Annotated in this window: 100 protein-coding genes and 1 tRNA gene (1 of these 101 cut by a window edge); 31 read left to right on the top strand and 70 right to left on the bottom strand. The window is 62.6% G+C overall.

Translation table 11 applies throughout. The features are described from left to right. Nucleotides 1–508 precede the first annotated feature (508 nt). On the top strand, nucleotides 509–985 hold the full coding sequence (locus AXW84_RS06510) for a fasciclin domain-containing protein (protein WP_236943325.1): 477 nt from the start codon (nucleotides 509–511) through the stop codon (nucleotides 983–985). An 84-nt stretch (nucleotides 986–1069) separates the two neighbouring features. Here AXW84_RS06510 and AXW84_RS06505 read toward each other — a convergent pair whose 3' ends face one another. After that, nucleotides 1070–1348 carry a GNAT family N-acetyltransferase gene (locus AXW84_RS06505; RefSeq protein ID WP_068230289.1) on the bottom strand — a complete coding sequence of 93 codons (279 nt, stop codon included), beginning with the start codon at nucleotides 1346–1348 and terminating at the stop codon, nucleotides 1070–1072. A 143-nt stretch (nucleotides 1349–1491) separates the two neighbouring features. On the opposite strand from AXW84_RS06505, the gene AXW84_RS06500 reads away from it, so the two are divergent. Both AXW84_RS06500 and AXW84_RS06495 read left to right on the top strand, forming a co-directional pair. Next, a complete protein-coding gene (locus tag AXW84_RS06500) occupies nucleotides 1492–1956 on the top strand; it encodes a hypothetical protein (protein ID WP_068230286.1) in 465 nt (154 codons plus the stop codon). 61 nt (nucleotides 1957–2017) lie between these two features. Continuing rightward, complete coding sequence (locus tag AXW84_RS06495; protein WP_068230283.1) at nucleotides 2018–2311, top strand: hypothetical protein; 294 nt, start codon at nucleotides 2018–2020, stop codon at nucleotides 2309–2311. A 119-nt stretch (nucleotides 2312–2430) separates the two neighbouring features. Here the strand turns inward: AXW84_RS06495 and AXW84_RS06490 are convergent, their stop codons facing one another. Next, complete coding sequence (locus tag AXW84_RS06490; protein WP_068230280.1) at nucleotides 2431–4539, bottom strand: TonB-dependent receptor family protein; 2109 nt, start codon at nucleotides 4537–4539, stop codon at nucleotides 2431–2433. A 114-nt stretch (nucleotides 4540–4653) separates the two neighbouring features. Between AXW84_RS06490 and AXW84_RS24585 the strand changes: the two genes are divergently transcribed. The 6 genes from AXW84_RS24585 to AXW84_RS06465 all read left to right on the top strand — a co-directional run bounded on the left by AXW84_RS24585 (nucleotide 4654) and on the right by AXW84_RS06465 (nucleotide 10374). Further along, a complete protein-coding gene (locus tag AXW84_RS24585) occupies nucleotides 4654–5400 on the top strand; it encodes a hypothetical protein (protein ID WP_157886854.1) in 747 nt (248 codons plus the stop codon). A 42-nt stretch (nucleotides 5401–5442) separates the two neighbouring features. Then, entirely contained in the window at nucleotides 5443–6000 is a 558-nt protein-coding gene (locus tag AXW84_RS06485; RefSeq protein WP_068230277.1) for a hypothetical protein, read from the top strand. A 52-nt stretch (nucleotides 6001–6052) separates the two neighbouring features. Next, nucleotides 6053–6343 carry a hypothetical protein gene (locus AXW84_RS06480; RefSeq protein WP_068230274.1) on the top strand — a complete coding sequence of 97 codons (291 nt, stop codon included), beginning with the start codon at nucleotides 6053–6055 and terminating at the stop codon, nucleotides 6341–6343. A 214-nt stretch (nucleotides 6344–6557) separates the two neighbouring features. After that, nucleotides 6558–9371, top strand: coding sequence for a S8 family serine peptidase (locus AXW84_RS06475; RefSeq protein ID WP_082773739.1), 2814 nt, complete (start codon nucleotides 6558–6560; stop codon nucleotides 9369–9371). 134 nt (nucleotides 9372–9505) lie between these two features. After that, nucleotides 9506–10096, top strand: coding sequence for a DUF4142 domain-containing protein (locus AXW84_RS06470; RefSeq protein WP_082773738.1), 591 nt, complete (start codon nucleotides 9506–9508; stop codon nucleotides 10094–10096). A 116-nt stretch (nucleotides 10097–10212) separates the two neighbouring features. Beyond that, complete coding sequence (locus AXW84_RS06465) at nucleotides 10213–10374, top strand: T9SS type A sorting domain-containing protein (RefSeq protein ID WP_157886853.1); 162 nt, start codon at nucleotides 10213–10215, stop codon at nucleotides 10372–10374. Nucleotides 10375–11066: 692 nt separating this feature from the next. Here AXW84_RS06465 and AXW84_RS24580 read toward each other — a convergent pair. Then, on the bottom strand, nucleotides 11067–11285 hold the full coding sequence (locus AXW84_RS24580; protein WP_157886852.1) for a hypothetical protein: 219 nt from the start codon (nucleotides 11283–11285) through the stop codon (nucleotides 11067–11069). Nucleotides 11286–11451: 166 nt separating this feature from the next. On the opposite strand from AXW84_RS24580, the gene AXW84_RS06455 reads away from it, so the two are divergent. Both AXW84_RS06455 and AXW84_RS06450 read left to right on the top strand, forming a co-directional pair. Then, the gene (locus AXW84_RS06455; RefSeq protein ID WP_071891058.1) at nucleotides 11452–12432 is read left to right on the top strand and encodes an aspartate carbamoyltransferase catalytic subunit; all 981 of its coding nucleotides are present in this window, start codon (nucleotides 11452–11454) and stop codon (nucleotides 12430–12432) included. 78 nt (nucleotides 12433–12510) lie between these two features. Next, complete coding sequence (locus tag AXW84_RS06450; protein ID WP_068230259.1) at nucleotides 12511–13788, top strand: dihydroorotase; 1278 nt, start codon at nucleotides 12511–12513, stop codon at nucleotides 13786–13788. 444 nt (nucleotides 13789–14232) lie between these two features. On the opposite strand, the gene AXW84_RS06445 is transcribed toward AXW84_RS06450, so the two are convergent. Next, nucleotides 14233–16530: a GH92 family glycosyl hydrolase gene (locus tag AXW84_RS06445; RefSeq protein WP_068230256.1), complete on the bottom strand. Its 2298-nt coding sequence runs from the start codon at nucleotides 16528–16530 to the stop codon at nucleotides 14233–14235. Between the two features lie 288 nt (nucleotides 16531–16818). Here AXW84_RS06445 and AXW84_RS06440 point away from each other — a divergent pair, with 288 nt between their 5' ends. Continuing rightward, complete coding sequence (locus tag AXW84_RS06440) at nucleotides 16819–17067, top strand: hypothetical protein (RefSeq protein WP_068230253.1); 249 nt, start codon at nucleotides 16819–16821, stop codon at nucleotides 17065–17067. Between the two features lie 89 nt (nucleotides 17068–17156). Here the strand turns inward: AXW84_RS06440 and AXW84_RS06435 are convergent, their stop codons facing one another. Next, nucleotides 17157–17885 carry a TIGR02117 family protein gene (locus tag AXW84_RS06435; protein ID WP_068230249.1) on the bottom strand — a complete coding sequence of 243 codons (729 nt, stop codon included), beginning with the start codon at nucleotides 17883–17885 and terminating at the stop codon, nucleotides 17157–17159. An 87-nt stretch (nucleotides 17886–17972) separates the two neighbouring features. On the opposite strand from AXW84_RS06435, the gene AXW84_RS06430 reads away from it, so the two are divergent. Beyond that, nucleotides 17973–18395, top strand: a complete 423-nt coding sequence (locus AXW84_RS06430) for a hypothetical protein (protein ID WP_204248427.1) — start codon at nucleotides 17973–17975, stop codon at nucleotides 18393–18395. Between the two features lie 78 nt (nucleotides 18396–18473). Here AXW84_RS06430 and yiaA read toward each other — a convergent pair whose 3' ends face one another. Then, nucleotides 18474–18881, bottom strand: a complete 408-nt coding sequence (yiaA, locus tag AXW84_RS06425; RefSeq protein WP_068230246.1) for an inner membrane protein YiaA — start codon at nucleotides 18879–18881, stop codon at nucleotides 18474–18476. Nucleotides 18882–19005: 124 nt separating this feature from the next. On the opposite strand from yiaA, the gene AXW84_RS06420 reads away from it, so the two are divergent. Further along, nucleotides 19006–19764: a glycosyltransferase family 2 protein gene (locus AXW84_RS06420; RefSeq protein WP_068230243.1), complete on the top strand. Its 759-nt coding sequence runs from the start codon at nucleotides 19006–19008 to the stop codon at nucleotides 19762–19764. 289 nt (nucleotides 19765–20053) lie between these two features. Beyond that, nucleotides 20054–21274 (top strand): acyltransferase family protein, encoded by a 1221-nt coding sequence (locus AXW84_RS06415; protein WP_068230240.1) that lies wholly within the window; start codon nucleotides 20054–20056, stop codon nucleotides 21272–21274. An 87-nt stretch (nucleotides 21275–21361) separates the two neighbouring features. On the opposite strand, the gene AXW84_RS06410 is transcribed toward AXW84_RS06415, so the two are convergent. Then, entirely contained in the window at nucleotides 21362–23653 is a 2292-nt protein-coding gene (locus AXW84_RS06410) for an aconitate hydratase (protein WP_068230236.1), read from the bottom strand. 159 nt (nucleotides 23654–23812) lie between these two features. On the opposite strand from AXW84_RS06410, the gene AXW84_RS06405 reads away from it, so the two are divergent. Then, complete coding sequence (locus AXW84_RS06405) at nucleotides 23813–25129, top strand: TlpA disulfide reductase family protein (RefSeq protein WP_068238989.1); 1317 nt, start codon at nucleotides 23813–23815, stop codon at nucleotides 25127–25129. A gap of 115 nt (nucleotides 25130–25244) precedes the next feature. Next, entirely contained in the window at nucleotides 25245–26099 is an 855-nt protein-coding gene (locus AXW84_RS06400; protein ID WP_068230233.1) for a universal stress protein, read from the top strand. On the opposite strand, the gene AXW84_RS06395 is transcribed toward AXW84_RS06400, so the two are convergent. Further along, nucleotides 26096–27529 carry a cytochrome P450 gene (locus AXW84_RS06395; protein WP_068230230.1) on the bottom strand — a complete coding sequence of 478 codons (1434 nt, stop codon included), beginning with the start codon at nucleotides 27527–27529 and terminating at the stop codon, nucleotides 26096–26098. The two genes, AXW84_RS06400 and AXW84_RS06395, sit on opposite strands and share 4 nt — an antisense overlap. Nucleotides 27530–27670: 141 nt before the next feature. Here AXW84_RS06395 and AXW84_RS06390 point away from each other — a divergent pair, with 141 nt between their 5' ends. Next, nucleotides 27671–27982: a hypothetical protein gene (locus AXW84_RS06390; protein ID WP_068230227.1), complete on the top strand. Its 312-nt coding sequence runs from the start codon at nucleotides 27671–27673 to the stop codon at nucleotides 27980–27982. A 78-nt stretch (nucleotides 27983–28060) separates the two neighbouring features. On the opposite strand, the gene AXW84_RS06385 is transcribed toward AXW84_RS06390, so the two are convergent. Then, nucleotides 28061–29062 (bottom strand): polyprenyl synthetase family protein, encoded by a 1002-nt coding sequence (locus AXW84_RS06385; RefSeq protein ID WP_068230225.1) that lies wholly within the window; start codon nucleotides 29060–29062, stop codon nucleotides 28061–28063. A 139-nt stretch (nucleotides 29063–29201) separates the two neighbouring features. Here AXW84_RS06385 and AXW84_RS06380 point away from each other — a divergent pair, with 139 nt between their 5' ends. Beyond that, nucleotides 29202–30062, top strand: a complete 861-nt coding sequence (locus tag AXW84_RS06380) for an alpha/beta hydrolase family protein (protein ID WP_068230222.1) — start codon at nucleotides 29202–29204, stop codon at nucleotides 30060–30062. Next, on the top strand, nucleotides 30059–30550 hold the full coding sequence (gene folK, locus AXW84_RS06375; protein ID WP_335339486.1) for a 2-amino-4-hydroxy-6-hydroxymethyldihydropteridine diphosphokinase: 492 nt from the start codon (nucleotides 30059–30061) through the stop codon (nucleotides 30548–30550). Before AXW84_RS06380 ends, folK begins: the two co-directional genes overlap by 4 nt. Before the next feature lie 43 nt (nucleotides 30551–30593). On the opposite strand, the gene AXW84_RS06370 is transcribed toward folK, so the two are convergent. The 3 genes from AXW84_RS06370 to AXW84_RS06360 all read right to left on the bottom strand — a co-directional run bounded on the left by AXW84_RS06370 (nucleotide 30594) and on the right by AXW84_RS06360 (nucleotide 35306). Further along, the gene (locus AXW84_RS06370) at nucleotides 30594–31793 is read right to left on the bottom strand and encodes a hypothetical protein (RefSeq protein WP_157886851.1); all 1200 of its coding nucleotides are present in this window, start codon (nucleotides 31791–31793) and stop codon (nucleotides 30594–30596) included. Beyond that, entirely contained in the window at nucleotides 31790–32704 is a 915-nt protein-coding gene (gene fabD / locus AXW84_RS06365) for an ACP S-malonyltransferase (protein ID WP_257722079.1), read from the bottom strand. The genes AXW84_RS06370 and fabD overlap by 4 nt, the downstream gene beginning before the upstream one ends. A 241-nt stretch (nucleotides 32705–32945) precedes the next feature. Continuing rightward, the gene (locus AXW84_RS06360; protein WP_157886850.1) at nucleotides 32946–35306 is read right to left on the bottom strand and encodes a gliding motility-associated C-terminal domain-containing protein; all 2361 of its coding nucleotides are present in this window, start codon (nucleotides 35304–35306) and stop codon (nucleotides 32946–32948) included. 812 nt (nucleotides 35307–36118) lie between these two features. Between AXW84_RS06360 and AXW84_RS06355 the strand changes: the two genes are divergently transcribed. From AXW84_RS06355 to AXW84_RS06340, 4 genes are all read left to right on the top strand, one after another. Next, complete coding sequence (locus AXW84_RS06355; protein WP_071891055.1) at nucleotides 36119–36823, top strand: succinate dehydrogenase cytochrome b subunit; 705 nt, start codon at nucleotides 36119–36121, stop codon at nucleotides 36821–36823. A gap of 1 nt (nucleotide 36824) precedes the next feature. Continuing rightward, nucleotides 36825–38759, top strand: coding sequence for a fumarate reductase/succinate dehydrogenase flavoprotein subunit (locus AXW84_RS06350; protein ID WP_068230214.1), 1935 nt, complete (start codon nucleotides 36825–36827; stop codon nucleotides 38757–38759). Nucleotides 38760–38894: 135 nt separating this feature from the next. Then, nucleotides 38895–39650, top strand: a complete 756-nt coding sequence (locus AXW84_RS06345) for a succinate dehydrogenase/fumarate reductase iron-sulfur subunit (RefSeq protein ID WP_068238984.1) — start codon at nucleotides 38895–38897, stop codon at nucleotides 39648–39650. 175 nt (nucleotides 39651–39825) lie between these two features. Next, nucleotides 39826–40353, top strand: coding sequence for an NADPH-dependent FMN reductase (locus AXW84_RS06340; protein WP_068230211.1), 528 nt, complete (start codon nucleotides 39826–39828; stop codon nucleotides 40351–40353). 134 nt (nucleotides 40354–40487) lie between these two features. Here AXW84_RS06340 and ftsZ read toward each other — a convergent pair whose 3' ends face one another. The 13 genes from ftsZ to mraZ form a co-directional block, all read right to left on the bottom strand. Further along, nucleotides 40488–41960 (bottom strand): cell division protein FtsZ, encoded by a 1473-nt coding sequence (ftsZ, locus tag AXW84_RS06335; protein WP_068230208.1) that lies wholly within the window; start codon nucleotides 41958–41960, stop codon nucleotides 40488–40490. A 135-nt stretch (nucleotides 41961–42095) separates the two neighbouring features. Continuing rightward, a complete protein-coding gene (gene ftsA, locus AXW84_RS06330) occupies nucleotides 42096–43490 on the bottom strand; it encodes a cell division protein FtsA (RefSeq protein WP_068230205.1) in 1395 nt (464 codons plus the stop codon). 84 nt (nucleotides 43491–43574) lie between these two features. Then, nucleotides 43575–44333 (bottom strand): cell division protein FtsQ/DivIB, encoded by a 759-nt coding sequence (locus AXW84_RS06325; protein ID WP_068230201.1) that lies wholly within the window; start codon nucleotides 44331–44333, stop codon nucleotides 43575–43577. A gap of 108 nt (nucleotides 44334–44441) precedes the next feature. Beyond that, entirely contained in the window at nucleotides 44442–45794 is a 1353-nt protein-coding gene (gene murC / locus AXW84_RS06320; RefSeq protein WP_068238982.1) for a UDP-N-acetylmuramate--L-alanine ligase, read from the bottom strand. A 105-nt stretch (nucleotides 45795–45899) separates the two neighbouring features. Further along, complete coding sequence (gene murG, locus AXW84_RS06315) at nucleotides 45900–47000, bottom strand: undecaprenyldiphospho-muramoylpentapeptide beta-N-acetylglucosaminyltransferase (protein ID WP_068230199.1); 1101 nt, start codon at nucleotides 46998–47000, stop codon at nucleotides 45900–45902. Between the two features lie 18 nt (nucleotides 47001–47018). After that, nucleotides 47019–48221, bottom strand: coding sequence for an FtsW/RodA/SpoVE family cell cycle protein (locus AXW84_RS06310; RefSeq protein ID WP_068230197.1), 1203 nt, complete (start codon nucleotides 48219–48221; stop codon nucleotides 47019–47021). Nucleotides 48222–48229: 8 nt separating this feature from the next. After that, nucleotides 48230–49588, bottom strand: coding sequence for a UDP-N-acetylmuramoyl-L-alanine--D-glutamate ligase (murD, locus tag AXW84_RS06305; protein ID WP_068230194.1), 1359 nt, complete (start codon nucleotides 49586–49588; stop codon nucleotides 48230–48232). A 2-nt stretch (nucleotides 49589–49590) separates the two neighbouring features. After that, nucleotides 49591–50811 (bottom strand): phospho-N-acetylmuramoyl-pentapeptide-transferase, encoded by a 1221-nt coding sequence (mraY, locus tag AXW84_RS06300; protein ID WP_068230192.1) that lies wholly within the window; start codon nucleotides 50809–50811, stop codon nucleotides 49591–49593. A gap of 37 nt (nucleotides 50812–50848) precedes the next feature. Further along, nucleotides 50849–52318, bottom strand: coding sequence for a UDP-N-acetylmuramoyl-L-alanyl-D-glutamate--2,6-diaminopimelate ligase (locus AXW84_RS06295; RefSeq protein WP_442905609.1), 1470 nt, complete (start codon nucleotides 52316–52318; stop codon nucleotides 50849–50851). A 45-nt stretch (nucleotides 52319–52363) separates the two neighbouring features. Further along, the gene (locus AXW84_RS06290; protein ID WP_082773735.1) at nucleotides 52364–54802 is read right to left on the bottom strand and encodes a penicillin-binding protein; all 2439 of its coding nucleotides are present in this window, start codon (nucleotides 54800–54802) and stop codon (nucleotides 52364–52366) included. Further along, nucleotides 54799–55674 carry an FtsL-like putative cell division protein gene (locus AXW84_RS25455; protein WP_071891052.1) on the bottom strand — a complete coding sequence of 292 codons (876 nt, stop codon included), beginning with the start codon at nucleotides 55672–55674 and terminating at the stop codon, nucleotides 54799–54801. The genes AXW84_RS06290 and AXW84_RS25455 overlap by 4 nt, the downstream gene beginning before the upstream one ends. Before the next feature lie 134 nt (nucleotides 55675–55808). Then, nucleotides 55809–56735 (bottom strand): 16S rRNA (cytosine(1402)-N(4))-methyltransferase RsmH, encoded by a 927-nt coding sequence (gene rsmH, locus AXW84_RS06280; RefSeq protein WP_236943265.1) that lies wholly within the window; start codon nucleotides 56733–56735, stop codon nucleotides 55809–55811. Beyond that, on the bottom strand, nucleotides 56735–57196 hold the full coding sequence (gene mraZ / locus AXW84_RS06275; RefSeq protein ID WP_068230185.1) for a division/cell wall cluster transcriptional repressor MraZ: 462 nt from the start codon (nucleotides 57194–57196) through the stop codon (nucleotides 56735–56737). Before mraZ ends, rsmH begins: the two co-directional genes overlap by 1 nt. A 190-nt stretch (nucleotides 57197–57386) precedes the next feature. Between mraZ and AXW84_RS06270 the strand changes: the two genes are divergently transcribed. After that, nucleotides 57387–58415, top strand: a complete 1029-nt coding sequence (locus AXW84_RS06270; RefSeq protein ID WP_068230183.1) for a hypothetical protein — start codon at nucleotides 57387–57389, stop codon at nucleotides 58413–58415. A 404-nt stretch (nucleotides 58416–58819) separates the two neighbouring features. On the opposite strand, the gene AXW84_RS06265 is transcribed toward AXW84_RS06270, so the two are convergent. From AXW84_RS06265 to AXW84_RS06205, 13 genes are all read right to left on the bottom strand, one after another. Further along, nucleotides 58820–59554, bottom strand: coding sequence for a fatty acid desaturase (locus tag AXW84_RS06265; RefSeq protein WP_082773734.1), 735 nt, complete (start codon nucleotides 59552–59554; stop codon nucleotides 58820–58822). Between the two features lie 17 nt (nucleotides 59555–59571). Continuing rightward, nucleotides 59572–60423, bottom strand: coding sequence for a 4-hydroxy-3-methylbut-2-enyl diphosphate reductase (locus AXW84_RS06260; RefSeq protein WP_204248426.1), 852 nt, complete (start codon nucleotides 60421–60423; stop codon nucleotides 59572–59574). Nucleotides 60424–60462: 39 nt separating this feature from the next. Further along, nucleotides 60463–61614, bottom strand: a complete 1152-nt coding sequence (locus AXW84_RS06255) for a carboxypeptidase-like regulatory domain-containing protein (RefSeq protein WP_068230178.1) — start codon at nucleotides 61612–61614, stop codon at nucleotides 60463–60465. 131 nt (nucleotides 61615–61745) lie between these two features. Next, nucleotides 61746–64916, bottom strand: coding sequence for a T9SS type A sorting domain-containing protein (locus tag AXW84_RS23910; protein WP_082773732.1), 3171 nt, complete (start codon nucleotides 64914–64916; stop codon nucleotides 61746–61748). A gap of 582 nt (nucleotides 64917–65498) precedes the next feature. Further along, a complete protein-coding gene (locus tag AXW84_RS06245) occupies nucleotides 65499–65969 on the bottom strand; it encodes a hypothetical protein (protein WP_068230175.1) in 471 nt (156 codons plus the stop codon). 116 nt (nucleotides 65970–66085) lie between these two features. Beyond that, nucleotides 66086–66928: a phytoene/squalene synthase family protein gene (locus AXW84_RS06240; RefSeq protein ID WP_068230171.1), complete on the bottom strand. Its 843-nt coding sequence runs from the start codon at nucleotides 66926–66928 to the stop codon at nucleotides 66086–66088. A gap of 62 nt (nucleotides 66929–66990) precedes the next feature. Next, a complete protein-coding gene (locus tag AXW84_RS06235; RefSeq protein ID WP_236943264.1) occupies nucleotides 66991–68481 on the bottom strand; it encodes a phytoene desaturase family protein in 1491 nt (496 codons plus the stop codon). A gap of 131 nt (nucleotides 68482–68612) precedes the next feature. After that, nucleotides 68613–69164 carry an RNA polymerase sigma factor gene (locus AXW84_RS06230; protein WP_068230168.1) on the bottom strand — a complete coding sequence of 184 codons (552 nt, stop codon included), beginning with the start codon at nucleotides 69162–69164 and terminating at the stop codon, nucleotides 68613–68615. Between the two features lie 259 nt (nucleotides 69165–69423). After that, the gene (locus AXW84_RS06225; protein ID WP_068230165.1) at nucleotides 69424–69909 is read right to left on the bottom strand and encodes a sterol desaturase family protein; all 486 of its coding nucleotides are present in this window, start codon (nucleotides 69907–69909) and stop codon (nucleotides 69424–69426) included. A 53-nt stretch (nucleotides 69910–69962) separates the two neighbouring features. Continuing rightward, nucleotides 69963–70769: an enoyl-CoA hydratase/isomerase family protein gene (locus tag AXW84_RS06220; protein ID WP_068230162.1), complete on the bottom strand. Its 807-nt coding sequence runs from the start codon at nucleotides 70767–70769 to the stop codon at nucleotides 69963–69965. A gap of 204 nt (nucleotides 70770–70973) precedes the next feature. Next, on the bottom strand, nucleotides 70974–73247 hold the full coding sequence (locus AXW84_RS06215) for a ComEC/Rec2 family competence protein (RefSeq protein WP_068230160.1): 2274 nt from the start codon (nucleotides 73245–73247) through the stop codon (nucleotides 70974–70976). A 53-nt stretch (nucleotides 73248–73300) separates the two neighbouring features. Then, nucleotides 73301–73735 (bottom strand): GNAT family N-acetyltransferase, encoded by a 435-nt coding sequence (locus tag AXW84_RS06210; protein ID WP_068230157.1) that lies wholly within the window; start codon nucleotides 73733–73735, stop codon nucleotides 73301–73303. A 95-nt stretch (nucleotides 73736–73830) separates the two neighbouring features. After that, on the bottom strand, nucleotides 73831–74922 hold the full coding sequence (locus AXW84_RS06205) for a PhoH family protein (RefSeq protein ID WP_082773731.1): 1092 nt from the start codon (nucleotides 74920–74922) through the stop codon (nucleotides 73831–73833). 136 nt (nucleotides 74923–75058) lie between these two features. Between AXW84_RS06205 and AXW84_RS06200 the strand changes: the two genes are divergently transcribed. Beyond that, nucleotides 75059–75829, top strand: coding sequence for an SAM hydrolase/SAM-dependent halogenase family protein (locus AXW84_RS06200; protein WP_068230154.1), 771 nt, complete (start codon nucleotides 75059–75061; stop codon nucleotides 75827–75829). 186 nt (nucleotides 75830–76015) lie between these two features. Here the strand turns inward: AXW84_RS06200 and AXW84_RS06195 are convergent, their stop codons facing one another. From AXW84_RS06195 to AXW84_RS06175, 5 genes are all read right to left on the bottom strand, one after another. Next, complete coding sequence (locus AXW84_RS06195; protein WP_068230150.1) at nucleotides 76016–77173, bottom strand: alpha/beta hydrolase; 1158 nt, start codon at nucleotides 77171–77173, stop codon at nucleotides 76016–76018. Nucleotides 77174–77260: 87 nt separating this feature from the next. Continuing rightward, nucleotides 77261–78325, bottom strand: a complete 1065-nt coding sequence (locus tag AXW84_RS06190) for an IS701 family transposase (RefSeq protein WP_068230147.1) — start codon at nucleotides 78323–78325, stop codon at nucleotides 77261–77263. An 84-nt stretch (nucleotides 78326–78409) separates the two neighbouring features. After that, nucleotides 78410–79954: a TolC family protein gene (locus AXW84_RS06185; RefSeq protein WP_068230143.1), complete on the bottom strand. Its 1545-nt coding sequence runs from the start codon at nucleotides 79952–79954 to the stop codon at nucleotides 78410–78412. A 98-nt stretch (nucleotides 79955–80052) separates the two neighbouring features. Beyond that, nucleotides 80053–83283, bottom strand: a complete 3231-nt coding sequence (locus AXW84_RS06180) for an efflux RND transporter permease subunit (RefSeq protein WP_068230140.1) — start codon at nucleotides 83281–83283, stop codon at nucleotides 80053–80055. Nucleotides 83284–83370: 87 nt separating this feature from the next. Continuing rightward, the gene (locus AXW84_RS06175) at nucleotides 83371–84618 is read right to left on the bottom strand and encodes an efflux RND transporter periplasmic adaptor subunit (protein ID WP_068230138.1); all 1248 of its coding nucleotides are present in this window, start codon (nucleotides 84616–84618) and stop codon (nucleotides 83371–83373) included. Between the two features lie 169 nt (nucleotides 84619–84787). Between AXW84_RS06175 and AXW84_RS06170 the strand changes: the two genes are divergently transcribed. The 3 genes from AXW84_RS06170 to AXW84_RS06160 all read left to right on the top strand — a co-directional run bounded on the left by AXW84_RS06170 (nucleotide 84788) and on the right by AXW84_RS06160 (nucleotide 86838). Beyond that, complete coding sequence (locus AXW84_RS06170; RefSeq protein WP_068230136.1) at nucleotides 84788–85345, top strand: iron-sulfur cluster co-chaperone HscB C-terminal domain-containing protein; 558 nt, start codon at nucleotides 84788–84790, stop codon at nucleotides 85343–85345. A gap of 37 nt (nucleotides 85346–85382) precedes the next feature. Beyond that, a tRNA-Leu gene (locus AXW84_RS06165) sits at nucleotides 85383–85464 on the top strand. Between the two features lie 156 nt (nucleotides 85465–85620). Continuing rightward, nucleotides 85621–86838 carry a tyrosine-type recombinase/integrase gene (locus tag AXW84_RS06160; protein ID WP_068230133.1) on the top strand — a complete coding sequence of 406 codons (1218 nt, stop codon included), beginning with the start codon at nucleotides 85621–85623 and terminating at the stop codon, nucleotides 86836–86838. Between the two features lie 105 nt (nucleotides 86839–86943). Here AXW84_RS06160 and AXW84_RS24575 read toward each other — a convergent pair whose 3' ends face one another. From AXW84_RS24575 to AXW84_RS06040, 26 genes are all read right to left on the bottom strand, one after another. Then, a complete protein-coding gene (locus tag AXW84_RS24575; RefSeq protein WP_157886849.1) occupies nucleotides 86944–87531 on the bottom strand; it encodes a hypothetical protein in 588 nt (195 codons plus the stop codon). A gap of 90 nt (nucleotides 87532–87621) precedes the next feature. Then, on the bottom strand, nucleotides 87622–88245 hold the full coding sequence (locus AXW84_RS06155; RefSeq protein ID WP_068230130.1) for a recombinase family protein: 624 nt from the start codon (nucleotides 88243–88245) through the stop codon (nucleotides 87622–87624). Between the two features lie 2 nt (nucleotides 88246–88247). Further along, nucleotides 88248–89057, bottom strand: a complete 810-nt coding sequence (locus AXW84_RS24570; RefSeq protein ID WP_157886848.1) for a hypothetical protein — start codon at nucleotides 89055–89057, stop codon at nucleotides 88248–88250. Nucleotides 89058–89231: 174 nt separating this feature from the next. Then, nucleotides 89232–92168, bottom strand: a complete 2937-nt coding sequence (locus AXW84_RS06150) for a hypothetical protein (protein WP_068230126.1) — start codon at nucleotides 92166–92168, stop codon at nucleotides 89232–89234. A 120-nt stretch (nucleotides 92169–92288) separates the two neighbouring features. Next, nucleotides 92289–92723: a hypothetical protein gene (locus AXW84_RS06145; RefSeq protein WP_068230123.1), complete on the bottom strand. Its 435-nt coding sequence runs from the start codon at nucleotides 92721–92723 to the stop codon at nucleotides 92289–92291. After that, complete coding sequence (locus AXW84_RS06140; RefSeq protein WP_068230120.1) at nucleotides 92723–94219, bottom strand: hypothetical protein; 1497 nt, start codon at nucleotides 94217–94219, stop codon at nucleotides 92723–92725. The genes AXW84_RS06145 and AXW84_RS06140 overlap by 1 nt, the downstream gene beginning before the upstream one ends. Further along, nucleotides 94219–96270, bottom strand: coding sequence for a SprB repeat-containing protein (locus AXW84_RS06135; protein WP_068230117.1), 2052 nt, complete (start codon nucleotides 96268–96270; stop codon nucleotides 94219–94221). Before AXW84_RS06135 ends, AXW84_RS06140 begins: the two co-directional genes overlap by 1 nt. Further along, nucleotides 96270–96785, bottom strand: coding sequence for a hypothetical protein (locus AXW84_RS06130; protein ID WP_068230114.1), 516 nt, complete (start codon nucleotides 96783–96785; stop codon nucleotides 96270–96272). The genes AXW84_RS06135 and AXW84_RS06130 overlap by 1 nt, the downstream gene beginning before the upstream one ends. Next, nucleotides 96786–96965, bottom strand: a complete 180-nt coding sequence (locus AXW84_RS06125; protein WP_068230111.1) for a hypothetical protein — start codon at nucleotides 96963–96965, stop codon at nucleotides 96786–96788. It lies immediately after the preceding gene. Continuing rightward, entirely contained in the window at nucleotides 96962–97741 is a 780-nt protein-coding gene (locus AXW84_RS06120) for a hypothetical protein (protein WP_068230108.1), read from the bottom strand. The genes AXW84_RS06125 and AXW84_RS06120 overlap by 4 nt, the downstream gene beginning before the upstream one ends. A 59-nt stretch (nucleotides 97742–97800) precedes the next feature. Continuing rightward, a complete protein-coding gene (locus AXW84_RS06115; protein WP_068230105.1) occupies nucleotides 97801–98715 on the bottom strand; it encodes a hypothetical protein in 915 nt (304 codons plus the stop codon). 82 nt (nucleotides 98716–98797) lie between these two features. Further along, nucleotides 98798–99268, bottom strand: coding sequence for a hypothetical protein (locus AXW84_RS06110; RefSeq protein WP_157886847.1), 471 nt, complete (start codon nucleotides 99266–99268; stop codon nucleotides 98798–98800). After that, nucleotides 99204–99563 carry a hypothetical protein gene (locus tag AXW84_RS06105; protein ID WP_068230099.1) on the bottom strand — a complete coding sequence of 120 codons (360 nt, stop codon included), beginning with the start codon at nucleotides 99561–99563 and terminating at the stop codon, nucleotides 99204–99206. Before AXW84_RS06105 ends, AXW84_RS06110 begins: the two co-directional genes overlap by 65 nt. A gap of 3 nt (nucleotides 99564–99566) precedes the next feature. Continuing rightward, nucleotides 99567–99947 (bottom strand): CHAP domain-containing protein, encoded by a 381-nt coding sequence (locus AXW84_RS06100; RefSeq protein ID WP_068230095.1) that lies wholly within the window; start codon nucleotides 99945–99947, stop codon nucleotides 99567–99569. Between the two features lie 80 nt (nucleotides 99948–100027). Beyond that, nucleotides 100028–100510: a hypothetical protein gene (locus AXW84_RS06095; protein WP_068230092.1), complete on the bottom strand. Its 483-nt coding sequence runs from the start codon at nucleotides 100508–100510 to the stop codon at nucleotides 100028–100030. A 6-nt stretch (nucleotides 100511–100516) separates the two neighbouring features. After that, nucleotides 100517–100870: a hypothetical protein gene (locus tag AXW84_RS06090; protein ID WP_068230089.1), complete on the bottom strand. Its 354-nt coding sequence runs from the start codon at nucleotides 100868–100870 to the stop codon at nucleotides 100517–100519. 11 nt (nucleotides 100871–100881) lie between these two features. Then, a complete protein-coding gene (locus AXW84_RS06085; protein ID WP_068230087.1) occupies nucleotides 100882–101889 on the bottom strand; it encodes a DUF6712 family protein in 1008 nt (335 codons plus the stop codon). Next, the gene (locus AXW84_RS06080) at nucleotides 101889–103262 is read right to left on the bottom strand and encodes a hypothetical protein (protein ID WP_157886846.1); all 1374 of its coding nucleotides are present in this window, start codon (nucleotides 103260–103262) and stop codon (nucleotides 101889–101891) included. Before AXW84_RS06080 ends, AXW84_RS06085 begins: the two co-directional genes overlap by 1 nt. Next, the gene (locus tag AXW84_RS06075; protein WP_068230082.1) at nucleotides 103262–103588 is read right to left on the bottom strand and encodes a hypothetical protein; all 327 of its coding nucleotides are present in this window, start codon (nucleotides 103586–103588) and stop codon (nucleotides 103262–103264) included. The genes AXW84_RS06080 and AXW84_RS06075 overlap by 1 nt, the downstream gene beginning before the upstream one ends. 586 nt (nucleotides 103589–104174) lie before the next feature. Continuing rightward, nucleotides 104175–105779 (bottom strand): hypothetical protein, encoded by a 1605-nt coding sequence (locus AXW84_RS06070; RefSeq protein WP_068230080.1) that lies wholly within the window; start codon nucleotides 105777–105779, stop codon nucleotides 104175–104177. Between the two features lie 10 nt (nucleotides 105780–105789). After that, nucleotides 105790–106638, bottom strand: coding sequence for a hypothetical protein (locus AXW84_RS06065; RefSeq protein ID WP_157886845.1), 849 nt, complete (start codon nucleotides 106636–106638; stop codon nucleotides 105790–105792). Continuing rightward, on the bottom strand, nucleotides 106635–107267 hold the full coding sequence (locus AXW84_RS06060; protein WP_068230075.1) for a hypothetical protein: 633 nt from the start codon (nucleotides 107265–107267) through the stop codon (nucleotides 106635–106637). The genes AXW84_RS06065 and AXW84_RS06060 overlap by 4 nt, the downstream gene beginning before the upstream one ends. Continuing rightward, entirely contained in the window at nucleotides 107267–107593 is a 327-nt protein-coding gene (locus tag AXW84_RS06055; protein ID WP_068230073.1) for a hypothetical protein, read from the bottom strand. The genes AXW84_RS06060 and AXW84_RS06055 overlap by 1 nt, the downstream gene beginning before the upstream one ends. Before the next feature lie 130 nt (nucleotides 107594–107723). After that, nucleotides 107724–108314 carry a hypothetical protein gene (locus AXW84_RS06050; RefSeq protein WP_068230070.1) on the bottom strand — a complete coding sequence of 197 codons (591 nt, stop codon included), beginning with the start codon at nucleotides 108312–108314 and terminating at the stop codon, nucleotides 107724–107726. 81 nt (nucleotides 108315–108395) lie between these two features. Then, nucleotides 108396–109445, bottom strand: coding sequence for a hypothetical protein (locus AXW84_RS06045; protein WP_068230067.1), 1050 nt, complete (start codon nucleotides 109443–109445; stop codon nucleotides 108396–108398). A gap of 73 nt (nucleotides 109446–109518) precedes the next feature. Then, nucleotides 109519–110859 carry a S49 family peptidase gene (locus AXW84_RS06040; RefSeq protein ID WP_068230064.1) on the bottom strand — a complete coding sequence of 447 codons (1341 nt, stop codon included), beginning with the start codon at nucleotides 110857–110859 and terminating at the stop codon, nucleotides 109519–109521. A 160-nt stretch (nucleotides 110860–111019) separates the two neighbouring features. Between AXW84_RS06040 and AXW84_RS24565 the strand changes: the two genes are divergently transcribed. Both AXW84_RS24565 and AXW84_RS06035 read left to right on the top strand, forming a co-directional pair. Continuing rightward, nucleotides 111020–111634: a hypothetical protein gene (locus tag AXW84_RS24565; RefSeq protein WP_157886844.1), complete on the top strand. Its 615-nt coding sequence runs from the start codon at nucleotides 111020–111022 to the stop codon at nucleotides 111632–111634. 345 nt (nucleotides 111635–111979) lie between these two features. Next, entirely contained in the window at nucleotides 111980–113074 is a 1095-nt protein-coding gene (locus AXW84_RS06035) for an acyltransferase family protein (RefSeq protein WP_068230061.1), read from the top strand. 222 nt (nucleotides 113075–113296) lie between these two features. On the opposite strand, the gene AXW84_RS06030 is transcribed toward AXW84_RS06035, so the two are convergent. Next, nucleotides 113297–114907, bottom strand: partial view of a DUF2961 domain-containing protein gene (locus AXW84_RS06030; protein WP_068230057.1) — the 3' portion only. The gene runs 396 nt beyond the window's last position; 1611 of the gene's 2007 nt are visible here — the last part of the coding sequence; its start codon lies beyond the right edge, outside the window; it ends in the stop codon at nucleotides 113297–113299.

The raw sequence follows: 114907 nt of genomic DNA, 5'->3' as shown, positions 1-114907 counted from the left end.
TAGCCACCGAGAAAAGCGCCGCAGCAACGGGTCGTAGTTGGCAGATTTTCTACCGTTTACAACGCAGCTACCTAGTGCCGGGGCCCCACACATCGATTCAAGTGACATTTTGCCTTACAACGGCTTTTCGCCTTGCTGACGCCGCCGAGGCGGCCGCTGTTATTAGCGGGCCCGCCGGGGGCGGCCCCCGGTTCAGCCAAATCTAAACCGCGCGGGGCGCCGTATAGGGCCCCAGGCGCGCACCTGGCGCGGCACCGATTTTATACCCCTTTTCTTTCTAATGAACACCAAACACTTCCTCGCCACCCTCGGCCTCGCTTTCGCTTTTGCCGCTCCTGCTTTTGCCCAAACCAAAGTGTCGGACGGCGGCGACAAAACCAAGACCACGGAAGACGGCGTGATGACCAAAACCAAGGTTGCCGACGATGGCAAAATGAAGGTAAAGGCCAAAACCGACGCCGGCGACCGCCTGAAAGCTACCACCAAGCCCCGCAAGGGTGAAAAAGGCATGGCCATGGGCCAAGGCGTAATGGTGGGCGGCGCCATGATGACGCCCGATAAAGACATCGTAGACAACGCGGTAAACTCGAGCGACCACACCACGCTGGTGGCGGCCGTGAAAGCCGCCGGCCTAGTGGAAACGCTGAAAAGCGCCGGCCCTTTCACGGTATTTGCCCCGACCAACGCGGCCTTCGACAAGCTGCCCGCCGGCACGGTGGACAAGCTGGTGCAGCCCGACATGAAGGACAAGCTCACCACCATCCTTACTTACCACGTGGTGCCCGGCCACCTCATGGCTGCCGACCTGAAGGACGGCCAGACGCTGACCACCGTGGAAGGCGAGAACCTGACTGTGTCGAAAAAAGGCAAGAAAGTGATGCTGACCGATGCCAAAGGCGGTATGGCCACTATTACCATCCCCAACATCATGGACTCGAACGGCGTGACTCACGTTATCGACACCGTGCTGATGCCAACCAAGTAAGCTGCTTCGCCACCGTTAATAAAGAGGGCCCCGCCGGATTACCGGCGGGGCCCTCTTTTTGTATTAAATTAAATACTGGGGGCCCTAAGCAGCCAGCACGTCGGCGTATTCAGCGTGGTGGCGCTGGGCGAAGGCGGCCATGAACTCGCACGAGGTGCGGGCCTTCAGGTGCTGGGCGCGGGCGTAGGCCAGGCCGGCCTGGGCCAGCTCGTCGGCCACGCCCTGGCCGCGCAAAGACTCATCAACGAAGGTGTGCACGAAGTCGATGACGCCGGTTTTGGGCAGTTCGTACACCAGTTCGCCGGTGCCAGCAGCTTGGGTGGCAGTGAAGCGGTGGGCGGCGGAGTCGTGTTGAATGGGCATGAGGGAAACTATTGAAGGATTGTGATTTAAAGCAGGAAACGTAGCGTTTGGGGCGCGGCGCGTGAACGGCAGCGGCGGAATTGCGTAAGCAGAGCAGAATTCCCACCCGCTGGGTCTTTATTCAGCATACTTCTTCTTTTCCCATGGATACGCAAGATTCCACCAACACGCCGGCCCCTGACCAGCGGGAGCGCGCGCAGGAGGCCCACCTCAACCCCAACGACTCTGCCAAAAACGCCGCTGCGACGCCCCAGTACGGCGATTTTGGGAAGCCCGCCGGCCCTGCCCTAACCGCCGACAAACCGGAAGGCCGCAGCGGGGCGAACGACAACCCCGACGAGTTCAGCGCAATCCGCGACGACGAAGAAGCCAAGGCCCACCCCGACAAGCTGGAAGACCAGCCCGGCCACATTATGCAAAACCAGGACCCGCAGGGCGTGGCCCAAGCTGAAGCCAGCGGCGCCGACACCGACGAGCTGCGCGCCGCGTGGGCAAAAGACGATCCGCGCTATGCCGGTGGCGGCTCTAACAACGAACCCTACCACGAAACGCCCGAAAAAGCCGAGCGCAACGCCCGCGACGCTGATAAATCGGCCAACACCCTGTAAGCTGACCACCTTGCCTTAGGGGCCCCGCGCCCGGGGCCCCACCACCTCTTACTTGCCTCCTATGTCCCCCAATACCCCCGACGCCAACCAGCAGGAACAGCCCGAAGAAAACGGCCTCTCCACCCCCATGCTCGACGCGGCCACCTACGGCCAGCAGCTCGACAACAACAACTCATCGGGCCAGGAAATGGCCGACGAGATGGACGATTCGCTGCGCAACGATGAGCAGGAAATGGCCATCAGCAACCGCATAAACGGCCAGTTTACATCGTCGGACCCCGACGAGCTTCCCAAGGAGCTGACCGACCCCAGCGACCGCGCTTTCACCCTGCCCGAAGAGCAGGGGACCAAATAGGCAGCAGTTTACTAATATAAAAAGGGGCCCTGGCAATTATGCCAGGGCCCCTTTTTATATAATGACATTGTCCACATAGGCCGTCATGCTCTTAATCTGGTAAACTTTTGTTCGGCGCCCTACCAGGCCCAGCCTACCTGGGCCCCACCGTAGTAGCTGCGGCCGGGCGCGGGCTGAAAGAAGCGGTTTCCGAAGGCGTTCAGGTCGTTGCCGAGGCTGTAGCGGCGGTCGAAGGCGTTGTCGAGGCCAGCGAAGAGGTTGACCGCCAGGTGGCCGGCCAGGGTGCGGCGCCAGCCGCCGCGGGCCCCGTACACCCAGTAGCCTGCGGCGGCGGCAGAGTTGGCGTCGTTGAGCTGGATGCTGGCTTGATGGCCGAGGCTAGGGCTGAGGTAGAAGCCGGTGCGCTCGCTGAAATCGAGGCCCGCGCTGAGGGTTTGGGGAGCCGTGCCGGGTAGGCGGTTGCCGCTGGCATCGCCGCCCGCGCCCACGTAGGCGCTGCCGAAGCGGAAGTTGTTGTAGGCAAAGCTGGCCCAGGCGCGCAGGCCGCGGGGGCCCTGGCCGGGGGCCCCCGGCGCGTCCGCCGGCTGCCACAACCAGCCGCTGAGGCCGGCCTCCACGCCGCGCTGGTGGGTAGCGCCGGCGTTGTTGAACACGGCGATGCCCTGGGCGGTGGTGCTGCTGGTGATAGTTTGGCGCAGCTCAAAATCGAACACGGCCACCTCGTAGCGCAGCCGGTTGGCGAAGAAGCCGCCCCGGGCCCCCACCTCGTAGCTCACGCCGCGCTCGGCCTGCAAGCCGCCGTTCAGGCTGCCGTCGGAGGGCCGGATCTCCTCCACCGTGGGCGGCGAGAAACCAGTGCTCACGCTGGCGTAGACCGAGGCGGCGGGGCTGAACTCCTTGAGCAGCGCCACCCGGGGCGACACCTCGGGCCGGAAGCTGCGCTGGAAGCGGTAGGCGTCGGGCCGCGCGAGGGCGTCGCTCACGCGCTCGATGTTGTAGTGCAGGCGGTTGTAGCTGGCGGCCACCGTCAGGAACAGGCCGGCGGGCAACTCGTAGTCGGCCTGCGCGAAGGCAAAGCCGGTGGTGGTCGTGATTTCGTCGTTGTAGCGCAGGGCCCCGGGCGTGCCGGCCAGGTTGGCGTAGCTGCGGCCGTCCACGAAGCCAAACTGGTACTCGCCGCCGGCTTGCAGGCGCAGCACGCGCCCGGCCAGCGCGGTGCGGTAGCGCAGGGCGGTACGCCCGCCCAGGCCCAGGCCGGTGTCGCGCTCGTAGTCAACCAGGTACGGCGTGCGAATGGCCGTGCCGCTGCCGTAGAGCGTGGTTTCGAGCCCCAGCGCATCCGAGAACTGGTACGTGTGGGTGAGGCCCAGCAGGGCCGTGCGCGAGGCGTAGAACGTGCGCTGGGCCACGGTGCCGGGCGCGGCGGCGGCGCCCGGCCGGGCCTGCCGCGGGTCGGCCTCGAACTGGGCCCGGGTGAGGCCCCCGGGCAGCTGGTAATTAATGTCGGTGTAGAGAAAATGGGCGGCCAGGGTGGTTTTGTCGCCGGCGGCGGTGCGGGCGTCGAGGGCCAGCACGTCGCGGCGCAAATTGCTTTGCTGGCGGTAGCCGTCGAGCTGCTGGTGGGCGTACTGGGCGCGCACGGCGCTGGTGGGGCCCGCGGCTTCGGCGGTAGCGCCGTAGCGCAGCAGGCCGTAGCTACCCACGGTGGCCCCGGCACTGGCGCGGGCGGTGCCAGCGGCCACGGCGGGCGTTTCAAACAAGGCCACGCCGCCGGTGCCGGCCCCGTACACGCTGCCGCCGGGGCCCTTCACCACCTCCAGCCGGCCAATGATGGCGGGGTCGAGCAGGTTGAGCGGCGTGGTGCCGCCCGCGTCGGTGAAGGGAATGCCGTTGTAGTACGTCTTCACGTTGCGCACCCCGAAGGGCGAGCGCAGCGTGCTGCCCCGGATGCTGAGGCGGTAGCTGGCGGTGGCGCGCTCCTCCAGCCGCACGCCGGGCAGCGTGTTCACGGCCTGGGTGAGGGCGGCGGGGTTGAAGCGGTCAATCGTCTGGGCGTCAATGACGCCAATGGCGGCGGCGGTGCGGCGCAGCGGCAGCCGCTGGCCGTAGCCGGTCACGGGCACGTCGGGCAGGCGCACGGTGCGGGCGGTATCGGGCAGCGGCGGGGCGGCGGTTTGGGCCCGGGCCCCCAGCGGGGCCAGCAGCAACAGAAAGTAGCGAAGCGTCATATGTATCAGTAACAGCGGGCGGGGCCCCGGGGCCCGATACGGCAATTTTCCGCAGAGCGCCGTCGTTGGCCGCATTAATTTCACCGCCGCCTCACGTTTTAACGCTTTCGCCCCATGCACTTCTACCTGCCCCGCCGCCACCGCCGCCCGCTGCTGTTCCCGCCGGGCCTGTTGGCACTGGCAGGGCTGCTGTGGCTGGGCTGCGTGGTGCTGGGGCCCTGGCAGGAACGGTTGAAGCCGAGAACCATGCTACGGTTAACAATGCTAGTGCTTCCACGGCCTGATCACCCGGACTTCAGTCCTTACTCGCTACCTTATTTAGCAGCTAAAGTTCGCGCTATGGGCCCTTGGCGTAACACTTACATCACTGGGAAACCTGAAAATGTCGCGCGCGAACACGCCAGCATAACAAATGATGTACGCACCATAATGGCTGACTCTGCGCACCAGGGGAGGGTACGGGTACGCTTTACACAAACGGCTCGCTATAAAGATTTGATCTTTGTGCTAGACTTAATGGTCCGTGAAAATGTCAGGAGGTATTGGTTTGACATTGTACACAAACCCATCACCTTTTATGCACTCACCGAAATCCATGAGCGACGTCGCCCAGCAAATTTTGATTTCAACAGCGTCACGTGGTACTCTGATGGAAAAACGCATCATGGCAGTATAGTTGGGTGCATCAGGACGGAAGATGTTATTCCGTCCATGCCGCCTTCAATTCCATTCTGGCGCTTCGCATGGCTACGGCCCCTGCTGCAACCCGAGTGGCGCGTTTCCGCTTGGTTCCTCGCGGCAATTGTTATGCTGGGCGGCTGGCGCTTGGTAGGGCCCCGGCGCGCCACCCAAGCGCCGTAACGCACGTTATTCGGCGGAACGCAACCGCTTAGCCCTTCCCGAATGCCCGCCCTTCCGCCCGACCTGCGCAAAGCCTTGTTCCAACTGCCGCAGAAGGAGAAAGACCAACTCCTGGCCCGCCTCGTGGCGCAGGACGCGGTGCTGACCGAGCAGCTCGCCTACCGCCTGCTGGAAGGCCCCGACGCGCTGGAAACCCGCCGCGCTGCCCTGCGCGCGCTGGTCGACGACCCGGTGCGGGGCTTCCACCACACGCCCAACGACTTGCTGGTGGTGCTGCGCCAGGTGCAGGCCCGGCTGGGTTACCACGCCAAGGTTACCGACGACGCCTTTGGCGAGGCCGAGCTGAGCTGGCGCCTGCTGGCCAACGTGTTCCGGCACCAGGGCCCCACCGTGGCGCGGCTGCACGGCCCCACCCAGCCGCTGCTCCAGCACCTGGTGCGCCGCGCCCAGGAGGCCCTCAAGCTCAGCCACCGCCTGCACGCCGACTACCACCTGGAGCTGGCTGCTGCCGCCACCGGCGTGCTGGGGGCCCTGTGGGAGTCGGGGGCCGCGCCGCTGGCCCGCGAGGCGGGCCTGCCGCGTACTTGGGGCCCCGGGTAGCGTTTTCAGAGCCGGTGTAGTACATTGGGTTTGCACTTTCCCACCCCGCGCCATGTCCAACTCGCCCGCTGCCCCCGTCCCGCACCTTTCCGCCGCCGACTTGCGCCGGGCCCTTGACGAGCTGGACGCCAAAATCCACACCCTGCGCCAGCGCGCCTACGCCACGGCCGCCGGCTCGCCTGCCACGTACCAGGCCCACGCCGACGCCCTCGAAGCCAAGCGCGCCCGCCTCGCCACCCAGCTCACGGAGCACGCCAGCGCCGGCGCGGCCGAGCCGGGGGCCTGGGCCAGCATCTGGCGCGGCATCGAGGCGCTACGCGAGGATTTGCGCAACATTTTATAGCGCCGGCTTGTAGCGCCGACGCAGGTGGGGGCCCCAAGCTAACGGGGGGCCCAGTGGCGTTTTTCATTTGGCATTTTGGAGAAAAAATAGCAACCTGGCAACACGACGAAAAAATTTGCAGAATTGCGGGATGCGGTGCTTCGCAAGTGGGCAAAATATTTCCGTATTTTACCGATAATCAGGGCTTTCACCTGCGCCCGTGACTTATCGAAATATGGCTAAATTATTACGTATCTGTTATTTACTGCTGTGTTTTTGGCTGGTGGGGGCCCCGGCCAGTGCCGCGCCGCCCACCATCCCCGGCCGCCTGGTGCTGAAGCTGCGGCCCGGGGGCACGCCCACCGCGCTGGCCGGGGCCCTGCGGCAACTCGGGGCCACGGAATATCACCAGAAATTTCCGTACGCGCTGCCGCTTGACTTGGAGAAGCTTGGGGCCGTGGATTTGCTGGCCGTGTACGAGGTGGCCGTGCCGCCCGGCCTGCCCCTCGCCCGGGCCCGCAAGGTGCTGCTGGGCACGGGCGAAGTAGACTACGTGGAGCCCCTGTACGTGCGCGCGCCGCTGTACCAGCCCAACGACCCGCGGGCCGACTCGACCCTCACCGACCTTACGCAAGGGCAGTTTTACCTCAAGCAAATCCGGGCCTACCGGGCCTGGGACGTGGTGCGCGGCGACAGCACGCTGGTCATCGGTATCACCGACGGCGGGGTGCGCCTCACCCACGAAGACCTGCGGGCCCACGTGAAGCACAACTACGCCGACCCTATCAACGGCATCGACGACGACCACGACGGCTACGTGGACAATTTCACGGGCTGGGACCTGGCCAACGGCGACAACGACGCGGGCTTCGACGCCACCATCATTCACGGCACGCTGGCGGCGGGCGTGTGCGCCGCCACCCCCGACAACGGCCGCGGCATCGCGGGCGCGGGCCTCAACTGCCGTTTTATGCCCCTGAACATCTACCCCAACGTGGCCAGGGGCGCGTTTGCGGGTTACGAGGCCATTGTGTACGCCGCCGACCACGGCTGCCGGGTTATCAACATGTCGTGGGGCGGCACGGGCGGCTACTCCCAGTTCGAGCAGGATGTATGCACTTACGCCGCCGTGAACCGCGACGCCGTGCTGGTGGCCGCCGCCGGCAATACCAACGCCGACCTGCGCTTCTACCCTGCTTCCTACGAGCACGTTATCTCGGTGTCGGGCGTCAACGAGCGCGACCAGAAAACTGCCAGCGCCACCTTCTCCCGGCGCGTCGATTTGATGGCCCCCGGCGACAACATCCTCACCACTTACGGCTACCAGGGCACCACCTCGTCGGGGGCCCCCGATGCCGACTACATCGCCGTGGGCGGCACCTCGTTTGCGGCGCCGCTGGTGGCGGCGGGCGCGGCGCTGGTGCGCCAGCGGTTCCCGGCCTACACCGCCGCCCAGGTGGCCGCCCAGCTGCGCCAAACTGCCGACCCGGTTGATGCCGTGGCCGGCAACGCCGCGTACGCGGGCCGCCTGGGCACCGGACGCCTGAACATGTACCGGGCCGTGGCCGCGCCCGCCCGTGAAGTGCGCGTGACGGCTGGCACTTTTGCTCCGCTGCGGCGGGCCTACGCACCCGGCACCACCCTGCGCCTCGTGGCCACCGTGCAAAACCTGCTGCAACCCGTGGCCGGCCTCACCGTCACGCTCACCTCCCTCTCGCCCTACGTGTTGGTAACGCAAGGCACGTTTGCCGTGGGCGGCCTGCCGACCCTGGCCACCGCCGACAACACGGCCGCGCCCTTCGCCCTGGCCGTGGCCGCCACTGGCGTGCCGCTCAACGCTACGGCCACGCTGCGCTACCGCCTCACGGCCGCCGATGGCTACCAAACCGACCAGTTTGTAGAGCTGCTGCTGAACCCCGACTATGTGACCCTCGACGCCGGCGACCTCAGCCTGACCGTGACCAGCCGCGGCAAGCTGGGCTACGACGACCTCGCCGCCACTCTTGGTGACGGCGCCCTGTACCAAGGCGAAGGGCCCCTGCTCAGCGAGGGCGGGTTGCTGCTGGCCACCTCCCCCACCCGGGTGGCCGACCGCCTGCGCACCAGCGGCAACAACGTCCGGCAGTCGTTTTTCCGCGTGGCGCAAATCGGTTTCGCGCCTGCGGGGCCCCGGGCCGACCAGCTGGCCCGGGGCGCGTTCCAGGACACGGTGCCCGTGGCCGGGGCCCCAGCGCGTTCGGTGGGCGTGGGCGTGCGGCAGCGCGCCTACGCCTGGGCCACGGCTTCGCGCAAAGACTTTATAGTACTAGAATACACTTTGCGCAACCTCACCGCCGACACCCTGAAACCCTTGTGCGCCGGCCTGTTCATGGACTGGGACCTGCCCGGCGTGCCCGGCCGCAACGCCGCCGCCTACGACTCTGCCCGCGCCCTGGGCTACTGCTACGACCCCGCGGCAGCCCGCGTGTACGCCGGCGTGCAGCTACTGCGCGGCGGGGCCCCAGCCGTATACTCGTTCGACAACAACGCCCCCGCCGGCAGCCCCGTGCGCCTGGCCGACGGCTTCTCGCCCGCCGAGAAATACCTCACCGTGAGCAGCGGCACGGCCCGCGCCCAGCGCACCGCCGGCCTGCCCGCCGGGGCCGACGTGTCGCAGGTAGTCGGCACCCGCCTCGCCCGCCTGGCCCCCGGCGATTCGGTGCTAGTAACCTTCGCCGTGCTGGCTGCCCGCTCCCTGCCCGAGCTGCAAGCCGCCGCCGACGCGGCCCGCCTCGCCTACGCCATCGTGCTGCCCACGCGGGCCATCGCCGGGGCCCCCGGCTTCGCCGCCTTCCCCAACCCCACCGCCGGCCCCCTGCGCCTAGAGCTGCCCCCCAGCTTCGGCCTCACCGAAATCCAAGTGCTGAACGCCCTGGGCCAAACGGTGCTGCGCCGCCCCAGCAGCGGCGCTTCCGCCGAGCTGGATTTGAGCGGCTTGGCCCCGGGCCTCTACACGGTCAGGGCCCTGGGCACGGGCGGCGTGCTGGCGCGCGGCGTGGTGCGGCGGTAGGGGGCCCGGGTTCAACCGGGCCGATGAGCAGCGAAACGACGTTAGCCAGGCCGATTGTTTTAAGCTGTTTTTAAGAACTAGTTGAAATATTAGCCGTTTAAGGGCCTATAATTCATCTGCTTATAAACTCGACAATGAAAAGAATCGCCCTTCCCGCCCTAGTAGTTGCCGGCATGTTGTTTGGCACCGGCTGCTCGTCCAAGCCCGATAGCACCACTACCGCCAAAGATGTGAACGACCAGAAAGTGGACAACGGCACCGTGGCCACCGCCGCCGGCTCGAACACCGACACCAAAGACGTGACCGACTATATGGTGGACCTGGCCAACACCGGCCGCACCGAGTTCGAGTTGAGCCAGGCCGCCGCCACCCGCGCCACCAACCCTGCCGTAAAAAAATACGCCAGCCAAACGGTGAGCACCCACGCCAAGGACGAGGCCGAGCTGAAGGACGAAGCCACCAAGCGCAACATCACTTTGCCCCCCACCCTGAGCCCCGACAGCCAAGAAATGCTGACCAAGCTACAAGCTGAAAAAGCCGGCATGGACTTCGACAAAAAATACCTCGACGACATGGCCGATGTAAACGACAAAGCCATCAGCAAAGCCAAGGATACGCTCAAGAACTCACAGGACCCGGCCCTGAAAACCTACGTCCAAAAGATCATGGACGACGACCAAAAACACATGGACGAAGCCAAGCGGCTGAAGACGGCTATGAAGTAAAAAGCCAAGCGCTGTTAAAAAGGCCCTACTCGTTGCGTCATTCGCAGCGGGTGGGGCCTTTTTATCGATTTACAGTGCATTGCACGCGCCCATACGCTGCCATTGTAGCCGTTGACTTGAATTTTAGAATATTTAACATTCTGGGCCAAACGGTGCTGCGCCGCCCCGGCAGCGGCGCTTCCGCCGAGCTGGATTTGAGCGGCTTGGCCCCGGGCCTCTACACAATTAGGGCCCTGGGCACGGGCGGCGTGCTGGCGCGTGGGGTAGTGCGGCGGTAGGCAAGCCAACTGCTCAACACCTGAAGTATTTGCAGCCAAGATTATAGACCCCAAGCGCATCTACCAGTGGCAGCGCGAGGCGTAAGCCCCCGCTGCCGGCCGATCCTACCAAGGCGGCCCAGGTGCGCCAGCTGTCTGCTATAAGTGCAGGCTCTCGCCCCCCGCGCCCCGACGAGCTGCTGGCAGTTTATTGAACAAGAGCGTGTTCACTATCCGGCCGGGCTGCTCTACCGGACGCTGGACGTGTCGCCGGCCCACTATTACGCCTGGCGCGAGCCGCAGCGGGCAGCCGACTGGCAGCAGGTGCTGAAAGAAGATTTCGCGCAGCACAAGCGCTGTTACGGCACGCGGCGGCGGGCCGAGCTACAAGCCCAGGGCCACTGCGGGGCCGCCAGCGCCTGCGGGCAGCCATGCGGCGGCACGGGCTGCGGGTCATTCAGCCCCGCGCTTATATGCCGCGCGAGTGGCCCGTGTTCCGCGGCCTGCCGGACGCGCAGCACAGCGTGGCCGCTTATTTCGACTATTGCAATCATAAGCGCCGTCACTCGGCGCTCGTTTGCCAGATTCCACAAGCCTTTTATCTTCAACAACTTAAAAATACCATCCTAAACGCTCTCGCTTAACTGGACCATCTCATCTTTGCCTGATATGTTCGAAGTACACGTAACAATGCCGTAGCTTTGCACCGTGCTTCAACCAAAAAACCTGTTGACGAAGCGCGGAACCCTGCTCGGCTGGGAACCGCGAATGGACCGGAAGGTCTTCGCCGCCATTGGTTTTCCTGATTTTGCCTTTGGCGTTTCCGCTGTTTTTTCTGATTGTTGCCCCGCCACCGTTTCGGATTCCGAAACGGTTTTTTTATGCCCGTTGAGTTCGTTGTTGCTGCCTGGCAATCCTTTTTTATCCAGCAAACCCCACGCCCCCCTCGGACGCCCCCACCCTCTCCCCCAACCCTAGCGGCTGCCGCCATCGCCCCGGCCCATGTCGGCAGCCGGTTTCCCTGTCAAGGGTAGGGGCAGATAAAACTTTACCTTATTCGTTTTAGCTAGACAACCTCACTTTTTCTCAATTTTTGGTATGGCACGTAAAGACCTGCTCGACATCGCATCCCTTCACCGTGAGGAAATCGAGTTCCTGCTCGACCAATCCACGTCCTTTAAAAAACTGTTCACCCACTCGGTGAAAAAAATCCCTGCCCTTGAGGGCAAGTCCGTGCTCATGCTGTTCTACGAGGCTAGCACCCGGACGCACTCCTCCTTCGAGGTTGCGGCCAAACGCCTCTCGGCGGAGGTAACGAATTTCGACGTCGCCCACTCCTCCATCACCAAGGGCGAGTCGGTGCGCGAGACAATTGAGACGCTCCAGGCGATGCGCACCGACTACATCGTCGTCCGCCACGGTCACTCCGGCCTGCCCGGTATGATTGCCCGCCAAACCACGGCGTCGGTCATCAATGCCGGCGATGGGGCGCACGAGCACCCCACCCAAGCCCTGCTGGACGCCTTCACCATCAAGGAAAAATTTCCCGACCCCAGGGGCAAAAAAGTCCTCATCATCGGCGATATTCTCCACTCCCGCGTCGCGCGCTCCACCAGCACCCTGCTGCAAAAGCTGGGCGTCGAGGTCGCTTACCTGGGCCCGGGCTCGCTCGTGCCCAAGTATATCCCGGAAAGCATCCGCCGCTTCACCGACTATGAGGCGGCCATGGCCTGGTCGCCCGATGTCGTGTACCTGCTCCGCGTGCAGATGGAGCGCCAGGACGTGCAATTTTTCCCCAACGTCCGGGAATACCACCGCGTCTACGGCATCACCAACGCCCGGCTGGCAGAAATCCGCGACCGCGGCCTCTACATTATGCACCCCGGACCCGTAAACCGGGGGGTTGAGCTATGCGACGCCGTGATGGACTACGAGCGCAGCCTGATCACCAACCAGGTCGAAAACGGGATTTCCGTTCGCATGGCCGTGCTCGACTGGCTCACGCCGGGCGGGGATTTCCCGCGGCAGGAATCGTATGTCGCACAGCAGCGAGCCAGCTCCACGGTGATTATGCCCTGAACGCCAGACGCAGCGGCTGACTCCGCTCTTTAATTTACATCTTCCATAACCCTTGCGGCTTACAGAAATTACCAACTCATGCTTCTCCTTCAAAACGCCCGCATCGCCTCTGAAAATTCCCCCGTGCTTCTTGAGGCCGATGTCCTGATTGTCGAAGGGAAAATTCAGGACATCGGCCCCAACCTGGCCATTCCCGAGGGCGCCCGGGTCATCGACGCGCGCGGCCGGGTGCTGATGCCCGGCATGTTTGATGCCCACGTCCATTTCCGCGCCCCAGGGTTTGAGAACAAGGAAACCATCACCACGGGCAGCGAAGCGGCCATCAACGGCGGCATTACCGGCGTGGTGATGATGCCCAACACCCGCCCGGCCCTCGACTCGGCAACCGCGGTGGCCACCGTGCTGGAAAATGCCAAGCTCCGGTCCCGCATTCCGGTGTACACCTCCGGCTGCGTCACCAAAAACCGCGAGGGCAAGGAGCTGGCCGAAATCGAAGGCATGCGCGAGCTCGGGGTAAAAATGCTCACCGACGACGGGGACACCACCAACGACCCGGCGGTGCTGCTGCGGGCGATGCAGTACGCCACCGAGTTTGGGATGTTTTTTGCCAGCCACTGCGAGGTGCCGGAGCTGGCCGGGCCGCGCGCCCTGAACGAAGGGGTGATGAGCTACCGGCTCGGCATCAAGGGCTCGCCGGCGTGCGCGGAGGAAATCATCATCGACCGCGACATTCGCCTGGCCCGGGCGGCGGGCGCGCACGTGCACATCCAGCACGTTTCCAGCAAGCTCGGCATGGAAACCATCCGCTGGTGGAAATCCCGCGGCGATGTGAAGGTGACGGCGGAAGTGGCCCCGCACCACCTGATGTTCACCGACGAGCACATCGGCGACTACGACACGAACTATAAAATGAACCCGCCGCTGCGGACGCAGGCGGATTGTGATGCCCTGCTCGAAGGGCTCGTTGAAGGCGTATTCGACCTCATTGCCACGGACCATGCGCCGCACACGCCGTTCGAAAAAGCCCAGGATTTCCTTAGCGCGCCCAATGGCATCACCGGCTTGGATACGGCCCTTGTCTCGCTCTACCACCACTTCGTTGAGCCCAAAAAGTTCGGGTGGGACCTGGTAGTGAAGCGCTACTCGGCAGAGCCACGCCGCCTGATGGGCCTGCCGGTAGCTGCCGTCGAAGTGGGCCAACAAGCCGAGTGCCTCTTGTTCGATACCGAAGCGGAAACGACCTTCACGCGGGAATTCATGAAATCTAAATCCCAGAATACGCCCTTCCTCGACCAGACGTTGAAAGGCCGGGTAGACTTGGTGATTCTAGGGACGGAAATTCTGCTTGAGCGCTAACCGTTCGTTGCGCTGGGCCCTGAATTGTTCAGAATTCGCCTCGAATTTCGGGATACTGCTTTTGCAGTAGACTCTTCTACAAAGCCCACCATGGGTACGAGGGTAGCCTATTAAAAATGAACGGTTTGCGGCTGTAAACCAACACCACAAGGTGCGCTTTTCAGCGGCCCGGGAAGCCCGCTAACTGTCCTTTTTTAATTATTCATCGTCTTAACTTATTTAAGTATTTAGTCAAGAGTAAACGATTAGTAAGGCGGTCGTGCTCATCTGTTGTCCGCGCAGCCGAAGCATCTCTACTGCGGCCGTAATCAGTGATTAGCCAGCGGGAGAGATGCTTCGGCTGCGCGGACGATAGATGAGCACGACCCCCCTTTTTATTTTAAGAACCTTGGCTAGGCCAATTGTCCTCACGCCCTAAATTAATTGACCAACACAAGAAAAATTTCATTTCTTCTTCGGTTTACTTCCCATCACAAATGCCAGCTCTCCGCCGCCCATCACCTCCGCCACGGGCAGAAACGGGCGTGTTAGCAGCTTGCCGTTGAGGCGGGCGGACTGGACGTAGACGTTTTTGGGGCCCTGGTTTTTGACGGTGACGGTGAAGGTTTTGCCGTTTTCGAGGCGGAGCACGGCGCCTTGCACGGCGGGGCTGCCCAGGGCGTACTCGCCCGAGGCGGGGGCCACGGGGTAGAAGCCCAGGGCGCTGAAGATGTACCAGGCGCTCATCTGGCCGCAGTCGTCGTTGCCGCCCAGGCCGTCGGGCGTGGGGTGGTACATCTTGGGCAGGATCATGCGCACGCGGGCCTGGGTTTTCCAGGGCTGGTCGGTCCAGTTGTAGAGGTAGGCCACGTGGTGGGCGGGCTCGTTGCCGTGCACGTAGTTGCCGATGATGCCGTCGCGGGTGATGTCCTCGGTTTCGGCGAAGAACTTGTCGGGCAGGCTCATCGTAAAGAGCGAATCGAGGTGCGGCACGAAGCGGGCGTTGCCGCCCATTTTGGCAATCAGGCCGGCGGGGTCGTGGGGCACGGCGAGGCTGTAGTTCCAGGCGTTGCCCTCGATGAAGCCCTGGCCGTTGGTGCTCAGCACGTCGAACTTGGCCCGGAACGTGCCGTCGGCCGCGCGGGGCCGCATGTAGCCGATGCGGGCGTCGTACACGTTTTGCCAGTTGCCGGCCCGCTTGCTGAACTCCTGGTAGAGGTCGGCGTGGCCCAGCTTCTGGGCCAGCTGGGCAATGCACCAGTCGTCGAGGGCGTACTCGAGGGTGGTGGACACGGAGGTGCCGCTGCGGCCGTCGGGCACGTAGCCGCGGTCCAGGTAGTCGCCCAGCCCGTCGAACCAGCGGTGGCGGGCGGTGGCCACGCAGGCGGCCAGGGCCCGCTCGGCCTGCGCGGCCGGCACGGTGCCGGTGAGCACGGCGTCGGCCAGCACGGTGGTGCTGTGGTAGCCGCTCATGCACCAGTTTTCGTTGGCGTAGTGGCTCCACACGGGCAGCATGTGCTCGGCGCTCTGGTCGTAGTGGGCCAGCATGGACTGCACCATGTCGGCGTTGCGCTTGGGCTGAATCAGGTTAAACAGCGGGTGCAGGGCCCTAAACGTGTCCCAGAGCGAGAACGTGGTGTAGTTGGTGAAGCCTTCCGCCTGATGGTTGTTCTGGTCGAGGCCGCGGTACTGGCCGTCCACGTCCTGGTAGATGGTGGGGCTGAGGCAGGCGTGGTACATGGCCGTGTAGAAGTTGTCCTTGTCCACCTTGGGGCCCTGGATTTCGACCTTGCCCAGCTCCTGCTGCCACAAGGCCTGGCCCTGGCGGTGCAGGGCGTCGAAGTTCCAGCCCGGGGCCTCGGCGCGCAGGTTGCGCAGGGCCCCGGCGGTGCTGGTGGAGGACAGCGCCATTTTCAGCAGCACCTGCTCGCCGGCCCGGGTGGCGAAGTCGAAGTGCAGGCGCAACTGGTGGCCGGCCAGGTCGGGCCAGTCGTGCACCTGGTCGAAGCGGCCCCAGAAGCCGCGGTAGGGTTCCTTTTGGTCGTAGTTGCGGCTGCCGTAGTGGGCGAAGGGCTTCGAAAACGCCAGCGCGAAGTACTCGGTGCGGGTGCGGCCCCAGCCGTTGGTTTGGCGGTAGCCGGTCACCAGCGAGTCGTTTTCCACGCGCACAAACGTCCACACGTTTTTGCCCGGGTAGTTGTAAATCCCGGCCATCAAGTCGAGCACAATGTGCGCGTCGGCGGCCTGCGGAAACGTGTAGCGGTGCACGCCCACCCGGGCCGTGGCCGTAAGCTCGGCCAGCACGCCGGGGTCGTCGAGCTTCACGCGGTAGTAGGCCGGCTCGGCCACCTCGGTTTTGTGCGCGTAGCGCGAGCGGTAGCCGCTGCCGGGCCGGTCGGCGGTGCCGGGGTTAAGGCGCAGGGGCCCCACGGTGGGCATCACCAGGAAGTCGCCGAGGTCGGAGTGGCCCGTGCCGCTGAAGTGCGTGTGGCTGAAGCCCACGATGGTGGGGTCGTCGTACTGGTAGCCGGCGCAGTAGCGGTACACGTCGGGGTTGTACTTGCCCTCGGGCGTGGCGTAGGCCACCGTGTCGGTGTCGGGGCTGAGCTGCACCATGCCGAAGGGCACCGTGGCGCCGGGGAAGGTGTGGCCCATTTTGGCGGTGCCCACCAGCGGGTGGGCGTACTGCACAAGGTTGGCGGGGCCCTGGGCGCGGGCGGCGCCGGCCAGGCCCAGCAGCAGGGCCAAGGTTGCGGTTTTCATGCCGGCAAAGAAAGGCACCGGGGCCCCACGCGGGCCGCCGATGGGGCCCGGGCCCCCTTTTGCGGGCGGTGGCCAACGCCTGCTTAGCAACTATTAATGTTAGCAAACAGCCGGTTTATCAGCAATTAAATTCAGGCCCTCGATTGCGTCTTTTTGCGCATAATGGGGCATAAACTATTTTTAATGAGATTTTAATCTAAACCTCATAACAATTTCCTACCATTGTCGGTGCAGTAAAAAATACTGCCAATATTTTTAGTGCATCACAATTATTTCGTATCTTTGGGTATGTCCAACGTTAAGCTCCCGACCCCCGCTCCCGTGCAGCTTTTCGCTCGCTGCGTGAACGCCGAACACCGCCCCGCCGACTACATCGGCGACTGGCCCGCCGCCGGCCGTGTGTACCCCGTGCGGGTGCTGCCCCATGTGCGCACCGGCGCGCCCCAGGTGCACGTGCTGGGCTTCCACGCCGAGCGGCCCTACGGCGCCTTTGCCCCCCACCGCTTCGAGCAGGTGGCCGAACTCTGGCTCAACTAACCCTTTTCATCGCCCGCAGCCAAGCTGCGAAAAGCCCCGACGGCTCCTGGCCCGCGGGGCTTTTTCATGCCCGGTAGGGCCCCGGGGCCCTATTCGGCGGTGCCCTCGGGCGGCTTGCCGCTTTGGCCGTACTGGTAGAAGATGCCCGCCTCGAAGGGCGTCCAGAGGCTGGCTTTCTGGCCGGCCACTTTCAGGGCGTTGTTGGTCCAGGTGTTGCAGGTGCGCAGGATGCTGTAGGTGCCGTGGGCCTCGTAAAAGGCGTCGTCGGGGCCGTAGCTGTGGCCTGGAATCCAGCGCACGTTGCCGGCCGCGTCGTGCTGGAAGCTGGCCTGGATGTAGGCAATGAGCCGGGCGTACTCGGCGCGGCTCAGGTGCAGCGGCACGCAGGCCGGCGAGGGCGCCAGGTCGGCGGCGCGGTAGAAGGTAGCGTGCATGGCCGTGGTGCTCAGCCAGAAACCCGCCCGGATGGCCGTGCTGGGCTTGAGTTCGGCCCAGGTGGGCGTGTCCATGTAAAAGCCCTTGTCGCCCCACCCGATGCCCACGTAGTCGAACGACGGGTCGTTGGCCTGGGTGTGGGCGTAGGGCAGTTGCTGCGTCCAGTCGAACTGGTCGGTGCGCACGGGCAGCACCAGGTCGGAGTGCACGCCGTTGGTGCGGATGAAGACGGGCACGTCGGCCGGGGCCCCGGGGTCGGCCTTGGCCACCGGAATGCGTTCGAGCACCAGCGCCGTGCCCATGTACAGGGCCACGGCGCCCACCACCGCCCCCACCGCGTAGCCGGTAATTTTCAGGGTTTTGCGGAGAAAAGCGGCCATCATACGGTGGGGTTTAGGGCTGCAAGTACGGCACGGCGGCCATAGAAATAACGCGCCAGGGGCCCCTACCTTTGGTTTTTAGCCGCGCCCATGCCCGCTCCTCAAGCCCCCGCCGACGAAGAAATCTACCAAATCCCGGCCGCGTACCGGAAGATGGAAAACACCCACATCCTGTTCTGGCTCGTCAAGGACATCAGCTGGTGCATGATCTGGAAAACGCTGGGCCTGCTGATGGTGGCCCCCACCCTGGGCATTGCCATTGTCATCGCCTGGCGCACCCGGGCCTACAAGTCAGAGCTGGCCCACAACCTAGCCATCGTGTTCTGGATCACGGCCAACTCGTACTGGATGGCCAGCGAATTCTTCCACTTCGACACGGTGGTGGTAGCCCCGGGCGTCACCGGTAAGCACCTGGCGCTGGTGCCGTTCTTCATCGGGCTCGGCATTTTGCTCTACTACTACCTCGTGCAAAAGCCCCGCGAGGCGCGGGAATCGCAGGTGGCTACCCTGTAACTAAACAGCCGATTGAGTCAAATAAGGCCGTCATGCTCATCTGGCGTCCTAATATCGTTACAAACAACTGATAGCTGCTCAATTGGGGCCCTGCGCGGTGGGCCGCTGGGCGTCGCGCGTGTTTTTCTGCACGGCGATGGCGGCGAAGAGCGCCAGCAGAAACGACATGCCGTAGAAGCCTTTCTCGCTGAGCGCCAGCGTGGCATTCCACAGGCCCACTACCAGCAGCCCGATGGCCAGCACGGTGGAAAACCAACTCAGGCCGTAGTAAATGTTGGTGACGGGGATGCCTTCGAGGCGGTCGCGCACGCTCTTTTGCAGCGAAATGGCCGAAAACAACCCGTACATGAGGATGGTGAAGTAGTAGCCCTTCTCGTTCAGGGGCATCGCGGCGTTAAACAAGCCCACCATGAAGGCGCCCATGCCCGCCACCAGGGCAAGCCAGGAAGCACCGATGAAAGCTGGCGACGGTTGTTGGGGCGTCATGGCGGCAAGAGGAAAGGGGTGAGCAGCGAATGAAGCGGCAAGTAAGGTAGGAACGGCGCATTTCCGAGGCTTTGGGGCCCCTGGGTGCAACCTTATTAGCGCGCCGGCCGAACAAGTGCCAACTATGCACTTTTCCGTCATCACCCCCACCCACGACCGTAGCGCGCTGCTGCCCGAGGCCGTGGCCAGCGTCCGGGCCACCACCGGCACCCCGCTCGATTTCTCCTTTGACCACTTCGTGTTCGATAACGGCTCGCACGACGACACCGCCGCCTACCTGCGCACCGCCGCTGCCCAGCCGGGGCCCCCGCTGCGCCACTGGCACCACGGCACCCCCCAAACCGTAGGTCGCGCCCGCAACCTGGCCATCCGCGAGGCTGCCCCCGATGCCTGGCTCGTGCCGCTCGACGACGACGACCTGCTCCTCCAGCGCGCCCTCTACCATTACGGGGCCCAAATCGAAGCTAACCCCGGCCGCCCGTGGCTAGTGGCCGATTTCCTGCGCGTGGACGAAAACCTGCGCTACCTGCCGGGCGAGGACTACTACGCCTGGCAGTTCGACACCCCCGCGGCCATGCTCCAGGCCATTTTCCGGGCCGAGCATTTCCTGCAAGGCAACGTGTGCTACAGCCACGCCCTCATCGACGAAGTGGGCGGCTACGACGAGGAATTGAAAATGGCCGAAGACCTGGATTTGTACGTCCGCTTCCTGCTGGCCGGGCACCTGCCCGTGGTGTGCCCGCACTTCAGCCACCTGCACCGCTTCCACGCCCGCAACGTGAGCACCGGCGTGGACGCCGCTAAGCACAACGCCGACCTACAGGTGATTTACCAGAAGTACGCCGCGCAACTGGGGGCCCTGGGCATCGCCGCGCCGGGCTAGTGCGCAACTCTTACCAGGCTGGCCTCGCGGCTGCGATGCGTAGACTACTCTTAGCAGCTGTTTAGGAAGTCGCCGAAAATTAATATGAATATCAGAATGCTACGCTTGCCAAAGCATGACGCTCCAGGGATTTCTGAAATAGGTTCCCAATGACTATCAGCTACAACCGTGCGGAAACGAATTACTTTTCGCCCGCGAGCCGCATCTTTTAAAATTATGTTTTTAGGTTAGGGTTTGCAAGGTATTCATTGCTTGGAAGGGCTTGTCCGTCCCGCTTCCTTCGCCCCTTATGCTTACTCCCTCCTCCGGTACGGCCCCCCTCACGGCGGCCCCGTACCGTGTGCACGCCCTCGACGCCACCCGTGGCTTTGCGTTGCTCATTGGCATCGTTTACCACGGCCTGGAGTCGCTGGTGGCCAATAAAATATATGGCCCGGCCCAGGATACCCAAAGCAGCCTGCTGCTGGAGGCGGCCTACTATGTATTCCATATTTTCAGAATGCAGGTGTTTTTTCTGATGGCCGGCTATTTTGCCCACCTGCTCTACCACCGCCAGGGCCTCCGTGGGTTCGTGGCCAACCGAGTGCAACGCCTGGGGCTGCCCCTCCTCATTTTTTGGCCCCTTGACTATGTGCTAGTGGCCGCACTGTGGGTGTGGAGCATCCAGCACTCCAGCGGCCTGCCCTTGCGGCAAGCTTTTGCCAAGCTGCCAGCGGTGTACCGGTTGGTGCAGGGCGTGCCGCTGATGCACCTCTGGTTTCTCTACTACCTGCTCCTGTTCTGCGCGTGTGTGGCCGTTGTTCGCCCCGCTGCCAACCGCTGGCCCGGCGCCCTGCACCAGGCGCGCACCTTGGCCGACCAGGCCCTGGCCTCGGCGCTGGCGCATTGGTGGGGCAGTCTGGCCCTGGCCGTGCTGGCCGTTCCTCCCATGCTGGCCATGACGGACGGGCTAGGGGTCGACACCCCAGAATCGAGCCTATGGCCCCGTTGGGCCCCTTTTGCGCTGTACTTTCTATACTTTGCCTTGGGCTGGCTGCTGCACCGCCAAGCTCACCTGCTGAACGCCTTGCGTCAGTTCAGGGTGGTGAACTTGGTTTCCAGCGGCCTGCTGATCGGCCTGCTTTTCGGCTTGAAAATCCTGGGCCACCGGCTTGATGCCACCACCGCAAGCCGGTTGCCCGCCGCAATTAATTTCGTCTACGCCTTTGCGTCGACGACGACGGTTTGTGCCTTTGTAGGGTACATGCTGGCGTATTTCTCCGCGCCCCACCCCGTCGTGCGTTACCTGTCCGATGCAGCCTACTGGGGGTACCTAATTCACCTGCCCATCATCATCTTTTTTCAACTGCTCGTTGCGCCCTACGGCTGGCACTGGCCGATTAAGCTGCTTCTCATCCTGGGCCCCACGTTCATCATTCTGCTGCTGACCTATCACTTCTGCGTACGCCACACCCGGCTCGGCTTGCTACTCAACGGCCGCATTTATGCGCCCCGCGGGGCCACCGCCTAAAGCCGCCACTTGCAACGCGGCACCAAATGCAACGGCCGCCCCAGAAGCTGGGGCGGCCGTTGCGGTAAAACTGCTGGCGTGGGCCGCTTATTTCTGCGAGAGCTGGGCTTCGCCGCTTTCTTTCTGGCGAATCAGGTTCAGGGCCGAGCCGGCTTTGAACCAAGCGATTTGGCCCTCGTTGTAGGTGTGGTTGAGGGTGATGAGGTCCGTGTCGCCGTCGTCGTGGCGCAGGCGCGCTTGCAGGGGCTGGCCGGGCTGGAAGCTCGTCAGGCCGAGGATGTCGATGAGGTCGCCTTCCTGAATCAGATCGTAGTCGGCCTTGTTGGCGAAGGTGAGGCCGAGCATGCCCTGCTTCTTCAGGTTGGTTTCGTGGATGCGGGCAAAGCTCTTCACAATCACGGCGCGCACGCCGAGGTGGCGGGGTTCCATGGCGGCGTGCTCGCGCGAGCTGCCTTCGCCGTAGTTCTCGTCGCCGATGACCACCGTGCCGATTTTCATGCTTTTGTAGGCGCGGGCCGACTGCGGCACCGTGGCGTAGCCGTCGCCCTGCACTGCGAAGTTGCGCACCGAGTTGGTTTCGTCGTTGAAGGCGTTGGTGGCCCCGATGAGCATGTTGTTGGAGATGTTATCCAAGTGGCCGCGGTATTTCAGCCAGGGCCCTGCCATCGAAATGTGGTCGGTGGTGCACTTGCCCTTGGCCTTGATGAGCACGCGCAGGCTGGTCAGGTCGGTGCCTTCCCAGGGCTTGAATTGCTCCAGCAATTCGAGGCGGTCAGAAGCCGGGTTTACAATAACCTGCACGCCCGAGCCGTCAGCGGCAGGGGCCTGGAAGCCGGCGTCCTCCACGGCAAAGCCGCGGGGAGGCATCTCTACGCCCACCGGCTCGTCGAGTTTCACGGGGCCGTTGGTGCCGGGCAGCGTGTCGGTGAGGGGGTTGAAGGTCAAGTCGCCGGCAATGGCGAAGGCCGTCACGATTTCGGGCGAGGCCACGAAGGCGTGGGTGTTGGGGTTGCCGTCGTTGCGCTTGGCGAAGTTGCGGTTGAAGCTCGTGATGATGGAGTTCTTGCGCTTGGGGTCGTCGGTGTGGCGGGCCCACTGCCCGATGCACGGGCCGCAGGCGTTGGCCAGCACCACGCCGCCCATCTCGGCAAACGTGTCGAGCAGACCGTCGCGGGCCACGGTGTAGCGCACCAGCTCCGAGCCGGGCGTGATGGTGAACTCGGCGGCCACGTGCAGGCCCTTGCTCACGGCCTGCGCGGCGATGGAGGCGGCGCGGGTGATGTCCTCGTAGCTCGAGTTGGTGCACGAGCCGATGAGGCCCACTTCCAGCTTCTCGGGCCAGCCGTGCTGTTTCACGGCGGCGGCAAACTCCGAGATGGGCCAGGCGGCGTCCGGCGTGAAGGGGCCGTTTACGTAGGGCTCCAGGGTGTTCAAGTCGATTTCGATGAGCTGGTCGTAGAACTTGCCCGGGTCGTTGTATACCTCGTCGTCGGCGCGCAGGTGGGCCCCCACGGCGGCGGCGGCTTCGGCAATTTCGGCGCGGCCGGTGCCGCGCAGGTAGTCGCCCATCTTCTCGTCGTAGCCAAACACCGAGGTGGTGGCCCCAATTTCCGCGCCCATGTTGCAAATGGTGCCTTTGCCGGTGCAGCTCAGGCTTTCCGCGCCTTCGCCGAAGTACTCGACGATGGCGCCGGTGCCGCCCTTCACGGTGAGGATGCCGGCCACTTTCAGAATCACGTCTTTGGCCGAAGTCCAGCCGCTCATCTTACCGGTCAGCTTCACGCCGATAACCTTGGGAAACTTCAATTCCCAGGCCATGCCGGCCATCACGTCCACGGCGTCGGCGCCGCCCACGCCGATGGCCACCATACCCAGGCCCCCGGCGTTGGGGGTGTGCGAGTCGGTGCCGATCATCATGCCGCCGGGGAAGGCGTAGTTTTCGAGCACCACCTGGTGGATGATGCCGGCGCCGGGCTTCCAGAAGCCGATGCCGTACTTATTGGAAACCGAGGCCAGGAAGTCGTAGACTTCCTTGTTTTCGGTGTTGGCTTCGGCCAAGTCCTCGGTGGCGCCGTCTTTGGCCTGGATGAGGTGGTCGCAGTGCACGGTGCTGGGCACGGCGGCGGTGGGCTTGCCGGCCTGCATAAACTGGAGCAGCGCCATCTGGGCAGTGGCGTCCTGCATGGCCACGCGGTCGGGGGCAAAATCAACGTAGGAAACGCCACGCTCGTACGCCTGCTTCACGTCGCCCCCGTAAAGGTGGGCGTAAAGAATTTTCTCGGTGAGGGTGAGCGGGCGGCCCACGGCGGCGCGGGCCGCCTCGATGCGGGCCCCCATGCCGGCGTACACGCCGCGAATCATTTCCAGGTCAAAAGCCATAGGACGGTATATAAAGAGTGGTTGTGCAAATGTAGCATACCCGTTAGGTAACGCCTAATCCGGCCGATGGGCGTTATTTCGCCACGGGGCCGGGTCTTTTAACTTACTTGGGCCGGGCCGGGTTGTGTGGGCTTCGGGTTTGTTTTTTTAATCGTCATCATGAAAAATATCGTGCCCGCCCTGCTAGCCGGGGCCGTGCTCAGCCTGGCGGGCTGCCAGGGAAATTCCACCAAGACCGAAACCACTGGCACCGCCGCGTCGGCCGCCGCGCTGCTTACGCCGGGGCCCTGGCGCGGCGAGCTGGCCGTGCAGGGCCAGCAGCTGCCGTTCCTGTTCGAAGTGAAAACTGAAGCCGGCCAGCCGGTAGTATACCTCATCAACAAAGGCCTGAACGGCGAGGAGCGCCTGCGCTGCCCCGAAATCTCGGCCGCCGGCGATTCGGCCACCATCAAGCTCCACGTGTTCGACGCGGCGCTGGTGGTGCGAGCCGATGGCGCCGGCAAGCTGAGAGGCAACTGGGTGAAGTACGACGCCAAGGGGCCCTACCGCGTGCCGCTGGTGGCTACGGCGGGGGCCCAGGAGCTGTTTCCGGCCGCCCAATCGGCCGATAAGCCGGGTAGCTTTGACGGCACCTGGCGGGCTACTTTCGGCGAGGGCAAGGAGGGCTACCCGGCCACGGGGGTTTTCGCCCAGCAAGGCAACCGCCTGACGGGCACCTTCCTCACCACCACCGGCGACTACCGCTACCTCAGCGGCGTGGTGAGCGGGCAGCAGCTGCGCCTGAGCACCTTCGACGGCAGCCACGCCTTTTTATTCATTGCCCAAAACGGCCCCAAGGCCCCCGTCGACATCACCAAGGAGTACGCCCCCAACACCTTGTTCGGCGACTTCTACTCCGGCAAAACCGGCCACGAAACCTGGACGGCCACCCTCGACCCCAAGGCCAAATTGCCCGACGCCGACACGCTCACCTACCTCAGAAAGGGTGAAAGTCGGTTAAGCTTCAAGTTCCCGAGCGTCGTGCCGGGTGCCAGCATTTCGCCCACCGACGCCAAGTACCGCGGCAAGGTGGTGGTGGTGCAGGTGCTGGGCTCGTGGTGCCCCAACTGCATGGACGAGACCAACTTCCTGGCCCCGTGGTACGAGAAAAACAAGCAGCGTGGCGTCGAAATCATCGGCCTCGGCTACGAGCGGATGCCCGAGTACGAGAAGGCCGCGGCGCGCCTGCGCGTTATGAAAGCGCGGTTCAACATCGGCTACGACCTGGCCGTGGGCGGCGTATCGAACAAGGACTCGGTGGCCAAGTCCATGCCGCAGCTGGCCAAGTTTCTGGGTTTCCCCACCACCATTTTCATCGACAAGAAGGGCGCGGTGCGCAAGATACACACCGGCTTCAGCGGCCCCGGCACGGGCAAGTACTACACGGAGGAAACGGCGGCTTTCAACCAGGAAATCGACAAGCTGCTGAAGGAATAGGGCCCCGGCGGATGGGAGCTATGTTTGCAGCACTATATTACTAGTCAATCGGTAGCCGTTTGCAACGGTTGGTGATTGATTAGTAATTTTCTCCTCCACCCCACCCGTCCCGGTCATGAAAAACATCCTCGTTGCCACCGATTTTTCGCCCGAAGCGCACCATGCCTTCGGGGTCGCCGTGCAATTGGCCCAGCACACGGGCGGCCAGCTCACGCTGCTGCACGTGCTGGAAGACGCCGACGAGGCGGGGGGCGCCTTCAGCACCGTGGGCGGGCCGGTGAGCGGCCACAGCATCGACCAGATTTTCACCATCAAGCTGATGGAAGCCACCAAGCGCCGCATGCACGCGCTGCAAGCCGAGGCCGCGCAGCTGGCCCCCGGCGTGCCGGTGCAGGACGTGGTAGAAGTGGCGCGCGTGGGCGAGGGCATCCTGACGGCCATTCAGCGCTACGGCAACGACTTGGTGGTGGTGGGCGCGCGCGGCCACGGCGCTACGGAACACTTTTTCGTAAGCTCGACTACTGAACGCCTGATTCGGCTGGCCCCGTGCCCCGTGCTCACGGTGAAGCACCCGGAACCTGCCTTTAAGGTGCAGCAAATCGTGTTTCCGTCCGATTTTTTGGCCGATGCCGCCGGGGCCATTGAGGGCCTGCGCCGGGTGCTGGCCGTGTTTCCCGACGCGACGCTGCACTTGCTGCACGTGGCCGCGGGCGCCGACGACCACCTGGCCCAGCAGCAAATGCAGGACTTTGCCCGGCAGCACCAGCTTGCCCACGTCGTGGTGGCCGAGGTGGCCGCGAACCGCACCAGCGCGGGCATCGAGGAATACGCCCAGCGCGTGGCCGCCGACGTGGTGGTGATTCCGACCCACGTGCGCTCGGGCCTGAGCCACTTCCTGAACACCAGCATTGCCGAAACCGTGGCCACCCACGCCTTCCCCCCGGTGCTGACCTACCACTTCGCCAGCTAGCCAGCCGCCGCCCGGGGCCCCTCCCGCAGGCGCAGCCGCACCTGAAAATCGCCCCGCGGCCGCAGCGTGATGAGCGGCTGCTTAACCACCAGTGGCTGGCCGGCGGGCCACTCCACGTCGAAGGTGCGCAGCAGCTCCACGGCCACGAACTGCATTTCGGTGAGGGCAAATTGCAGGCCCACGCACAGGCGGGGGCCCCCACCGAAGGGCGCGTAGGCGAACGGCACGAGCGGACGCGGCGCATCGGGGGCGAAGCGGGCGGGGCGAAACTCGGCGGGCGCGTCCCAGTGCTGCGGGTCGCGGTGCAAGCCGTAGAGGTAGAGCGAAAACAGCGTGCCCTTCGGAATGCGCAGGCCCTGGTAATCGTCGTCGGCCAGGGCCACGCGGTCCACCATCCAGGCGGGCGGGTAGAGGCGCATGGTTTCCTGCACGGCCTGCAAAGCGCGTCCCAAGCGGGGCAAGTCGGCAAACGTGGGGGCCCTAGTGCCCAGCACCGCGGCGGTTTCGGCCTGAATGGCTTGGGCTTCCGCCGGGTGGTGGGCTAGCAGGTACAGCAGCCAGGTGAGGGCGTTGGCACTGGTTTCGTGGCCGGCCACGAGCAAGATCAGGGCTTCGTCGAGCACCCGGGCGGGGGCCATCGGCTCGCCGGTGTCCTCGTAGCGGGCGTCGAGCAGCATTTGCAGCAGGTCGTCGGGCGGGGCGGGGGCCCCGGGGGCGGCGCTGGCCGCCTGGCGCTGGGCAATGTAGCGGCCCAGCAGCGCCCGCAGCTCGGCCGTGAGGCGGTCGTGGTGGCGAAATTGGCCCCGCAGCCGCCGCCACCAGTTGAGGTAGGGCTGCCGGATGATGCGCACGTAAAACGCCTGAATCTCAGTGATAAGTTGGGCCAGGCGGTCCAGCTCGGCCTCGGCAAATCTGGTGCTGAACACCGAGCGGGCAATGATGCGGAACGTGAGCCGCGTGAGCAGCGCGTGGGCCGGCACGGCCACCGCCCCGCCGGCACGGGCCGCCGCCTGCGCCAGGGGCCCCAGCGTGTCGGCCACCACTTCCTGCATCAGCCCGGTGAGGCCCGCCACCCGCTGGCGGTGGAAGCCGGGCTGGATGAGCCGGCGCTGGCGCAGCCAGTCGGGGCCCTCGTTGGTGAGCAGGCCGTGGCCGATGTAGCGCGCAAACCCGAGCGTGAACTTCGATTTAGCGTAGTTGCGGTGGTTTTTCTGCAAAATGTGCTGCACCAGCCCGGGGTCGCGGGTGAGCACGCTGGGCTGCACCCCACCGATGTAGAGGCGCGCCGTGCTGCCGTAGTCGGCGTGCACCGCGTCGAGGGCCCCGATGGGGTCGGCCACCAGCCGCAGCGACCCGCGGATGGAGTGCCAGCGCGGCACCTGGGGCAAAGGCGCGTGCGGGGGCCGGGGGCCCAAAGTATCGTCAGCCATAGCGCATACCAGGCCCTGGCGGGCCCCGGCCCAAAGGTAGGCCGGGGCCCGGGGCCATCCTTTTGCCGGGCGGCCGCGTAAACCCGGTTAGGCCCCGCCGCGGGCCGCCGCCCTCTTCCCCAAAACCAACCCGATTGCCCCATGTGGATTGCTCAGAAACCCGACCAAAACGCTCCCCTCGAAGACCTGCAAGGCCGCGCCGTGGGCCTCAAGTTTGAGTGCAACAAGTGCCACACCGAAGTCTTTACCGACCTGCTCGGTGTGCCCACCCCCGACTCCATGGCCGACTCGCTGGCCGATACCGACCAGTACGAAAAAGAGGAAGCAAAATGCCCCGGCTGCGGCATGATCCACACCCTGGAGGTGGACGCTACCTTCGACGGCGTGAAATTCAAAGTCAGCGACGTGGCTCCTGGCAGCGTCAGCTACCAGGTAGCCGAGCCCAAAGGCTAGCGCCAACTTACCGCCACAAAAAAAGCCGTTCCTAGACAAGGGGCGGCTTTTTTATGTGGCGGATTGGGGCCCCGGGGCCTATTTTTCGCGCTCGATGGTGTAGTTGATCAGCTGCTCCAACGACGTGCGGCTGGCCGATTCGGGGAAGGTGTGGAGGATTTCGATGGCTTCGTCGCGGTACTTTTCCATGGTGGCAATGGCGTAGTCCAGCCCCCCGGATTGCTTCACGAACTCGATGACCTGCTGCACCCGCTCGCGGTGGCCGCCGTTGTTTTTGACGTTGAAAATCATGCGCCGCTTCTCCAGCCAGCTGGCTTGCTGCAGGGCGTAAATCAGCGGCAGCGTCATCTTTTTCTCCTTGATGTCGATGCCCACCGGCTTGCCAATCTCGGCCGTGCCGTAGTCGAACAAGTCGTCTTTTATCTGAAACGCCATGCCCACCTTTTCGCCGAAAAGGCGGGCGCGCTCCACCGTTTCCTTATCGGCGCCGGTGGAGGCGGCCCCCACGGCCGTGCACGAGGCGATGAGCGAGGCCGTTTTCTGGCGGATGATGTCGAAATACACGTCCTCCGTGATGTCGAGCTTGCGGGCTTTTTCGATTTGTAGCAGCTCGCCTTCGCTCAGCTCGCGCACGGCCCGGTTCACGATTTTCAGTAGCTGAAAGTCGTCGTGCTCCAGCGCGAGTTGCATCCCCCGCGAGAGCAGGTAGTCGCCCACCAGCACGGCTATCTTATTCTTCCACAATGCATTGATGGAAAAAAAGCCGCGGCGGTAGTTGCTCTCGTCCACCACGTCGTCGTGCACCAGCGTGGCCGTGTGCAGCAGCTCGATGAGGGTGGCGCCGCGGAAGGTGGCTTCGGGCAGGGGCCCCGCGGCGTCGGGCAAGGCAATGCGGGCCGAAAAGAACACGAACATCGGCCGGATTTGCTTGCCCTTGCGCTTCACAATGTAGCCCATAATCTTGTCGAGCAGCAGCACGTTGGTGCGCATCGACTGGCGAAATTTGTGCTCAAACTCGTCCATTTCGGCCGCAATAGGGGCCTGAATTTGGGCGAGGGAAACGGAGGAAAGCTGCGGCATGGCGCGGCAATGATACGGCGCAATGGCCGAGGCCAGGGCCGGGCCGGCGCGAAACTTTTGCGCCCCGGATGGCTTACTTGCGGGGCCAGCCCGCGCGTCGCGCCGTGGAGAGGCTCGCTTCACCCCTGCCCTTGCGCCCATGCTCGCCCACGTTCCGTTCATTCTCACCGGCTTGCGGCACGGCCGGCCGTTTGCCGCCGACGCTACCTACCGGGCCGACGGCCGCGCCAAACCGGTGGTGGTATTTGTGCACGGCTTTAAAGGATTTAAGGATTGGGGCCATTTCCCGCAGCTGGCCGTTTTTTTTGCCGAGCAGGGCTTCGTGTTCGTCAAGCTAAACTTATCGCACAACGGCGTGGTGATGGGCGGCACCGGCGACCTGGAAGATTTGGACGCCTTCGGCCGCAACAACTTCAGCCTGGAGCTCGACGACCTGAGCCAGCTGCTCGACGCCCTGGGCACGCCCGGAGCCACGCCCCTGCCCCCGGCCGAACTGGATTTGGCCCGGCTCTCGCTCGTGGGCCACAGCCGCGGCGGGGCCCTGGTGCTGCTCAAGGCCGCCGAAGATGCCCGGGTGCGGGCCGTGGCCACCTGGGCCGCCATTGCCGACATCGACCAGCGCTGGGGCCCCGAGGTGCTGGCCGAGTGGGCCCGCACCGGCCAGCTGATGGTGCCCAACAGCCGCACCGGCCAGCCCCTGCCCATGTACTACCAGATTGTGGAGGATTACGAGGCCAACCGCGCACGGCTCGACATCCTGGCCAACGTGGCGCACCGCTTGCCCCAGCCTCTGCTCATTGTGCACGGCGACGCCGACGAAACCGTGCCCCTGGATGCCGCCCACGCCCTGCACGCCGCCAAGCCCGACGCCGAGCTGCTGCTGGTGCCCGGGGCCACGCACATGTTTGGCGGGGCCCACCCCTGGCTAGGCGACGCACTGCCCGGGCCGGCCCACCTGGTGGCCGCGCGCACGGCCGAGTTTCTGGCCCGGCACACGTGAGCGTGCCCGCCCTGGCCTACCTGCTGCTGGGCAGCAACCTCGGCAACCGTGCGGCCTACCTGCAAGCGGCGCGCACCGGCCTGGCCGCCGCGGGCGAATTGGTGGCCACCTCAGGCATTTACGAAACCGCCGCCTGGGGCCCCGCCGACCAGCCGGCCTACCTCAACCAGGCCGTGGGCTTGCGCACCGCGCTGGCCCCGGCGGCGCTGCTGGCCCATTGCCTGGCCACCGAAGCCGCCGCCGGCCGCGAGCGGCACGAGCGCTGGGGCAGCCGCACCCTCGACGTGGACGTGCTGCTCTACGACAACCTAGTTATTGACACCCTTAGCCTAACCGTGCCGCACCCGCGCCTGCCAGTGCGCCGGTTCGCGCTGGGGCCCCTGGCTGAAATCGCCGCCGCGTTGGTGCACCCGCAGCTGCGCCTTACCATTGCCGAGCTGCTCCGCCGCTGCCCCGATTCGCTGGCCGTGCGGCCGTGGGCCGGGTAGCGGCACAGCGGGGCGCGGTGGTGTTAATGAAACAGGCCGGGCCCTAGCGCCAGGGCCCCATTGCCGGCCACGCCACGGGCGGGCGCTGGCGCAGCTCGGCCACGTTGTGGCCCACGCGCAGGGCCGAGTACCCAAGCCAGGCCACCAACGCGAGGCCGTTTAGCACCTGCCGCCAGCGCACTGAGCCGGCCGCTGGCCAGCAAGCCAGCGCCAGCAGCAGCACGGGCCCCACCAGCGCCGCTAGGTAACGCTCGGTATCGTGCAAGCCGGCTCCGGCCCGCGTGCGGGTTACGGCCACCACGTGCCCGAGCACATCGGCCGCTACCACCCACCACAGCAGCTGCAACACCGTTACCGAAGCAGGGAGCCGCGGCCACTGGAAGTTGGGGCGCGGCCACAGCGCGGCCAAGAGCGCGGCCAGCACCAGGGCCCAGCCGGCGGCCGCAACGGGCGTGGTGCCGCGCCACCCGCCCGCTACCGGCCCAAACCAGCGCACCAGCACAAAGCCATAATCGGCCAGGGTATTCAGCAGCTTTAACCAGCCGCCGGGCAGCCCGCTTTCGGCAGGACCCACCACAGCGGCGTAGTAGCTCCAGCTGAGCACTCCCAGGCCGCAGCCGGCGCCGTGGGCCAGCAGCAGCCAGCGGCCACGGCGCCACCCCCCGCCCACCAGCAAGCCCACCGCCGCACCGGCTAGCAGAAACACGCCCGATGTGCGCTGCAACGGCAGCAGAAAGCCCGCCGCGGTGGCCCACGCCAACCAATGCCCGCGGCCAGTACGCAGCCACGCAGCCAAGGCCGCGCAGTACGCCGCCGTCAGCGCCACGAAGACGGTTTCGGACCAGATAAATTTGGCCGGCACCAGCACCGCCGTGCTCAGGGCCACCACCAGGGGCAGCACCCAGCTCCGGCGGCCCAACAAAGCACGCCCGACCCAGCTCCACAACCCCAAGTGGGCCAGCAGCGCTACCCCGTGCAACCACCTGACCCCTGCGGGCGAGGCAAATACCGCCAGCAACGCCGGGTAGAGGGGGCCCCAAAAACGGTATGGCGTCCCGTCGGGGCCCAGCATTTGGCCGCCCGCGCGCAGGCTGCGGGCGGCCGCCAGGTAATAAAACGAGTCGCCGGTGCCGCCGAAGCCGCCGTGGCTCAAGACCAGGTACAGGCCCAGCAACGCCAGGGCCCCGGCGCCCAGCGCCCAGCCGAAGCGTGGCCGCGCCGGGCCCCTTGGTCCTTCCGTCACTGCGCCGAGGCGACGGTGGCCGTGGGCACAATCTTCTTCACCAGGCCCTGGAGCACCTTGCCGGGGCCGCACTCCACAAAGTCGAGGGCGCCGTCGGCGGCCATGCGCTGCACCGATTGCGTCCAGCGCACGGGGGCCGTGAGCTGGGCCAGCAGGTTGGCCTTGATTTCGGCGGGGGCCCGGTGGGGCTGGCCGTCCACGTTTTGGTACACGGGGCAGCGGGCTTCGCGGAAGGTCGTCTTCTCGATGGCCTCGCCCAGGGCCGTGGCGGCCGACTGCATCAGTGGCGAGTGGAAGGCGCCGCCCACCGGCAGCAGCAGGGCGCGCTTGGCACCGGCGGCCTTCAGCTGCTCGCAGGCCAGTTCCACGCCGCGCACCGCGCCCGATACTACCAGCTGGCCGGGGCAGTTGTAATTGGCGGCCACCACCACGTCGCCCCCAGCGCTGATTTCCTGGCAGATGCGCTCCACCACGTCGTCGGCCAGGCCCAGGATGGCGGCCATCGTGCCGGGCTGCTCTTCACAAGCGGCTCGCATGGCCTGGGCGCGGCGGGCCACCAGGCGCAGGGCATCGGCGAAGTCGAGCACGCCGGCCGCCACCAGGGCCGAAAACTCGCCCAACGAGTGGCCCGCGGCCATGCCCACCGCGCGGTCGGGCACGGCCACAAACTGGGCCACCGAATGCACAAAGATGGCCGGCTGCGTCACGTCGGTGCGGCGCAGGTCGTCCTCGGAGCCGTTGAACATCAGCTCGGTGAGCGAAAAGCCGAGGATGTCGTTGGCTTGGGTGAGGAGCTGGCGGGCAGCGTCGTTTTGGGCAAACAGCTCGCGGGCCATACCCGAAAACTGGCTGCCCTGGCCTGGAAATACAAAGGCCGGAGCCGGCAGCGAAGACAAAGGAGAAGGGTTCACGGGTGGAAAGCGCAGCGGCTGAATTGGGTGAGAAAGGGGCCCCGGGCAAGTAGCGGCCCTGCCGCGCCCGCCCGGGGCAAACGGGGCGCAAACTGCACAAAAGCCCGCGGCTCACCAAATCGGCCCTGCCCGTCCAGGGCCCCCGCCGCCCGCCACGGGGCCCCTGAAAAGCAAAAGCCGGGCGACTCCCGTGGGGAGCCGCCCGGCTTTTTCCGCTGGCAAAAACTGGTGGGCCGGGGCCCTAGCGCACAATCTGCACCCAGCCTTTATAGGTGATTTTCGTATTGGCGGCGTCGGCAAATTCGACTTCGGCCAGGTAGTAGTACAGGCCGTCCGACACCTTGCCGCTGCTGCCGCTCTCGCCCACGGCCCCGCCGCCGTCCCAGTTGATGAAGATGCGCGACGTGGTGGTGCTCTCAAAAACCTTCACCCCCCAGCGGTTGAACGCCTTGAAGTGCACGCTCCGCAGCGGGCTGGCCGACTTGGGCTGGAAGATTTCGTTCACCCCGTCGCCGTTGGGCGTAAAGATGTTGGGCAGAATAAAGAACGGGCAGTTGTTCTGGCACGCTACGTTGCTGAGGGCACTGCGCAGCCCGCCCGTACTCACGGCCTGCACGGCGTAGCAGCCGCCCAGCTCGGGCAGGTTGCGGTGCACGTAGCTCATGGTGTTGGTCGAATCGAGCAGCGTGAGGGCCCCCGTGGCCGTGGCGCTATAGAAGACGCGGTAGTACGCAATGGGCGCGCTGCAGCCGGCAGGTACGGCACTGGCGGTCCAGCGCAGCGCGTTGGCGTAGGTCTGGTTGTCGCCGGGCGGGTTGCGGGCCAGGCTGTCGCAGTTCACCAGGGCCAGCGTCAGCACCGGTACGCAGGGCTGGTCGGTCAGCGTGGTACAGATGATCTGGCTCTTATTGATAAGCGCGCTGAGGTAGCCGGTGGGGTTGTACTGGCCAGTGGTCTGCACGTAGTAGCAGTAGGTGTTGCCCTTCACGAGCGTCGGGTCTTTGTCCACGTAGGTGCCGCCGGCGGTGGTCGACGTCACCGACCCTACCTGCGCGAAGGGGCCCCCGGCCGCGCCGCTGCGAAACACCAGGGTAGGTTTCAGGGTGTTGTCCCACGGCGTCTGGTAAGTCCAGCTCACGGTAATCTGCTTGTTGGGGCTGTCGGGCACCAGCGCGGTGCGCACGCTGCTGGCAGTGCCGGCCGGCTCCACAATTTCGGTGGTGCTGCCCGCCGCCGAGGCGTAGAACAGGTCGAGCTTGTAGGTGTACTGGTTGGCAACGGTGTTGACGCTGGTGTCAACGTACACCGAATCGGTGAGCGCAAATGGGGCGGCGCGCACCACTGCGTAGGCCGTGGCGGCGGGCGACAGGCCCACGGCCCGCGAAAGGCGGTAGCCCGAGGGCGTGCTCAGCAGCTGCGTGGTGGCCAGCTTGGCCGGCGACCAGCGCACCGTAATCTGGCCCGTGGCGCTGGTCTGGTCCACGTCCACGTTCTTGAGGCGGGCCGACGAGCCGCCAACAGTGGCGCACGCCTCAGCCGAGGCAATGCTGGCCCCCAGCGCAGGCAGCGGGAAATCGGCGTAGATGCGGTAGCAATACGTTTTGCCCCGCGCCAGGCCCTGGCCGGCGTTGTCGTCTTTAAAGGCCGACAAATCCGCCGTTACCGAGCCCACTAGCGTGTAGCCGGCACTCGCCGGAATGCCCGTATCGCAGGGCCCCGGCACGAAATTCGACGAGTTCTCCTTGCGATAAATGCGAATAAAGCTGGCATTGGCGCAGATGTAGCGGTCCCAGGTCAGCGTCACCTGGTTGCCGGATGGCACGGCCCGCAGGTTTTGGGGTGGGGGCCCCACCACGGTAATACGCCACACCTGTTCGTCCACCAGCGGGAAATCGGGGCTGGGCGGCGTATCCTGGGCTTTGAAAACCACCGAATACGGTTCCTTGGCCACGTTGCTGCAATCCGTAGCCCACGTAAATGTGCCGGTGGCCGTGGGGGGCCCCTTGGATGCTTGCGTGAACCGGGCCGGCGGCAAAATGCCTGCATAGGCAAACAAGTTGATAGGCGTTTGGGCGGCGCTACCGGCGGCAGTGCCATCGGTGGCCGTCACGGTGCCAGTCACAGTGGTGCCGGCCACCACGCACAGGTCGGGCGGAATTGTGAGGATAGGCCGCAGGTTGTTGGTGGCCACCACGATAATTTGCATATCGCGGATCACCGAGCCAATTTGGCGCGCGCCAAACTCACTTCGTCGCCATTCCTCTACTGTAAAAGCTACGTTGTAAAAGCCAGTTTGCAGCGGCGTGTTCCACGTAATTTGGCCAGTGTGCACATCCTGTACAAAGATGGACTGGGCGTTTGGCACGCCAGCGGGCACGCCCCTGTAAGCTACTTGCTTGGCGTTGGCATTGCCCGGCGTTTTATCAGGATACACAAACCCGGCAATGACAGCCGGCACTGGGGTGTTGTTGCCGGGCACTGGAGCTTGCTGGCAGGGACGCAACTTGAATGCCATCGAGTCACCATCCGCATCGTAAGCCCCCGGATTGTGCAGATACACCTGGTTCTGACCCGCTTTGTCTACGGCTGGTGTGCGCAACACGGGGCTGTGGTTGAGTCCCAGCCCAGGATCAATTATGAAAGTTGTACTAACGTAAAAAGATTGTGTATTAGACTGCGTACCAATGAAGTTCAATATGCCTGCATTACGATTCTCTCCAATGAAGCTAGCAGTATATTGCTTGGCAGCAGGGTAAGTATGATCAAAATAGAAAATATCAACCCCAGTATCGGTGTTGTTGGGAAGGGGAATTACTTGTCTGTTACCGGTGCCAGATATACGGTTTGACGTTTGCGAAGTGCCGTCTCCAAAATACAGGGTAGCCGTCGGTTGGTCCGCGCTCCCTGAAGCCAAGTCCTGGTAAATGGTCAGTTTAAAGAATATCCGGTTAGGGTTGTGCGCGGCCGTGGTGTCCACCTTGGCCTCGATGTTACCGGCTCGGATGTGGGAGGCGCGCGCCGTGCCCGGCAGCAGGGCCCCCAGTGCCAGCAATATCCCCATAACGGCCAACTGCCAATTGTACCAAATCGCGGAGAGTGCCTTCATAACCGTTTCGTTGTGATTGAGGGCCCGCCAGCCGTCCCGCCGCGGGCTCGTAATAAACCTGTGTGCTAAGCTAACTTTTTTTTACCCGTGCTGGTTATCTGAGCAGCCCGCAACGCCGCCAACGACAGGGGCCCCTGATAAATTCACTGCCCTCGGTACGTGTTGGCCAACGGCTTGGTTTTTTTGCCTGCTTAGCCCCTCGGCCCTACCTTTGGGCAGCACAAACCTATCTATTTCTTCGCTCTGCGGACCGTTTTATGAGTTGGATTTCCAAAACTTTTTCCAGTAGCATCGGGCGTAAGATTGTAATGTCCCTCACGGGTCTGTTCCTGTGCACGTTCTTGGTAGTACACCTCGTAGGCAATTTGCAGCTGTTCAAGCACGATGGCGGTACAGCTTTCAACGTTTATTCGCATTTCATGGGCACCAACCCCATCATCCGCACCATTGAGTGGGGCTTGGTGCTGGGCTTCGGCTTCCACATCTACGAGGCGCTGATGCTGACGCGTCGCAACCAGGCGGCCCGCCCCCAAAAATACGTGTCGAACCACTCGGAGCAGAATTCGGAATGGACCTCGCGCAACATGGGCATTCTGGGTAGCCTCATCCTCATCTTCCTGATTGTTCACCTCTACAACTTCTTCTGGCGCGCCCGCTTTGGCGGCCTGGACAAGATTGGTGGCACCAATGTGGAAACCCGCGACTACGACAACCTCTACATGGCCGTTGTTTCGTCGTTTCACGTGTGGTGGTACGTGCTGCTGTACGTCGCCGCGCAATTCTCGCTGGGCTACCACTTGTGGCACGGCTTCGGCTCGGGCTTCCAGACGCTGGGCCTGAACCACCGCAAGTACACCCCGCTCATCAAAGCCGTTGGCTATGGGTTTGCCGTGGTAGTGTCGGCGGCCTTCGCGGCTATGCCTCTTTATTTCTTTTTATTCACAGACGGCAACGGCCAACTCACGTCGACCGTGTCGCCCTTGGTCCACTCCCTCACGCTAGCCCTGAAATAATATGTTTCTGGATTCAAAATCGCCCGAAGGCCCCCTAGCCGAGAAGTGGGACCAGCATAAATTCAACGTTAAGCTCGTCAATCCCGCCAACAAGCGCAAGTACGACGTGATTGTGGTCGGTACTGGCTTGGCCGGCGCGTCGGCCGCTGCCTCGCTAGCCGAGCTGGGCTACAACGTTCACGCCTTTACGTACCACGATTCGCCGCGCCGCGCCCACTCCATCGCGGCCCAGGGCGGCATCAACGCCGCCAAAAACTACCAGAACGACGGCGACTCCGTGTTCCGCCTGTTCTACGATACCATCAAGGGCGGCGACTACCGCGCCCGCGAAGCCAACGTGTACCGCTTGGCCCAGGTGTCGGTCAGCATCATCGACCAGTGCGTGGCCCAGGGCGTGCCCTTTGCCCGTGAATACGGCGGCTTGCTGGCCAATCGCTCCTTCGGGGGGGCCCAGGTGAGCCGCACGTTCTACGCCCGCGGCCAAACCGGACAGCAGTTGCTGCTGGGGGCCTATTCGGCGCTGAGCCGCCAGGTGGCCTACGGCAAAGTGAAGCTCCACACCCGTTCGGAGATGCTGGACCTAGTGGTAGCCGATGGCAAAGCTGCCGGCATCATAACCCGCAACCTGCTGACGGGCGCCATCGAGAACCACGCCGCCCACGCGGTGGTATTGGCCACCGGCGGCTATGGCAACGTGTTTTACCTGAGCACGAATGCCATGTATTGCAACGTGACTGCCGCTTGGCGGGCCCATAAGAAGGGCGCGTACTTCGCCAACCCGTGCTTCACCCAGATCCACCCTACTTGCATCCCAGTATCGGGCGACTACCAATCGAAACTGACGCTGATGTCGGAATCGCTGCGCAACGACGGCCGTGTGTGGGTACCAGCTACCAAGGAGTTGGCCGAGCGCCTGCGTAAGGGCGAAATCAAGGTAAAGGACCTGAAGGAAGAGGACCGCGACTACTTCCTGGAGCGCAAGTACCCCGCCTTCGGTAACCTCGTGCCGCGCGACGTAGCCTCGCGCAACGCCAAGCAAATGTGCGACGAAGGCCGCGGCGTGGGCAGCACCGGCCTGGCCGTATATCTCGATTTTGCCGACGTTATTCAGCGCACCAGCGCCCAGGCAGTGAGCCAGAAGTACGGCAACCTGTTTGAGATGTACGAGAAGATTACCGATGAAAATCCCTATGAGCTGCCCATGCGCATCTACCCAGCGGTGCACTACACCATGGGCGGCTTGTGGGTTGACTATAACTTGCAAACCACCGTGCCCGGCCTGTACGCCACCGGCGAGTGCAACTTCTCGGACCATGGCGCTAACCGCCTTGGGGCCTCCGCTCTGATGCAGGGCTTGGCCGACGGCTATTTCGTAATTCCCTACACCATTGGCGATTACCTCGCTAAGGCGGCCCCTAAGCCGGTAGATGTCAACCACGCCGCATTTGCCGAAGCCGGCAAAGCCGTAAAAGAGCGTACAGCCAAGCTGCTCAGCATCAATGGCAACCGCACACCCGACCAGTTCCACAAAGTACTGGGCCACATTATGTGGGAATATTGCGGCATGGCCCGTAGCGCCGAAGGCCTTACCCACGCCAAGGCCGAGATACAAAAGTTGAAGCGCGAGTTCTGGCAAGACCTGAAATTGACCGGTACCAACGAGGAACTGAACCAAGCACTGGAAAAAGCCGGCCGCGTAGCCGACTTCATCGAGTTGGGTGAGTTGATGATTGACGACGCCCTCGACCGGAACGAGAGCTGCGGCGGCCACTTCCGCGAGGAGTACCAAACTCCAGAAGGCGAGGCCTTGCGCGACGACGAAAACTACGCTTACGTAGCGGCCTGGGAGTTCATGGGCGAAAACCAGCCCGAGCGCCTCAACAAAGAGGAGCTACAGTTTGAAAATGTGAAGCTGACCCAGCGCAGCTACAAATAATTAATTAAAAATTATGACTTATGAATTAAAAATTATGAGTTGACTACCTCTGCTTACGGGCGGTCACTTCATAATTTTTAATTCATAATTTTTAATTCAAAAACTATGGCCGGTTCCAACCCCAATGCTAAACCAATGAACCTGACCCTGAACGTGTGGCGGCAGCCTAGCCCCCAGGCAAAGGGAAAGATTGTGGAGTACCAAGTGAAAGACATTTCGCCCGAAATGTCGTTTCTGGAAATGCTCGACGTGCTGAACGAAGACTTGCTCCACAAGGGTGAAGACCCGGTGGCATTCGACCACGATTGCCGTGAGGGCATTTGTGGTTCGTGCGACCTGTTTATCAACGGCCGCTCGCACGGACCGGAAAAAGGCACGACCACCTGCCAGCTGCACATGCGCAAGTTTTCGGACGGTGACACCATCACCATCGAGCCTTGGCGCGCCAACTCCTTCCCGATTAACAAAGACCTGAGCGTGGACCGCTCGGCCTTTGACCGCATCATCCAGGCGGGCGGCTATGTAAGCGTGAACACCGGCGGGGCCCCCGACGGCAACGAGATTCCGATTCCAAAGGATATTGCCGACCGGGCTTTTGAAGCCGCTACTTGCATCGGTTGCGGTGCGTGCGTAGCCGCTTGTAAAAATGCTTCGGCTATGCTGTTTGTATCGGCTAAAGTGTCGCAGTTGGCGTTGCTACCCCAGGGCGATGTGGAACGTAAAACCCGCGTCGAAAACATGGTGGCCCAGATGGACATCGAAGGCTTTGGGGCCTGCACCAACATTGGGTCGTGCGCTGCCGAATGCCCGGTAGGAATTTCGCTTGAAAACATTGCTATCCTGAACCGCGAGTTCCTGACGGCCAAGGCCACGTCGAATAACCTGGCGTAAGCTTATCGTTAGGCACAGAAGAGGGCGCACCGGCTTGGCCGATGCGCCCTTTTTTGTGGCCGATTTTCTCTTTTCCCCGCTCCAATCCCATAGCAACCTATTAGCCGCGGCCGCACAACCAATAGCAGCGGGAACGGTTTAACCGGTGGCCTTTGCTTCTTAAATCACATTCGCTTTGATTACCCTGATTATCGGCACCAACCGCCCCAACTCCCGCGCCCGCCGCGTGGCCAGTCTCTACGCATCACTGCTGCACACGATGGGCGCCGAAACCCAGTTCTTGGACTTGGCCGACCTGCCCAACGATGCTCTGGAGAGCACTCTGTATCATAACACCGGCAAGCACGAAGCTTTCAATCGCCTCGCCGCTGGCCTAGACGCTAGCGACAAAGTAGTTTTCTTCGTGCCCGAATACAATTGCTCGTTTCCTGGGGCCCTAAAACTGTTCATTGACGGCCTCCCCTACCGTGGCGGCTTGCGTGGCAAAAAGGCCGCTCTGGTGGGCCTGGGCACCGGCAGCCAAGGCGGTAGCCTGGCCCTGAGCCACCTCACCGACGTGCTGATGTACCTCGACTCCGCCGTGCTCCCTCAGCGCGTGCGTCTCCCCTTTATCGATAAAGAACTAACCGCCGAGGGGGGCTTAACGACGCCCTTGCTGGAGCAATTGTTGCGCGAGCAGGCAGCAGCACTACTAGCTTTTTAGCCTTACAAAGCTGGGGGCCCTGCTTCGCAAATAAGTATTTACGCAAGTCAAATGCGGTAGATCCTGTAAAACGAAGCAGCCCGCACTGAATCAATTCAGTGCGGGCTGCTTCGTTACTAACGCGGCGCAACGTTCTAATCCACGTTATCGTGCAAAAAGCGGTTATCGCCGAGCAATTCGTTGTCGTCCGACAAGTTGAAGCGTGAAATATTTTGCTCTGAACTGGGCACCACTGTTTCCAATTTTACTTGACGGCGCAAATAGGCTGGGGCTTCGTATTGCGTGACAGCATCGGGCGGCAAACCGTGGCTTAGCTCCTGCATGCGGCGGCGACGCTCTTCGGCTTGAGCATCCATCGGGCGCGGGCGGGCCGGCGCGGTGGTAGTATTGGCCGGCAACAGCACTGGTTCACCAGGGCCGTTGATGGGCTGGCCCGTTAGCGGTGGAGTATTACCAGGCAGGCCCGGGCCATCCAAGGTGAGGTGTACACGGGCAGGCTCGGCCGGGGGTGGGCCGAAGCTAGGCACGAACGGCGCGGCCGGGGCCCCAGCAACATTAGCCGACGGCGCGGACTGGCGCTCGGCTGGCTCAGGAGCGGCTTCGGCGGCTGGGCGCTGGCCAGGCGTGGTGATGGTGTGCGCCTCGCGGGCAAAACCCGTGGCAATTACCGTCACCCGAATGCTCTGGCCCAGCGTCTCGTCCACGCCATGACCGAAAATCATCTCTGCGTCCTGCCCAGCTTTGTCCTGAATGTACTCAGTGATTTCCGTCAGCTCGTCCATTTCCAACTCGTGCTCGATGCCCGACATAATGGAGAGCAGGATTTTCTGGGCCCCGTGGATGTCAGTATTGTTGAGCAGCGGTGAGTTCAAGGCCTCCTCAGCGGCGCGGCGGGCGCGGTTTTCGCCGTCGGTGATGCTACTACCCATCACGGCAGCACCCGATTGCTTCATGGTCGTTTTCACGTCCTCAAAGTCCACGTTCACATCGCTCGTCACCGTGATGATTTCGGCAATTGACTTGGCGGCCGTGGTCAGCACCGTATCGGCCTTGGCGAAGGCAGCGCTCATCGTCAGGTTGCCGTAAATCTGGGGCAGCTTGTCATTAAGAATTACCAGCACCGTATCGCAGTGCGCGCTTAGCTCTTTGATGCCTTCCTCGGCCTGTAAACGCTTCTTCTTGCCTTCAAACAGGAAGGGCGCCGTCACGATGCCCACCGTCAGAATTCCCAGTTCCTGGGCCACCTGTGCAATGACTGGGGCAGCGCCGGTACCAGTACCGCCGCCCATACCCGCCGTGATGAAGAGCATTTTGGTGCCCTGGTTCAACAACTCGCGGATTTGCTCTTTGCTTTCCAGCGCCGCCTGGCGGCCGCGCTCGGGCTTAGCCCCAGCGCCGAGGCCCTCGGTCAGGTCTACTCCAATTTGGAGCTTATTGGGCACCGTTGAGCTTTGCAGGGCCTGCTGGTCGGTATTGCAAATGATGAACTCCACATCCTTGATGCCCTGCTTGTGCATGTGCTTCACGGCATTGGAGCCACCGCCGCCCACCCCAATCACTTTAATGATGGACTTGGTCTGGGCAGGAATATCGAATTTGTAATTCATGGGAAATAACTATTTAATTGTTCGTGGTTAAATTGATGAAGCGCTAGCGCGCTTGACAATTAACTGCATATAAGTAGAATGAAGTCGGTATAAAATATTAAGCGACAACAATTAGACTATGCACCCATTCAACAATTAATAAGATTTATCGTCGTAGTCATCAATTAACAGCCCTTTGGTGCGGCTGAGGATATCCTTGAAGAAACCGGCGGCGCGGCTGGGCTGCTTGGGTTCTTTCTTGGGCTCGGGGGCCGGGGCGGGGGCTGCCACCGGGCGCGCCGGCAAAGCTGCCTGCGGCGCAGGGGCGGCGGGCGCCGCGGCGGGCGGCACTACATAGGCGCTGGGCTCTTCGTCGAACAACGAGCGTGGGCTGCGCTCTTCCAGGCCGTGATAGCCCGAGAGCACGAGGCCTACGGTGGTGGCGTACATCGGCGATTTTACGGCCTCGATGCGGCTCTTGCCCAGGTGTTGGTTGGGGTAGCCAATGCGGGTGTCGAGGCCGGTGATGTACTCGGTGAGCTGCTCCAGGTTTTGCAGCTGCGAGCCGCCACCGGTGAGCACGATACCGGCCGAAAGCTGGTCGTGCAGGCCCATGCGATAAATTTCGGCGTACACCAGCTCCATGATTTCCGACATCCGGGCCTCGATGATATAGGCTAGGTTTTTCAACGAAACTTCCTTGGGCGGGCGGTTGGGCAGGCCGGGAATGCTCACGATTTCGTGGTCGCTGGCTTCCTCGGCAATGGCCTTGCCGAATTTTACTTTCAGTTGCTCGGCCTGGCCGGGTGCCACGTTGCAGCCCTGCTTGATGTCCTGGGTGATGATGTTGCCTCCGAACGGCAGCACCGCCGCGTGCCGGATGATGCCATCCTTGAAAATGGCCAAGTCGGTGGTACCGCCCCCGATGTCAATCAGGGCCACGCCCGCCTCCTTCTCCTCCTCCGAAAGGATGGACATGGCACTGGCCAGCGGTTCGAGGATGAGGTCGGCGATTTCCAGCCCCGCCTTGGTGACGCACTTGTTGATGTTGTTGATGGCCGTGCTCTGGGCCGTGATGATGTGAAAGTTGCCCTCCAACCGCACGCCTTCGTAGCCCACCGGGTCCACGATGCCCTCCTCGTAATCCACCTTATAATCTTGGGGCATTACGTGAATGATTTGTGAGCCGGGCTGCGTCACGAGCCGGTACATATCTTGGGTGAGGCGGTTCACGTCGTCGGGGCCGATGGTGTCGGCTGAGTTGCGCGTGATGCTGCCGTTGTGGCGCAGGCTTTTGATGTGCTGCCCGGCAATGCCCACGTTCACCACGCCAATGCTGATGCCCGACTGCTCCTCGGCCTGGCGGATGGCGCGCCGGATGGCGTCCACCGTCTTGTCGATATTGAGCACAATGCCCCGCGAAACCCCCTCCGACACGGCTTTGCCCATGCCTAAAATTTCGAGTTTGCCGAATTCATTTTTGCGGCCCACCAGGGCGCAGATTTTTGTGGTGCCGATGTCGAGCCCGACGACGATTTTATCCTGTTGCATGAGAGAGGTGCCTGGCGAAAGCAGTGGGGGCGGGTAAAGAAAAGAGCGGACCTAGGCCCAATGTAGTTATATATCAGCGAATTGCTATTCGCAAATGATTTGGTTCTGGTATTCCACATTCACACGGTGGTAGGTATCCCACCCAAGGACTGAAGGAATTTGGCGGTAAAATACCATAAGCTTAGCGAATTTCTCGGGAATGTTGTCCGGGGCCCCAAATTCTATGCGCTGGTCGCCTACTTGCTGGGTGAAAGATAAGCGGCCGTCGGCCGCAATTATTACCTCTGCTACCTGCGCCCGCCAAAAGGGGTGCTCGTCCACAAAACGAAGGAACCCGAGGCAGCGTTGCCCCGTGCTGTCCTGAAAAAAACTGGCCGGCAGCGCCGCCCCGCCCGGCCGGGCCACCGTGGCTACCCGCGCCGTGTAGAGGGGCGAGAGGGGCAGCGGCTGGCCGGCGGCGTCTACGTAAGTATCGAGGCGCGCGTCGGGGTGCGTGAGGCGGGCAATGGGGCGGTTTTGAGTCACGTCGGCGTGCAGGTCCCCGGCTAGGTCGCGGTATACCTGGGCGGTGCGCACGAACGGGTGGGCCGCAAGGCGTGCTTCCAGTTCGCGCAGCCGGGGGCCCTCGGGGCGGGTGCCCAGCACGGGCTCCTGCCCGCCCTTGGTGAGCAGGGCCGTTATGCCCCGCTCGCTGATGAAATAATTATCAAATTCGTTGGCGATGCTCACATCTACGGCTCCCACCGGCCGGTGGGCTTGGCGCACGGCCGCAAATACGCCCAGCCCGCCCAGCACCAGGAGGCAGACAAAAACAACTGAAAAATTCCGAACGGTGCGGTGCATGAATGGTGGCAAAAAATCGAAGGAATAAATTAATTATTACGCCTCGTATTATTTAAAAATTGGACGTTGATTTTAACTTTATCAAGTCAAGCGTTTGGCACTGCTGAATTAATTTTTCCAACGTTCAGCAAAAATCAATTTTAATCCTGGAACAAGGGTATCAATATCGCCGGCCCCCACCGTGGCCAGCACTTCGAGCGGGTCGGTTTGGGCCCCGGCCAGCACCTGGGCCTTGGTTTGAATGGATTTAATTGGACTGGTGATGCCCGCCAAGACAATCTCCGACGTGACGCCGGGCAGCGGCAGCTCACGGGCGGGGTAAATATCCAACAGAATTACCTCATCCGCAATACTTAAACTCTGTGCAAAACCCTCGGCAAAGTCGCGGGTGCGGGTGAACAGGTGGGGCTGAAACACCACCCGCAGCCGCCGCCCCGGGTACAGGGCCCGCACCGAACGCAAGAACGCCTCGATTTCGCGCGGGTGGTGGGCGTAATCGTCCAAATACACCTGCCCCTGGGGGCCCGTCGCCACGAATTCAAACCGCCGTTTCACGCCCCGGTAAGCCGCCACGGCCGCCGTAATTTGGGCCGCGTCTACGCCTTCCAACTGCGCCACAGCGGCGGCGGCCAGCATGTTTTCCACGTTGTGGAAGCCGGGCACGGCCAGGGCCAGGCCGGCCAGGGTTCCCAGAGGCCCGTGCAGGTCGAAGTAAAATTCGTGCCCTTGAGCCGTCACGTTGTCGGCAAACAATTCGCGGCCCGGCGCAGCCGTTAAACCGTAGTGAATGACGCGGGTGCCGGCCGGCGCGGCCGCGGCCACGCTAGGGTCGGCCGTGTGGTTGACGAGCAGCGTACCGCCGGGCTTAATTTGCCCCACAAATTGCCGAAACGATTCAATCAGGGCCCCTTGGGTACCGTAAATATCGAGGTGGTCGGCGTCGGTGCTGGTCACGATGGCCACGTCGGGGCGCAGCGTGAGGAAGCTGCGGTCGTACTCGTCGGCCTCCACCACCACGGGGGCCCCGGGCGACTGCGGCAGCAGCAGGTTGCTGCCCAGGTTCACGGCGATGCCGCCCAGGAAGGCGCCGGCGTCGTGGCCGGCGTGGTGCAGCAGGTGGGCCACCATGCTGCTGGTGGTGGTTTTGCCGTGGGTGCCGGCCACCGCAATGGTGCGCCGGCCCTGCGTGAGCACGCCCAGCACCTGGCTGCGCTTGCGGATGTCGTAGCCCTCGGCCCGCAACCAGGCCCACTCGCGGCTATCGGCCGGAATGGCGGGCGTGAGCACTACCAGCGTTTGGGCCTTGTTGTCCCGTACTACGGCCGGAATGTTTTCTACCGCATCGACGTAGTGCACGGCAATTCCTTCCGCTTCCAACGCCTGGGTGAGTGGCGTCGCGGTTTTATCGTAACCACTGACCTGGTGGCCATTGGCACGAAACCACCGCGCCAGCGCCGACATGCCAATGCCGCCAATGCCTAAGAAAAAAATGTACGGAAATTGGTCCAAGTGGTAATTAATAAATAGAAACAATAAGTTAAGTACCTTACGTCTTTAATTAAGAAACTACTTCTTAATTAATTTCAGCAACTCATCGACAATGGCGGTGGTAGCATCTGGCCGGGCCAATTCGCGCACCCGCGCTTGCAATTGTTGCTGGCGGGACTCGTCGGCCAGCAAGCGCAGCGCTTCGTCGTAGAGGCGCTCGGCGGCGTGGTCGTCGGTGATGAGGACAGCAGCGCCCTTGCCTACCAGAGCCAGGGCGTTTTTGGTTTGGTGGTCCTCGGCCACGTTGGGCGATGGCACCAGAATGCTAGCCTTGCCCGTTAGGGTCAACTCGCTCACCGACAGTGCCCCGGCGCGGCTCACCACCACATCGGCGGCGGCGTAAGCTAAGTCCATGCGCCGGATGAACTCGTGGGCATACAGACCGTCGGCACCGTAAGGCAAGGCTTGCTGTTTAGCCTCGGGGTAGTAGAGCTTGCCAGTTTGCCAAAGCAGTTGCACGCCGGCGGCTTGCAGACGCGGTAGCGCCGCGGCCGTGGCTAGGTTGAGGGTGCGGGCCCCCAGGCTGCCGCCCACCACGAGCAGCGTTTTCTTGGCCGGGTCGAGGCCAAAGAATGCCAGGGCTTCGGCCCGGTTGCCGCCCACGATTTCGGCCCGCACGGGGTTGCCGGTGAACACCACTTTGTCGACGGGAAAAAATTTCTCCATGCCCTCGTAGGCCACGCAAATGCGCCCCACGCGGCGGCCCAACAGCTTATTGACCAGACCCGCGTAGGAATTTTGCTCCTGGATGAGCGACGGGATGGCGCGGCTGGCGGCGGCCAGCAGCACCGGCGCCGAGGCGTAGCCGCCCACGCCCACCACGGCGTCGGGCAAAAAGTCCTCAATGAGCCTGCCGGCTCGGCGCACGGAGCGAAATACCTTCAGCGGAAACAGCAAGTTTTGAGGCGTGAGGCGGCGCTGCAGACCGCTGATGTCGAGGCCCACGATGTCGTAGCCGGCCTCGGGCACGCGCGTCATTTCCATGCGGCCGTTGGCGCCCACGAAGAGAATGGCCGCGTCGGGGTGGCGGCGGCGCAACTCGTTGGCAATGGCCACCGCCGGGAAAATGTGCCCGCCGGTGCCGCCGCCGCTGATAATGATTCGCAAGGGATTGCTCATGCCGAAACAAGGGAAAAACTACGCATACGACGGGTTCTGGCGCGGTATGCGGGGCGCGTCGGGGTCGGTGCCCACGACGGGGCGAATTTCGGGCTCGCCCCGGCTCACAGCCAGGATGATACCGATGCTAATACCGGTGAAGATCAGGGAGGTGCCGCCCATGCTCAGCAGCGGCAGCGGCAGGCCCGTGATTGGCCCCAGGCCCACGGCCACGCCCATGTTCACCAGCGCTTGCAGCACCAGGCTGAAGCTGAGGCCCGCCGAGAGCAGCCCCCCGAAGGCGCCGTAGCTGTTCATCACCGTTTTTAGGCCCCGGTACAGCAGCGCCAAGTACAGCAGCAGCACCACGGCCCCGCCCAGCAGGCCATATTCCTCAATGATGATGGCAAAAATGAAGTCGGAGTACGGGTGGGGCAGGATGTTGCGCTCGGTGCTTTTGCCGGGGCCCTTGCCGGCCACGCCGCCGGTGGCAATGGCGATGTAGCTGTGCTCCAGCTGGAACGGCGTTTTCTTGTTGGGGTCGGAGAAGCTCGACACGCGCGATATCACGGTGCCCAGGCGCTGGCCGGCGGCTAGGCCCGCCCCGCCCAGCACCACGCCGATGGCCACCATTACGGCCATCTGCTTGAGCGGCACGCGCCCAATGAACATCAGCAGCATGCAGGTGGCAAACAGCAGCAGGGCCGTGGACGCGTTACTCAGGATGATGAGGCCGCAGATGACGCCCACCCACAGCATCACCGGCAGCAGCGTCGATTTGAAGTCGTGCAGGTGCTGCTGGCGGCGGCTGAGCATGCTGGCCAGGTGCGAAATCAGCGCCAGCTTGGCCAAGTCGGACGGCTGGAAGGTGAGGTGGATGACCGGAATGGTGAGCCAGCGCGAGGCATCGTTGAGGGTGGTGCCGCCCACGAAGAACGTGAACAGCAGCAGCGGCACCGAAATCAGCAGCGCGTAGAGCGACAGCCGCGAGTAGTGCCGGTAATCGACGCGGTGCGCCAGCCACATCAGGGCCAGGCCCATGAAAATGAGTCCGCTGTGCTTGAGCACAATCATTTCTGCCGAGCCGGGCCGGCCGCGCAGCTCATTGCGGTAGGCCAGCGTGCCGGTGGCCGAGTACACCACGGCGATGCTGATGACGGAGAAAATAAGCACAATAGCCCACAAAATGGGGTCCCCCTTGAGGTTGCGCTGGAGCCAGTTGGGGCGGAAAGTGGTTTCCATGGGGTTGATTAGTTAAGGGCCAGTTCATGCACGGCGGCGGCAAACTGCCGGCCCCGGTCTTCGTAGTTCTTGAATAAATCGAAGCTGGCGCAGCAGGGCGAGAGCAGCACCACGTCGCCGGGTTGCGCCAGGGCCCCAGCGCGGCGCACGGCGTCGGCCATGCTCCGGGTTTCTTCCACGTGCGGCACCTCGTGCTCAAACGCGGCGCGCAGCTTGGCATTGTCCAGGCCCAGGCACACCAGGGCCCCTACTTTCTGGCGGGCCAGCGGTTGCAGCGAGGCGTAGTCGTTGCCCTTGTCGGTGCCGCCGGCAATCCAGACGATGCGCTTTTTGAGGCCGTCCAGGGCGTACCAAGCGGCCTCTACGTTGGTGGCCTTGCTGTCGTCGATGAACTGCACGCCGCCAATTTCGGCCACCAGTTGGAGGCGGTGGTCGGCGTTTTGGAAGGTACCCAGGGCCCCTTCGATTTGCTCGGGCGAGGCCCCGACGATGCGCGCAGCCAGGATGGCGGCGGCCAGGTTCTGGCGGTTGTGCTGGCCGATGAGCGGCGAGTTGGCGATGCTCACCTCGTCGGGGTGGCGGTCTTCGATGGGCAGGTGCACGCGCAGCGTGGCCTCGTTTTCGTAGTAGCCGGCCAGGTGGTAATCGGGCCGGTGGTGCAGGCTGAACGGCAGCACGAAGCAGCGCATGAACGCCGTGGGCAGGAAGCGCCCGGTGTGCTCGTCGTCTGCGTTGTAGATGAGGTAATCGTCGGTGACCAGGTTCTCGGCGATGCGCATTTTGGCCTCGGCGTACTTCTGAAGCGAGTACTCGTAGCGGTCGAGGTGGTCGGGGCTGATGTTGAGCAGCAGTGCAATCCAGGGGTGAAAATCATGGATGTCGTCGAGCTGGAAGCTGCTCAGCTCCAGCACGTAATACTCAAACTTGTCCTCGATGACCAGCTCGGCCAGCGAATGGCCGATGTTGCCCGCCAAGCCCACGTTGAAGCCCGCTTCCTTCAGCAAGTGGTGGGTGAGCAGCGTGGTGGTGGTTTTGCCGTTGGTGCCGGTGATGGCGATAAACCGCGCCTTGGTGTGGCGGCTGGCGAATTCGATTTCCGAGGAGATTTGGATTTTCTTTTCGCGCAGGGCCCCCACGACCGCCGCTTTTTCGGGAATACCGGGGCTCTTGACGACCTCATCGGCGGCCAGAATTCGGTCCAGCGAGTGCTGGTTTTCCTCGAACTCAATGCCTGTCTGCACCAGCTTTTCCTTATAGCGGGGCTCGATGGGGCCCCGGTCGGACACGAACACGGCGTGGCCTTTGGCCTGCGCCAGCAGTGCCGCCCCTACCCCACTTTCGGCCGCGCCGAGGATGACAATGTTCATGCTTAACGCAGCTTAAGGGTTACCAACGTAATGACGGCCAGCATGATGCCCACAATCCAAAACCGCGACACGATTTTGGATTCGTGGTAGCCCAGCTTCTGGTAGTGGTGGTGCAGCGGCGACATGCGCAGGATGCGGCGCCCTTCGCCGTACTTGCGCTTGGTGTATTTGAAGTAGCTCACCTGGAGGATAACCGACAGGTTTTCAATCAGAAACACGCCGCAGAGCACGGGAATCAGCAATTCTTTGCGCACAATGAGGGCCAGCACGGCGATGATGCCGCCCAGGGCCAACGAGCCGGTGTCGCCCATGAACACCTGCGCCGGGTACGAATTGTACCACAAAAACCCGATGCAGGCCCCCACGAACGCGGTGCAGAAAATGACCAGCTCGCCCGAGTCCGGGATGAACATCACGTCCAGGTAATCCGCCAGCAAGGCGTTGCCGCTCACGAAGGCGAAAATGGCCAGCGTGATGCCGATGATGGCCGAGGTGCCCGCCGCCAGCCCGTCGAGCCCGTCAGTGATGTTGGCGCCGTTGCTGACGGCGGTGATCAGGAAAATGACAATTGGGATGTAGAAGATGGCGTACAGCCCATTGAAAAACGTACCCGCCGTGGCGAACAAGTCGCCGTAGTTCAGCTCGTTATTCTTCATGAATGGCACGGTGGTAATCATCAGGTGCACGTCGTGGTACACCTTGCTGGCATCGACGGCCGATAGGGCCCCGTTGGGCAGCAAGTACTGGCGCACGGTCACCTCGTTCGAGAAAAACAGCACCCAGCCCACCGTAAGGCCCAGCCCCACCTGACCCAGCACTTTGAATCGCCCACTCAGGCCCTCCTTGTTCTTGCGAAACACCTTGATGTAGTCGTCCAGAAAGCCAATCAGGCCGAGCCACACCGTGCTCAGAATCATCAGGATGATGTAGATATTGCGCAATCGGGCCAGCAGCAGCACCGGCACCAGAATGGCCAGCAAAATGATGAGGCCACCCATTGTAGGGGTACCTTTTTTCTCGTTCTGGCCCTGCAGGCCCAGGTCGCGGATGCTTTCGCCCACCTGTTTTTTCTGGAGTAAGCGGATGAGGCGGCCACCGAACAGCTGGGCAATGAGTAGCGAAATTACCACCGCCAGGCCGGCCCGGAACGTAGTGTACTGAAACACCCCGGTGCCGGGCACGTGAAAATGTTCGTGGAGGTAGCGGAAGAAATAATAGAGCATGGGCAACGGCGAATAAAGCGGGGCGGGGCCCCCGGCTTTACTTGTTCAAAGTTTCAAATAATTCGAGCAGGACTTCCTTGTCGTCGAAGTGGGTTTTCACGCCCTGCACGTCCTGGTAGTTTTCGTGGCCCTTGCCGGCCACCAGCACAATGTCGTGGGGCCCCGCCCACGCCAGGGCAGCCTCGATGGCGGCGCGGCGGTCGGGCAGGGTGCGCACGCGGGCCGCGTCGGGCGCCAGCACGCCGGCTTGCATCTGGGCCAGTATTTCGAGCGGGTCCTCGAAGCGCGGGTTGTCGGAGGTGAACACCACTTGGTCGGACAGGCGGGCGGCGAGGGCGGCCATTACGGGGCGCTTGGCGGCGTCGCGGTTGCCGCCGCAGCCCACTACCGTAATGATGCGCTGCTCGGGCCGGCGGATTTGGTGCAGGGTTTGGAGCACATTTTCCAGCGCGTCGGGCGTGTGGGCGTAGTCTACCACGGCCGTGATACGCTGGCGCGCCGACACCACCGGCTCGAAGCGGCCAGGGGCCGTGTTCAGGCCCGAAAGAATGGTGAGCACCTCCGTCGGGTCTTCGCCCAGCAGCACGGCGGCCCCGTACACGGCCAGCAAGTTGTAGGCGTTGAATACGCCGATGAGGCGGAATTGCACCTCGCGGCCGTCAATTTCCAGGAACAGGCCGTGCACTTCGTTGGCAATGAGGCGGGCCCGGAACGTGGCCGCCCCGCGCAGCGAGTAGGTTTCGCGGCGGGCGGCGGTGTTTTGCAGCATCACGGGGCCCCGCTTGTCGTCGGCGTTGGTGAGGGCAAAGGCGGTTTTGGGCAGCGCGTCGAAGAAGCCCTTCTTGGCTTTCAGGTAGTTGTCGAACGTGCCGTGGTAGTCGAGGTGGTCGTGGGTGAGGTTGGTAAAAATGCCGCCCGCGAAGCGCAGGCCCGTCACGCGGTGCTGGACCACGGCGTGGCTGCTCACCTCCATACAAGCGTGGGTGCAGCCGGCGGCCACCATGCGGGCCAGCAGCGCGTTCAGCCGAATGGCGTCGGGCGTGGTGTGGGTGGCGGGAATAACAGTTTCGTCGATCTGGTTCTGCACCGTGCTCAGCAGGCCGGCGTGGTAGCCCAGTTCGCGCAGCAGCTTGTGCAGCAGCGTGGCGCAGGTAGTTTTGCCGTTGGTGCCCGTCACGCCAATCAGCTTGAGCCGGCGCGATGGGTGGCCATGAAACGCTGCCGCCACCAGGCCCAGGGCCCCGGCGCTGTCGGCTACCTGCACGTAGGTGGTGCCGGGGCGCAGCACGGCCGGCAGCTCCTCGCAAATGACGGCCGCCGCGCCCTGGGCCACGGCGGTTTCGATGAACTTGTGGCCGTCAGTAGCCGTGCCGCGCAGGGCGCAAAACGCCACCCCGGGGCCCGCCTCCCGCGAGTCGAGGGTGAGGCCGGTGATGGCCCCGTCGGGGGGCCCCTGCTGCTGGAGCACGGCCACGTCGGCGAGCAAGGAAAAGAGTGGGAGAGAAATCAAGGGCAAAACCGCGGGGCGGGGCTTCGGAGGCGAGAAAACAGGTTAAGCGTTGCGCGCCGATTTGCGGAGTTTGTCGGCGGCCAGGCGGGTTTTGGGGGGCTTGGCTTTTAGGTCGGACTTCGTCTTAGATTTATCAGCCTTGGCTTTTGCTTCCGCCTTGGTCTTAGTTTCCACCTTGGCTTTTGCCTCCGCCTTGGGCTTGGCGGCGTCCACTTTGGGAGCTACGGCTTTGACTTTGCTGGGCAAAACCTTGGCGGCTATCGGTTCGGGGTCGGCGGGGGTCAGGAGCTTGTTTTCTGCCAGGTCGGTGTGCTCGGGCGCGGGCAAGGCGCGGGGAGCGTCGTCGCGGGGCCCTGTCTCTACCAACGTGAGGTTGATGGCGTCGCCGCGCTTGTAGGGGGCCCCAGCGGCCAAGCTCTGCTCGCGGACGCGGCCCGTGCCCAGGGCCCGCACGTGCAGGCCCCGGTTTTCGAGCAGAAACAGCGCGTCGCGCAGGCTCAGGCCCCGGGCGTTGGGCACGCGGCCGGCGCGCACGGGGTTCACCACCAAGGCTACGGTGCGGGCGTGGAATGCTGTATCAGATGCGCCCCGCACCCACTCCTCGCCGCCGGTAGCCTGGGTGTTGCCGGCTAGGCCCAGCTTCTGGCAGACTAGGGCCAACTCGTCTTGCATACCGGCGCGCACCAGCGGCACACGGCTCTTGTTCAAGCGGGCCTTGGCCAGCAGCGGGCGCTGGCTGAGCAGGTCGCGGGCCATGCACTTATCGGCCACTTCGCGGAACACCGGGGCGGCCACGTCGCCACCGTACACGCGGCCGCGGCTGGGCGAGTCAATCACCACGATGCAGCTGTACTTGGGCTTGTCAGCCGGGAAGTAGCCGCAAAAGCTAGTCGAGTACGTTTTGGTGTAGTGGCCGTTTTTAAATTTCCAGGCCGTACCTGTTTTGCCGGCGATGGTGTAGTCCTTGGGCCGAATCCGGCTGGCGGTGCCCTCGGCCACCACGCCTTCCAGCATGGCTTTCAGCTTGCGCAGCGTGTTGTCGGAGCAAATTTTTGGGATCAGCACCCGCGGCGCAAATTCCTGCACCACCTGGTCGGCCTGCTTGATTTGCTTGACAATCATGGGGGCCACCTTCGTGCCGTTGTTGGCCACGGCGTTGTAGAAGGCCAGCGTTTGCAGCGGGGCCAGCTTCAGTTCGTAGCCGATGCTCATGGTTGAGAGCGAGGTGCGGCTCCAACTGCGGTCGGTGGGGTCCTTCACGTAGGGCAGCGCCTCGCCGTTCATCTGGAAGCCCAGTGGCTTGTCGAGCCCGAATTTCTTGAGGTAGTTGGTGTACTGCGTGGGGTTGGCGGCGAAGTGCTCCTGCACCAGCCGCGCCACCCCAATGTTGCTTGACTTCTCAAACACCTGCTGCACCGTGATGCGGCCGTTGGGGTGCGAGTCGGTCTTCACGGCCCCGCCAATGGCCATGCGGCCGGGGCCCGTGTCCACCACGTCGTCGAGGGTAATGTCGGGAAACGCCTCCATCAACGCCATCATCGAGGCCAGCTTGAACGTCGAGCCCGGCTCGGTGCGGCCCTGGTCGGCGAAGGCATAGTTGTAGTCTTCCTTATAGGTGTCGTCGGCGGCGCGGCCCAGGTTGGCCACAGCCTTTATTTCACCAGTTGCCACTTCCATCAGAATCACGCAGCCGTACTGGGCGTTGTTGTCCACCAGCGACTTGTAGAGGGCGTTTTCAGCCACGTCCTGCAAGTTGATGTCGAGCGTGGTTTTAATGTCGTAGCCCGGCTGTGGCTTAATTTCGGTGCCGTCGTAGAGCGGTTTCACGCCGCCCGGTACGCGCTCAAACAGCGCCTCGCCGGCCTTACCCGCCAGGCTGGGCCCGAAGGTGAACTCCAGGCCCGCGCCGTGCTGCTGCTCGTTCACGAAGCCCACCGTGCGCTGCGCCAGGCCCCCAAACGGCCGGAACCGCTTGTCCACCTTCTCGAAAATGGCGCCGCCGCGGTTGCGCTTCGCCCGGAAAATGGGCCACTGGGCCAGTAGCTTTTTCTCTTGAAAGTTGATTTGGCGCGAGTTCAGGCGGATGTAGCGCAGGGCCGGTTCCTTGGCGCGGCGGGCGTTGGTGAGGCGCTGCTTGTACTCCTGCTTGGTGCGGTCGCCGAAGAAGTGCGACAGCTGCCAGGCTAATGAATCGACCCCGGCCTGAAACACAGCTTCTTCCACCACGGCTGGATCCCAGGCCACTCGGTAGAAGGGCAGCGAGGTAGCCATAATGCTCTCGTTGTCGGAGAAGATATTGCCCCGCGTAGCCGGTACCGGCTGGTAGCTGATGCGCCGCTCCTGCTCCAGGGCCCGCCACTTGGCGCCCTCCTGAAACTGGATGCGCGTGGCCTTCCACAAGATGAGGCCCGAGAAGACGGCCACCCCCAAAAAGGCCAGCCGCACCCGCGTCACAATCGACTTTTTAACGCTGCCTTTCATCGACGGTGGGAGGTAGTGAGTTGGGTACGAGCAGCTTGCTTCTTGTGCTCGGTTGTACTCTTTGTACTTTTTTTAACTAATTTATTATCGTCGGGCTTACGGGCTGTTTTGGCCTTGGTCTTCTTCATCAGCAACTTAGGGGCCCGGCGCACTGGTGCGGGCGTCGCGGCGGCCAGCGAGTCTTCGGGGATAGCGGCGGCGATTTCGGGTTCGCCTTCGGTGCCCGAGCTGGCGTAGCGGCGGCGGCCAGCCAAAGCGTCGGCCCGCTGGGCCGCCAGCGAATCGCGGCCCGCACGGGCCGCCAGCGTGTCGGCCGTCAGCACGGGCATGAGTTCCAGCGCCGCAGCATCGAGGTGGCCGGCCGGTACCTGGATGCGGAAGGGCGGCGACGAGCTTTCGACCAGCCCGAAGGCCGCTACTTTGCGGGCCACCTCGCTCTGCTTACTGGCCTCCATGTAGTCCGATTTCAGCGTGGTGTAGTCAGCGCGCAAGTCCTCAGTTTCCTGCTTGAGGCGCTGGATGTTGCGGCTCATGCGGTTGCCGTAGTGCGTGTTGCCAATGTAGAGCAGCGTGAGGAACATCACGAACAGTAGGTGCGGCAGGTAGCGCACCGGCAAGCCCTCGCGGAAGAGCCCGTCCACGCTCGTCATCCGGTCAAAGACCGAAAACAAGCTCCACGTGCGGGGCACGCGCGGCGGGCGGGGCGGTGGGGCGGGGCGCTCGGGAGCCGCCGCGCGCGGGCGCGGGGCCTCCACCACGGGCTCCGGCGCAACGGCGGCCGGCGCAGGCGGGGGCCCGGGCGCCGGCTCGGGGGCCCGGGGCACGTTGGCGCGGCGCGGCGCTTCGGTAGGTTTATAAGTATTGGCAGCCATGCGGTGGCGGAAAGGCGAAAGGACAAGGCGGCCCGCCGGGCAACACCCCGCAACAGCCACCTACTAAACTCAACTTATTGATTAAAAATTGTTTACGCTAAAATACCTCCTCCCAACAACGCTGCTTCTTCTACTTAATTTCGCACTGCAACCCGCAATTTAGCACTGCGGGCGCGGCTGTTCAGGGCCACTTCCTCGGCCGAGGCCTCCTCGGGACGGCGGTTGAGGGCGGTGAACGGCTTGGTTTCGTGGCCGAAAAAGTCCTTTTCTACCTCCCCAAAAAACTTCCCCTTGCCAATAAAATTCTTGGCCAGCCGGTCTTCCAGCGAGTGGTAGCTGAGCACCACCAGCCGGCCGCCGGGGCGCAGCACCTCGGCCGTTTGCAGCAGCATTTCCTGCAAAGCGTCCATTTCCTGGTTCACCTCGATGCGCAAAGCCTGGAAAACCTGGGCCAAATACTTGTTCTCTTTGCCGCGCGGCATCACGCTCTGGATGGCCGTTTTCAACTCTTGGATGGTGGCCAGCGGACGGCCGCGGCGGCCCTGCACCACGGTGGCCGCCAGGGTGCGGGCGTTGGTCACTTCGCCGTACATGCCGAAGATGCGGTGCAGGTCGGCTTCTTTGTAGTCGTTGAGCACGTCGGCGGCCGTGGGGCCCCCGTCGGTATCCATGCGCATGTCGAGAGGTCCGTCGAAGCGGGTCGAAAAGCCCCGTTCCGGCGTGTCGAACTGGTGCGAGCTCACGCCCAGGTCGGCCAGCAGGCCGTCCACGGGCAGGGCGTCGCGGCGGCGCAGCTCGGCGGCCAGGTCGCGGAAGTTGGCCCGCACGAAGGTGAACTGCGGCCGCGCCAGGCGAGCGGCTTCGGCCTCGGCGTCCGCGTCTTGATCGAAGCTGTAGAGGTGGCCGGTGGTGAGGCGCTCAAGCAGGCGCGCCGAGTGGCCGCCGCCGCCAAACGTCACGTCCACGTAGCGGCCGCCGGGCTGCACGTCGAGCCCGGCCAGGCATTCGGCCAGCAGCACGGGGCGGTGGTAGGCGGTATCGTTGGGGCGCGGTTCCATCATCAAAAGGCCAGGGCGGGGTCGGTGGCCAAAAATTTCTGGGCCTGTTGGCTAAAGGTCTGTTGGTCTTTGATCAGGAACTCCTCGTAACGAGCGGGGTCCCAAATTTCGCAGCGGTTGCCCAGGCCCACCACGATGGCTTCTTTCTCGATGCCGGCGTAGCGCAGCATGGTGCGCGGCAGCATAAAGCGGCTGATGCTGTCTAGCTCCACTTCCGTCATGCCCCGAAAAAAGTTGCGCTGGAACTGCCGGTACTCCTCGTTAAACTCGTCGAGGGCCATCACTTTGTCGTGGATGACGCGCCAGGCGGCCCGGGGGTACAACACCAGGCAGGGCTCGAAACCACGCACGAGTACCAGCTGGTTGCCCGACTCGTCGGGCAGGTTGCCCTTCACCTTGGCCGGGAGCACGAGCCGCCCCTTGGGGTCGAGCTTGCATTCGTATTCGCCGGAGAGCAGGTGCATGGCGGGGCCAGGGAAAAGGGAGGGAAGTAAACAAAAGTACGGGCGTCTTTTTGAATAACAACCACGATTTACCATTATTTACCACAATTCAGAACCCGTTTTTGGGGCCCCAGGGGCATATTCGCTTGGGCCCTCGTAGGTATTTGCCAAAATGGCAGCTACTTTCGGGGCCACTTCAACCGTTCTGCTCATGCGCTTTTTCTCTTGGCGTTTCCCCGCGCTTTCGTTGGCCGTCGGTGCGGCACTACTGCTCCACGGCCCAGCGGCCGGAGCCCAGGGCCGGCCCCAACCGGGGGCCCCGGTGCCGATTTTGTTTGTCGGCAACAGCTTCACCCACGGGGGCCGCCTGCCGGTGCAGCAGTACAACGCCGCCGCCGTGACCGACGAAAACTACGGCCAGCCCAAGGGCACACCCCGCCAGGGCAACCCGCCCGAGCTGGGGCCCTGGGGCGGCATCCCGGGCATTTTCAAGAAGCTGGCCGACGAGGCTGGGCTGAGCTACGACGTGCACTCGGAAACCCTGAGCGGGCAAACGCTCAAGTTTCACTACGACAACGCCCTGAGCGTCATCAACCAGCCGCGCTGGCAGGCGGTGGTGCTACAGGAGTACAGCACGGGGCCCCTGCCGGAGCGGCGCAGCGGCAAGCGGGCCGAATTCTACGATTACGGCACCCGCCTCGAGCAGGCCGTGCACCAGGCCAACCCCGCCGCCCGCGTGTACTTGTACGAAACCTGGGCCCGCGCCGACCTCACCTACCCACCCGATAAGCCCTATTCGGGCCAACCCGTGGATTCGATGACGGCCAACTTGGACGCCGGCTACTACGGCCTGGCCAAGGCCAACGGGCACTTCGCGGGCGTGGCCCCAGCGGGCGATGCCTGGCTGCGGGCCATCCAAACCGGCGTGGCTATGCCCAACCCCTACGCGCCCGCTACCGGCCAGCTCGACCTCTGGACCGACGACCATTACCACCCCAGCCCTTGGGGCGCCTACCTCAACGCCTGCGTGCTGCTGGCTACCATCACCGGCTACGACCCGCGCGCCCTGGGGCCCCAAGAGCAAGCCGCGGTGGACCTGGGCATTGCCCCGCCCGACGCCGTGGCCCTGCAACGCCTGGCCTACGAGCAGGTGCAAGCCGCCCCGCCGGCCGACGCTATGCCCCGCCGCGGCAAGCTAAAAACCAAATACAAGCGCGCCAAGGCCGCACTTGCGCCCTAAACGCCGGGACAGAGATTTGTGCGCCGCCGGGGCCCCGGACCATACTTTGCAGCGGGAAGCCCCGCTTCCTCGCCCACCGAATGCCAGCCGGTGGCTGGCCGCCCTGGTGTTCACCACCTCGGTAGGGCCTCACGGTGGAGCGGCACCTACTGGTTCAGCGGGCGCAGCTGGGCCAGACTGGCGCTGTTGGCGCCCGACCGCACAGGTTCTGTCGGGACCACTGCCCCGCCATGCAAAAAACCGGCTACGACGCCAACGACTAGATTGCTGAGGCCCACGCCTACGGCCACCTACCCGGCTGCTGCAAGAAAACTGCGGCCGCCCAACAACAGGGCCCCGGGGCCCCAGTTCAACAAAAAGGCCCGCTTCGGCGGGCCTTTTTGTTGGTTAAGGTTTGGCCCTAGTCAGGCTTTAGTTTTCCACAACCGCCACCAAGGCAGGTACGGCTGGTCGTGGTGCTCGTAGTGGTACCCAAAAAAGTAGCACGTAGCAAAGGCCCAGGCGTGGTGCCGTAGCTGGCTGCGCGACTTGTGCCGGTTGTCGGGTTCGTGTTCGCCGCGGTGCGGCAGGTAGGTGCCGAAGAAGAACAGCTGCAACGTGGCCAACACCGCTGGTATCATCCAGAAAGCAATGACGTTGGCCTGCGGGAAGTACAGTTTCAGTACGTTGTAGGTAACGGCCATCAGCAGTACTTGCCACCAGGTCACGTAGTTCCAGGCGAATCGGGCCAGCCAGGGCAGGAAACCAGGGTGGTCTTCGGGGTGAAAATCGGGGTCGGCTTGCGTGCCCACGTGGCGGTGGTGGTCGTGGTGCTTGGGCAGCTGGTTCGGGAACCAGTTGTAAGCAAACAGCACCGTGGCCGCCGTGCCCAGGGCGTTGTTGAGACGCTTGTTGGGGCTTACCACGCCGTGCATGGCGTCATGTGCCGTGATAAATAACCCGGTATAGAGGTGCGTTTGGAGCAGCATGAGCAGGTAGGGCCCCGGCGCGTGCCAGTTGGGCTGGTAGCCGGCTAGCAGCCACGCCAGCAGCCCGCCCCAGGCCGCGATAATCAACAATGCCGCCGCCACGCCCTTGCCGGCCAGCGGCGCGGGGGCCACGCGGCGGGTAGGTAAGGAAAGGGCAGTGGATACGCTCATCAATGCTACTTGTTAAGTTACAACCCCACCAAGGCCTCACGCACTTGCTCCATCAGCCACATGGGCGTACTGGTAGCCCCGCAAATGCCCACCGATTGCCCCGGCTGGAACCAGGCGCGGTCGATGTCGTCGACGTTGGAAATGAAGTGGGTACGCGGGTTAGTATCCTTGCATACTTGGTAGAGCACCTTGCCGTTGGAGCTTTTGGTGCCCGACACAAAGGCAATCTGGTCGAACTGCGCCGCGAAACGGCGTAAGTCCTTGTCGCGGTTGCTCACCTGCCGGCAAATGGTATCGTTGGCATTCACCTGGTAGCCCCGGCTTTCCAATTCACTCTTAATGTTATAGAAGCTCGCAGTGCTCTTAGTCGTTTGGCTGTAAAGCGTTAGTGCCGAGGGCAGCTCGTGGGTCATCAATTCGGCCAGGCTCTCAAACACCACGGCCCGGCCGCCGGTCTGGCCCAGCAAGCCGAGCACCTCGGCGTGGCCGTGCTTACCGTAAATGAAGATTTGCTCGCGCTTGTCGAAGCTGGTTTTGATGCGGTTTTGCAGCTTCAGCACCACCGGGCAACTAGCGTCAATCAGCGTCAGGTTATTTTCCAGGGCCAACTTATAAGTACTCGGCGGCTCGCCGTGGGCCCGGATGAGCACGGCCTCGTCGCGCAGCTCGGCTAACTGCTCGTGGCAGATGATGCGCAGGCCACGCAGTTGCAGGCGGTGCACTTCCTCGTCGTTGTGCACGATGTCGCCTAGGCAGTACAAGTAGCCTTGCTCGTCGAGCAGGTCTTCGGCCATTTGAATGGCGTAGATGACTCCAAAGCAGAAGCCGGAGTTAGGGTCGATGCGAACACTGAGCGACAAGGACGGCATAGTGGCAGGGTAACCAGGAAAACCCGCTTAAGGTTGCGGCTATAATTTCCCAAAGACCCGACGGCCCTCGAAATCCTGGATTACCTGGGTTTCCACCGGGCTGTCCTTCACCACTGCGTTGTCGCGCCAGAACTCAGGGTGGTAGCGGCGCTTCTTAATTTCTGCCAAATCTTTCACCTCCTGCGCGGTATCGGGGTACTTCTGGCCAGGCGTCGGCAGGCCGTATTCGTAGAGGAAGAATTGGGATGTTGTCGTCGTTTCCGATGGCATACCCTTCACCGTCATCTGGACGCTGGCTACCACCTGCGTGCTGGCCAAGCGGCTGAGCGAATCGCCCAGGGCCCCAAAATTGGTGGTGATGCGCAGCGCGCAGGGCCCAAACTGGATGGCGGGGTTGCTGGAAGTGAACAGGCCGGCCGTGGGCAATTCCCGCTCGTAGCGGAACAGCGCGGCCGTGCGCGGATCAATGTAGAGGGTACCGCTGGCCACCGGGTCGCCGGCCACGCGGGGCCCAAAGTCAACCACGGCCAGTTCGCGGCCTTGGTCGCGTAAGGTTTGGCGCAGCACAAAATGGAAACGCTCGGCGGCGTTGGGCCCCAGGGGCATCGCTGTGCGGCTGGCCCCGCCGGGCACTACGAAAACGGGCAGCGCCCGTGTGTAGATGGAGAAGTTGTTCATGCCCATGATGCCCGGCACCAAGGCGTAGCGCGCCTCGCCCAGCACCCAGCTGGGCATGTCGCGCGGCGTGAGCTTCACGTCGTAAAATGCATCGAAGAACTCGCGGTAATGGCCGTTCTCGCGAGTTTTCTGGCGGTAGAAGCCCCGGCCGTACTGCACGTCGGCCTGGTGGCGCAGCAGCTTGGCGTAGCAGCGGCGCACCAGATCTTCGGCCTCGGCATTGGCCCGCACCGTCACTTCGGGCAGCTCCACGGCACTGGCTTTGAGCACAATGGCCGCTGGCAGGGCCCCAGCCTGCGTAGCCAGGGCCCCGGCGCGCGCGTAGCCAATACTGAGCACCACGAGCTGCTGCGGCAGCGCGGGCACCCGCAGGCCAAACTCGCCCACCTCGTTCGTCGCGGTGCCGGTGCGGCCGTCGGCTAGGACCACGCTGGCGTAGGACACGGGCTGGCCCTTTTCGTCCACCACCCGGCCCGTTACCAGCCCCTGGGCACTAGCAGGGCAGCCGGACAAAAGAGCTAGCAGGGCCCCCAGCAAACAATAGCAATAACACATAGCTGCAAGGTAGCCCGGTACCGCCCACCAACATAAAAAAAGGGCCTTCCGCAACTGCGGAAGGCCCTTTTATCATTGGTTAGCGTTACCTAGTACTTCACTACGCGGCTGCGCACCTGCTGGCCGCCCACGTTAAGAAGGTAGGTGCCCACGGGCAGACCCGCCAGGTCAATTTCACCCGAAGCGGGCAGGCTTACTTCCTGCACTACACGGCCCATCAGGTCGCTGATGCGCACGCGGGGCGCGCTGGCGGCCAAAGCGGCGGGCAGGGTAATGGTCACCTTGCCAGCGGTTGGGTTCGGGTAGATAGTGATGTCCACCGCGCCATCGTTCTGCACCGACAACGTGGGCGAGTAGGCCACTTTGCCATCGATGTCGATTTGCTTGAGGCGGTAGTAGCTCACGCCTGGCAGCGGCTGGCGGTCCACGGCGTCGTAGGTGGTGCGGGCGCTGGTGTTGCCCTGCGCCGCCTTGGTCAGCACGGTCGTAAACGTCTGGCCATTCGAGCTGCGCTGCACGTCGAAGCTGCGGCTGTTTTTCTCGCTGGCCGTCACCCAGTTCAGGTTCACCTGCTTGTTACGAAGCTGCGCCGTGAACGATAACAGTTCTACTGGCAGCGGCGCTAGGGGCTGGTTGTTGGGCACCAGGTAATTTTCAGCAGCTAGTACCCCGTCGTTGTTGTATTCAAACGCGTAGACTTTATACGTAGCAGTAGGGTCCAAATTGGTCATCGTGAAGCTGCCCGATGCCCCGCTGAATACTACATAGGTGTTAGTAGCTGCCTCAATGGCTGTACCCGTACCGAACTGATAAGCACCATTGGCATCAGTAGTGCCAGGGTCGAAGTTTTGCTTATCTTGTGGAAACAAGTTAACCGGTAACATGTCATAATACGGGGTAACAATTACCAAGCGGTTTTGGCCAAAAGCTTTTCCGGGGTCCGGGTTAGCCAACCTAAACTGAACAGTGGCATTTGTACTGCCCGGATTTCGATAAATAATGGCCGTTGATTGCTGCGACGGCTCAGTGGCAATAGCAAAACCTGAAACTCGCCCGTTGCCGCTAGGCAGCACGAAGTATTGCCCATTGCTGAAGCTCGGGTTCCTAAATTCCAACTCCTGAGCCGCGTTGCCTACCCGCACTGGGCGGAAGCGCACTAGCAAGTCCTGGGAGAAGTTGCCGGTCGTTGCATCCGGGGTCACCGTGGTCGACGTTATGTAAGTCGCACCGTTATCTAGCGAAAACTCAAACTGCGGCGTTCCTGATGGGTTGCGGGTTGGATCAGACGTATCGTTGGGAACGTGATAATCCACGTTACCTCCCAGCAGGAAGCCTTCCAGGCGTATCGGTTTAGGATCCGTCGTGGTACCTACTACTACGTTGTTGGGAAATGCTTGGAGCACTTGGCTCAGGCGAATCGTTGGCTGGCTAATACCCGTCACCGACACGTCGCCGTTAGGGGCAGGAGCGCTCGAACTACGAATAATTGCGTTCACCGTCAAGGCGTTATTACCCGGAACAAAGCGTACGTAAACCGTCTGCTGCGGTACGTTTCCGTTTGCGTCGCGCGCAAAGGTCAGCGAGGAGACAAAATTGGTGTTATCGGTTGATATTTGAAAGTATCCCGCATCTGGACCGCTGGGGGCCACCGTCAGGTCTTGCACCAAGTTGGTTCCCGACACGCGGAATGATTGCGAGAGTGATATAGAATTAGGCCGGGTGGCAAATGTGAAGCTGTAATTATTAGGATTGCTGACCGAAAGATCAGAAATACGGCCGCTCGTGTTAGTCGCCATGACGGAAACCGACGACGTAGCGGTAGTACCACTAACCAAATTAATTACTTCTGTATAGTTTCCCGTCGGCACGGTTGGCACCAGTTTTACTTCGATGGTTTGCGTGGCCACCGTACCGCTGGTGCTAACCAGCGTGAGGGGGTCGCTCGAAAAGGAGCCACCTGCCGTTACGTTACGAAATAAAATAGTCGTCTGACTTGGCGTGAGTACGATGTCGTTGGTGAGGTTTGTACCGCTCACTTCAAAGCTTAGCGTATTAGGGCTACCGCTATTGGTAACGGTTCCGAAGTTAATTGCCCCTGGAGTCACGTTAATGGTTGCACTGGCCGGGGCAGCCGTACCAGTGCCGCTTACTGCCACACTCTGAGTCACGGAGCCGCTGCCGTTAGGGGTAGCCACGGCCACAGCAGCATTGTACACCTGTACAGCAACGGGCGTGAAGCGCACATCAATCGATGTGTTTGCCAGAGTTCCGCTGGTTGGCGTCAGTACAATAGCATTCGTAGAAAATACATTCGACCCCGTGCGGATACGAAACCCAGTGGGGGGCGTAACGGTCAAGTTGCCCTGCAGATCTTGACCACTGACGGTGAAAGAGTAAGTATTAGCGCTAGTGTTGCCTACCACCACTGAGCCGAAATCATTCAGTGTGGTGGACGACACGGTCAGCACCGGCGTTGGCAATACCCCCGTGCCCGACACTGATACGGTTTGATTGGTGGCATTTGTGCTGGACAACGTTATGTCGTTAGCATAGGCACCTGCCGCGGTGGGCCTGAATTTTACATATAACGTAGCATTCACGGTGCCCCCGGTTTGCGCCAGTGTCGCCGTTGTGGCGTAAGTAGTGTTATCGCTACTCACTAAAAAGCCGGCTGGGGCCGCTACCGTGATGTCAGCCGTGAGCGACGAGCCCGTTACGGCCACCGTCTTTGCACTGGAAGACGTATTGGTTGCTTGACTTCCGAAGCTTTGCAGCGCGTTCGGGTTCACCGTGATAGTTGGGGAACCGGGTGTGCCCGTGCCTGTGAGCGCAATACCAGATGTACGGGTCACAAGGTCTCCATTTATATCGTATATACTAGCACGAAAAGTACGGGGTTGGGCTCCAGTCGTTGTCGGTTTAAAGCGCAAGTAAATTGCTGTATTTGGAACATTGCCGCCAGCATCCGGTGTCAATACGATGGCACTTGGACTAAACGTATTATTGTCTATACTCCCTTCAAACATATTAGGAATACCAACCGAGATACTACCGTTTGTCGGTACACCACTTCCGCTTACGGTATAAGCCTTAGAAGTAGACATCGTGCCTATTGATACGGATCCAAAATCCTGAGGGTCACCCGCAGTATTTGGTGTAAGGGTAACTGTCTGGGCCATGCCCAGTCCGGGCATAGCCAGTAGAAAGCAGAGGCAGAGCCACCGCAGCCAACTTGTTAATGGTGAGTAAGGATGTTTCATTGTAGTGTGTGGTATGAGTCAGGCGGATAGGGAATTAATTATGAAAGATTGAATTGCATTTTTAATGGAATATGACTCAAACAAAGAAATATTTTATGATTGGGCTACGATAATATTGTATTATTTCGCACACAATCAATCAAAATGACTGGTTGCTATGCAGCAGTCACGCATTTCAATTGACGAAGTTATACTAATCCAAGTGAACATGCATTACTGTCGATCAACATTTTTGGTTGCCTCTCAAATAGGAAGTATATTTTTGTACAAAAAATATACGGATGATTAAAATAACACTAGTTATAATATTCATCAAATACCTTATTTTCAATATTTTGACTTACTTAAATTTTATCTTCATTCCTAGTTTTTAAAATGCACATAAGGCTGTTTTTTTTGCGTTGAATAGAATCTCACTCAATATTTCCGTGAATTTTTGCTTCATTTTTTGCACTACACCTGGTTTAGCGCTTTCGCTTTAACTGTGGCAGACAGCAAAATGGGCCCCCGGCAGTCCCGCCCACAGGGGAGAGAATGCCGGGGGCCCATTGGTTGCCAGGGGCTTGTTAGCGTTGCGTTACATTATTCTGGTACCTCGCCCAAGCGCGCAGCGTCGGCGGTACTTACGTGGCCGCGCGCCACCAGGAAGCTGCGCACCGTGCGGAACGACTCCGCATCGAGGCCCGATCGGGGGTGGGCCAGGGCTGAGTTGAGCAAGAAGGCCTTGTCTTCGTCAACGTGCGCGCTCAGACCTAGGAAGGCCGGCAAGTTGCTCTCCACCGAAAAGCGCAGGAAGCGGATTTCGGCGTTTTCGGGGGCCAGCGCCACGGCTTGGGCAAAGGTGCGGGCGGCGTCCTGTACGTAGGTGAGTTTATTGAACATGGAGGCGTCGCGGGCCCGAATAGCCTGAGCAGCGGCTTTGTAGCCCAGAACTAGAGCGTCCTGGTCGTGGTACTCGGCCAGGAGCTGGTAGAATTTTTCGCCGGCGGCTTTGTCGGCAGCGGCGAGTTCGTAGTGGCGGCGCAGCAGCGCGGGTTCGTAAGGAGAAGGCATGGCAGAAGGATACGCCGCCGGATGCGCCGCGGCCGCCACCGGGGCTAGGGCAAGCAGCAAGGAAACGAGTAGGCAATTCATGGGGCCCCCAAAGTTACCGCCCCACCGCGGCCCGCTCACAGGCGCGCCAGCCGGTAGCGGAAGTACGAGCCCAGCAACAAAAGTAGTTTGGTGTTGGTGGGCACCCGTACCCGCTGGTGCAAAATGTGCGCCGCAGGCAGGTTCTTAATCTTATAAAACAGCTTCAGGTAGTACACGTACGCCAAGTACACGCCCAGCCGGGCTGGGCGGGGCAGTTGCTGAATGCCAGCGTAGCCGGCCTCAAAATCGGCCCGAATATCGGCTTCGATTTTGCGCTTAGCCACATCGTCGAACCGGTGGTAAGCCACGCCGGGAAAGTACACGCGGCCGCGGTCTTCGTAATCGGAACGGATGTCGCGCAGAAAATTCACCTTCTGAAACGCCGCGCCGAGCCGCCGCGCGGGGCCCCGCAAGTGCTCAAACAAGGCTGGCTGCCCATGGCAGAAAATACGCAAGCACATAAGCCCCACCACTTCGGCCGAACCGTAGATGTACTCGTCGTAGAGGCCCGGGTGGTAGTGCTGGTCTTCCAAATCCAAGGCCATGCTATGGAGGAAAGCGTCGATAAATTCCTGGTCGATGCCGTATTCATGCACCACGGCCTGGAAGGCGTGCAGCACCGGGTTTAGGCTGAGGCCGGTGGCCAGGGCCTCAGCCGTTTGGCGCTGGAAATCGGCCAGCAGGGCCGCCCGGTCGTGGCCGTGGAAGGTATCCACGATTTCGTCGGCCCAGCGCACAAACCCATACACGGCGTACACCGGCGCGTGCAGGCGCTCATCAAGCGTGCGAATACCCAACGAAAACGACGTGCTGTAGCGCTTGGTAATGAGCTTACTGCACGCTAAGCTGGTATCAGTGAATAGTTTAACGTGGTCCATTTTACGAATTAAAAGTTAAAACGGCTAGACCAGGGCCCCGCAATCCGCTCCATTTTTAATTGTCAATTTTTAATTTCTTTCAACACCTCCCCTGCCACTACTTGGCCTGAAATGAGCGAGGGCGGCACCCCGGGGCCCGGCACGGTGAGCTGGCCCGTAAAGTACAAGTTACTCACCTTCTTGCTTTTAAGGGTGGGTTTAAGGATGGCGGTTTGCTTCAGCGTATTAGCCAAGCCGTAGGCGTTCCCCTTGTAGCTGTGGTAATCGGCCTGAAAATCGCGGTGAGCGTAGCCACGCTTGAAAACCACCGCGTCGCGGATGGGATGGCCGCAGTGACGCTCGAGTCGGTCCATCAGCTGGTCATAGTACCGCTCGCGGGTGGCCTCGGTATCGTCGAGGCCGGGGGCCACGGGGATGAGCAGGAACAGGTTTTCCTGGCCTTCGGGGGCCACTGTGGGGTCGGTTTTGCTGGGCACCGAGGCGTAGAACAGCGGCCGGCTGGGCCACTGCGGCTGGGCGTAAATTTCGCGGGCGTGCTGGGTCAGGTCTTCGTCGAAGAACAGGTTGTGGTGGCGCAGCTTGTCAAGCTTGCGGTTCACGCCTAGGTAAAATAGCAGCGACGAAGGAGCCATGGTGCGGCCATCCCAATACTTTTCGTCGTAATGGCGGTACTCGGGAGCCAGTACTTCTTGTTCAATGTGGTGGTAGTCAGCCCCAGCCACCACAGCATCGGCCGCGAAAAAGCCCTGGGCAGTGCGCACCCCGGTGCTGCGGCCGTGCTCCACCACAATCTCCGTTACTTCTTGGTTGTAAAGGATTTCCACGCCCAACTCCTCGGCCAGGCGCACCATGCCTTCCACTATTTTGTGCATGCCGCCCAGCGGGTACCAAGTGCCCAGGGTCAGGTCGGCGTAGTTCATCAACGAGTACAGCGCCGGCGTGTTTTCCGATACGGCCCCCAGGAACAAGATCGGGAACTCGACCAGCTCCAGCAGCCGCGGGTCTTTGAAGAAGCGGCGCACGTGCTTGTGCATGCTCTGGAGCACGTCCATGCGCAGCATGTCCACGAGCAGGCGCGGGTCGGCAAATTCCAGCACCGAGCGGCTGGGTGCGTACACAAGCCGGTTGATGCCCACCTCGTACTTGTAAGCGGCCTGCTTGAGAAACTCGTCGAGGCGGGCCGCGCTGCCGGGCTCGTAGCTTTCAAACAGGGCCCGCAGCTCGCTCATCTTCGCGGGAATGTCTACCGCTTCGGGGCCCTTGAAGATGACTTGGTAAGACGGGTCGAGGCGTATTAGCTCGTAATAGTCCGACACTTTTTTGCCGAAGCGGGCGAAGTATTTTTCGAACACGTCGGGCATCCAGTACCAGCTGGGGCCCATGTCGAAGGTGAAGCCCTGGGCCCGGAACACGCGGGCGCGGCCCCCGGGGCCCTCATTTTTTTCGAGCAGCGTGACGCGCCAGCCTGCCTGGGCTAAGGTACTAGCGGTGGCTAGGCCAGCAAAGCCGGCCCCGATGACAACGGCGTGGTGAGAAGCGGTGGAAATGGGCAAAGCGAAGAAGAAATTAGACCGGCAAGCTAGTAATGCCGCTTGAGAAGGGCCACTAACAGAGCCGCCGGCCCCGGCGCTGCTGATGCAACGCTGGGGCCGGCGGATAGTTTTAAACGAAGGCGTTTTTGTATTCAGTCCTCGATGGCATCGCTCACGTCGGCGGCACTGGCACCGACTGGGGCGTACACTTGCAAGGCAGCTTTCAGCTCCTTACGGGCAATGTGGATGCGATTTTTAACGGTGCCGATGGGAATTTGCAGCTTCTCGGCAATTTCCAGGTACTTGTAGCCGATGTAGTACATCATGAACGGCGTGCGGTAATCGGTGCCAAGGCTGGCAATAGCCTCGTTGATGTCGCGCACCACAAAATCGGACGTGGCGCCGTTGTGGGTGATGTAGTTCTGGTCGGTATTGAAATACTGAAAATACTCCGTCGAATCAATATTGGAGCTGCGCTTGGTAATCTTGTTGTAGTTATTGATGAAGGTGTTGCGCATGATGGTGTACAACCACGCCTTCAAATTAGTACCCGCTTTGAATTTGTCTTTATTCAAGAGGGCTTTAAGCAACGTTTCCTGCACGAGGTCCTTCGCATCGTCGGCGTCGCGGGTAAGGTTTAGGGCCGCAGGCCGCAGAGCGAGGGATATCCGCTGCACTTGCGAAGTGAATTCTAGCGATGTCATAGAGCCTTGGTTTCGTGACGCAATAAACAATCAACGACCCAACCGAAAGTCCGTTGGAAGCATGAGCCTCGGGGCTCGTTTTCCCAACCCGGCTGAGTGGTGCCGCAAGTTACGGCAACTCGCTGGGCCACGGCCAGAATATGGGGGCCCACCATGTTAACTTTTTACAATTCAACCATAAGGATTGCTTATATAGCCGCAGCAAAAACTATTAACGCATTGGCTAGCAATGTAGGTACATTGGTTTACCGCTGGCAGCTTATTCGCCCGCCGCCGGGGCCCGCCGCTGCGATTGGTCGCGCGCCAAGCGCAGGTATTTGGGCGACACCCACAGCAAGCCAAACTCAGCCGAGCCGTCGCGGCCGGTGGTTTTGTGGTGCATCTTGTGGGCCATGTTCAGGGCCCGGAGGTAGGTGTTGTGGGATTTTTTCCAGAAGCGCAGCCGGCCGTGGATTAGCACATCGTGCACGAAAAAGTACACGGCGCCGTAGACCGCAATGCCCACCCCCACCCAAAACCACCAGCGGCTGCCGTTGCCCCCGGTGATGAACAAGGCCGCCGACAGGGCCCCGTAAATCACAAAGAACAGGTCGTTGCGCTCTACTGGGTGCGGGTGGCGCACGTGGTGCGAGCGGTGCAGCACCCACAGGGGCCCGTGCTGCACGTATTTGTGCATGAACCAGGCCCAAAACTCCATGAAGGCGAAGGTGGCGAGGGTGACGGCGGCGGCGAGCAAGGCGGGCATACGGGACTAACCGGGCAAGGCGGCGGTTGGTTTCGGAATGGGCCGTTGGGGCCCTACCAGCTAATTTCTTCTTTGTTCAGAAACGCGCCGATGCCGCGGCGGCAATCGTCGGAGCCGCGCAGTTCGGCGTTGCGCTGGGCGGCGTAGCGCAGGGCTTCTTCGAGGGCCATTTCGGGCAGAGCGGCCAGCATTTCCTTGGTTACTTCCATGCTCTGGCCCGAGTTTTCGCGGCACAGGCGCTGGGCGTAGGTGCGCACGGCGGCGGCCAGCTCGTCGGCCGGCACCAGGAAGTTGAGGAGGCCGAGGTCGAGGGCCGTTTGGGCCGATACCACGTCGCCGCTCAGCAGCAGCTGCTTGGTGCGGGCCTCCCCTATTTTGCGCAGCAGAAACACGCTGACGATGGCCGGCAAAAAGCCAATCTTCACTTCGGTATAGCCAAACTTGGCCTCGGGCACGGCGAAAGTGATGTCGCAAATGGCGGCCAGGCCGCAGCCGCCGGCAATGGCGTGGCCTTGTACCTGCCCGATGACGACTTTTTTGAGTGTGTACACTTGATGGAACAGCTGCATAAGGTGCGTGCTGTCGTCCAGGTTATCGGTGTAGCCATAGCCTTGCAGCTCCTGGATGTAGGCCAAATCGGCCCCAGCGCAGAACACGTCGCCGGCAGCGCGCAGCACCACCACTTTGCAGGCATCGTCGTTCTCGGCGTGTTCGAAGGCCTGCTTTAGCTCGGTTACCACGTCGGCGTTCAGGGCGTTGCGCTTCTCGGGGCGGTTGAGGGTGATGTAGGCAATGCGGTCCTCGCAGTCGTAGGTGAGGTAGCGCAAGGCTTCGAGTTCGGGCGTAAGCAGGTGGTCCATGAGCGAACGAATGAAGCGTGGAGCGGGCCAATGGGCACCGGGGGAAAGACCCGGCCGGCCACCAAACGGTGGCATCCCGGCGGGTAAGTAACGCAAAAAACCGGCGATTGGTCGGCGGGCGTCGCCCGGCCCGGCCCTACACTCGACCAAACCAGCCCCGCACCCGCCCAACCGGCGCTGGGGCCCGATAGCGAGTTGTCGGCTTCAACGGCTCGGCGGGCGCAGCCGGAATGCGCCTTGGGCCGTCACGTCCCAAGTGCGGAAACCCTGGGCGCGCAGGGCCGAATCGTGGCGGGCTACGTACCAGCTTTTGCACGACGAATCGAACACCACTTGCGCCTGCGGGCCGAAAGCCGCCGCCAGGGCCCCGGGCGTCACGCGGGCGTTGCGGCGCAGCACCAGCACGTCGAGCGGCGTGGGGCGGGCCGCCGGGCCCAGGCGGCCGCTCACGAAGCCCAGGCGCAGGCCACGCCAGTGGGCCAGCACCACGGGGCTGGTTTGCAGGTAGAACTTGGGGTTGGCGCTGTCAGCATCGGCGAGGCGGCGGGTGGGCACGGCGGCCCCGCGCCAGCCCACGCGGCAGGCCGGGGCCCGGGCGCCGCGCTGGATGAGGCCGGGTAGCAGGCGGTAGGTGCGCTCGGTTTCGGAGAGCGGCAGCGAATCGGCGGCCACGAATTCGGCCGTGGGCCCCTGCCAGAAGCCCACCACCGAGCGCCGCGGAATGCTGTATACCACGAACTCTTCGAGCGGGGCCCCGGCGCGGGCCTCGGCCACGCGGCTGCCGGCCAGGGCCACCGCTACGCTGGCCGCGACGCCCAGCCAGACAAGGCGGCGGGTGCGCTGCCAGACCAGCCACGCGCCCAGCAGCCCAAACACGAGCACCGTTTGCCCGGCCGTGACGTGGATTTCGCGCACCAGGGCCCCCGGCAGGGCCCGGCCAATCCAGCCGATGTACTCGTTGAAGGCCCAAATCATTCGCTCGAACACCCAGGCCACCCCCTGCGGCAGCAGGTCAAGGGCAGCGTTGGCGGCCGCCGGGAGAACTAAACTGAACAGCGCCAGCACGCCCTTCAGCACCAGCAGGGCCAAGCCCACGTACACGGCACCGCTGGAGATGGGCACTGCTACCAAGTTGGAAAACAGGAAGCTGAGTGGAAACTGGTGGAAGTAGTACAGCCCCAGTGGGAACGTGGCTACTTGCGCGGCCAGGCTCAGGGCGGTAGCTTGCCACACGGCATCTGCGGCCCAGCCGGTGCCGCGCCACGCGGCTTGCACGGGCTTGGGCTGCCAGGGACGCTGGCGGCTGGTGAAGTACGTCTTGGCGTCGAACCAACGGGCCATGCGCGGCTGCAAGTAAACGATGCTCAACACGGCCAGAAACGAGAGCTGGAAGCCCACGTCGGCCACCAGAAACGGGTCGTACAGCAGCAAGCAAAACGCGGCTACTGCCAGCGTGTTAACGATGCCTTCCTGTCGGCCGGCGGCGCGGCCCACAATCACGAACGAGAACATCACCGCCGCCCGCAACACCGAGGGCGAAAGGCCCGTCAGGAACGCGTAGGCCCAGATAACGGCCAGCCCCACCCCCGCCGACCAATACCGAAACCCGCGCACCCGCCCGAAGCTGAGCCGCAACACCCAGGTAAGGGCCGCAAACAGCAGCCCCACTTGCAACCCCGATACGGCCATGATGTGCGTGGTGCCGGTGGCGGCGTAGGCCTGCTTGGTTTCGGCGTCCACGTCGTCCTTGATGCCCAGTACCAGCGCCGAGGCCAGCGCATACTCGCGCTTTTCCTTGAGGTAGTGCTTGAACACGCCGTCGAGCTGCTTGGCGGCTCGCATACTAATGGCCACCAGATAGTTGGGTGGCGCCATGCCCACCACCCGGTACTGGTCAGAGTGAATGAACTGCTGGTGGTACACCTGGTGGAAGGCCAAGTAGCGGCGGTAGTCAAATTCGCCGGGGTTGAGGGGTCCCTTGCTGGCGTCGGGGTGGCCGCGCACCAGCCACACCTCGCCGTAGCGCGGCGGGGACCCGGCCCCCGCGCGCGGCACCGAGATGCGGATGCCGCCAGTGGCCGTGCGCCAGCGGCCGGCCACGCGCACGGCGCGCACCCGCAGCGTGTTGGCGTAGGTGGCGGGCCGCACCACGGTGTAGTCGTCCACCACGGCTTGGTAGGCCTCCACTTGGGGCCCCAGCTGGGCGAGGTGGTCGGGGCGGCGGCTTTCGGTGGCACGCTGCGCCAGGGCCATGCCCAGCACCGCCACGGCCAGCAGCGAGAGCAGCCCGGCGGCATCGGTGGCGGCCGGGTGGGGCCGGCGCACGGCCCAGGCCAGCAGCGCCGCACTGGCGGCGGCCAGGCCCAGGGCCCCTGGCCACAGCATGGGCCAGCTTTCGCCCAACACCACATAGGCCACGATGCCCAAAATCAGCGCGGGGGTATAGCGCAGGAAGGGAAAAGTAGCCCAGGTAATCATGCTAAAACGTTGGCTTGGCAAATTCAGTCGCCAAGATAGCCCCGCGGGGGCCCTTACCGCAGCACCATCCGGTAGTGCTGAATATTGGCCTCCTCAAACATCTCTCCTTCCGTTTGGAAGCCGTGGCGCTCGTAGAACGGCACGGCGCGGAGCTGGGCGTTCAGGTACACTTCCTTGTCGGGCAGCTCGGCGCGCACATCGGCCAGCACGGCGTGCAGCAGCGTGGCGCCGATTTTCTGGTTGCGGAAGTTTTCCAGCACGGCGAAGCGCTCCAGCTTCACGCCGTTTTCGGTTTCGCGCCAGCGGGCGGCGCCGGCGGGCGTGCCGTCGGGGGCCCGGGCCAGGTAGTGGCGGGCGTCGCGGCGGTCGTGCTCGTCGTTTTCGAGGGTGGCGGGCACGCCCTGGCCCGCCACAAACACGGTTTCGCGGATGGTGAAGGCGGCGTCGAGGTCGCGCAAATCGGTGACGCGGTAGGCGGAAGCGGGCATAGAACGGGGGGTTGAAAGCCGGTAAACGGAAAACGGGGCCCCGGCTTTGCAGCCCGGGCCCCGCTAATATTCTAAAAAAAACGCCAACCGGCCGGCTACAGGGCCTGCTCGTGGTTCACCGGCAGCTCGGTTTCGGGAGCGGGAGCACCAGCTTCCTGCTGCTCGCGCAGGCGGCGCTCATGGCGCTCGTCGCGGCGGGGCGGGGCCCCGGCCTGGGCGGCCTGGCGGCTCATTTCGTCGGTGTCGAACTTGTCGTAGGCTTCCACAATTTCCTTCACTAGGCGGTGGCGCACCACGTCTTCGGACGTCATCTCGACGTAGCCGATGCCCTGCACGTTCTTCAGAATGTCCATGGCCTGCATCAGGCCCGATTTCTGGCGCGTGGGCAGGTCAATTTGGCTGCGGTCGCCGTTCACCATCACCTTGGCCGTGGGGCCCATCCGGGTCAAAAACATCTTGATCTGGCTCGGCGTGGTGTTCTGGGCCTCGTCGAGCAGCACGAAGGCGTTGTTGAGCGTGCGGCCGCGCATATAGGCCAGCGGGGCAATTTCGATGATCTTGTTTTCCTGGTAAAACTTCAGCTTTTCGGCCGGAATCATGTCCTCCAGGGCGTCGTAAATCGGGCGCAGGTAGGGGTCCACCTTCTCCTTCATGTCGCCGGGCAGGAAGCCCAGGCTTTCGCCGGCCTCCACCACGGGGCGCGAGATGATGATTTTCTTAACTTCCTTGTTCTTAAGCGCCCGCACGGCCAGCGCCACCGAAATGTAGGTTTTGCCGGTGCCGGCGGGGCCCAGCGTGAAGGTCAAATCGTGCTTCATCACCGTGTCCACCAGCTTCTGCTGGTTGGGCGTTTTGGCCTTGATGATGCCCCCCTTGGCGCCGAACAGAATCACGTCGGGCGAGGCGGCCAGCACGCGGCCCTCGGCCTCCTCGCTGGTGGCGGAGAGGTACTGGTTCACGTCGCGGTCCGTGACGATGCCGTACTGGTGGTAGTGCTCTATTAGCGAGCTGAGGATGTCGTTGATGCGGGCAATGACGACCGTCTGGCCCTGGATTTTGATTTCGTTGCCGCGGCTGATGATTTTGGAGCCCGGAAACGCGGCCGCCAGCTGGCGGATGTTTTGGTTGTCGGCCCCGAGGAAATCCACCAGGGAGACGTTTTCAAGGGTGATGACTTTTTCGACCAATCTTTTGGAGGTGAGGAAGTGAAGGTAAACTAGTGCCCCGGGCCGCCCGCAATGGCCCGGGCGTCCGCCCAAACCGGCTACTTTTGCCCCGGCGCGGGCGGCCCAACAATACTACGAAAAACTACGGAACGCGGGCATGGGATTGATAACGCTGCTGACGGATTTTGGCTACCGCGACCACTACGTGGCCGCGCTCAAGGCCCGGCTGCTGCGCCTGGCCCCCGGCGTGCCGGTGGTCGACATCAGCCACGGCGTCGAACCCTTCAACACCGTGCACGCCGTCCACGTTCTCCAAGCCGTGTTTCGCGACTTTCCGGCCGGCACGGTGCACGTGGTGGGCGTGAACGACCACGGCGCGGGCCCCGAGCCGGTGTGGCACGCGGCTCATTACCAGGGCCATTACTTCGCGGTGGCCGACAACGGCATTTTGGCCCTGCTCTGCGACGGGGCCCCCGAGGCGTGGGTGGCGCTGCCGACTGCCGCCACCGCCTCGCCTACCCGCGACGTGCTGCTGCCCGCCGCCGTGGCCCTGGCCCAGGGCGCGCCGCTGGCCAGCCTGGGGCCCCAGGCCAGCGACTTGTACGTGCGCACCAACCGCCAGCTACGCTTGCAGGACCACCGCATCACGGGCCACGTGGCACACGTGGACCACTACGGCAACCTGATCACCAACATCTCACGCGCCGCCGTGGAGGCCGTGGGCCACGGCCGGCCGTTCAGCGTGCACTTCGGGCGCGAGGTGCTGAAGAACGTGCGGCCGCACTTTTCGGCCGCGCCCGCCGGCGAGGCGGTCGTCGTGTTCAACAGCCAGGATTACCTGTGCCTGGGCATCTGCGAGGGCAACGCCGCCGAGCTGCTGGGCCAGTACTTTGACTCGCAGGTGGACGTGCGCTTCGCGGTGGAATAGGGCCCCCGGGGGGAACCCCGGGGTGAATGATATCAAAAATGGCCGTCATGCTCATCTGGCGTCCGCGCAGCCGAAGCATCTCTACCGCATACTAAATCATTTGATTAGTATGCGGTAGAGATGCTTCGGCTGCGCGGACGCCAGATGAGCATGACGGCCTTCTAGCTTAAAAGCTAAGCCTTGCTCCTACTTGCCGAACGCCTTTTTCAGGTCGGCGGCGGCGAGTTGCTCGGCTTCTTTGGCCTGGGGCACCACGGCGCCCATGCCGTAAAATTCGTGCGTCGTGCCGGGGTAGAGCTTGTAGTCGACTTTCACGCCGGCTTTCTCCAGGTTGTCGGCCAGGGTTTTGCCCTCGCTCATCAGCGGGTCCAGCTCGGCGCCGATGATGGTGGTGGGCGGCAGGCCCTTCAGGTTGGCGTTCACCAGGTCGATGCGCGGGTCCTTGCCGTCGGCGGGGGTGCGCAGGTAGTTCTTGAAGAACCAGCCCATGGCGGCCTTGTTCAGGGGCACGTAGTCGGTGGCTTTCAGGTAGGAAGGCGTGTTTTGGTTGTAGCCGGCAATGGGGTACACCAACACCTGGTACTTGGGCAGGGCCACCTTCTTGTCGCGGGCCATCAGGCTGACGGCTCCGGCGAGGCCGCCGCCGGCGCTTTCGCCCACCACGGCCACATTCTTCGGGTCGCCCTTGATGCTGGCGGCGTTCTTCAGCACCCACTGGTAAGCGGCGAAGCTGTCGTCATGGGCCGTTGGGAACTTGTGCTCCGGGGCCTGGCGGTAAGCCACCGACACCACCACGGCGCCCACGTCCTCAGCCAAAGCCTGGGCCGACGAGCTGTAGGTATCGACGCCGGCAATGACCCAGCCGCCGCCGTGGTAGTACACGATGACGGGGAACGGCGCGGTGCCCGTTTTGGGCGTGTAGATGCGGGCCTTCACGCCGGGCACCAGGGTTTTGCCCACGGTGTCCACGTTCATGGGGGGCATGGGGATGCCGGCCACCTTCATTTCCTTCATGGCCGCGTCGGCGGCGGTGGGGTTTTTGCGGGCGGCCTGGGGCGTGAGCGAGGTCAGCGGCGGCGCTTTGAAGCTCATCAGCTGCTCAATCACGGCCTGCATTTCGGGGGCGATGGTGGGGCCCCAGGCGGGCTTGGCGCCGGTGGGTTTCACGGCGCCGGTGCCAGCGGCCGTGGCCACGGTGGCGGTGCTGTCAGAAGCTTTATTGGTTTCGCCGGGCACTACCACGGCGGTTTTGCTGGTGTCGGTTTCGGTGGGCTTGCTGTTGCAGCCGCCCAGCAGCAGGCCGGCGGCGGCCAGCGCGGCCGGGTACGAGAAAATGCGTTTCATGCGCGAAAGGGATGAAATTTAAGAACTACCCTCCCTTACGGCGCCGTACCGGGCTAGTTACGCCCGTGCTTGTTTTACTAACTGATGTTACGCACGGAGCAGTACGAGTTGCTGGTACATGGCTTTGAGGCCAACGGTATAGAGTTGGGCTTTGAGGCGAAAATGGCCGATGCCGCCTTTGAGCTTGAGCACTTCGAGCTTGGTGTAAGCCAACACGGCGGCAAAGAAATGGGTGGCCTGCGTGGCCAGGGTTTTGGTGGGCGATTTGCCCATGGAGGCATTCTGTTTGAGCGACTTATGGTATTCTTCCACTTTCCACCGTCTCTGGTAAATCGTGGTCAGTTGGGCCTGGTCCAGGTCGGTGTCGCTGCTGACCAGATACAGCATACCTTGGCTACCGTCTCGGTTTGTGAAGACTTGTCTGGTCACGAGCACCGCCTGCTGGACGGCCCGCAAATAGACGCGCAAGGGCTGCGTATCGGGGAACACCAGCGCCTGCACGGCCTGGAACTGGCCGGCGGCCCGCGCCTCGGCGCTCAGGGCCACGGTGCGGCTGCTTTCGAGGGCAAATACAAAGTGATGGCCCAGGGCCCGCACCAAGGCCATGTTCTCGGCCGAGGCGTACCAGCTGTCGGCCAGCAGGTAGCGGTAGGCCACCTGCTGCTGGGCCACGCGCAGCATCTGTTGCAGGTATTCGTTTTTAGTGAACGGGCTTTGGTAGCTGGTCTGCTGGGTCTTGGGGTGGTAGACCGGCACGGTTTTGCGCACCAGCTCGACGGCGATGGGCAGGGCCAAGTCGCCGGCCTGATAAAGCAGACTCACGAAGTTCAGGCCCTTGACGTAGCGCTGCTGGCTGTGGTCCCAATGGGTGCAAATCAACTCATTGGCATCGGTGTGGGCCTTTTCCAGGACCGAATCGTCCACGATGAGCACGGCGAAGTCCGCCGCCCCGCGTTGGGCTTCGGCCTGGCGAATCAACGGCTTGGCCTGCCGCCAAACCTGCGCTGACCCGCACGGCGTACTGCTCAACCAGCGCGTGATGTGGTCGTGGCTCAGCGCCCCGTCCAGCAGCCGCGACAAGCCCGTGGCCGTCGTCGGACCCGTCGAGCTCAGCAAATAATCCGTGTACAGGTCCAGCGTGCAACTCATCATCAATCGATTAAACGGACAACCTAAGCCAACGACTGCGTAACATCAGTTACTAAAATACTGTTGCTTTGCCCGGGCTCCGGGGCCCTAGCGCCAGCCGCCGCCCAGGGCGTGGTAGAGGTCGGTGGTGGCCTGGAGCTGCTGGAGGCGGTCGTTCACGCTGCTGAGCTGGGCGGCGAGCAGGCTTTGCTGCGAGGTCAGCACGTCGGTGTACGTGGCCGAACTGTACTTTACCAGCTCCTGGGTAAAGTCCACGGCCCGTTGCAGCGAGGCGAGCTGGTTGGTGCGGATGGCCACCTTCTCGCCGGCCGTCTGGTAGGCAAACAGGGCATTGGACACCTCCTGGCCGGCGTTCAGCAGGGTTTGCTGGTAAGTGAACAGGTACTCGTCCTGGAAGCCCTGGGCGTTGCGCAGCCGGGCCCGGTTGATGCCCTGGTTGAAGATGGGTTGCACCAGCCCACCCACCAGCGTGCCAAACAAGGCATCGGGCGAAAACAGGGTGCGGACGCTGGTGTTGGTGAGGCCGCCGTTGGCCGTGATGGTGAACGAGGGGTAGAAATAGGCCCGCGCCGCGTTGGTTTGCTCGAAGTAGGAGCGGTAGGCGGCCTCGGCCTCCTGCACGTCGGGGCGGTTGCGCAGCAGCTGGCCGGGCACACCGGTTTGCAGCAGCGCCGGCTGGGTTTGGGCGGCCAGGGTGCTGCGCTCGATGGGCCCCGGGGACCGGTTGAGCAGCAGGCTAATGGTGTTTTCCGTTTCGCGGATGTTGCGCGCCAGGTCGGGAATCGAGACCTGGGCCGCGTACAGGTTGGCCTCGCTCTGGGCCACGGCCGCGCCCGTCAGGATGGCCGCGTCTTTCAGCAGCTTCGTGGTTTCCACGTCCTTGATGCGATTTTGCACGGTCTGGCGCGTGATGGCCAGCTGCTCGTCGTAGGCCAGCAGCAGGTAATAATCATCGGCGATGTTGGCCAGCAACTGGGTTTGAACGGCGCGGCGGTAGGCTTCGCTTTGCAGCAGCGCGGCCACGTAGCTGCGCTTGCTGCTGCGCAGCTTGCCCCAGATGTCGGCCTCCCAGCTCGAGCTGAGCGTGAGCAGGTACTGCTGGTTGAATCGGCTGGTGACCACGGCGTTGGGATCGGTGGTAGCGGTGCCAGTAGTGCCGGTGCCACCCATTCCCGTGCCGGTACCCGTTCCCGTCCCGGTACCAGTTGTACCCGTGCCGGTGCCCGTCGTGCCGGTGCCCGTACCGGTGATGGTGCCCACGCCGGTGTTGCCGTTCGACCGGGACTCGGTGGCGCTGCCCCGCGCCGAGAGGCTGGGCAGGAACTGGGCCCGGCTCTGCGCCAGGTTGGCCTGGGCCCGCTGGATGCGCGTGACGGCGATGCGCAAATCCAGGTTCTGGCTCAGCCCTTCCTCCAGCAACTTTTGCAGCGGCGCGTCGGCGAATACCGTGCGCCAGGGCATCGTGGCGATGCTGGCGGTATCGGCGGTGCCCGCGCCCCGGTAGAGGTTGGGCGCGGCCGCGTTGGGGCCCTGGTAGGGGTGCAACGCGGCGCACGCGCCCAGCAGCAGGGCCCCCAGCAAAGGCACCAAGCGGCGTAACTGCTTGGTTGTATAGGGTTTTAATAGCAGCATATATAACGGTTTCATAGGCAGTGTGCAGAACTCATGAGCGTTGGCCCCCACCCCCGGCCCACGCCGCTTGGTGCGCAGCATCCGGTGGGGTGGGGCCACTACGCCGGTACGGGCTCCGGCTTGGCGGCGATGGCCGGCGTGCCGGGGTCCGCCGGGGCCCCGGGCGGGGCTTCGGCTTCCTCGCGCTGCAGCTGCTCCAGCCGGTCCTTGGGGGACCCGTTGATGCGCTCCTGCAAGCCCTCAAAAATCATGTAGAGCACCGGAATCACGAATACGCCCAGCAGCGTGCCGAACAGCATGCCGCCGATGGCCCCGGCCCCGATGGAGCGGTTGCCGTTGGCCCCCGCGCCGCTGGCAAACAGCAGCGGCATCAGCCCGAAGACGAAGGCGAACGAGGTCATCAGAATGGGCCGCAGGCGGGCCTTGGCGCCTTCCAGCGCGGCATCGGCAATGCTGAGCCCTTTGAGGCGGCGCTCGACGGCAAACTCCACAATGAGGATGGCATTTTTGGAGAGCAGGCCGATGAGCATGATCACCGAAATCTGGAGGTAGATGTTGTTGTCGATGCCGAAGAGCTTGGCAAACACGTACACCCCGGTGAGGCCCACGGGCAGCGAGAACAGCACCGCGAACGGCAGCAAGTAGCTTTCATACTGCGCACTAAGCAGCAGGTACACGAAGATTAGGCACAGCGCAAACACGTAGATGGCCTGGGTGCCGCTGTTGCTTTCCTCCCGGCTCAGGCCCGAAAACTCGTAGCTGTAGCCCGGCGGCAGGTGGGCGGCGGCCGTGGCGGCAATGGCCGTCAGGGCCTGGCCCGTGCTGAAGCCCACGTTGGGCGAGCCCTGCACGGCCATCGAGCTGTAGAGGTTGAAGCGGGACACGCTTTCGGGGCCGTACACGCGCGTCAGCGTCACGAATTCGGTGATGGGGGCCATCACGTTGGAGCCCGTGCGCACCTGCACCCGGCCCAGGCCGGCCAGGTTGGCCCGGTAGCTCGTGTCGGCCTGCACAATCACCCGGTACTGCTTGCCAAACTCGTTGAAGTTAGAGGCGTACAGGCTGCCGTAATAGCCCTGCATCACGGCAAGCACGCTGCTGACGGTGATGCCGGCCTCGGCACACTTCACGGCGTTCACCGTCAGCAGGTACTGCGGAAAAGTGGGATTGAAGGAGGTGGTGGCGTACTGAATTTCGGGCCGCTTGGCCAACTCCGCTAGGAAGCTCTGGGCCACTTTGTAGAACTCGTCGGTGCTATGGGCCCCGCGGTCTTGCAGCTGGAATTCAAAGCCGCCGTTCAGCCCGAAGCCCGAGATGGTGGGCAGCGAGGTGAACACCAGCTTGGCGTCGCGGATGTAGGCAGTTTTCTTCTTGAGCTGCGCAATCACGTCCTCGTTGGTGATGCCCGGGCGGTCGTCCCAGTTCTTGAGGGCCAGCACTTCCTGCGCGTAGGAGCTGCCCTGGCCGGCCAGCGAGTTTTGGCCCACGGTGCGCAGGCCGTTGGCCACCCCGGGCACGGTGCGGGAGATGCTGTCCACCTCGTCGGCAATGGCGGCGCTGCGCTCGAGCGAGGCGGCCGGTGGCAGGGTGATGTTGACGAAAATAACGCCCATGTCCTCGCTTGGCACGAAACTCGACGGCGTGGTTTTCATCAGGAGATACAGGCCCCCGCCGAACGCGGCCACGATCACCAGTGCCAGCCACTTGCGGGCCGAAAGGAAGCCTACCCCGGCGCTGTACTTGCCCACCAGCGCGTCGTAGCCGGCATTGAAAGCCACGCCGAAGCGCTGCATGTAGGTGCGCTTCTCGCCTTCCGCGGGCTCCTGGTTGTGCGCCGGCGGCTTCAGAAACAGGGCTGCCAGGGCCGGGCACAGCGTGAGGGCATTCACGGCCGAAATCAAAATGGCCACCGCCAGCGTGATGCCGAACTGCTTATAAAACACACCCGTGGAGCCGCTAATGAACGTGACCGGGATGAACACCGCCGCCATCACGAGGGTGATGCTGACGATGGCCCCCGAAATTTCGCCCATCGCATCAATGGCCGCCTTGCGCGAGGAGGTATAGCCGCTTTCCAGCTTGGCGTGCACGGCCTCCACCACCACAATGGCGTCGTCGACTACAATGCCAATGGCCAGCACCAACGCAAAGAGGGTGAGCAGGTTGATGCTAAATCCGAAGACGTACAGGAAGAAGAACGTGCCGAGGATGGACACCGGCACCGACACCCCGTGGATGATGGTGGACCGGAAATCCTGGAGGAACAGGAAAATCACCAGAAACACCAGCGCGAAGCATTCAAACAAAGTGTGCAGCACCTTGTCGATACTGGCGTCCAGGAACTTGTTGATGTCGACGAAGAGCGTGTAGTGCACGCCGGCCGGAAAATCCTGGGCCGCCAGGGCCAGCGCCGCCTTTGCATCCTTGATGACCTGCGAGGCGTTGGAGCCCGCCACCTGGTTCACCGACACGCTCACCGAGGGCTTGCCGTTCACGGTGGCGCGGGTGCTGTAGTCCTGGGCCCCCAGCTCGACGCGGGCCACGTCCTTTAGCAACAGCAGCTGGCCCTGGGCCTGGTCGCGCAGGATGATGTTGCCGAACTCCTCGGGCGTTTTCAGCTTGCCACTGTAGCGGATGACGTACTGAAACGACTGGTCGCCGTTCTCGCCGAACTTGCCGGGGGCCGCCTCCAGGCTCTGCTGGTTGAGGGCCGTGGTGACGTCGGCCGGCGTGAGGCCGTAGTTGGCCATCACGTCGGGCTTCAGCCAGATGCGCATCGAGTACGTGCGCTGGCCCGAAGCGGAGGCGTCGCCCACGCCGCTCACCCGCTTGAGCTGCGGGATGATGTTGATTTCGGCGTAGTTCTGGAGAAACGTTTGGTCGTAGGCCGGGTTGTCGCTGTAAATAGCGGCCGTTATCAGGTTGCTGGTCTGGCGCTTGCGCACTTGCACGCCGGCCTGGGTCACCTCCTGGGGCAGCACGCTGGTGGCGCTGGCCACGCGGTTCTGCACGTTCACGGCGGCCTGGTCGCCGTTGGTGCCCACCTTGAAGTACACCTGGATGGTGGCCCCGCCCTGGTTGGTGGCGCTCGACGTCATGTAGGTCATGCCCTCCACGCCATTAATTTGCTCCTCCAGGGGCACAATCACGCTTTTCTGCACCACGTCGGCGCTGGCCCCACCATAGGAGGCCGACACCTGCACCGTGGGCGGCGAAATGTCGGGGTACTGGGCAATAGGCAGCGCGTAGAGGCCCAGCAACCCGAGCAGCACGATGAGCACGGAAATAACCGTGGACAGCACGGGTCGCTCAATGAATATCTTTAGCATATTGTTCGTGAGCAGATTATAGCATTAGGAATCAAACAAAGCAGAACGTCATGCCTCGGCTGCGCTCGACATGACGGTGTTGGTTGCTTACTTGTTCTCACCGCCGCCTTTGGCCCCCACGGAAGCGGCGAATACGCTGTCGGCCCGCGCCGCCCGGGGGATGATTTTGCCGTTGTCTTTGAGGCCGTTCACGCCTTCGAGCACCACGGTCTGGCCCGCTTTCAGGCCCGAGCGTACCACGTAAAACTGCCCGTTGGGCGTGGGATGCACCGTTATTTGGGTGTTGTGCACCTTATTGCCGGGGCCCACCACGTACAGAAACTGCTTGCCTTGCAGCTCATACGTAGCGCTTTGGGGCACCAGCAGCGCATCTTTGATGGTGCGCGGCGAGCGCACGGTGCCGCTGCCGCCGCTGCGCAACAGGCCCTGGGGATTTTTGAACGAAGCCCGGAAGCCACTGGAGCCCGTCTGGGTATTGATTTGGCCAATAGCCGTTTCCACCCGGCCCGTGTACTTGTAAGTGGTACCGTCGGCCAGCAGCAGCTGCACGTCAGGCAGGCGGGCCAGCTTGTCTTGCAGCGTCACGCCGGGGATGTCGCGGGTAAAAGTGAGCAGCGTTTTCTCGTTGACGGAGAAGTAGGCGTACACGTTGGCAATGCCCGTAACGGTGGTGAGCGGGTCGGTGGAGGTAGTGCTAATAAGGCTGCCGATTTTGTTGGGGATGGTGCCTACCACGCCGTTCACCGGGCTCACGATGCGGGTATAGCCCACGTTGGTGCGGGCGTTGGCCAGCGTGGCGCGGGCCTGGGCCAGGGCCGCCTCCTGGCCTTGCAGCGTAAATTGCGCCTCCTGAAGCGCATACGGGCTAATGATGTCCTTATTCACCAGCGGGCGCAGCTTTTCCACGCCCATGCGGGCCGAATTCACGTTGGCCACGGCGGTTTGAATGCCCGCCTGGGCCGTGTTCACCGCCTCTTGGTACTGCGGCGCGTTGATGCGGAACAGGGGCTGCCCTTTCTTCACGGCCGCCCCTTCGTCCACGTAAATGGCTTCTACAAAGCCGTCCACCTTGGGCCGGATTTCCACGTTTTGCTGGCCCTGGATGGTGGCCGGAAAGTCGTTGTAGAGCACCGTGGTGCGTGGCTGCACCGCCACCACGGCGTAGGCTAGCACCTTGGGCGGGCCGCCGTCTTTGCCACCGGGGCCCTTGCCGCCCGCAGCGGCGCCGTCGGCAGCATCTTTTTTGCCGCCGCAAGCCACGGCCAGGCCCAGCAGGAGCCCCAGCACCACGGCGCGACGGGCCCAGCTAACGAATGGTAAGATATTATTAACCATAGAGAGAAAGTATTCCGTCGTTAACGGAAAAAGCCCGTTGCTGGATAACCATGCGGGACCAAACTCGCCGGGGCTCGCCGTTGTGCCGCTCAACCCGGCAAAACCATCGGGCGGCTTTGGCGGTAAGCAGGGCCCACCGCCCGGCCCCGCGCCGGCCTACCTTCGCCCCATGCCCGCCCCTGCCCCTGCCCCTGCCGATTACTTCGCTTTTTATGGCCTGCCCGAGTCGTTTCGGCCCGACGAGGCCGCCCTTAAACGCCTCTATTACGCCAAAAGCCGCGAAACCCACCCCGATTTCCACGCCACGTCGGCCCCCGACAACCAGGCCGAGATGCTGCGCCAAGCCACGCTCAACACCGATGCCTACCGCACCCTGGCCGACGCCGACCAGCGCATGGCCTACCTGCTGCGCCACCACGGCCTGCTGGTAGAAGGCCAGTCAGAGCAGCTTCCGCCCGATTTTTTGATGGACGTAATGGACCTCAACGAGCAGCTGATGGAGTTGGAAATGGACCCCAACCCCGCCGCCGTGGGCCCCGTGGCCGCCGAAGCCCAGGCCCTGGCCGACACCCTCGACGCCGGCATCGAACCCGTTCTCGCTGGCTACGAGCAGCTTCCCGCCGACCACCGCCCCGCTGCCCTACGCCAGGTGCTCACTTATTACTTAAAGAAGCGCTACCTGTTGCGCATCCAGCGGCAAGTGGCTACCTTTGCGGCCCGCTCCTGATACCGGCAGAGCGGAATTGTTTTGCAAAACTCATCCTGCCCGGATGGCGGAACCGGTAGACGCGTTGGTCTCAAACACCAATATCGCAAGATGTGCCGGTTCGACTCCGGCTCCGGGTACTTTTTAGCCTAGAAATAGGCACAGACGCCGAAAAATGGCCTTTCCAGCACACTGGACAGGGCCGTTTTTCGGCTTTCTGCATTTAGGCGCTTACCAACTGCTTACCAAGAAATTTTCGCGCTTACCAGCCCGTGGGATATTCCGCCAAATTCGTTTTGCGTCGCCCGGTCCGCCGCGACGGCACGTGCCAGGTCCGGTTGCAGGTGCTGCTGCACCGCAAGCCCCTGCCCCTGGGCGTGGGCGTCACGTGGCCCCCCGCTTTTTTCGACAAGTCCGCCGGTCGGTGCCTGGCCACCCTCCCGAAAGAGCACCGGGGTCCCGACTACCGGGCGCAACTCAGCGCTGCCCAGGACTGGGCCGGTGGGCCCGCCGCGCTAGTAAAGCGAGCCGAAGACTACAATTTGGTGTTGGGGCAAACCCAGGGCAAGGCCAATGGCATTTTCGTCGAGTACCGACTGAGCGGCAACCCGCTCACGGCCGAACGTTTTGTGGCCGAATTCAAGACCGAGGGCAGCAAGAGCGATTTTGTGGCTTTCTACCACCAACAGGTCATCGAGCGCCACCGCAAGGGAAAGATTGCCGACAACACCCGCAAAAACCACCTCAGCACCTGGCGGGCGCTCCAGACATTCCGGCCGGAGATTCCCTTCTATTCGCTCAATTCCAATTTTGCCGACGACTTCAAGGCCTACCTGGAGAAAAACGTGCGGGGCGTGAACACCCGCTGGGCCCGGCACAAGGATGTGAAAACGTACCTAGCCCTGGCCCGGCGGGCAAAAATCAAATTCGAGGACCCCTACGATGGCTTCCGGAACCAGGAAGTGCCCGGTAGCTGGCGGCCCGTGCCGCCCGACGAGCTGCGCAAGCTGGAGGCCTACTACGTGCTGTGTGCCCCCGGCACGGCGCACCGGCGCGTGCTCTGCAAATTCCTCTTCAGCTGCAAAAGTTCGCTCCGGCTCGGCGACCTCAAGCAGTTGGCCAAGGCCCAGCTCGACGGCAACCGCCTCACGTTTGAAATGCAAAAGGGCTGGAGCAAGCGCCTGCAGGCCACCATGCTCCCGCTCACGCGCCAGGCCCTGGGCTACCTGCACGACGCGGTGCAGGAGGAAGGCAGCGGCGGATTCCGCGACTATTCCGACCAGTACTCCAACCGCATGCTCACGGCCATCGGCCAGATGCTGGGGCTACTGGCCCGCCTGCACCACCACGCCGGCCGCGAGACGTTTGCCACCGAGTTCATTCGCTCCGGAGGCAAGGTAGAAGTGCTGCAAAAGCTGATGAACCACAGCAAAATCAGCACGACCATGAAATACGTGCACGTCGACGACACCATGAAGTGCAACGCCATTGCTGCGCTGGATGCCGCGGCCTGACGAATAATTATATAGAATCGGCCAGTACTGGCGCGCTGCAGCCGCCATAATGCAAAAGCCCTGGTGGTTGGCCGGGGGTTTTTTACGAAGCTAGTTAATTAACAATCAGCCTAAATCTTTTATTAATCGAGCTATACGATTAATCTCTTGACCAATATGAGTCATAATGAATTTGAATTCATCGGCGCCAATTTGAATATTCTCACCTCGCGTGAACCAAGTAATAATCTTGCATTTACTTAAATCTGAAGTAGCAATCCCGCGGTTATGCAGTATAGAATTCCTCAGCAATCTTATATCGCCAAAAATATCAGATAATAGCTCATTCTTTTTAATGCCTAAATCAATCGCTACAAGTCCCCGGTAATAATCTTCCCAATAACTATAGATCTGACAAATAGACAAATTAGCTATTACAATTTCATTTCTGCCGCCCTGATCATTATTCGCTTTGTATTCGCCCTGAGTGGTTGTGTGCAAAATCTTTGATCCCACTTCACCAGGTGGCCCGCTAATAGTTCCTATCATCGTACTATCCATATAAGCCATTGTTTTACCATACTCTTGGCAAAACTTTAGCTGATATTGTAGCTGACGTTCAAGATTTCCTGTAAATCCCTGCTTGGAATCGTAATACATTCCTTTTATATCTTCTACCACATAGTAGAATTCTGTCAAATTCTGTATTTTCATTCTTTTGAATAATTATTTTTTATTCTATTAAGAATTAGTCTTTAACTCTTAATAAATCAATCTGTTTGGTGGCTTCATTGGCCAACACTACTATGGTCTTTCTAATGGGGTAGTCAGGATCGCCAAGTAGTTCTGCACCGTGCCTACCGACACGCCCGCCGACTCGGCAATCTTGCGGCGGCTCAGCCCCTGAGCCGCCAGCTCGCGCACCTTCGTGGCCACGTCCACATCGATGCGCCGCCGGCCGTGCTGGTACTGCTCGCCGGTGGCCTCCACCTCGGCGCGCTTGCGGGCCTGGCCCAGGCGCACGTTCTCGGAGTGGCGCTGGTTGCGGTAGCCGGCGGCCCAGGCAATAATGGATTTGAAGAGGCTGGCCATGGGGCCGGTGGTGTTCAGCGCCGGCTCGCAGTAGCTCCAGAACTGCACCCCCGCCTGCTCCAGCGCGGCCGTGTGTTCGAACACCTTCTCGATGCCCTCGCTGCTGAAGCGGTCCAGAGCAAACACGCGCACCAGGTCGAAGCGCCTCTTGCCAGCGTCCTTCATTAGTTCCTGGAAGGCCTTGCGGTTCGAGCTGCCGCCGGATTTCTCATCGACGTACTCCTTTACAATGGTATCGCCGGCGCGCTCGGCTTCGCGGCGCAACAGCACCAGCTGGTTCTCCGGGTTCTGGTCTTTATCGCTGGTCGAGACTCGAGCGTACAGGGCGACTCTCATCTCTATTTTATTAGCTGCATCACGGAAGGTTCGCCTAGAATGTAATTCTCGTCTGTGACCCTTATAAATGTATTGATAGCGGTGGCAACAGTGATTTTATCCACACCCATAATATTTCCATTCTGGTAGCTATACCCCATTTGCTTTGCAGTTAACCTGGCGTCAACTGTAGTCATATTGTATAACCATTGTTGATTTCTATCCCAGTATCTGCGAGCTAGAGTATGGATGTACTTGTTCACTGCTTCAGCATAAGCAATAGCTTGCTCTCTAGTAGCTATGTATCCTTGATGTACGACCAGATTTCTAAAGGCAATTGGGTCAATAGGTTCTTTTTTTAGTTTGAGGCCATGTTTTTTTAAAAACTTGCCATCAAACTGGATAGGGGATTCATCAAATCTATCATAATACAACGCGTTAAAGGCGCCAAATTGTCTCTCGGAATGTTTAGATATTGGTGCCCAAAACGCATTAACTTTATCAAGTACAGCTTCTTCAGGAGCAACTGCATTTCCAGGAAAAAGCTTTTCACATAGGCAATACATTATTGAGTATTCATAGAACCTCTCTAGTGCTGCTGCAATACTGGATATCGCTTCCCTATAATAGCCAGCGTTTAACGCTTGTAAACCAGATTGAAACAGAATTTCGAACTTCGCATTTTGAATGAGAACATATGATTGATGTCCATATGGGCAAGTCAAGTCATAGAAACAGCTATTGCCAATGGGCCTAACATTGACTGCTTTTTCTCCTGCTGCCTCTGGCGCTGCTTCCTGCATGCATCCCCAGCACGATAAGTTTAACTTCATCCGGAATCTTTTCTAGTGACCTGATTATGCTAAAAGTACTGTTCAAATTAGATTTCTTTTTTGAACACTTTTAGCAGCCCGCTTGGCAGCCTCGAAACGCGGTTTTGGAGGCCGTTTTTTTGGGGAGTATTTTGAACACAAAAAAGCCCGACCTACGGGCCGGGCTTTTCTCAACTACAACCCCGACGTGCTCTTCAGCCGGTCCTTGGTGGCCATCGCGTCCTGGGCGTTGCCAGCGTGGTAGTCCACCTTCAGGGTGTTGGCCCAGTCGGCTACCGCGGCGTGCTGGGCCTGGGTGGTGGCGATGAGCTGGCGGAGCAGCGCGGCCGTTTCGTCGCCGGCCTGGCTGCCCCCGCCGGCCGCGCTGGGCGGCAGGCTGCCCGGGCTGGTGTAGCCGCCCTGGGCGTAGCCCTTGCGCTCGGCTTCCAGGTAGCCCACAACGTTGGCGTATTTGGGCGTCTGGAGCATCCACTTCGGCGCGACCCACTCCCCTTCGTGCACCACGCCGGCCACCCGGTGCCCGGTGCTGTCGGCGGGGCCCTGGCCGCCGCCCGTGAAGCCGCCGCGGGCGAAGCCCATCACCTTGGCCCCGGCCGCCAGGGCCCGCGTGATGGAGAGGCCGTCGGATACGATGAGCTGGGCGGTGCCGGCCGCGCCAAACGTCGCCCCGTTGAGGGGGTTCTGGGCGGCGGCCTTGGCGTTTTCGGTTAGCTCGGTGGCCAGGTTCATGCCGATTTCGGCCAGGGCCAGCGTTTTGCGCACGGCCTGGGCGGCTTTGTAGAGGCTGCCTTCCTGGTTGAGGTGGTCGGTGAGCAGGGCCAGTGTTTCGTCGGCCAGCTGGAAGCGCTGGTCGCGCAGGCTCTTCTCGAATTTCTTCTTCTGGTCGGCGGTTTTCTCCGCCAGCGCGATATCGCCGTCGGCCAGGGCCCCGTCGATGGTGAGGAGGTCGTTTTTAAGCTTGGTCGCCTCCTTGGTTTCGCTCTTGCCCGCGTTTTGCAGGATGAGCAGCTTGGCGGCGGCCGTAGCGCGGCGCAACTTCAGCTCCGCGTCGGAGCGGTCCTTCTCGGCTTTCAGCCACTCCGCAGACTGCTTTTTCAGGTGGGCCTTCTGCACCAGCCAGGCGTGGTCGAGTTCCACCAGCTTGTCGGCGTCGGCCGCGTCCATCTTGTCAAAATCGTCCTTGCGGGCGCTTTCGCGGGCCTTGGCGTCCTCCTTCGCCTGCTTCTCAGTGGCCGCCTTTACCTGGGTTTGGTAACGGGCTTCGGCCAGCAGGGCGGTCTGGTGGTACTGCTCCAGCAGGTGTTGTTTGTCGGCCTGGGTGGCGGCGGTGTTGGCCAGCGTGGCCTTCTTTTTCTCTACCAGCTGGGCCAGCTCCTGGTCGCGCTCCATTTTCAGCTTGGCCAGTACCTTCTCGATGCCGTCCTCCATCGCCTCCACCTTCAGCTTCTCGAACTCCACGTCGGCTTTGAGGGTCGATTTGTGGAATTCATCGGTCGCTTTCTTCAGCTCCGCGTGCCGCTTTTTGGCGGCGGCCACGGCCTCTTTTTCCCGCTTCTCGCGGGCCTTGCGCTGGGCGCTGTTTTCGGCCTCCCCTTCGGCCTCCCCCTGGGCTTCGGCCTCCGCTACCTTTTTCTTGCCGCCGGCAGCGCGGGCCGCCGCCGCGGCTTTAGCTTCGTCGTCGACTTTGCCCTTATAACCGGCGTGGAAGGCCGCCGCGGTATCCTTGCCCACCGCCCCGAAACTGTCTTTCAGCGCCGCGGCCCCGCTTTTGATTTTCGCCAGGTCGAACGTGAACACCCCGCTGATTAAATCGGCGAGCCCGCCGAGCGACTGCATGGCCGTTTTTTTCAGGCTCTCGAAAAACGCCACGGCGGCCCCGCTCAGCCCGGCGATGCCGGCGCGCACGGTTTGGCTGCTGTTGTAGAGCTTCACGAAACCGCCCACTAACAGCGCCACGGCGGCCACCACCAGCCCGATGGGGTTGGCCGACATTGCCGCGTTTAGCAGCCACTGAGCCGCGGCCGACGACTGAGTAGCAATGCTGCGGCCCTTTTCCACCGCCGTCATATATAAGGTAGAGGCCGCCGCGGCGATGTTGGCCGTGTTCAGCGTCACCAGGGCCACGCCCAGGGCGATGAACAGCTCCTTGTTTTCCTTGATGAATTCGGGCAGGGTGCGGATGCCGTTGGCTAGCAGCAAAAAGCCCGTCACAAGCTGCAAAATGATGGGGTAAAGCAGGTTCAGGCCATCCGCTACCAGGCTGCCCACGGCCTCCTTGGCTTCGTGCATCTTCTCCGAAAAGTCGCCCTGGGCGCCGGCAGCCCGGCGGGCCGCGGCGGCCGAGCCGCCGAACTCCTTGTTCACTTCGGCCAGAATCACGCGCTGGGCCCCGGCCACGTCGCCGGTTTCCATCATGCGCCTAATCACCTCCTTCTGGGCTTCCGAGAAGGTAACGCCCACCCGCGCCAGCGCCGTGATGCCCTTGATGGGGTCGTTCAGGGCCTTGCCCACCTGGATGGCGGTGCTCTTCAGGTCCACCTCGCCGCCGTTGGCCATCTTGGTGGCCATGTCCTCAATGGCGGGCAGGGCCTCCTCGTAAATGCCCTTCTTGATGTTGGTGAAGGTGAGCAGCAGCGATTCGGCCCCCTTGCTCTCGTCGTCGTCGAACAGCGTCTGGTGCTGCTGCGACGTGGCCAGCGCTTCCAGCGCTTCGGCCGTCATGTGGGCCGCCCCGGCGGTGCTCTTCAGGGTTTGCTCCAGCTGGGCCTGGGCCTGCTGGGCCCCGCGGAAGTCCGCCAACGACTCCTTGCCGAACTCGATGGCCTTGAAAATCAGCTCCAGCGGGGCCACGGCCCCCACCATGCGGCTGAAGCCTTCGCTCATCAGCGTCTGCTCGCGGGTGACACCCGCGATGGATTCTTTCACCTCCGTCACGCTGGCCTTCACCTCGCGCAGCTGCTTGCTTTTCTCCACGAATTCGGCGGTGCCGGGGGCCAGGGTTTTTAGCTGCGAGCTGAGGGCCCGGGCCGCGCCTTCCATCTCCTTCAGCGAGGCGTTGGCCTTCTGGCCATTCACGATCACCTCAATGATCCGTTCGTCTTTGGTAGCCATAAAGGATAGATTTTACAAGTCTAAATCAATCGTGCACGGCACGTTTTATAAGTTAATAAGTCGAAACCAATCGTGCACGGCACGTTTTAGCAAGTCGAAACCAATCGTGCACGACACGTTTTATAAGTCAAAATCAAGCGTGCGGGGCAGCGTTTGCACCAGGATGTAGCCGGCTTTCTGACCGGCGTTTTCGGCCAGCAGTTCGCCCAGCTTCAGCACCTGGCCGTGGGTGGTGCGGTTCACCCACTTCTTGGGGCCCCGCTGGTTGCCGCGCTGCTTGCCCATCAGCCGGCGGGCGTCGGCGTTGTCGCCCTGGTCGCCCGACTTGGTGCCCTTGCCCACGCCCATGTCCACGAACAGGCCGTAGTAGGCGTAGGCCAGCTCAATCTTTTGCAGGTCGCCGTCGGCGTTCACCTCCACGAACGATTTGAAGCTGCGTTCCAGCTCGCCGGTGTGGCCGATTTGCAGGCGGTGCAGGTTGTCGACCCAGCGTTCAATCAGGAAGCGGGCCCAGCGGGCCCCCACACTGCCCGGACTTTGGTACTGGGGCTCCATCAGATTTTATAGAAAGGGATTTGGGCCACCAGGATGCCGTCTTTCTGCGAAATCGTGACCTGAATCTGTTTCCAGAACGCCAGGGTAGTGCCCTCCGCGGCCCGGATGAGCACCTTGCGGCGCGGGTCGAGCTGGAGCAGGTCGGCCACGCGCAGGCGCACGCCGCGGGTCACGGTTTCAGTGCGGGCCCGGAAGGCCAGCCAGTCCTTATGCCAGGTAGCGTACAGGCCGTGGGGCCCGTCCCAGCGCAGCGAGTAACGGCCCACCAGCTGGCCGCTGTAGTCGAGGGCTTCGGCCGACGCCAGCGGGTACGGGGCCCCGGCGGCGTCGGGGTGCCGGCCGCGGTGAAAGAGGAGCCGCAGGGTGGTTTTGTTGTCGGTGGCGTCGGGCAGTAGCGGCGTGTTGCCCTTCTGCACCGTCACGGGCAGCAGCGTGTCGGAACCGGTCGGGCTGGTGGGCGTGGCCGGCCCGCGCTGCATGGCCAGGCTGCCGGCGTCGACGGTGATTTTCTCCTGGGCCCCGTCGATTTTCAGCAGGTACTGGCTGGCCGGCGCGTTTTTACTCAGGTCGTCGCCGCCGTCCAATTTCTGCTCGAGCCAGAACCCGGCGGTGACGTTGGGCTCCCAGTCGAAGGCGGCTTCGGCCCGGTCGGTCCAGTCGAGGTAGCGCGGGTCGGCCAGCACGTCGCGCAGGGCGTCCACCACGAATTGCCGCTGCACCGGGTCGAACACCGTGCACAGGCAAAACAGGGCCCGCACCGCCTTGATGGCGTCGGGCACCGACTGGTCGGGCAGGTGCCGGGCCAGGGCCACGGCGTTGGCGGCGGGGTCCACGGCCTGGTTGGAGTAGAGCACCAGAGCCTGAATTTCCGGATCGGCGAAGAACGTGCCGGCCAGCGAGTAGCCGACGACCTGGCAAATGGCGTCGATGACGGTGCGCAGGTACACCATGGGCACCACGGGCTGGCCCGCGTCGTAGCTGCCGTTGGCGAAGGCGTTCACCAGGCCGCGGTATTGCAACGTTTTCGTGGCGTTTTCGTCGTAAAACAGCGCATTGGCCACCGTGGGCAGCGCGTAGAGCACGGCCGGCCAGGCCCCGCCGTTGAAGTCGAGCGGCACGGTGGGCAGCGGCACGGCCGCCAGCTGCAAGTCCACCAGGCGCCGCTGCACGTCGCCGGCGTCGGTCTGGAAACTCAGGTCGAACCCATCGGCCGAGCGCTTCACCACGCTGAGCTGGCCGCGCCGCCAGAGCAGGCCGCACAAATACAGGTCGGCGGCGAACACCTGGTTGCGCACCCGCGCCGCGGCCAGGTAGCCGGGGAAGGCCAGCAGCCGCCGGTTTTTGGGCGTGTTGTCCACCCGGAACGGGTAGGCCAGCGTGCCGGGCAGCGTGTCGGTTTCGAACAGGGGCGAATTGAATTCGAACTGCACCTGGGTGTCGGGCCCCAGGTCGAGCGATTCGCCCGCCAGGCGGAAGTCGAGGTAAGTTTCAGGCATTACGACAGGGGCAAAGCGGGCGTGTAGCGGCGCAGCGTGGGCAGCACGAACGACAGCTCCAGGCTCAGCAGGCCCTCGTCGTCGTCTTCCATCGGCACGGTGGTGGCGGGCTGGAGCGAGCCGGGACGGTAGCGGTCGGCGTCGTAGTAGCGAATTTCCTCGCTTAGCAGGAAGTCGTGCAGCGCGTCCATCTGGGCCGGGCTCAGGTAGCCGGTGTTGGCCCGCAGCACGGGCACGCCGGTGGCGCTGGTGGTGAAGGTTTCGCCGTCGTCGGCGCGGTAGTTGGGTTGCAGGGAGCGCTGCACCAGCACGTTGGCGAAATCGACCTCCTTTTTGGCCTTGCCGTAGCAGGCCAGCGTGTTCACGCCGCCCACGCTGTTGGCGTAGAGAAAGTAGCGCCGGTAGGGCGTCGGCTCGTCGCGCAGCTGGTAGTAGCGGGTTTCGCTCACGGCCACCTGGGCGGCGTTCACGGCGGTCACTTCCCAGGCCACCGCGTCGGCGGGCACGGCGGGGCCCAGCACGGCGCGCAGCTGGGCCAGGCCCACGCCCGCGCACCACACCGAGTAGCGGGCCGCCGCCTGGGCGGGCCCCAGGGCCACGGTGCTGGTGGTGCCGGTGGCGGTGGTGAAGCGCACCTGCATCCCGAACGCGGCGTCGCTGTCGTGGTGGTAGTAGAGGTATTCGGGCTGGTCGGCGAACACTTCCTTCTGCACCGGCTCCCAGCTCAGGAAGGGGCGCACCTGGGGCCGGTAGCGGCTGAAGTAGCTGCCGGCGGCGTATTCGAAGAAATCGAGCCCGCCGTACACCAGGTAATAGGTTTCGCGCTGCACGTAGGCCGGCGGGGGCACGCCGTCCCACTGGGCCGAGTGCTGGAGGTAGAAGCGCTTGAAGGCCTGGCCGGCCAGGCGCACGCCGGTTTCGCCGTGGGCGGGGAAGTCGGGGCCCACGTAGGCGTCGAGCAGGGTGCTCACGTCGAACGTGGTTTTGCCCTGGGCGTCGGCGGGCTGGGTGAGCACGCCGGCGATGCTGGTGAAGGTGCCGCTGAGGTACACTTCCTCCACCCACACTTCGCACAGGAAGGCCAGGTTGGGCTTGGTGGCGAAGTCGGGGTCGGCCAGCTCCAGCGTGACGGGGTTGCGGCTGAAGTAGAAGCGCCCGCTCAGGTCCACCACTACCCGCACCGTGACGGTGGCCCCGCGCTGGTCGGTGACGGTGCAGCTGTACGTGCCGTTGGCCAGGCCGGGGCGGGCGGCGGTGCTGGCCCCGTCGGCCCAGGCGTAGGTATAGCCCGGCACGCCGCCGCTCACCACCAGGGCCACGTCGGCCCCGTCTTTCTGCACCAGCACCACCAGGCGCGGGTCAGAGCCCAGGTCTACGTTCACGGTGGTGCTGGCCCCGTTGGTGTCGGTGACGGTGACGGTGTAGGTACGGGGCCCCACTAGGCCAGTGCGGGTCGCCGAGCCGGCCACCCCAAGGGGCTGGTCGGCCCACTGGTAGGAATAAGTACCGAAATCGCCACCCAACAGCAGGTAGTAGGGTGTGAGGTAGATGCTGCCCGTGGCGGAGCCGTACACCGTGGCCGGCTGGGCGTTCACCCCCACCTGGATGGGCTGCACCGCGTCCAGGTTCTGGAGGATGGTCCAGGTGCCGGCCGGCGCGTCGGCCGGGAACTCGAACACCAGGTCGTTGACGGGGGCGTAGCTGGTGGCGATGAGGTCGAACTCGACCGGCACCACGTCGTTCACGGGGTCGGGCAGGCCGGCCCGCGGCGGGGGCACCGCGTAGGCCAGGCCCTGCAGGGCGACGGTGGCCCGCACCAGGGCCAGCAGGTTGTCGACGCAGCTGCGCACGAACTTGGCCCGGCCGTCGGCCGTGAAGTCTTCGGGGGCCACGACGATGAACTGGTTGGGGCCCCGGCCGTCGCCCTGGTAGTAGCTGTAGAAATTGCCGCCCAGGCGGAAGCGCACTTCCTTGGTTTGGCGGCCGCGCACGTCGGGGTCGAGCGAGAGTTCGAGGCGGACGGTGAGTTTAGCGTAGCGTTCGCCGGCCATCAGGGAAGGAATTTAGCGGCCTGGTAGGCCAGTGGGTAATTGGCGATTTCGGGCAGCTGGAAATTGAAGCGCGTACCCCAGAAGCCGTCGCCGATGGGGCCCACCTTCTCGCTGGAAACGGTGCTGGGGTCGAGCTTCAGCCGCTTTTTGCGGTAGTAGTCGATGGCGTAGCCCAGCACGTCCTCCCCGATCTCCTCGCACTTATCCAGCGTCGCGTCGCGGTCGTCGTAGTCCTTGCTGCCCGGCTTGTCGAGCACGATGAACGCGGCCTGGCACAGCTTGCGGATGTTGTCCGCGCCGTTGTCCTGGTAGCGGGCGTCGTAGCTCTCCAGCAGCAGGATGGGCAGCCGGATGCGGCTTTTGGTGGCCGTCAGGAACTCGTCGATGTCGAGCTTGGTGAGCGGCCAGCCCGTGAGGATGAGCCGCCCGAAGTGCATTTCGGTGTCGGAGTGCCGCAGCGCGACGTGCGCGCGGGCGGCCTGTCGGAACAGGTCGGTGTAGCTGAGGTGGCGCATTTAGTACTTGATGGAATCTTGCAGGTGCGCCACGGCCAGCTCGTTGGCCAGGCCCACCACCATCGGGTTTTTGTAGCGGTCCAGCACCCGTTGCAATTCGTGGGCGCACTCGCGCACCAGGTACTGCTGGCCTTCGGGCAGCTTGGCGATTTCGGTGTCGAGAACTTGCTTATCGCTCATTTTGGGTCTTTGGGGGCATCCCGGATGAATTGGTTGGTGAAGAGCAGCACCGTGTGCAGCGGGCGTTTGCCGATTTGCTCGATGTCGCCGAATTTGTCGTTGGGCAAGCGGCCGATGAGGGTCAGCCAGGGGTTGGGGTCCTTGGCGTTGCCCGCGTCGCCGCTGAACAGGTGCGGGTAGGCCCGCTCCAGCGCGGCCCGGCACCCCAGGTAGTAGAGCAGCACGGCCTGGCGGTGGGCCAGGGGCCAGTGGGCCACGCGGGCGGCCCGGGCCCCCACGGTTTTGGGGTTGAAGGCCTGGCGGTCGTCGCCGGTATAGCCCGGACTAAACGTTCGGAGCCCATGCCCCCAGCGCCGGGGGCGGTAGAGCACGGCCGCTAGGTGGTTGAGGTCGGCTTCGGCCTGCGAGGCCACCCACTTGCGCAGCTGGTGTTCGGCGTTGGCAAACTCCCACACCGACACGCCGGCTAGCCAGTCGCCGGGGCCGGCGCAGCGGGCCCACCAGGGCCCCAGCACGGGCAGCAACTGGCGGGTGAGGCCGCTGGGCTCGGTGAGCCAGCGCACCAGTTGGAGGAGGTCAGCCACCTGAAAGCTGTTCAGCCCCCGCCACAGGCCGCGGGGCAAGCCCAGCAGCGTGCGCAGCAGCAGCATTTTGGCCCGCACCGGCGGCAGGGCCTGGAACAGAATCGGCACAGCCAGCAGCAGCTGGGGGCGCGTCAATTCGCCCCAATTGGCCGGCAATTGCCGGCGCACGCCACCGATTTGCACCTTATTCATGCCCAAAACTCCCTTCCTGCCCGACCGGAAAAAAGGACACGAAAAGCCCCCGGGCCGGGCTAGGGCTGGTAGAACTTGCGGCTGGTGCGGTGGCCGTCGTCCCAGCGGCTTATTTCGATGTAAAAGCCGGCGCTGGGCTTCGCAATGGCCCGGCCCAGGATGTCGCAGTAGTGCACGCTCACCACTTGGCCCGGCGCTTCGGGGGCCACCGCCACCACGGGCGAATAGGCGTAGGTCGCGTCGCGGTCCACCACCTTCAGGCGGTAGTACACCGTTTCGGGGCTCCGCCCATCGCGCGCGGCGTAGGCCGGGGCCCCGCTGGCCAGCACGTCCGACACCCGGCTGAACCGCTGGCCGTCGCCGCTCCGCTCCACTTCGTAGCGGGCCACGTTCACTTCCTGGGCCACTGCCCAGGCCAGGGCCACCGCGCCGCCGGCGTAGTGGGCCGTGAAGGTGAGCAGCGTGACCGGCAGGGGCCCGCACGGCAATTCCTGCCCGCCGGGCAGCAGCCCGCCCACCGGGCTCTGGTAATTGCTGAAGCGGATGGTGCCGCAGTTTTGCAAGCGGCCCGCGTTGCTGAGCTGCCAGCCCAGCCAAATGCTGCCCTTGTTGCGTACCGTGCCCGCGGCGCGGATGGGCAAATTAAGGAAGGTGGCCGTGCCGTTGTTGGCGAACGTGCCATCGGCCACGTCCAGAAAGAAGGCGTTCAAGTTGCCGTTGTTCGTGAGCAGCGCCCCGTGCTCCAACGCCAGTTGGCCGGGGCTCCAGTTGCCGTCGTTCACAATCGTGACCCCTGGGCCGACAATCTGAAAAGTACAGTAGGGCAGCGTACCGGCCGGGATGTGCACCGACTCGCCGGCCCGAAGTACCCGGCCCTCGTCCCAGCGCAGGTTTTGGCCCACGGTGTAGGTGTACGTTTGGGCACGGGCCACCCCACAAAAAAGGCTCAGCAGCAAGAACAAGCATGTTTTCATGCTTAAAACTCCCCTGCTGGCCGACCGGGAAAAAGGACACGAAAAAGCCCCGGCGTGGGCCGGGGCGGAAGCGGGCCGGGGCTTAGTGGGTGGGAAATACGAACAGCTTCAGGAGCGTGACCACCACCACGGCCGCCGCGCCGCCTTCGTAGGTATGGGGATCGAGCAGCAGCGGCTTTGGGGTGGGCAGTGCCAGGGCCTGCGTGGCTTGGTGCGCGAGTTTGGCGTAGTCCACCTCGCGGGCGAAGCCTTCCAGGCGGCAGCGGCGCAGCTCGTCGTTGCGGCCGGCCAACGCCACCGAGTCCTGGTGCACCACGTCTTCGAGCACTTGCACGCGGGCCAAGCGGTTGGCCAGCAGCAGCCGGTCCAGCGTGCGGTCGAGGCGCACCGTGCGGTACAGCGCCGTGTCGAGGCCGATCAGCGGCCGGCGCACGACGGTGCCCGAGTCCAGCCGCACCACCCGCGGGGGCAGCGGCGCCAGGGCCTGGCTACTCGCGGGGCGGGTCAGCAGGCAGCTCGTAAGGAGCAGGACGCTGCGTAGTAAGTTTCTCATCTTCGGTTTGCAGGAAGTAGGCGTTGCGGAGGAGCGCGGCGCGTTGGCCGGCGCGGTAGTTGGCGGTGCTGTCGGCGCGGGCGCGGGCCTGGGCGTCGGTGGCCACGGCGGCGGCGTGGTGCTGCACGGCGGCGTTGACGTGCCGGGCCAGGACGCGGCGTTCCAGCCAGCGCAGCCCGTAGCAGCCGGCGCTGGCCAGCAGGGCCAGGCCGAGCACGACGGCCACGGCTTTGAGCGCGGCGGGGTTCAGGCGGCCCAGCAGCAGCCGGGCGGCGGTGAAAAGGGTGGGCAGCATCGGTTATTCGGAATGGGTGTAGTGGGGGTCGTCCACCACGTCGGCCACGGCCCAGATGGTGCGCTTCAGCCGCCAGTTTTTGAAGACGCCATCGCCTTCGCGCAGCAGAGCCTTGCCGCCGCCGGTGTTGCCTTCCACGGTTTGGGCGCTGGGCCCAGTGCCCCAGAAATCCACAAAGCCGACGTGGTGGATTTGGCTGCTGCCCCAGCGGTAGCCGGTGAGGTCGCCGAACTGGGGCGTGCGGCCGGTGCCGTTCCGCCAGATGGTGTGGCGCTGGTCAAACCAGGAGCGGGCCGCGCCGAAGCGGGCGGTGGCCACGCCGGCCTGGTGCAGGCACCAGCTCACGAAGCAGGCGCACCAGGGCGAGTGGGCGGGGGCCCCCACAAACTTGATGTAGCGCTCGACTTCGGGGCCGGCGTTGAAGCCGTGCTCCCGGACGCCGATTTGCGAGGTGTAGGCGGCCCTTAGTGCGGTACGACGGTCAGGGCCGCGGTCAGCGCGGCTTGCGCGAGCACAAAGAAGAACAGCAAAGGCGACAAGCAGAATAACAAACGGGCGCATCGGATGAGGAATTTGAATTGAAGAAGTTTGCGTTTTTCGGCCAGGGCCGGCAGCAAGCCGGCGTCGACGGCTTCGGGGTTGTTGAGGACTTCGCTCAGCGCGTCGGTCACGTTCTCCAGCAGCTTGTCCTGCAAGGCTTCGCCCAGGTAGGTGTAGAAGCTGGGGAGCAGGCGGCGGTAGGTGAACAGGGCCAAGTGGGCGGCGGCGAAGTATTGCAGCGCGGCCAGGGCCAGCGTGTTGACGGTGCCGGCATCGAAGCCCCCGGCTTGGGGGTCGAACAGGCGCACGGCCCAGGGCAGCAGCAGGAAAACGAGCAGGGCGACGGTCAGCGCGAGGCTGGCAAAGCGCAGGTAGCGGGGCGGCGGAGTAGCAGTAGTGGGTTGCATAGCGGGTTATTTACCGGGGTTGTGGGATTGAATCCATTGGTTTTGCAGGGCCACGGCCTGTTCCAGCCCGTTGAGGCGGATGTCGTAGTTCTTGTGGGCTTCGGCGGCGTCTTTCCGGGCGGCGTTGAGCTGGGCGATTTGGTCGCGGAGCCAGTCCTGCTGCACCTGCTGCACCTTCACGGTGCTCACCAGGTCGTTCAGGCCGCGGTTGGTTTCCTTCACCTCCGCGCCGGTGGACGTGATGACGTAGGTGAAAAAACCCTGCACCATGAGCACCAGGGCCCCCACGATGCCCATCAGCAGCCAGTTGCGGGTCTGGTGCTGGCTTAGTTCGATTTGTTCCGTAGTAGCTTCTGACATGGCGGGGTGGGTTAGCAGGCTCCGTAAAGGCCCCCGACACGGGGCGGGGCGGGTTGGGCGTTGGGGTCGGGCGGCGGGGCCGGGGCGGTGTAGCGGTCGGAGCTGAAATAGGCCGCGTACACCGTAGTGGAAGCCGTTTTGTTGAGCAATTCCACCAGGTCGCGGAGGTAGGCGCGGCCGGTTTCCAGGGCCTGGTTGCGCTTGAGGGCCAGCACGGTTTCGCTGGCCTGCTTGCGCACCCGGTTGTTGGTGGTGGTCTTGTCCAGCTCCTGCACCACCAGGCCGCCGGGCGTGAGGTCCACGCCCATTTCGAGCACTGCTTCGGCCACGGTAAGGTTGGCCAGGGCCGGGTGCAGCAGCTTTAGGACGGCGGCCGTGGGGGCCCCCACCGCGCCGGTGGCCAGCTCGTCGCGCAGGGCCTGGCAGAAGGCGGCCGACAACACGGGCTCCAGCGCGAAGTGCTCCACCTGCCGAATCAGCGGCACCAGGGCCAGGAAGGTGCGGCGCGAGCCGTTGATGCGGTAGCACTTGTCGAAGTCCGGGGCGCTATTGAGCAGCAGCTCCTTGTTGTAGGTGTAGGCGGCCGACGTGGCCCACAACGGGAAGGCGGCTTTGTTGTCGTCGAGGAAGCCCAGGGCGTCCTCCAGTGCGGTGTAGCCGGCCTCGGTTACGTACTCGCGCAGGTCGTCAATCTGCCACTGAAATGCCGTCTTGTGGTTGTCGTCCGTCTGAATCCGAATGCCGGAATCGCTGATGTCGAGCTGGGCAATGGTGATGTAGGGCGCGTAGGCCAGGTTGGCCAGGGCGGCCTGCACCACGGCCAGCAATTCCGCTTGCAAGGGGCTGAGCGTGCCGGCATCGTAGGCGATGCGCAGCTCGTTGTACTGGGCCCGGCCCAGCACCGGCACGATGTGGCGGCGCTCGGCCGCAGCCAGGGCCCCGGCCAGCAGGTCGATGCTGCTGGTGACGTTGACCGGCAAGCCCGCCCGGAATTCTTCGGTGGTTTTGAGCAGGGCCATTATTGCTGGGGCGGGGCTTGGGTGGGCTTTTTCATTTCGCTGCCGGTGTCGAGCGTGGTGATGAGGGCGTTGCGGAAGCGCCACACGATGGGCATCCCATCGGCCGCCGTCCACTTGTTGTAGTCGCAGATGAATTGCAGCACCTCGGTCACGATGTCCTGAAAGGATTGCTGAAGGCTCAGGTACACATTGAAGGCGACGCGCTTATCGGAGCCCGAACCGCCGCCCATGCTCTTACCGGGCGAGATGCCGCGCAGCGTGGGGTCCACGTCCAGGGCAGAATAGATGTGCAGGGAAGCCTCCTGGCTGTCTTCCACGTAGATGCCGTCCTTGATTTTGTTGTCGATGGGCGTGATTTTCCAGCCCGCGTACTCTTTCTGGGTGACGGGGTCGGAGTGGAACGTCACCATCAGCGAGGAGCCCGACGCGCCGGTGCCCGTCATGAACGATTCGAACTTGGCCAGCTCGTCGTTCATCAGCTTCTTGCGCTCCTCCAGGGGCTTGGTTTCCCAGGCCTCGCCGTACTTCCACTTCCACCACCAGGTGCTGACCTCAATGAGGTACTTGATGGTAATCTGGTTTTTGAACAGTGCCTTTTTAAAGGCGGGAATGGCCTGGGCCACCTCCAGCCAGCCGCTGGTGCGCAGCACGTTCCAACTGGCCAGCTGGTAGTAGGTTTCGCCGTGGCTGGGGTAGCTCAGCGGGTAGATGTACTTGTAGCCGCGGCGGTCGTTGCGCAGCGACTCGGTGAGGTCGTAGCCGGGAATGATGGCCGGCACCTTCACGGCGTAGATGTCGCTCTCACTGGTCCAGTTGTGCCAGTTGGCGTTGATGAAGCAGTTCTCCACGAACCCCGTCTGCTCGTTTTGGCGGGCCCAGCGGCAGTAGGGCACCTTCTGGCGGGTGATGTTGGTAATCTCGCTGCGGTCCTTGCTGAGGATGAGTTCGGGAAAGGCGTTGTAAAACGTCACCACGTCGAGGGCCGTGGCCATGGCGAAGCGGTGCAGCTGGTTGCGGCGGCTGAAGGCCTCAATTTCTGGGATGCGGGTGGGCTTGAAGGTCTCCTCGCCGTTGTCGCCGTACACGAAGGAGCCGTACATCAGCCCCCCGCCGTACAGGGCGCGGCTTTTCCACTCCAGTGTGGGCGCAGCGATGGTGTTCTGGCGGATGTCCTCCAGGATGCGCTGGGGCTCCAGGTTGTCGGCGCCCCAGCGGGCCACCGGCCCGGTGCCCAGCGTGAGGTCGCGCACAAAGGGCGTGGTGGGCGTGGTACCGGGCGTTTCGGTGGGGCCGCCGTTGAGGCGCACCGCCGCGCCCAGCCCGTGCAGGAAGGCCACCGAGCCCGCATCGTTCATTAATAAAGGGTTCTGCATTACCAGCGTACTTTTTGGCCGTTGAATTCCACGATGAGGCGGATGTGCAGCTTGCGGGTGTGGCCGCTGCTGAGGATGGTGACGTTGCGGGTCTGGTGGGCACGGTGGGCGGGCTTGTGGGCCCCGACCGGGCCGGCAGTTGCCGGCGCAACGGGCCCCAGGGGCCGTTTCAGTTTTTCGGGGGCCCCGGTTTGCACCGCGCCGTCCAGCCGCACCAGCTCGCCGCCGGTTTTGCGCGTGCGGTCGGCGGTGCTGAACACGATGCTGAAGGGTTCCGCGGTGGAATCCATCTCAGCAAGTACCTCAGCCAGCGAAATCAGGCGCATATCGGGGAGTAGTAAGTACCCAAAATTCCCGTTTGGCACCGCCCCGAAAAAGGACAGAGAAAAGCCCTGGCCAGGCCCCACCGGCTAGTCTCAAATTTGTGGCTATTTGAGACGCCTAACCGCCTTTAAAGCAGTTGATTGGCCGTTTCAACTGTTTTTAATCTTCTCTTTTTTCAACAAAACACCCTGTCACACGCTGAGGGCGCCCGGCAATTTTTTTGGCAATTTTTGGGGATATATGCCGGTGGGGGTGCCGGGTCGGGTGGACACGACGAGGCCCGGCCGGCGGGTGCTGGTCGGGCCTGGGTGGGGTGGCCTATAAACAACAACGCCCCACCGTTGCGGGTGGGGCGTTGCGAGTGGAGTGGTGTGCGCGGCCTGGGTGAGCGATACCCAATAGTCTAGTGCTCGGCGGGCACACCTGCGGACACTGGCCGCGGTGGTTGGAGTGGGGTTGCTGGTGCTGCCCGGTTGGCAGTGATGGGGGGAGTCGCCGGCTTGTAACCAAAACACCTACACCGGATACCGTGCGACTCTGGGCCAAATGTAGAGGGTAAGTATCCGCACATCCAAGCAACGAGGATACCTACTTCCCATACATGTTGTCCTGAAATGCCGGCATGCTGGCCAGCAGGTGCTGGTAGAGCCCCCACACCAGGATGTCGAACGTGTCGCTCAGGTGGGTGGCCTGCTCCGCGGGGATGGTGGTGCTGCGCTCGCTGCCCTTGTTCTTCTTGACCACACCACCCACCTCGACCACGGGGGCTAGTGACATGGACAGCAGCAGGTACTTGCAGTTGTGCTTGTTGAAACGCAGGCGCGGGTGCCGCGGGTCCAGCTCCTTCAGCAGGCGCGAGATGAGTAGGTACTTGTCCTTGTGCTCCGGGGCCGCCCCCTTGCTCACCAGGTACACCTGCCAGCCGGCGGCCCGCAAAATCTTGGCGAACTGCTCGGCATAGGTCAAATCGCTGTTGGCCTGCTTGCTGTTGCCGGTGTGGTCGTAATGGAAAAACACCTCCTTGCACAGGTGGTAGGCATAATATCGCACAAACTCCTTGGCCAAATCGTCCAGAATCAGTGGCGATTTCACGTACAAATCCTTCAGGAACGTGAGCTGGAGCAACTCCTGCTGGGCCACGCTCAGGCAGGTAATCTTCGCGCCCCAGTCCACGGCCATCCGAAGCGGCAAATGGGCCTTGCAATCGGCGTCCTGTCGGCTGTCAACCTCCTTTATCCGGTAGTTGGTGCCCACGGCCAACGTCTGCAAATAATCGTTGTTAAAGGCCGAATAAGTGTGAATGGCCGGGTCGAGGTTCGGGTAAAAACCGCCCTGCACTTTATCGGTGCGCATGTTCAGCACCTCGACCTTGAAAATGTAGTCGTCGAGTTTGCGGCGCTCGTTCTCCAGGTACTTCAGCTTGATGTTCGTCAGGTTATCGAACACGTTGGCCTCGCTGTACAGAAAGCCGTTTTTATCCTTGTAGTAGCGAATTCGCTTGTTCAAAGAATCTATTTGAGGCCACATGGCCATGCGCTTGCGCGGGTCTTTCTCGTCGATAAAGGCCACCTGGAGCCGCAGCAGCTCGGCCCGCACCAGCTTGATGTCGTGGCCGTCGCGCTCGTAGTAATCGCCGGCGTTCAGCAGCCAGCTGCTGCCGTAGGGCATGCTGGTGAAATGGTGCACCCCGCCGTGCAGCGGGCACTTATCGAAGTACTGGTAATTGCCGCGGATGGTGGTGCTCACCTCCTGGTCGAATTTCTCTTTGTCGAGCATCAACGACTCGTCGCAGATGGCCCCGTCCGTATTGAGGCCCCGCGCCGAGCCGCCGCCCTTGTCCTGGCTCACCAGGTGAAACAGGGCCCCGTTGCGGAAAATAATGGCGTTCTGGTAATTGTGGGGCGGCTGGTACGGCTCGGCAAAGCCGTAGTTCGGCTTCGGCTTGGTGCCGATGAAGTAGTGCACACCATGGTAGTAGCCCAGCCGCTCCAACGAGGCCCGGGTGCTGGGCAGCGTGCGCGTCAGGATAGCCTGGTAGGTCGCGCCCGTAATCGTCCAGGCCGAGCGGGGCATGGTCTTCACAATCATGTGAATTAACCAGGCGATGATCGTGCTCTTGCCCGTGGCCCGGCCCCAGATCTGCACCGATTCCTTCGGCTGGGCCGCCGCAAACCGGAGTTGCGGCACGTTCATGCTCAGCGGTTTATTCGACAGTTCCACGGGCGGCGTCCATTATTTTTTGCAGCATCTCCACCTCGCTGGTGCCCGACCCTTGGATGATTTCCATCACCTCCTCGTATTCGTGGGCTGGCAGCTGGGCGATTTTCTCCAGGTCCAGCTTCAGCGTTTTGCCGCCGGCGGGCTTCAGCTCCAGCACGTAGTTGCTGGGCAGGAACGCGGCCTCGTCGGGCACGTTGGGGTCGGCCTTCTCGATGCCGGTGATTTTGATGAGGTTGGCGATGGCCTTGTTCAATTCCTTCAGGAATTTGGGACCGTTGCGCTTGGCCTCGCGGAAGGCGTACATCGCCATTTCCTTCAAAATGTGCCGCTCCGCCGCCTGGCTCGACTTCACCACGTCGCCAAACAGCAGCTTGGTGCTGGCCAGGTCCCGGTACGCCTGGGCGCGGCTGATGTCGTACACCTTCATCAGCTTCTCCAGCACGTGCTCGCTGCTTTTAAAGGCCAACAGCAGGCCCCAGGCCGCTTCGTAGCGCGTGAGCACGCCCTGTTGGTGCGCAGTCAGCACCACCGGTTCGTCCTCCTTCGCCGCGTAGTACGCCCGCAGCCGGTCCAACGTGGTTTCACGGCGGCCCGGGCTCACGGTGGGCGGCAATTCTTCCGCTTCCACCGTTTCGGGCTCCGGTTCGCCCCCTGCTAAGTCCTTCAATTGGCAGTAGAACTCTTGCCCGTCTTGCGCCCGCACAAGCCAGCCAACCAAGTTTAGCACCGATAAGCCATAGGGCCCGTAGCTCAGCAGGGTCACCTGTGCCCCACTGTGCGGATGGGCCCCAACAACTAGCGCCTGGGCCCCGGGTTTGAACCGATTTTTCACTTGTTCAGGGTTTTAAGCACGTCATCCAGCGCTTCCACTTCCGCCCGCCAGGCGGCGACCTCCCCTGCCCGTTCCGCATTGCGGGCCTGCTTGCTGATTTGGGCCCGCAGGTTGTTGCGCCGCTTCAGCACGGCCACGGCGTCGGTGAGGTCGAGCACCGGCGGCGCAACGGCCACTGGGGCCGGTGGCAATTGCCCGTGCTCGCGCACGTAGTCGCCGGCGTCCCACAGCGCCTGCACCTGCTCCATCTTATCCAGGATGGCGTGCGACGTGGTGCAGCGCGCCTGGTTGTCTTTGGCGTGCTCCAACTGCGATTGCAGAAAGGAAGCCTCCTTGTAGAGCGGCTTCCACTGCTTTTCCAGGCCCAGCAGCAGCTCGCGGGTCGCATCCGGATGCGCCGCAGCCGGCGCCGGTCGGGGCCCCAGCGGTGACAGCGCTACTGTTACTAAAGGCACGAAGGGCAGGGTGGCCAGCTTGGCCAGCTCCTCGCGCAGCGCCGAACGGTTGTAGGCCGTGGGTCCGTGGCTCAGCGTGCGCTTCAGCACGGCGTTGCGGCCCAGCTGCTCGTAGAGCTGCCGGCCGGCCTCGTAATCCTGGGGCCCCTGAAGCCACTGCTGCACGGCGCTCATTACGCCGGTACCAGCTCCGCCAACTTCGCGGCGAATGAGCCGAAGTGTTCCGGCTCTATATACTTCTGGCAGTAAGCCAGCACGCCGGCGCGGCCCTCCAGCTCGAAGGCCTTCAGCAGCCGACGCTCATGGTTCACGGCGCCCTGCATCGTGGCGCGGCGGTACATGCGAAAACGCTGAATCGGAGTGCCATCGGCCAGCTTCGTCACGCCTTCAGCCAGCAGGGTTTCGCCGGTTACTTTCTCGAAAATCTTACTGGCCGCTTCGGGCATCACACCGGCCAGCAAAGCCAGGCCGGTGCGTAGTTTTTTGGTCAGGGTGGCCATCGGGTAGCGCTTCGTGAATAAGGTTCTCTACAAAGCTCCCCACCGGCAATTGCCGCAAAAAGGACACAAAAAGGCCCCGACCAACGGCCGGGGCTTTTCGAGAATCACCTTTAACATTTTACTCAAAACGTTAGGCCACCAGGCCTAAATCCTGGAAGCCCGGCACCGTGCCGTCGCTGGCCGAAATGGCCACCTTGCCCTTGAAAATCGGGGCCGGGCCCTTGCGGCTCGAATGGAAACCGAAGGTGGTCTTCTTGCCATCGGTCGACTTCTTGCCGGTACTGCCGGGCGCGGTGGCCATCTTGGCCGGGTAGGCGCGGTTGCCGAGCAGGCGCACCTGGCCGTCCACTTCCGGCACCAGGAACACGATGTTGTTGTTTTTCACCCACTGGGCGAAGCCGAGCACTTCGGCCTTCGAGCCGGGGTGGGCGAACTCCAAGTGGTTCTTGTAGCTCATCGAGTCGGTTTCGCCCTGGGCCTCGTGCTTCAGCTCGCCTTCCTCCAGCGTCACGTAGATGCTGCGGAATTGCTTGCCGGGCTTCATCACGATGTCGGAGGTGATAGTCACCAGGTCGGCAAACGTGCCGGTGGTGCTGGCCGAGTCGTCCTTGTCGGGCAGGGGCAGCGTCTGGATGTCCTCCAGCGGCGCATAGAAAATCTCCTGCTGGATACCGGGCGTGTTGTCGCTGCCGGCGATGTGGGTCAAATTTTGCGTATCCACGATAGATAGATTTATAAAATGATACCATAAAAACCGGCCCCTACCGTAGCAGGGGCCGGTTTTCTATTGATTGGCTGGGGCTTAGCTGCCGATGACGGCCGCTGAAGGCACGTTGGCCGTGCCGCCGAAGTACTTCGCGTTCAGGGCCGCGTCGTCGGCCGGCACGGCACCGGTGCCCAGGCCCTGGTGCGTGCCTTCGGGCACCGCCACCACCACCAACTGGTTGGTCCAGAAGCCCACGCCTTCCCACCACTCACAGAAAATTTTCACCACGTAGTCGAGCACCTGCACGTCCGTCACCACGGCCTCGTCGATGATGTCGATCAGGCGCAGGAAGTTCTGGTCGGGAGTGGCAAAAATCACGTTCGTGCCGTTCAGCGACGGCAGCGCCACGATGTCGCGCTGGCCGATGTAGGTCTTCATGCCCTGCTCCTTGGTGAAGAGCGGCATCAGGCCGTGCTTGTTGCGGTAGTCGAGCATGTACTTCTCCATGTTGTTCGTGGACATGTACACCTTGGTCAGGAACGGCTTGATCGCCTCGGGCAAGCCCAACTCGAAGGCCTCCACCTGGTCCACCATGTTGCTCAGCGTGGGCGTCGCAATCGGAATCTGGAACATCGAGCCGTCCGCCACGCCCTTGCGGATGATTTCCTGGATGCCGTCCATCGAGTGGCCGAACTGGTCGAGCTTGGCCGGGTCGTACACCGACTTGCCAATCAAATCCTCCCGGTCGCGCACGATGGCCGGCATCAGCTCCATATCCACGATGTACTTCGAAATCGACATGTCCTGGGGCTTCTTGTTCTCCTCGTAGAGGTAAGAAATCCAGCTGTTGAGGATGTTGGCGGGCGTGATGGGGAAGTTGACCTTCTGCTGGTAAGCCCGCAACTCATTCACCTTGAACTCGGTGACGCCCAGCGGCGACCAGATGGCCTTGAAGCCTTGCACCACCCGGCCCGTGATGGACTGGAGCGCCGGAAACTTGCCCTGCACCGCCGTGACGGTGCGCATGAACTTCGCCGTGATGGACTTCTGGTAGATGCCCTGGCGAACTTCGCGGTTGTTGGTGCGGAAATAATTGCCCAGCTCGGTCGCAATCTGGGAAGCATTGGGGGTGGACGTATCGGCCATCGCTAGTTGCTAATTATAAAGTGGTTGGATAGATAATTGACTAATTTTTGAAGTACCAGTACTGGAACAGCGCTTAGTTGAAATACTTAGCGGCCAGCACGTTGTGGGCGGCCGAAGCGTCCACAATTGGGTCCTTCACCAGGAGCGTCGTGCCCTCGTCTTCGCCGGTTTTTACCACTTCGGTGCCCAGGGCGCCGGGCTGCTTGCCCAGCCGCTTCACTTCGGTTTCCAGCTCGCCCACTTTGGCGTTGGCCTTGGTCAGGCCTTCGGTGGCCGTGGCGAGCTCGGTTTCCTTGGCCTTGATGCCGTCGCGGGCTGTGCCAAGTTCGGCGGTAAGGGTGCTCACCTGGCCGGTGGCGGCCACCAGCGCGTCGGCCTGGGCCTGGGCGCGGGTGTTGAGGTCTTCCAGTGTGGCCTCGGTGACCGACACGGTGGGCGCGGCCGTAGCCGTCACCCCTACCAGGGCGAGCAAGGCGCCCCAGGATGCTTTCAAATTGAACATAGTAGAATTGGAATTAGGGGAATCGTTAGAAGTGCCCTGGCCCGGGTTGGCGGCCAGGTTGAGGGCCAGCTGCACGGCGTCCTGGAAGGTGCCGATGGAGTCGGCCAGGCCGTATTTCACGGCGTCGGCGGCCAGGTACACCTTGCCGCTGAGCACGTTTTCGGCCTCCTTGCCCGTGGGCAACTTGCCGGCGCGGTTGGCCTGCACGGCGTTCAGGAACACGGCGTTCATCGGGTTCAGCAGCTGGTCCTTCACCGGCTGCTCGTTGCCCGCCAGCAGCTGCTGAAACGCTTCGTTTTTGTCGTAGCTGGCATCGGCCCGCACCATGATTAGTTCGTTGCCAGCCTTCTTATCGGCCTTGCGCGAATCATTGATTTGCAGCATCGTGCCGATGCTGCCGATCTGGGTGGTTTGGCCGCCCATCATGATGTGGTTGGCCCCGCACCCGGCCCACACGCCGGCCGAGCACATCATGCCCTGCACGAAGCTCACGGCCGGCTTTTGGGTGCCCTTGATGACGTTACTGAAGTTTTCGGTGCCCGACACCGTGCCGCCCGGCGTGTCGAACACGAACACGTGGCCCACGATGTTGGGGTGCGCGTCGGCCTCCTGGGCCAGGCGGCCCAGCGTCTGGGTGCCCAGCGAGCCGCAAAAGTCCTGCGACATCATCGGGCCCATCACCGGAATCACGGCCACGCTGCCCTGGGGCGCGTCATCAAAGCTGCTGTACTTGCTGGCCTTGTGCGCCTTCGCGCCGGGCTCCAGGCTCATGGCCACCGCGTAGGGGGCATTCGCCTTTTTCTTGCCCTTGAATAGGGCCCCGGCCGCTTCGAAGTTGCCGGCGCGTAGCTGGCGCACCAGCGGCATGTAGCCATCGGCGGCCACCGGCTCGATGAGCCAGATGCCGCGCATCAATTGAGAAAGTGCCTGGAAACCCGTCACGTGTAGAGCTGATTAGAAGCTCAAAATTTGCCGGGTGTAAGAGGGGGAAAAAGGACACGAAAAAGCCCCGCCGGGTGGGGCGGGGCTTCGCACAGGCGGTACCTTTGGTGTTATTCAATATTTGTATTTCATGGAATCATCAGTCACAGATTGGATACAAGCTAGTTGCGCAATAGCTGGTTTGATTGCCTCAGCTATAGGCATTTTCTATGTCGTTCGTTCTTTCAGCGCGCAAACTCGTATTAATGCCCAGCAACTGGAATTAATAAAAATTGAGCAGGATAAAGCTGTCAAGGAAGTAAAGCCAGTGTTTCATTTTGAGCCTAAAACGCCGGGTTCATTCAACATGAACCTTCATGGCTCCTTAGGTTCTGGATATCGTTTTTATTGCTCAGATAATTTAGCGCAAGGTGTATGCTTTGAATACCTTGCTTATGTACCACATAATAGATATTCACAGGAATTAAAGCTGGGAAAAACTTGGGGTACTCTTTTCCCAGCGGAAGCCAATCAAGGCGTGGGAATGCAATTCCTAATATTAGATAGTTCTTCAACTGACATCACCGTTGTGCGTGTGCATTATATAGATGCATACCAGCGCACGGGATACGCAGACTATAGACTATCTATGGGATACGGAATACTAATAGGTGATTATCCGCCAAGTCCATATCCCGGTGTAAATAAGATAAGCGAGCAGTTGTCGCAAGATCAGCCAATGCAATTTTTCGATATAAAATATTGACAGTCTAAAAGCCCCACCGGGCGGGCAGAACGGAATCGGTATCGTTATCTTCGTTAAATCACCTACTCGGCATCCCCCTGCTGGTCCTCTCTATGCTATTCGCACTCCTGTTACCTGGACTTTCCCTTTATTTCAACCGGCGGCCCACCCAGGGCATTTGGTTTTGTCTGCTACAATTCACGCTGGTGGGCTGGGTAGTGGGAGCCAATGTGGCTGTGCGAAACCTAAAATACCAACGGCGGAGGACCAGGCAAGAACGTGAGATGAGGGCATCTTCTATGAGTGGCAGCTTCGCTTAGGGCGTCGGGTTAACTTTGGGGTTCCTTTCAAACTTACCCATTCGCAATGGAGCCCGAAGTACGCAAAGCCCCCATCCGGTTTTACGAAATTGACTTGTTACGTTTTGTCGCCGCGTTGAGCGTGGTTTTCTTTCACTACACGTTTCGGGGATACGCCGCCGACAATTTCAGCCCGCTTCCGTTTTTAGGCCTGGGGCAAATCACCCGGTACGGATACTTGGGGGTGCAATTGTTCTTCATCGTCAGCGGTTACGTGGTACTGCTGAGCGCGCAAGGCAAAACCGTGCGCCAATTTTTTCTCTCACGGGTAACCCGTCTCTACCCGGCCTACTGGGTGGCCTGCACGCTGACGTTCGCGGTCAAGTACTTCTGGGGCACGACGGCGTCCGATGCCCACATGTCCCTTGATCTACACACGTCGTGGACCCAATACATTTATGGGATGACGATGCTGCACGAGTTCGTCGGCATCGCCCCAATCGATGGCGTCTACGCGACATTGACGGTCGAAATCACGTTCTATTTTCTCATCGCGGTCTTGGTCGGCTTTGGCTTGCTGCGGCACGTCGACTGGTTCTTGGTGGCGTGGCTGGGGTATGCCGCCCTACCCTTGACACACTACGGCACTGGGTTTGCGTTTCTTTTTTTCCCCGCCAATGCCCCGTTTTTTGCCGCGGGCATGCTATTTTATTTACTCCAGCAACCCCAAGGTCGCACTCCGTTGCGCTACGCCTTGCTGGTGGTCGCGTACTACTTAGCCATTCGCTCGGGGCAAGAGCAAATCAATTGGTTGGCTAGCCATTACCACGAAGTGTTTCGGTTTCGCGTAGTAGCCGGCCTGACCACGCTGTTTTTTGGGGCGTTTGCCCTCATCGCATCGCGCAAAATCGACTTGAGCCGCTTCACGTGGCTCGCTTGGCTGGGAGCACTTACCTATCCGCTTTACTTGCTCCACAGCGACATCGCGTTTGTTGCGTTCCACCGCCTCGGCACGCCGGCCAACAAGTACGTCCTGGTGTCAGCGACCCTAGCTATCATGCTCGGGGCCGCGTACGCCATCAACCGGTTTGTCGAAAAACGGTTGAGCAAGCCCCTGGGCCGGGTCGTCAGCAACTTGTTGGTGCGCTTTGACCACTCCTAACCCATTCGCCTTATTGCCCAATCCGCTCTCTTAATCGACGTTTTGCCGAGCCACGAACTTAGTAGGCCAAGCCGAACCTGCTTTTGAGGCCCGATTCGATGGCGGCGGCCCGGCCGCGGAGACCAAGCTGGCGGCATCGAATCGAATTTCATAAACCCCGTAAAAAGAATGCCTCGCTACCAATAGCGAGGCATTCTTTTTACGGACCAAATAGCTAAAAACTCAGTAGCTGATGCCGTAAGTAGCCCGCAAGGCGTCCTCGTCGTACCCGGCCTGCGTGGCGCTGCGCACGTTGTCGTAGAGCAGGAGTGTGCCGAGCAGAAAATTGCCCGGTGCGCTCACCGTGCTGTTGGTGACTTTGGCCCCCATCGTCAGCAGGCCAATGTTGTCGGCTACGATGTTGTGCGGCGCGTTTTTGGCCTGCACGGCCTGTCCGTTCTCGAAGACGCGGATAAGCGTGGGCGATACCTCGAAGCGGATAATTTTGTACACGTTGTCCAGCCCGCCCCAGAGCAGCGGGGCCACGGGGGCCACGGAGCCGTCCTCGAAGGCGTTGTTCTGGGCAAACCACCAGCGCGTCGGGTCCTGGCTTGAAATCTGGTTGCCGAGCAGGTGCTGCTGGCCCGAAGCCTTCACCACCGCGTAGAGCGTGAACGTGTCGAGTGCGGCAATCGTGGAGGTGGCCTGCATCTGCTGGCCCCCTGCAAAGTGCAGCACTGGCTGGTTGTTGGCCGCCGCGTCGGATGCGACGAACGTGGGCCGAAACGAGGGCGGGCCGGACGAGGAGGTGAAGTTCGCATTGCCCGCCGCGTCGTTCCAGTTCGATACCAGCCCGCCCGCGTCGGTGACCACGCCGTTGCCGGCCGTGAGCTTCATACGCAGGCCGTTGGTATTGTAGGCTTCCGGCGTGGCGCTCGTGTTGCTGTAGGGGCTGTCGGTGTACCCGGTGGCCGATACCTTAATCCGGAAATAGGACATGGTGCCGTTGGTGAGGCCGCTGGCCGTCGCCGTTTGCCCGCTGCCGGAATACACCAGCGTCACTCCAGTGGCGAACGTGCTGTCGGTGCTCGTTTCCACCCGGTAGGTGGTGGCGTTGACTACCGGCGTCCAGCTCAGAATTGCCACGCCGTCCCGGCCCTTGGCGGCCAGTACCGTGGGGTCGAGCTGCGTGGGGGTGCCGCCCGTACCGGCGGGGGGGGGCGTGCTGCCAGTGGCGGTTTTGATGTAGGCAAACACGGTGGCGCGGTTGGACACGGGGCCGGGCGGCAGGTGGTTGCCGTCGGGGGCCTGGTAGTCCGGGTCGCCGTTCGCCCAGGTCAGCTTTAGCCCGCTGGCGCCGCGGGGCACCCGGTCGGGCACGTAGCGGCAATACAGCGCGCCTTGCGCCCCGCCGCTGCCAACAATTTGGAAAAAGGTGGTCCCTTTGTAGTTGCGCCGGGCGCTGGGCGCCAGGAACTCCCAGGTGTAGGAGGTGTCCTGGTTATCCTCGGTGCCGGAGCTGCGCCATTCGGCCATGCTGGAGCCGTTGTAGTACATGCGGTCGTCGCCCTCAAAGGACCAGGGCTTGCTGATGCCGGACCCATCGATCCACTTGAAATAAGCGGCCAGGATGGTGTCCTTGGTGGTGTTGAGCATGACGTGCTCGGCGGCCGGCTGGATGCTGGAATTTAGGTTTACCGACGCACTAAGCCGGTAATTGGGGTCGTAGGGGAAGGCGGAGAAGCCCACGTTTACCTCCATCATCGACCAGACTTCAATGGCCCCGCCGAGGGGGTTGAAGAACTCCACGACCGCACCGTTTGAGAAAGGCGTGGGCATTACCAGCATGGCCCC

The sequence above is a fragment of the Hymenobacter sp. PAMC 26628 genome (assembly GCF_001562275.1).
In the GTDB taxonomy this organism is placed as follows: domain Bacteria; phylum Bacteroidota; class Bacteroidia; order Cytophagales; family Hymenobacteraceae; genus Hymenobacter.
The sequence above is the reverse complement of the archived record's forward strand: the minus strand, read 5'-3'. Positions and strand labels throughout refer to the sequence as shown.

Coding starts and splice junctions, on each gene's coding strand:
- rsmH (WP_236943265.1), bottom strand. CDS start 56,735: ATGATGGAACCGCGCCCCAACGATACCGCCTACCACCGCCCCGTGCTG.
- AXW84_RS06180 (WP_068230140.1), bottom strand. CDS start 83,283: ATGCTAAAGATATTCATTGAGCGACCCGTGCTGTCCACGGTTATTTCC.
- AXW84_RS06115 (WP_068230105.1), bottom strand. CDS start 98,715: ATGAAAACATGCTTGTTCTTGCTGCTGAGCCTTTTTTGTGGGGTGGCC.
- AXW84_RS06060 (WP_068230075.1), bottom strand. CDS start 107,267: ATGAGCGCCGTGCAGCAGTGGCTTCAGGGGCCCCAGGATTACGAGGCC.
- AXW84_RS06120 (WP_068230108.1), bottom strand. CDS start 97,741: ATGAATAAGGTGCAAATCGGTGGCGTGCGCCGGCAATTGCCGGCCAAT.
- AXW84_RS06270 (WP_068230183.1), top strand. CDS start 57,387: ATGCGCTTTTTCTCTTGGCGTTTCCCCGCGCTTTCGTTGGCCGTCGGT.
- AXW84_RS06440 (WP_068230253.1), top strand. CDS start 16,819: ATGTCCAACGTTAAGCTCCCGACCCCCGCTCCCGTGCAGCTTTTCGCT.
- AXW84_RS06155 (WP_068230130.1), bottom strand. CDS start 88,245: ATGAGAGTCGCCCTGTACGCTCGAGTCTCGACCAGCGATAAAGACCAG.
- ftsZ (WP_068230208.1), bottom strand. CDS start 41,960: ATGAATTACAAATTCGATATTCCTGCCCAGACCAAGTCCATCATTAAA.
- AXW84_RS06445 (WP_068230256.1), bottom strand. CDS start 16,530: ATGAAAACCGCAACCTTGGCCCTGCTGCTGGGCCTGGCCGGCGCCGCC.
- AXW84_RS06230 (WP_068230168.1), bottom strand. CDS start 69,164: ATGACATCGCTAGAATTCACTTCGCAAGTGCAGCGGATATCCCTCGCT.
- AXW84_RS06210 (WP_068230157.1), bottom strand. CDS start 73,735: ATGCCCGCTTCCGCCTACCGCGTCACCGATTTGCGCGACCTCGACGCC.
- AXW84_RS24570 (WP_157886848.1), bottom strand. CDS start 89,057: ATGAAGTTAAACTTATCGTGCTGGGGATGCATGCAGGAAGCAGCGCCA.
- AXW84_RS06150 (WP_068230126.1), bottom strand. CDS start 92,168: ATGGCTACCAAAGACGAACGGATCATTGAGGTGATCGTGAATGGCCAG.
- murC (WP_068238982.1), bottom strand. CDS start 45,794: ATGTCGGCGCTGGCGCGGTGGTTTCGTGCCAATGGCCACCAGGTCAGT.
- AXW84_RS06095 (WP_068230092.1), bottom strand. CDS start 100,510: ATGCAACCCACTACTGCTACTCCGCCGCCCCGCTACCTGCGCTTTGCC.
- AXW84_RS06410 (WP_068230236.1), bottom strand. CDS start 23,653: ATGGCTTTTGACCTGGAAATGATTCGCGGCGTGTACGCCGGCATGGGG.
- AXW84_RS06035 (WP_068230061.1), top strand. CDS start 111,980: ATGGAGCCCGAAGTACGCAAAGCCCCCATCCGGTTTTACGAAATTGAC.
- mraZ (WP_068230185.1), bottom strand. CDS start 57,196: ATGCACCTGCTCTCCGGCGAATACGAATGCAAGCTCGACCCCAAGGGG.
- AXW84_RS06435 (WP_068230249.1), bottom strand. CDS start 17,885: ATGATGGCCGCTTTTCTCCGCAAAACCCTGAAAATTACCGGCTACGCG.
- AXW84_RS06090 (WP_068230089.1), bottom strand. CDS start 100,870: ATGTCAGAAGCTACTACGGAACAAATCGAACTAAGCCAGCACCAGACC.
- AXW84_RS06475 (WP_082773739.1), top strand. CDS start 6,558: ATGGCTAAATTATTACGTATCTGTTATTTACTGCTGTGTTTTTGGCTG.
- AXW84_RS06140 (WP_068230120.1), bottom strand. CDS start 94,219: ATGCCTGAAACTTACCTCGACTTCCGCCTGGCGGGCGAATCGCTCGAC.
- AXW84_RS06245 (WP_068230175.1), bottom strand. CDS start 65,969: ATGCCTTCTCCTTACGAACCCGCGCTGCTGCGCCGCCACTACGAACTC.
- AXW84_RS24585 (WP_157886854.1), top strand. CDS start 4,654: ATGCACTTCTACCTGCCCCGCCGCCACCGCCGCCCGCTGCTGTTCCCG.
- AXW84_RS06395 (WP_068230230.1), bottom strand. CDS start 27,529: ATGGCTGACGATACTTTGGGCCCCCGGCCCCCGCACGCGCCTTTGCCC.
- AXW84_RS06325 (WP_068230201.1), bottom strand. CDS start 44,333: ATGCACCGCACCGTTCGGAATTTTTCAGTTGTTTTTGTCTGCCTCCTG.
- AXW84_RS06265 (WP_082773734.1), bottom strand. CDS start 59,554: ATGAGCGTATCCACTGCCCTTTCCTTACCTACCCGCCGCGTGGCCCCC.
- AXW84_RS06415 (WP_068230240.1), top strand. CDS start 20,054: ATGCTTACTCCCTCCTCCGGTACGGCCCCCCTCACGGCGGCCCCGTAC.
- AXW84_RS06040 (WP_068230064.1), bottom strand. CDS start 110,859: ATGCGCGGCATCTGGCTCATCGAGCCGGTGGCCGCCGATGGCTACATG.
- AXW84_RS06080 (WP_157886846.1), bottom strand. CDS start 103,262: ATGCAGAACCCTTTATTAATGAACGATGCGGGCTCGGTGGCCTTCCTG.
- AXW84_RS06430 (WP_204248427.1), top strand. CDS start 17,973: ATGCCCGCTCCTCAAGCCCCCGCCGACGAAGAAATCTACCAAATCCCG.
- AXW84_RS06400 (WP_068230233.1), top strand. CDS start 25,245: ATGAAAAACATCCTCGTTGCCACCGATTTTTCGCCCGAAGCGCACCAT.
- AXW84_RS06070 (WP_068230080.1), bottom strand. CDS start 105,779: ATGAACGTGCCGCAACTCCGGTTTGCGGCGGCCCAGCCGAAGGAATCG.
- AXW84_RS06190 (WP_068230147.1), bottom strand. CDS start 78,325: ATGATGAGTTGCACGCTGGACCTGTACACGGATTATTTGCTGAGCTCG.
- AXW84_RS06215 (WP_068230160.1), bottom strand. CDS start 73,247: ATGATTACCTGGGCTACTTTTCCCTTCCTGCGCTATACCCCCGCGCTG.
- AXW84_RS06470 (WP_082773738.1), top strand. CDS start 9,506: ATGAAAAGAATCGCCCTTCCCGCCCTAGTAGTTGCCGGCATGTTGTTT.
- AXW84_RS06130 (WP_068230114.1), bottom strand. CDS start 96,785: ATGCGCCACCTCAGCTACACCGACCTGTTCCGACAGGCCGCCCGCGCG.
- AXW84_RS06125 (WP_068230111.1), bottom strand. CDS start 96,965: ATGAGCGATAAGCAAGTTCTCGACACCGAAATCGCCAAGCTGCCCGAA.
- AXW84_RS06455 (WP_071891058.1), top strand. CDS start 11,452: ATGGCACGTAAAGACCTGCTCGACATCGCATCCCTTCACCGTGAGGAA.
- AXW84_RS06500 (WP_068230286.1), top strand. CDS start 1,492: ATGGATACGCAAGATTCCACCAACACGCCGGCCCCTGACCAGCGGGAG.
- AXW84_RS24565 (WP_157886844.1), top strand. CDS start 111,020: ATGGAATCATCAGTCACAGATTGGATACAAGCTAGTTGCGCAATAGCT.
- AXW84_RS06390 (WP_068230227.1), top strand. CDS start 27,671: ATGTGGATTGCTCAGAAACCCGACCAAAACGCTCCCCTCGAAGACCTG.
- AXW84_RS06505 (WP_068230289.1), bottom strand. CDS start 1,348: ATGCCCATTCAACACGACTCCGCCGCCCACCGCTTCACTGCCACCCAA.
- murD (WP_068230194.1), bottom strand. CDS start 49,588: ATGAACATTGTCATCCTCGGCGCGGCCGAAAGTGGGGTAGGGGCGGCA.
- AXW84_RS06450 (WP_068230259.1), top strand. CDS start 12,511: ATGCTTCTCCTTCAAAACGCCCGCATCGCCTCTGAAAATTCCCCCGTG.
- AXW84_RS06260 (WP_204248426.1), bottom strand. CDS start 60,423: ATGCCGTCCTTGTCGCTCAGTGTTCGCATCGACCCTAACTCCGGCTTC.
- AXW84_RS06345 (WP_068238984.1), top strand. CDS start 38,895: ATGAACCTGACCCTGAACGTGTGGCGGCAGCCTAGCCCCCAGGCAAAG.
- AXW84_RS06350 (WP_068230214.1), top strand. CDS start 36,825: ATGTTTCTGGATTCAAAATCGCCCGAAGGCCCCCTAGCCGAGAAGTGG.
- AXW84_RS06485 (WP_068230277.1), top strand. CDS start 5,443: ATGCCCGCCCTTCCGCCCGACCTGCGCAAAGCCTTGTTCCAACTGCCG.
- AXW84_RS25455 (WP_071891052.1), bottom strand. CDS start 55,674: ATGGCTGCCAATACTTATAAACCTACCGAAGCGCCGCGCCGCGCCAAC.
- AXW84_RS06310 (WP_068230197.1), bottom strand. CDS start 48,221: ATGGAAACCACTTTCCGCCCCAACTGGCTCCAGCGCAACCTCAAGGGG.
- AXW84_RS06490 (WP_068230280.1), bottom strand. CDS start 4,539: ATGACGCTTCGCTACTTTCTGTTGCTGCTGGCCCCGCTGGGGGCCCGG.
- AXW84_RS06510 (WP_236943325.1), top strand. CDS start 509: ATGGCCATGGGCCAAGGCGTAATGGTGGGCGGCGCCATGATGACGCCC.
- AXW84_RS06220 (WP_068230162.1), bottom strand. CDS start 70,769: ATGGACCACCTGCTTACGCCCGAACTCGAAGCCTTGCGCTACCTCACC.
- AXW84_RS06200 (WP_068230154.1), top strand. CDS start 75,059: ATGGGATTGATAACGCTGCTGACGGATTTTGGCTACCGCGACCACTAC.
- AXW84_RS06290 (WP_082773735.1), bottom strand. CDS start 54,802: ATGAAAGGCAGCGTTAAAAAGTCGATTGTGACGCGGGTGCGGCTGGCC.
- AXW84_RS06480 (WP_068230274.1), top strand. CDS start 6,053: ATGTCCAACTCGCCCGCTGCCCCCGTCCCGCACCTTTCCGCCGCCGAC.
- AXW84_RS06380 (WP_068230222.1), top strand. CDS start 29,202: ATGCTCGCCCACGTTCCGTTCATTCTCACCGGCTTGCGGCACGGCCGG.
- AXW84_RS06055 (WP_068230073.1), bottom strand. CDS start 107,593: ATGGCCACCCTGACCAAAAAACTACGCACCGGCCTGGCTTTGCTGGCC.
- AXW84_RS06075 (WP_068230082.1), bottom strand. CDS start 103,588: ATGCGCCTGATTTCGCTGGCTGAGGTACTTGCTGAGATGGATTCCACC.
- AXW84_RS06185 (WP_068230143.1), bottom strand. CDS start 79,954: ATGCTGCTATTAAAACCCTATACAACCAAGCAGTTACGCCGCTTGGTG.
- AXW84_RS06045 (WP_068230067.1), bottom strand. CDS start 109,445: ATGGCCGATACGTCCACCCCCAATGCTTCCCAGATTGCGACCGAGCTG.
- AXW84_RS06240 (WP_068230171.1), bottom strand. CDS start 66,928: ATGGACCACGTTAAACTATTCACTGATACCAGCTTAGCGTGCAGTAAG.
- AXW84_RS06105 (WP_068230099.1), bottom strand. CDS start 99,563: ATGCTGCCCACCCTTTTCACCGCCGCCCGGCTGCTGCTGGGCCGCCTG.
- AXW84_RS06225 (WP_068230165.1), bottom strand. CDS start 69,909: ATGCCCGCCTTGCTCGCCGCCGCCGTCACCCTCGCCACCTTCGCCTTC.
- yiaA (WP_068230246.1), bottom strand. CDS start 18,881: ATGACGCCCCAACAACCGTCGCCAGCTTTCATCGGTGCTTCCTGGCTT.
- AXW84_RS06405 (WP_068238989.1), top strand. CDS start 23,813: ATGAAAAATATCGTGCCCGCCCTGCTAGCCGGGGCCGTGCTCAGCCTG.
- murG (WP_068230199.1), bottom strand. CDS start 47,000: ATGAGCAATCCCTTGCGAATCATTATCAGCGGCGGCGGCACCGGCGGG.
- AXW84_RS06110 (WP_157886847.1), bottom strand. CDS start 99,268: ATGAGAAACTTACTACGCAGCGTCCTGCTCCTTACGAGCTGCCTGCTG.
- AXW84_RS06385 (WP_068230225.1), bottom strand. CDS start 29,062: ATGCCGCAGCTTTCCTCCGTTTCCCTCGCCCAAATTCAGGCCCCTATT.
- AXW84_RS06355 (WP_071891055.1), top strand. CDS start 36,119: ATGTCCCTCACGGGTCTGTTCCTGTGCACGTTCTTGGTAGTACACCTC.
- AXW84_RS06420 (WP_068230243.1), top strand. CDS start 19,006: ATGCACTTTTCCGTCATCACCCCCACCCACGACCGTAGCGCGCTGCTG.
- AXW84_RS24575 (WP_157886849.1), bottom strand. CDS start 87,531: ATGAAAATACAGAATTTGACAGAATTCTACTATGTGGTAGAAGATATA.
- AXW84_RS06495 (WP_068230283.1), top strand. CDS start 2,018: ATGTCCCCCAATACCCCCGACGCCAACCAGCAGGAACAGCCCGAAGAA.
- AXW84_RS06145 (WP_068230123.1), bottom strand. CDS start 92,723: ATGGAGCCCCAGTACCAAAGTCCGGGCAGTGTGGGGGCCCGCTGGGCC.
- AXW84_RS06170 (WP_068230136.1), top strand. CDS start 84,788: ATGCCCGCCCCTGCCCCTGCCCCTGCCGATTACTTCGCTTTTTATGGC.
- AXW84_RS06175 (WP_068230138.1), bottom strand. CDS start 84,618: ATGGTTAATAATATCTTACCATTCGTTAGCTGGGCCCGTCGCGCCGTG.
- ftsA (WP_068230205.1), bottom strand. CDS start 43,490: ATGCAACAGGATAAAATCGTCGTCGGGCTCGACATCGGCACCACAAAA.
- mraY (WP_068230192.1), bottom strand. CDS start 50,811: ATGCTCTATTATTTCTTCCGCTACCTCCACGAACATTTTCACGTGCCC.
- AXW84_RS06085 (WP_068230087.1), bottom strand. CDS start 101,889: ATGGCCCTGCTCAAAACCACCGAAGAATTCCGGGCGGGCTTGCCGGTC.
- AXW84_RS23910 (WP_082773732.1), bottom strand. CDS start 64,916: ATGAAACATCCTTACTCACCATTAACAAGTTGGCTGCGGTGGCTCTGC.
- AXW84_RS06135 (WP_068230117.1), bottom strand. CDS start 96,270: ATGGCCGGCGAACGCTACGCTAAACTCACCGTCCGCCTCGAACTCTCG.
- AXW84_RS06195 (WP_068230150.1), bottom strand. CDS start 77,173: ATGAAACGCATTTTCTCGTACCCGGCCGCGCTGGCCGCCGCCGGCCTG.